Below are 115,343 nucleotides of genomic sequence, written 5' to 3'. Positions count from 1 at the left end.
CCGTTCACCTCACCGGAGGTCTGGTACTGCCGCCAGCCGCCGCCGGTGATGTAGCCGCGCACCACACATTCAATGTCAATGCGCTCCGCTCTGCGGCACACCATGATGCGCCCGTCCAGCAGCGCCTTGTCCTTGACGATGTCCCCCAGCAGATTCACATCCGTGTGCACGACATGGTTCGGAATCAGATGCCGGGTCTGCTCAAACCAGAAAGCGCTCAGCTTGTTCAGCACCGTGCCCTTCGCAGGCACCGGCGGTTCCAGCACGTAATCAAAAGCAGAGATGCGGTCCGTTACTACAATGAGAACATGTTCACCCAGATCATACAGCTCGCGAACCTTGCCTTTATACAGCAGCGGCGCCTGGATCAGATGGACTGCGGTCGATAAAGCCGGTAATGTCATGTGCTCCTCCCCCTGGGGCGGCTGCGCCTCTAAGCTGGCATCAGCCGCCCGCCAATTCTTCAGTTGAACGATGGCGTATCGGAATTGCTGCGTAAGCCGAAATTGGTCATCTATCTGTTCCATACAGCTTAATTGCGGTGGTATCTATCGGTTTCCCTTGGTTTTATTCCAGACCCAGCTTGGCAAAAATCGTATCCACATGCTTCAGATGCCAGCTAGGATTAAAGGCATCCTCGATGTCTTCAGGGCTGAGCACCTCGGTAATCTCAGGCGTCGCCTCGACGATCTCGCGGAACTGACGCTGCTCCTCCCAAGCCTGCATCGCGCGCGGCTGCACGGTATCGTAGGCCTGCTCGCGGCTGAAGCCCTTGTCGATCAGCTTGGTCATGATGCGGCCGGAGAATGGCACCCCGAACGTGCGGGTCATGTTGCGCTTCATGTTCTCAGGGAAGACGGTCAGATTCTGAACGATATTGCCAAAACGGTTCAGCATATAGTTCAGCAGCATGGTTGCGTCCGGCAGAATGATGCGCTCTACCGACGAGTGGGAAATGTCGCGTTCATGCCAGAGCGGCACATTCTCGTAAGCCGATACCATGTGGCCGCGAATGACGCGGGCCAGACCCGAGATGTTCTCGGAGCCGATCGGGTTGCGCTTGTGCGGCATCGCAGACGAGCCCTTCTGCCCTTTGGCGAACGCCTCTTCCACCTCGCGAACCTCGCTCTTCTGGAGCGCGCGGATCTCGGTTGCAAATTTCTCCAGCGATGTCGCGATCAGGGCCAGCGTAGCCATATACTCGGCATGGCGGTCACGCTGCAGCGTTTGGGTCGAGATTGGAGCCGGCTTGGTGCCAAGCTTGCGGCATACAAACTCTTCCACGAACGGATCGATGTTGGCATAGGTTCCGACCGCGCCGGAAATTTTGCCGTACTGAACGCCGTCAGCCGCGTGGCGGAAGCGCTCCAGATTGCGGATCATCTCTTCATGCCACAGGGCCATTTTCAATCCGAAGGTTGTCGGCTCCGCATGCACCCCATGCGTTCTTCCCATCATCGGCGTATGTTTGTACGCAATGGCCTTATCCTTCAGAATCCCGATAAAACGCAGAATGTCCTGCTCCAGAATGTCATTCGCCTGCTTCAGCAGGTAGCCGTTCGCGGTGTCCACCACGTCCGTCGAGGTCAGCCCGTAATGCACCCATTTCCGTTCCTCGCCCAGCGTTTCGGATACCGCACGCGTGAAGGCAATGACATCATGGCGCGTCTCCTGCTCGATCTCATATATGCGATCTATGTTGAAGCTTGCGTTCTGGCGGAGCTTGACCGTATCCTCCTTCGGGATCACACCGAGTTCTGCCCACGCTTCACATGCGCACAGCTCCACTTCAAGCCATGCCCGAAACTTGTTCTCTTCCGTCCATATCGCTCGCATTTCCGGTCTGCTGTATCGTTCAATCATCGTTTAATCCTGCCTCCAAATCTTTGTTTTCTCTACCCAATCCAGCCCGCTCTGCACATCAGCGCACAGCAGGTTGATATGTCCCATCTTGCGGTTTACCTTCGCTTCGCTCTTCCCGTACAGATGCAGCTTCGGCACGATGCCCAGATCTTCGGCAAGTTCATCGGGCTGGCCGAAGCGGCCGATGACTTCCTCCAGATGCTGGCCAAGCACATTGACCATGACGACAGGCGTGAGTAGTGTTGTCTCCCCGAGCGGCAGGTCGCAGATCGCTCTGACATGCTGCTCGAACTGGGATGTCGTGCAGGCCTCCATCGTGTAATGACCCGAGTTATGCGGTCTTGGAGCCAGCTCATTCACATACAGTTCGCCTTCCTCGGTTACAAACATCTCCACGGCCAGCAGCCCCACCGCGTTCAGCCCGGCGGCTACCCGCTCTGCCAGCTCTGTTGCCCGTTTCAGCACCTCGTCCGGCACCCGGGCAGGCACGATCGACAGATGCAATATATTGTTTACATGCACATTTTCTGCCGGCGGGAAGCTTTTGATACGACCGCTTGGCGTCCGGGCTGCAATGACGGAAATCTCACACGCGAACTTCACGAATTTCTCCAGCACCAGCTCGGCGCCGGTCGAAGCCAGCGTGTCATAAGCGGCGGCCAATTCCTCTTCCCTGCGAATGACGGCCTGGCCTTTCCCGTCGTAGCCTCCTGTAGCGGTCTTCAGCACACACGGCAGGCCCAGCTCCGCCGCCGCCGAGGTCAGCTCTTCCAGACTGCGGATCTGGCGATAAGGTGCCACCGGCACACCGGCAGCTTCAATCGCCGCTTTCTCCCGCAGCCGGTGCTGGGTCGTGTACAGCAGCCTGCTGCCCTGCGGCACATAAGACTGCTCCTCCAGCAGAGCGGCTACGTTCGCATCCACATTCTCAAATTCATACGTAATGACATCCGCCTTCTCCGCCAGCTGTCGGGCAGCCTCGACATCGTCATAGGCCGCCGTAATCTGCTCTGCGATCTGGCCAAGTGGAGACTGGGGCGCCGGATCCAGTGTAACGAAGGAGTAGCCCATGCGCACGCCTTCCAGCGCAATCATCCGTCCCAGCTGTCCGCCGCCCAGAACACCGATCGTTGTCCCCGGCAGAAGCGGCTTGGCGGCTGCCGTCTGCTCATTCTGATATGGCTGTCTCATAGGTTATCACTGCCCTCCAGCACTTCGTCGCGAATACGATCCCGCCGCGCCTGTACTCTGGCGCGAACCTGCGGATCCGCGGCGCCCAGAATCTGTGCAGCCAGCAGCCCGGCATTCACGGCCCCGGCTTTGCCGATCGCCACGGTGGCGACCGGAATGCCGCCTGGCATCTGGACAATCGACAGCAGCGAATCGAGGCCATTCAGCGACTTGGACTGTACCGGCACACCGATGACCGGTAGCGGCGTCTTGGCAGCCACCATTCCCGGCAGATGCGCTGCACCGCCCGCACCGGCAATGATAACCCGAAGGCCGCGGCCTTCGGCTTCCTCCGCATATCGGAACATGAGATCCGGGGTCCGATGCGCGGATACCACCTTTTTCTCATATGGAATTTCAAGCTCCTCCAGGATCTGACACGCATGGGACATCGTTTCCCAATCGGATTGGCTTCCCATAATAACGCCTACCTGTACTGTCATGTTCTAATCCTCGCTTTCGACTCAATGATTTGTCCATATACTCAAGAAAAAAGTCCGATCCCACAGGCAGCATCCATCAGCTCAGGTCTCGGACAATCCGGGAATGAAAGCGTCTTTACTTAAACAGCCCGCAGGCAATATAAAAACAGGAAGATCCGTGCATCCGCCGTAACGATGCGGATTGAAGCCAGACCTCGTTCCTGCCTTACCGCTTTCATTCCCTCGTAGTCCGAAAATTTACGGTTTTCGGGTAGAGACTTCCGGGCCGTATTCCCGGCTTTATACGAGTCATATTTAAATGTGATCATTCCGATTTCATTGGTTCTTTTCTGTCGCAACATCCTCAGTTTATCAATTTCTGACACCAAGTGTCAACCAAAACACGAACATTTGATTAACTCAAAATAGCAATGTTCGTGTCTGGCGAAAATCCAGATTATCTCTTCTTATATGAAGGAAACGTATAGGACCAGCATATATGGAAAATGTTAACGATAAATAAAACCGTAGGGGCACTGCATGCGCGAGGCGGCGGAAACGAGGCCCTATGGGAGCCCGTACCGGCTACCGCCATCGTAAAATGCCCATAAAAAAGGGCCAACCAGAAATAACTGGTTAACCTGATAATACGAAAAGAGACGCTAAATCGCGCCTCTCGTTATTTAACAACCAATACAGGGATGGTGGCATGCTGGACGACATTGTGACTGACACTGCCCAGGACAAACTCGCGAATGCCGCCAAGCCCCCGGCTGCCGACCACGATCAGGTCCGAGCCGTTCTGCTTCGCATACTCCAGAATAACCTCCGCCGGGCCTCCCTGAATCATCTCGACGTTCGCATGAATCCCGGCATGCTGCACTTGCTTCTTGGCTTCTTCCACCGTCTGCACCGCGATGTCATACACATCCTTGTTCAGCGTCGCGGGAATCGGAGCCAGCGCCTCCCCGATAAAGAATCGAGGATAATCATACGCATGCACGACATCCAGAACAGCATCCGGCGATGCTTGAGCAAGCTCGATCGCGCGTCCCAGCGCTTTACTTGCGGCTTCCGAACCGTCATATGCCAGCAATATCTTCGTAAACAGCATGACAGCCACCTCTTTTTCACTTCGGGGTTATCTAATCCTTAAGGACAACAGCTTTCTTATCATTTAAACTTCGGCCACGCGATTGAAACCCGCTGCGCCTATCCCCAGAAGTATCCGTATAAAACAGCATTCAAAAATAGCAGCAATGGCACACCGATCTTGAAGGACAGGTGCCTTGTCTTGTGGCGCTTGCGATACATCGCAATCCAGGTGCCTAACGCGCCGCCGATGGCCGCAAGCAAAAACAGCGTGCGCTCCGGCATCCGCTCCCTGCCCATTCTGGCCCGCCGCTTGTCCTCGGACATGACCAGATAGGTGACCGTATTAATGAATATAAACCAGACGATTAGCGCCGTCTGCATCAGTCCCCGCCCCCTGTTCCTCCTGCCGCCTGCGACAGGCAGCCGATTCACGATTACTTTCATTATAGAGCCGCAGAACCGGCAAAACAATGGCAGCTCGTTTCGTCGGGGGCCAGGGAGCAAGGAACACCCAGCTAACACCCAGCTAACTCCCTGTTTGTATGACGGCGGTCGGTCATCACCTACTGACATCCACCTTATGATGCCCTAGCGTGCGGTCTTACAGCACAGGTTCAGCTGGGCTATCCGATCTTATCTCATCAGGACTCGTTCTTCGGAATCTCGTTCAGGCTTGGCACATAATCACCGGCCTTTTTCGGTTTCAGTGTTTTGCTTTCTTCCATAATGCTCGATTTGTTCTGTTGATTCTCGGTCTTGCGCGGTTTATGATGCGGCATGCACAATCACCTCCTGTTCGTAGAATGGGCTTTAAGCCCGGAGGTTATGCCGTTCTGGCACAAAAAGATTGCACTTATAAGGAAAGCCCGGCAATGTGCGTCCATTGCCGGGCTCTTCCTCTTATAGCAAACCGCGTGCTGTGCGGTTTACGAAGCCTAGTATTCAATAACGAGCTGGTGTCTATCGCACCTATGGCCGCCTCGAGCGCCGCTATTCCTTCTTCTGCTCGAGCGCTGCCTTCAGCAGCTCGCCCAGGTTAGAGCCGATCGACTCTTGCTTGCTGTATTGCTGCACGAGCTTCCGTTCCTCGCGCTTGTTGACATGCTTGGCATCCTTTTTCAGCGTCTCCGTAATGCCGCAGCCAAGACACTGCACGAACATGCCGGCCTTACCTTCCTTCAGCTCCATCTTCTTGTGACACTGCGGGCAGCGGCGGTTCGACAGCCGCTTCTCCCCCGAACGCTTGTAGCCGCAATCCTCGCTCGGACAGACCAGCAGCTTGCCGCGCTTCGTCTTCTTCTCAAGGAGCCGCGTGCCGCAATCCGGACAGTGGCTGTGAGACAGATTATGCGGCTTGTATTCGGCATCGCTGCCCTTCACTTCCGTAACCAGCTTGACCGTCATCTCGCGGATGCCCTTCAAGAAGGGCTCCGGTTTGCCTTGCCCCTTCGCGATTTTCTCCAGCTCCGCTTCCCACCGGGCCGTCAGCTGCGGCGTGCGCAGCTCGGGCGCAACGAGCTCGATCAGCTGCTTGCCTTTGCCGGTCGGGTGCAGGGACGATCCCTGGCGCTCAATCGTATCCGAGCTGACCAGCTTCTCGATAATATCGGCGCGTGTCGCCGGTGTGCCGAGTCCGTGCTTCTCCATCTGGGCGAGCAGGGCTGCCTCCGTATAGCGCTTCGGAGGCTGGGTCCGGCCCTGTCTAAGCACACAGCGGGCCACCTTGACCTTCTCGCCCTCGCTCAGCTCAGGCAGCAGCTTGCCGGACGCACTCGCGTGAGGATCGTCGTTCTCCTCGTCCGACTCATCCTCATAATCCCCGCCGTACACTTCACGCCAGCCGCTGTCCTTGACCGTCGTCCCTTTCGCATAGAAGCGCTCGCCTTCAATCTCAACCGTCACCGCCACGTTGTCATAGCGGGCCGGCGGATAGAACAAGCTGATGAAGCGGCGCACGATCAGGTCATACAGCTTGCGTTCATCGGCGGACAGCTGATTGAGCAGCACCGTCTGCTCGGTGGGAATGATGGCATGGTGATCGGTCACCTTGCTGTCATCGACGACCCGCTTGCCAGGATTCAGATTCTTGCGCAGCAATGGACGCGCAAGCGAAGCGTACGGCCCGACGGCGATGCTCGCGAGCCGTTCTTTCAACGTGCTCGTCATGTCCGAGGTCAGATAACGGCTATCCGTGCGTGGATAGGTGACCAGCTTGTGCTGCTCATACAGGCGCTGCAGCACATTCGACGTCTGCTTCGCCGAGAAGCCAAACCGCCGGTTGGCATCCCGCTGCAGTTCGGTCAAATCGTAAGCGAGCGGATGCGGCTCGGTTTTCTCACTCTTTTTCACACTGATGATCGTCCCGGAGCGTCCGTCCAGCTTCTGCTTCAGCTTGGCTGCCTGCTCCTTGTCGAAGATGCGCGCGTCCCCGCCCGCAGCCCGCCAAGAGGCCTCAAAGCTTCCCAGGTCAACCTGCAGCGTCTCGTATTCCTGGGAGCGGAAGCTCGTGATCTCTTTCTCCCGGTCCATGATCATGCCCAGCGTTGGCGTCTGCACCCGTCCGGCCGACAGCTGGGCGTTAAACTTGCACGTAAGCGCACGCGTCACGTTCAGCCCGACCATCCAGTCCGCCTCCGCCCGGCAGCGGGCCGATTCATACAGCCGATCGAACTGATTTCCCGGCTTGAGCGACGCGAAGCCTTCCTTAATCGCCCGGTCGGTCTGGGACGAGATCCACAGCCGCTTGAACGGCTTGTTCCATTTGACCATTTTCAGAATCCAGCGGGCCAGCAGTTCCCCTTCCCGAGCCGCATCCGTGGCGATGATCATCTCCCCGATGTCCTGGCGTTTCATCAGATGCTGCACCGCTTTGAATTGATGGCTCGTTTCGCGCAGCACCTTCAGCCTGGTGTTGTCCGGGAGAATCGGCAGATCCTCCAGCGCCCAGGTCTGATATTTTTTATCATAGTCCTCCGGCTCCGCCAGTCCGACCAGATGGCCCAGCGCCCAGGTTACAACATATTTCGGTCCTTCATAATGGCTCTTATGCTTGTCGCGGCTGCCCATCACTCGCGCAATTTCCTTCGCGACCGAGGGCTTCTCCGCCAGTACCAATACTTTCATGCTTCCTCCCCTTCCTCTGCTGCTTCTATTATAACCTCCCTTCGTTTGTTTCCACAAAACCGTACGTCTGGCAATATCGGTTTCATGAGGGAATGAGGATATCACAGCATGGGAGGCATGACAGTTGGGGGCATGGGGAGTTATGGGGGGGGCATAACAGCGATACTTGAGCAGCCTAACAGCCCCCTTTCCAGCAACCCGGCAGATCCACGCACTCCCCGTCCATGCACGCCAAAGAGGCGGGCACGCGGCCCGCCTCCTCACTCTTCCTTCTGGCTGCTCATTACTCTTCCTTCTGGCTCCGCAGATCCCGGCGCACGTACCGGCCGTGCTCCGGCACCGCCAGCTCGTTGAAATCCCTGGCCAGCCGCTGCAGGGAATCGGTCAGCTCCTGCCCGGCCATCGATACTCCGTGGCCCGTCAGCACGAGCTGCGGGTTCAGATCCGCAAGCCGCCGCACCGAACTGCGAGCTTCATCCCAATCGGGCGTAAAATACATCGGCGGCCCGTGCAGCTCCTTCTCCTGACGGATGACGGCCAGCGCCGATTCCTGCTGCACCGTAATGATCGCATCTCCGGCGATCAGCGCCCGATCCCGCTCGCGGAACAGGGACACATGCCCCGGACTGTGCCCCGGGGTCGGAATCCAGCGCCACTCCGGCAGACCCGGCACACTTCCGTCTGGTGGCAGCGGCAGCACTCGCTCGCCCAGATCGATCGCCTTGTTAGGATAGACCGGAGCGACTCTGGCCATCATGCCGCCCCCGACAGTAGGATCACCGGGAGGGTAATCCTTCAGTCCTGTCACATAGGGCAGCTCGGTCTGATGAATATAAATGTTGACGCCCCAGCGATCCGCCAGCTCCTTCGCATTGCCGACATGATCAAAATGACCGTGTGTCAGCACGATACACACCGGTGGACGGCTGAATCTGCGCTCCGCCTCCTCTGCAATCGACCCCTCGAATTTGCCGATCCCGGTATCCACGAGCACCCAATCGCCCGAACCCGGTGTCCCGACCATCACCACATTGACCATCATGGTGCGCAGGGAGAGAAGATCCTGAGCAGGCTCCTCCGTCTCTACGGCACCTGTCTTTAATATGCTGTGTTCATTCATTGCCGTTTAGCGCCTCCATTCCTCCATTAGCATGCTATGGTAATAACATACCCGTTTTGGCGAAATTCAACATGCGATGGAGGAACAAGCCGCCTTCTATTTCATTGAATGATGTGATACATGCGGTTCAGGTAGCGCCAGCGTGTGACCAGGAAGTACACAATCTGCAGCCCGAGGAAAAAGATAAATATGTTCACGGAATGACCTACGATTGAAAAATCGACCAGCTGCTGCAATCCAACAAAGGCTACCACGGTGTGAATCAAGGCGACCAGCATCGGTAGAAAGAACATCATCACCAGCTGACGGGTAACGATCGTTCGAAGCTCCCGCCGGCTGAGCCCCACCTTGGCGATCATCCTGTACTGCTGCTCGTCTCTTGCCAGGTCGGTATACAGTCTGAAATATACGAAGCTCGCTGCAAACGTAAAGAACACAATCCCGACCAGACCGCTGACGATCAGCAAAATTCCGTTTTGCTGCAGCGCACCTTTCCACTGCAAATATAATGATTTAAGGTAATAGCTGTATTCCCCGCTCTCATTCATCCTGTTCATGATCGTACGGGTAACCTCGCCGGTGTCTTTCCAATCCGGCACAAAAAACGTGTGGTAGGTACTAGAGCTGTATTCCTCCGATGCTGCCACCCAGTCGTACAAACTGTCGGACACCACCAGCATAACGCCATAGGAATCAGGAACGGCGATAAAAGTCTCCGCTTTGATCACATCCACGGCTACCTTCTCATTTCCAGCATCGATTTCCATCTCGCTGAACATCAACCCATTGATTCTGTAATTGTTTTTTTCCGTCACGGTTCCTGGCGTTAATATCCCCTCATCTTCTCCCAGCGTCTCTGCCGGGTAACCTTGGGACTCGACCAGCATGTTGTATTCGCTGAGCTTGATCACCTTGATTCCATTATCCGAGTAAGCGGGGGTAACGCTCCCTTCGCGATAAGCGAATCCGGCCTTATCCAGCTCCTGTCTGACAATCTCCAGATCCTTCTTTCCTCTGTCTGCTTCCTCTTCATAATAACTGTAGGTATACGCATACGGATTCTCCATGGCCGACAAGCCGGGATCCCCAATCGCTAGCGTCGTTCCGATGCCGGTAAAAGCCGATGCCGAGATGACCGACACCAGGAAGAACATCACCGCATTATCCTTCATCCGGTATATAAGCTCAGATATCGTCAGCAGGTTCGTCCGCCGGAAAAAGAATGGCTTTTTGTTCTGCAGATAGCGCATAAGATACACACTGAACTGCGTGAACAGAAAATAAGTCCCGCCAATAACGAGCACCACACCGCCCAGCAGAAGCAGGAATGAGAAGATTTGCAGCACCGAAAATACCATCACCATCCCGTAGCCGGTAACGATCAGCAGCAGGGCCAGCAGCGCCAGCCATGGAGACGCCTTCGGCTGCGGCTTCGGTGCATCCTCCGCTTTCACCAGCGCCAGCAGCGTTCCCTTGCGAAGCATAACCGAGGAAAATCCCGCAATAAGCAAAAATAATATGCTGTAAGACACCGCCGTAATCACAAGCGCTTTAAGGGGGAAATAGAACGGCAGCCCGTTATCTACAGCCATCACCTTGGCGCTGATCAGCAGGATCAGTTTGGCAAACAATAGGCCGGTGCCTAATCCAACTACGATGGCGGCCATCCCGATCAGCATGTTCTCTATGAAGAGCATCCGGTTCAGCTGCTTGCGTGACATGCCGAGAATGAGCAGAATGCCGAATTCTTTTTTTCGGATTTTGATAAAAGCGCCAACCGAGTACAGCAGGAAGAAAAACGAAAATATATAGACGATGTATTGAGCGACGTTCATCCCCATCGTGCCAAGCATGCTTAGCGTGCCGCTAGAGGCGCCGATGCCATCTTCAATCTGCGGGTGGAAGGCGAGCAGCCCGTACACAAAGAAAATCATGACGGAGAAGGCGCTGCTCAGAAAATGGGCAATATAGGTCCTTTTACTGCGGAGGACGTTGTTAACGGCGAATTGGCGAAAATTCATGTCCTTCTCCTCCCAGCAGCGATAACACATTGATAATCTTTTGATAGAAAGCCGGCTGGCTATCACCCCGGGTGATTTCGTTGTACAGCTGGCCGTCCTTGATGAAGATGACCCGGTTGCAGTAGCTTGCTGCCACTGCATCATGGGTGACGAGCAGCATCGTCGCCTGGTCTTCCTTGTTTCGCCGATCCATCATTTCCATGACGTCTCTTGCCGATTTCGAATCCAGATTGCCGGTTGGTTCATCGGCCAGAATCAGCTTCGGACCATGAATCATCGCCCTGGCCACGGCGGTTCGCTGAGCCTGCCCCCCGGATATTTCATAGGTCCGCTTATTCAGAATGGAGACGATGTCCAGCTTCTCTGCCAGTGACTGTACCCTGCGCTCCATCTCGTCCAGTGCGATCCCGTCCAGGGCCAAGGGAAGCAGGATATTCTCCTTCACGGTGAGCGTGTTCAGCAGGTTGAACGATTGGAACACAAACCCAAGCTCCCGCCGCCGGAACATCGCCAGTTGCTCCTCCGAGAGACGGAACGGGTCCTGCTCGCCAATCCGGATCTCGCCAGAGGTCGGACGGTCGATGGTGGAGATCATGTTGAGCAGCGTCGTTTTGCCGCTCCCGGAAGGGCCCATAATCCCGACGAAATCCCCCTCTTGTATACTCAAATTAATATTGCTTAGCGCTTCATGGGATACCGCGCCTTTATAGATTTTGCCTAGATTGCGAACAGACAGCACTTCCATAACGCATACCTCACTTCCTTCATCTTCAACTTCATATGGGTTATGGTCAGTGTACAGCAGACCTGATAGAACTCCTATCGATCACTCTTTCGCGAATCTTACATCGATGTAAGATTACAACAAAAACCGCTCGGCTCCCAACCGAAGGCTGCGATCACAAGCGGCAAGTGCTTCTATCATCTTTTAATTTTCCCACAATTTTATATTCCCATGTATATCCTGCAGGATCAGAACAGCAGCCTCACCGTCGTTCCCGCTCCAGGTTCAGACTCCAGCTCGATGCGGTGATTCATCTTGCGAACAACCTCTGCCACGAGATACAGTCCCATCCCGGTGGATTCCTTCAGCTGTCTGCCGTTTTCCCCGGTGTAGAACGGATCGAACACTCTGTTCATATCTGACTTGGGAATCCCGATTCCCTGGTCGGCAACCTCCAGCATCACATGCCGGCCATCCTCGGTCCGGCTTGCGGCGATCCTTACTTTTCCCCCGCTGCCCGCTGAATACTTGATGGCATTGGACAGCAGCTGGAGCATGACAAAATAAAGCCACTTCGCATCACTCTCCACGGTCAATTCAGAATCGATCCGCAGTTCAGGATACACATGACTATGGATAAAATAACGCTTGTTCTCGTTGACCGCATCCACAACAAGCCGATACAGCTCAACCTGCTCCACGCTGAAATCCTGTTCAAATGTCTCCAGCCGGGACATATAGAGCACCATATCCAGCCCGCGCCGAATCCGGTCGGATTCCTCCGAAATGCTCCTGAAGGCCTCGTTGTCGTCCTCCTGCGTGATCATCTCAATCACGGACAGCGGGGTCTTCATCTGGTGCACCCACCGGTTCATGAAAATGAGATGCTCCCTCCTCTGGCGCTCCCAATCCTCCAGCATATTGCGGTACTGCCGATACTGCTCCTCCATCCGTTCACCCAGCGCCCCCGGCAGCGGCGAGGATTCATGACGCTTGATCGACTCCTCCAGCGAATGGATCGGCTGAGACAACCGCTCATAGAACGCCCGGTGACTGTAGAACCTGTAAGCCAAATATCCGCCGAATACCGATAATCCCAGCAGGACAGCGTAAGCAGCCGTAACAGGATCATCATAGCCGTCATACCAGAACACAAGCAGAACGACCAGGAGCTGAACCAGCGTAAATAGAATCAGAGGCACATGCTCTCGCCAGAACAGCTTGTTCATCGCGCTGGCCCCCATCCTTTGTTCAGCCGGTATCCGGAGCCTCGCACCGTCTCCAGCGCACCCTCGATCCCAAGCTCGGCCAGCCTTTTACGCACCCGGTTAATGTTCACGCTCAGCGTGTTGTCATCCACGAACGCATCGTCCCACAGCTTCTCCAGAATCGTCTCCCGGCTTACAATCCGCGGACTGCGGCTAAGCAGCGTCTCCAGCAATATGGTCTCTTTCTTGGTCAGGGCTATGGTACGGTCATCGAGCGAAAGCTCCATCCGCTCCGGGTATAGCACCAGCCCGTCCAGCTCCACCGTCCGCTCCCCGGACGTGGCGGCATAATCGCCGTACACTCTTCGGAGCTGGCTGTGGATTTTGGCAATCACCAGGTCATAATGAAACGGCTTCGTAATATAATCATCAGCCCCGTTCTCCAGTGCCCGAAGCTGATCCGGAGCGCCGCTGCGCGCCGAGATGAAAATGATCGGACAGGTCGATACAAGCCGGATTTGGCGGCACCAGTAATAACCGTCGAAGCTGGGCAGATTGACATCGAGCAGCACGAGATGCGGCATCAGCTCCTGAAACTGCTCCAGCACCTGTTCATAATCCTGAACCACAATGCCTTCATTCCCGTATCGCTCAATATGCGATTTGAGCAATGAGGCCAGCTTGGGGTCATCCTCGACGATCATAATTTTGTACATCCGGCTCCCTCCATTTCTGCTCAGGCATATACATGATCTGTCTTGTCTAGCTCTGGCATCCACCTGCCAAAGCCGCCAGCGTTCATGCGCCGTTACAAATTCATAACGATGGCCGCTTCAAAATAGTTTTCCCCTTCCGGCGAGTTCCCCTTGAAATAGATCGTCCCCGCTTCAACCGCAGAGCGCTCGATGCGCAGCTCATCGTTCATCTTGGCCTCGTGATGGTAAGTGATCCTGAAGCCTGTAACGTCTCCCTGCTCAAGCTCCCCGGGCTGCAGGGCGTCAAAGCATAAATCGGCGTAACGGGCGTTATTAAGATGTCCATTGCTGTCGATTCCACTGTAGCGAACCATGTGCGTGTACGCTTCTTCCAGGACGGCCTCGTCAGGCACGATCTTCTTATCCGGCGGAGGGCCAGCCGACTCGGCATGTACGGGAACCTCATATGGAAAAGCGGACGGACGCAAAATTTTGCGCTTGCGAATATCCACCAAAGCCCACACCGAACGGGCACTCCCGATTTCATCCCCGCGCTCGTTCAGCCATCTGTAATCACGCTGCCACAGCGCGCCCTTGGCCCCGCGGCTCCAGGTTGCCACCTGCAGCGTCTCTCCATATTGCGGGATGACATCCATCCCGGCATCCATCGTGATCAGCATCCAGCCCATGTCCTGTGCCAGCATCTGCTCACGGCTGACCCCAAGCGCCTCCACATGGGCATCGGCTGCTTGCTGCATCAGACTTAGCAGAGAAGACCACCTGCACTTTGAGCGATAATCCACATCGTCCGAGGTAATATTGAATGTTCCAATCCAGCGTTCGATATTCATCCCTTCATCTCCTTATCAGCAGTAATTCTATCTTATCAAACGCCTTGTCCGTTCCAAAGCGCCGGGCTCTCCGGTCGCTACGACCGGCATTTCCCCTGTACCTGAATACACGCTATAATTAAAATATTACCCGGCCTGAAAGGTGAGGACAATCATGCAGCTTAGCATTATGGACGAGCTTCAGCTTCAATATCGAAACCTTTCCCAGAAGGAAAAGGAAATCGCGGATTATGTCATCCTTCATAAGAACTCTATTCAAAATATTAACATTCGCGAGCTGGCCGAGCTTACCCGTTCCTCGACGGCAACCGTGACCCGTTTCTGCCGGAAGATCAACTGCGAAAGCTTCGTTGATTTTAAAATCCGGCTGGGCCGAGAAATTGAAAAACCGGTCGATGATAGCAGCAGCTTCTCCAAAGTCCGCAACCTGTATAACGATATCGTTAACTCGACCGCGGATCTGATCCAGCAGGAGAGCATTGAGCAGATTGCCGCCCTTATTAAAGGCGCTCATCGCGTTCAGGTATATGGACTCGGCAGTTCCGGCCTGTCAGCGCTGGAATTCAAGTATCGTCTTATGCGCATGAACATCTCGATTGATGCCATCACCGACTCACACCTGATGATTATGAGCGCTTCTCTGCTTAGCGAGAACGATCTGATCATCGGCTTGTCCAATTCCGGACGAACCCAGGAAGTCATTGATGCGATGGCCGTAGGGAAGAAGAACGGCGCCAGGACGGTCAGCATTACGAACTATGACCACACGCCGCTAACGGATATATCCGATGTGTCGCTGTTTACGCCCAGCCGCAACCGCGCTGGCGACGAGCACTTCATCAACAGTCAATTGGCCATCATTTATGTGCTTGATGTCATTACGATGCTGCTGCTGGATGATCCCGAGCTGCTGCATAACCGCGAGAACACCCTCCAGGCGTTGTACCGGAAGGGCAAATATGAGGGCCTGTCCAAAGATACATAGCATAGCTGAAACGTGGCAGCGTCCGTATGACAGGCTCAGCCTCGAAGTCTTGCTTATGTTTAGTGCAGGCGTCATCTGTATAAGAAAGAGGGTGCGCCTCTCCATCACCCTCGTGATTTCGAAGTCACACCCTGCTGGATCAAGTATTCAGATGCTCTACGAACCGTGCCGTAATCTGCTGCGGCCGCGTGATGGCTCCGCCCACAACGACGCTGTAGGCGCCGAGCTCAAGACAGCGCTTGGCCATGTCCGGCGTCAGTATGTTGCCTTCCGCGATGACGGGGAGCTGAACAGCCTGCAGCATATTTTTCATAATTTCAAAATCATGATCGTATACCTTCTGACCCTGGCTTGCAGCCGTATAGCCAACAAGCGTTGTGCCCACCATATCAAAGCCCAGCTTCTCGGCCTCCTCCGCTTCCTCGACTGTAGATACATCAGCCATCAGCAGCTGGTCAGGATACTTGGCCCGGATCTGCTGCATCAGCTCACCCAGCGTCAGCCCGCCAGGCCGCAGACTAGAAGTGGCATCGAGTGCAATAATCTCCGCCTTCGCTTCCACAAGCTCCTCAATTTCCTTCATGGTAGGTGTAATGTACACTTCGGAATCCGGATAATCCCGTTTCACAATGCCGATGACCGGCAGCTGCACCTGCGACTTGATCTCTATAATATCCGCCGCCGTGTTGGCCCGGATGCCGGACGCCCCTCCCTGGAGCGCCGCCAGTGCCATTCTCCCCATAATAAAGGAGCTGTGCAGCGGCTCGTTCTCTAGCGCCTGACATGAGACAATGAGTTTATGCTTAATCCCCAGCTGTTCCAATCTGTCAGTTCTGTCTGTTCTGTCTGTGTTCCCCATGTTTTATGACTCTCCCATATATTCTTCGATTTCATTCTTAATGATGGTAACCTGTGGGCCATATATAATCTGGACGCCGTTGCCTTTGACGATGACCGCTTTGGCACCGGTGCTCTTCAGCTGATCCTCCTGCACGCCGTCCACCTGAAACACCGAGACACGAAGGCGTGTCGCGCAGCAGTCCAGATCCTTGATATTGTCCTTTCCGCCTAGGCCGGCAAGGACCGCCGCTGCTCTCTGCTCCCCTTCGGATGCTTCGCTGGCGCCTGCGCTTCCCGCTCCGGAATTTCCGCCAGCTTCCGTCTCATCCTCACGGCCCGGTGTTTTCAGCTTGAATTTCACAATGATGAAGCGGAAGGTGAAATAGTACAGGCAGAACCATACGGCACCGATAACCGGAACGATCATCCAGTTCGTTTTGTCCTGACCTTGAAGCACCCCGAACAGAATGAAGTCAATGAGACCGCCCGAGAACGTCTGGCCAATCGTAATTTCAAAGATGTGGGCCAGCATAAAGGCCAGGCCGTCGAAGAATGCGTGAATGACATACAGAAACGGCGCGATGAACAGGAACGAAAATTCAAGCGGCTCGGTGATCCCTGTAAGGAAGGATGTCAGTGCCGCTGACAGCATCAGACCGAACACCTTCTTCTTGTTCTCCGGCTTGGCTGTATGATAGATCGCAAGCGCTGCCCCGATCAGCCCGAACATCATCGTAATGAAGCGGCCGGACATGAAGCGCGAGGTTCCGCTAAAGAACTGCTGCGTGCTCGGATCTGCGAGCTGGGCGAAAAAGATCTTCTGCGTTCCTTCCACCAGCTGACCGGATACTTCCATCGATCCGCCAAGTCCTGTCGTCCAGAATGGCATGTAGAAAATATGATGCAGCCCCAGCGGGCCGAGCAGGCGCAGAATAAAGCCGTATAGCAATGTTCCGATATACCCGGTAGCTTCAACCAGCCCGCCTGCCTGGAAAATGACCGATTGAATCGGCGGCCAGATGAAGTACATCGCCACGCCGACGAAGATCGCTGCAAATGACGTCACAATCGGAATGAAGCGTGACCCGCCAAAAAATCCGAGGAACTGCGGCAGTTGTATTTTGTTATAGCGATTATGAAATATCGAAGTGACCAAACCGATGACCACACCGCCGAATACACCGGTTTCAAGCGTTTGTATGCCGAGAATCATCCCCTGGCCGACAGATGACAGATCATCCGCAGCGAGATTGCCTGTGATGACCAGCATCGCATTGACTGTGGCATTCATGACCAGATAGGCAAGACCTGCAGCCAGACCGGCAGTCCCCTTGTCGGCTCTCGCAAGGCCAACGGCTACCCCGATGGCAAACAGCAGGGCCAGGTTGGCAAACACGATATTGCCGGCGCTGCTCATAATGGTGAATACGTTTTGGAGCCAAGGCACATCCAAGAACGGATACGTGCTTACCGTATTGGGATTCGACAGCGCTCCGCCAATCCCAAGCAGCAATCCGGCTGCCGGAAGAACAGCAATCGGGAGCATAAATGACTTGCCGAATCGCTGCGCTTTTTCAAAGAAGTTATTCATGATTTTGCGCCCCTTTCTCCTTTAAGAAAACTATTTTCATACAAATATATATTATGAAATCTATTTTCGTCAATGCTTATGTTATGTATTATTTTTACTATCTTTTGGACCTTGATATGTTCAAGATTCCATATTGATCCTTACGAAATCAACACTTTAGGTAACTGTTCTGTTTAAAAGTTGGTGCTTTGGTTAATAGTAAGGCACAAACAACTATAACTTATACGAGGTGATAAACATGGGTTTTCTTTGGTCATTAATTGTCGGCGGGATTATCGGTTGGCTTGCGGGATTGATTATGGGAAGAGACATCCCGGGAGGAATTATCGGCAACATTATTGCTGGATTTATCGGGGCATGGCTGGGTAGCCTGCTGCTTGGCACATGGGGGCCGGTCATCGGAGATTTCTACATTATTCCGGCGTTGATCGGTGCGGTCGTTCTGGTCTTTATCGTCAGCCTGGTGATGGGCTCGATGAGACGTGGCCGATCCTAAAGCGGATCACATGACAGCTGGACAGCAAGAAGCTTAGCGTCGTTTGGCCGGACTCCGACGAGGTTCATGTCATCCGTACCTGGTCCGGGTATAGCGGATGTCCGGTTGGGCGATGCAGGAAACCGCCGTGGGACCGGCGTCTCATACCGCAAGGCTCAGCCGAGTCCGGTGTGGACACGCTTGCCATCACATGCGGTCAGATGAAGCATACAGGGTGTCAGAAGCCAGATCTTGGCTTCTGACACCCTGTTTTGCTAGCCTTTCTTGCACCGCGCGCAGCTCCTGACGCGCAATGTTTCGCTGTATGGGCGGCGGCGACTGAACCGCATGCCCGAAGGTGTTCGTCCATCCCTCTTCATGCATTGCCAGCATCGCGCTGGTCAGTTTAGAGGCAATCTGTTCTTCTTGGCATATTGGCCCCAGTGTGGGTGCCGTCCATCGATGTCACGAATGCCGTATTCCACGGACAAGTCCCAGCTTGTCAGCGCTTGCCCGCTCTTCTCGGCTACCTTCGGGTCTGCGGCCAGCGCAGCCACTGCCTGTGCCACAAAATACGGCGTCTCTGACTCTATGAAATGAGCTTCCTTGGCTACCGCATCGCGCCAGTTGTCCTCTTTGACGCCGAAATAATCAAGCATCTGCTCCGATCTCAGGAAGCCCGGCGTTACCGCCACGGCGGTCACGCCATAAGGGCGAAGCTCCGCGGCCATCGCTTCAGCCAAATGAATCGCCGAAATTTTGGCCAAGCTGTAATAAAGATTGCCCCGGTAATTATAGGTGGAGCCGTCCGTCATTTCGATGACCAAACCGCTTCCCCGCTCTACCATGAGCGGAACCCCGTAATAACTTGTAATCATATGCGCGTGCACGGCTCTCTTCTGCATAAGCAGGCCATCGGATAGAAACTGCTCCCAGAACGGAATATTCCAATGGGTCAGATGCTCGCCGCCCCATATGTCATTCACAAGGATATCCAGCTGCCCGTTCTGCTCGGCCTTGACACGCTCAAACAGTGCCTGAACCTGCTCCTCGTCCGTATGATCACATTGAACCGGAATGCCAATGCCTCCGCGCTCGGACACCTGTTCGGCTGTCTCCTCAATCGTCTCCGGACGCTTCAGGTCCGATTGCTGTCCGCGTATGCTGCGGCCGGTGCAATACACCGTTGCGCCCGCAGCGCCAAGCATGACGGCAATCGCCCTTCCCGCTCCCCGTGTCGAGCCGGCTACGACAGCGACTTTGCCGGCCAGCGGTTGCGCTGATGCAGCGCTACCGCCAGATCTCTCGTGATTCGGCTGGTCTTTATTCATAATTTCGTCCTCCATGTGCTCAAAATTTTATATGATCGAACTCCATCTTATCCGGTATATATGACATCTGCTGTCTTATATAAATGCTACAATAACTAGTATTCAGTTAATATGAGCTAGTATCCACTAGTATTCGGAATTCGAGGTGACCTTATGAGAGCAGACCGGCTGTTATCGATCCTGTTCATGCTGCAAAACGGCGGAAAGAAAACAACAAAATATCTGGCCGAGCAGCTGGAAGTATCTGAACGAACGATCATTCGGGATATGGAAAGTTTAAGCATGGCGGGGATCCCCGTATATGCCGAAAGAGGCGCCGCCGGAGGCTGGCTCCTTGAGGAAAGCTACCGCACCAATCTGACCGGCATGACTCCTGAGGAATTGTTGACCTTGCTTCTGTCCGGGCAAAGCCAGCTTATGGAGGAGCTCGGGATTGGCAAACAGCTGGATGCGGCATACCAGAAGCTGCTGGCTGCATCGCCCCGTTCCGTTCGTCAGGATGCCGAGATGATCCGGCAGAAGGTTCATATTGACGGAGCGGGCTGGCACAGCGTCCATGAGCCACTGCCCTGTCTCCCTGTCGTTCAGGAGGCGGTGTGGGCAGACCGGCAGCTGTCCTTTCGGTATCATAAAGGAGAAGATCTGGTAGAGCGGCATGTGTCGCCTCTGGGGCTGGTCGCCAAGCGCAGCACGTGGTATTTGGTGGCCGAATCGGCAGGAGAGCTCCGAACGTACCGGATATCCAGAATGGTCGATGCGTCGATCTCGGACGAGCTGTGTACACGGCCTCCCGGTTTCGATCTTGCCGCGTATTGGGAGCACTCCGTGCAGCAGTTCAAGCAGCAGCTCCCCCGTTATCCGGCCATGGTCAGGTTGACCACTGGACAGCTGAGCCGCCTGCAGCGGGAACGTTATATCCATACCATCCGCCATGACAGCTCTGGCGAGATGCCAGGCTGGACTGTCGCTCATATGGAATTCAACACGCTGGAATCGGCGGTGTTCATTGTGCTCGGCTGCGGTCCAGAAGCCGAGGTGCTCCAGCCGCCGGAGCTGCGGGAACAGGTCAGCGCAACCGCCAAAGCCATATGGCAGGTATATGCCCCATCGCCATCGCATCACAATGCAGAAGAAATCTGAACATCGAGCGGATATGCCGATACAGACAAACGGCCTCGAAGTCTGCTTGACTGCAGACTTCGAGGCCGGTGCTTCGTTGAGACCATCCCGATTATGAAATGACGTATTCCTCCGTGCGGACCGGAGTTACAATGAGGTATCCAGCGGTCTCAGCTGCGCTTCAATCTCTTCCCGCTTCGGTTCCAGGAAAGGCGGAAGTGCCAGCGACTCGCCCAGGTGCTCCAGCGGCTCGTCCGTGTCGAAGCCGGGCCCGTCTGTCGCCAGTTCGAACAAAATCCCGTTGGGCTCCCGGAAATAGAGGGAACGGAAGTAGAAGCGGTCCACATAGCCTGAATGGGCAAAGCCCGCCGCTGTAATCTGCTGAATCCACTGGCGCAGCTCCTCTTCATCCTCGGTGCGAAACGCAACATGATGCACACCGCCCCGGCCGAGACGTTCCTGTGGCAGGTCGGTCCGCTCCTCGATATGAACCTCGGCGCCGGTCCCGCCTTCTCCGGTCTCATACACGACGATATCCGGCTGGCCCTCAACCTGTGAAGGATACTGGCCTGCATGCCGGAAGCCCATCAGCTCGGTCAGCACACGCACGGTCTGCTTCGCATTCGGTACCGTCAGCTGGACAGGTCCCAGCCCGATGATGCTGTATTCGGCAGGAACCGGACTCTTATCCCACGGCACACCGCCGGCGACGCCGCTATTGTGCTCATCCGATACGAGTATGATCCGCTGTCCCTCGAAATCCCGGAATGCCAGCGTCCACCGCCCTGCACGCTCCAAGATCTCTTCACGCTCCACACCGTATTCGTCCAGCCGTTCCTTCCAATATTCCAGAGCACGGTCGCTTGGCACGCGAAGCGAGGTCGCCGAGATGCTATTGTTCCCTTCCCGCGTGCGTCCGGCCATCGGAAGCTCGAAGAAGGTGAACTCGGTCCCCGGACTGCCCAGCTCATCGCCGTAAAACAAATGATACACGGAAGGATCATCCTGATTCACCGTCTTCTTGACCAGACGAAGTCCTAATATTCGGGTATAAAAATCAACGTTGCGGCGAGCATCTGCCGTAATCGCGGATACGTGGTGAATGCCTTTAAATTGCATGATGTTATTCCTCCACCTTCTATAGACTGGCGGCGATTTCAGGCTGCCACTGTTTCCTGCCTGGATCGCCAATGCCGAATTTGCCGTACGGATGACCATGATCAGCCATACATCATCAGCTTGCCCTTCTTGAGCGTTCTTGATGGGTGCAGCGTGGCTGGAAATGCGATGAATCTGTCGTATGACGGTAAAGCCGCAGCTTCACACCATGATCGTCTATCTAGTCCGACGCTTCGTTCATGTTTCACCCTCAGTTTAAACTCGTTTCGTTCGAGCGTCAAGTCTTAATATTAAGATTCTTAATATATAAAAAAGAGTCCCCCGTCCATCGGACAAAGAACTCCGTATCCTCGTGACCCTCTCTATATCCACCAGCGGCCCACCGGCCCCGCCTTGCTGTACTATACCGCTTCCTCTCGAAATTCCGAAGGTGTCTTGCCGGTTATTTTCTTGAATACTTGTGTAAAATATTTCGGGTCCTGATAGCCTACCATCGGGGCCACCTGGTACACTTTGACATCCGAATGAAGCAGAATCGTCTTCGCTTTCTCAATTCGGCATTCCGTTAAATACTCCAGAAACGTATACCCTGTCGTCTGCTTGAACAGCGTGCAGAAATGGCTGATGCTCAGGTCGGCGAGCTCGGCGACCTCTTCCATGCTGAGATCCTTGTAATAATGCTCTTCCATGTATGCTTTGGCCTTGTCGATGACAAATTGGACTTTGTCTTTCGGCTGGCCTGCTCGGCTGGCTGACATCCAGCTCCCGAATTTATCCTTGATGACCTCGATGGATGCTGCTAAAGTTCCCGAAGCATGCAGATCCTGCAAAAGTCCCTCCAGCGACCACTCAAACGGGACCTGCATGAACTCGAACTGGCGATACAGCACCACACTCATCTCAACCAGAAGCCGCTCCGCGCTTTCCTTGCTGTATGCAGACTGCTCGATGTAAGCCCTGGTCTCATCAAAAAGCGCCAGCAGACGTTCCTTCTGCAATGTCCGGACGCTCTCCACCATCTGCTCCTCCAGATGCTTCGGATACCGGGCCTCCCCGCCCAGCTGCGCATCGGGTTCGGCCAGTACCGTGAACACGCCGCCCTCCCCTGAATAAAAGCGGCGATAAAGCGCGCGGACCGCTTGCTCATACGCGGTGCCGAGGCGATCAATGCCCTTCATAGCCGGGCTGAAGCCGACGGAGCACGACAGCTTCGTATGCTGCCGGATCACCTGCACAAGCTGCTGCCCTACCTCCTCTTGCCGTTCAGCCGGAATGTCCGGGAACAGCAGCACCCATTCCCCGCTGCGAAACGGAAACACCGTCAGCACATCATGAACAAGCGACCATTCCTCCACAATGTTGCGGACGGCAAACAGCCACAGCCGCTTCTCATCCATCGTCCACTGCTCGTTCAGCTTCAAATAGTGATCCAGCTGCACCACCGCCATCGTATAAGCATTGGCCAGCTCGCTGCTCTCCAGCCACTGCATATGCTGCAGCGGACTGCCGCTCCCTTCGATGAACTCGGTGAACATCCGCTCGCGAGCCAGCAGCGACAGCACCTTGATGGAATGATGCATCTTGTCGTCTTGTGCCTGCTGATCCAGCGTTTTCACCGCCTTCATGATCGTCTCGGTCAGCTCGTCATGATCAATCGGTTTGAGCAGATAATCAAACGCGCCTTCCCGAAGCGCTTCCCTTGCATATTCAAATTCACCGTAACCGCTGATGAAAATAATGAGCCGCCGCCGGTCATCCGCCATCAATTCCTTCATGAGCGTGATGCCGTCCTTTCCCGGCATGCGGATATCGCTGATGATGATATGCGGCGACATCGCCCGCGCCACCTGCAGCGCCTCGTCGCCGTTCCGGGCTTCCCCCGCGACCTCCAGGTCAAGCTCCTCCCAAGGAATGGCCGCCCGTAAACTGCGCAGAATGATCGGCTCGTCATCCACCAGCATCACCCTGTATTTTCCGTTCGGTTCTCCCATGCCATAGCCCTCCCTATTCCCCCGCAGCCGAGCTGCGTCTCAGCTCCCAGTACTGCAGCGATGTCTGCTGAATCTGCTCCAGCGCCGATCCGGCCGTAAGCCGCCCGCCTAGCAGGTCCTCCACCACTTTCAAGAACGTTTTCTTCACTTCCGGCGACAAAATGTTATCGTACGGAACAAAGCTGTCCGGCGTGCTCTCCATCAGCTCAATCACCTGTGCAAACACCGGTCCCGTCCGATCCGGGTCGAACTCAACCTTCATCGAAGGGATGCGCATCGCTTCATAGACGAGCCGGCTTTGCACCTCCGTTGTATAGACCATCTTCAGCAGCTCATAGGCCGCCTCCCGCTTGGCCTCGTCGAGGTCGGAAGATAAGCCGATGCCAATCGTATAGCCGCCAGCGACGGAGGCGGGACGGTTCGCGCTCATGGCCGGAAACGGAATGACCCCAACCTCATTCTGAAATTCAGGATAATGTTCACTGCGGAATAAACCAATGTCCCAGTTTCCGTTCACATACATCGCCGCTTGCCCTGAAGTGAACAATTGAATGGCCTCCTCCGTGGACAGATCGTTCGAATTCGGACTGAAGGCCTCTTCCTCGATCCATCTCTCCAGATGACGGAAGGCCTGCTCGTAAGACCTGTTCTGAAAGCTAACGTCCGCTCGTCCCTGAATTAATGCCTCGATCATCTCCGGTCCCGCATAGCGATCCATCAAATAATGGGCAAAAATCCCGCCAGGCCACCGGTCCTCGTTCCCAAGCGCAAACGGAATGTAGCCCCGATCCTTAAGGATGCGGACAGTCTGGTTCAGCTCCTCCAGCGTTCCGGGAGGCGTCAGGCCAAGCCGGCGAAAAATCGTTCTATTATAATAGATCGGCTCGGCGTTCCCTTCAAAAGGCAGCCCATAGACCCGATTATCAAACGTCCACAGATGCAAATCCCTGAACTTCTCCCCCATCCCGCTTGCCGCCAGAAACGACGTTAAATCCATCAGCCGGTTCGATCGAACATAAGGCTCGATCTCCGCGCCCCCGAACAATACAAACATATCCGGAGGCGTGCCGGTCACCATCTCGCTCTTAAGCTTCTGTTCCCGGTGAATCGTCTGGTCCATTCCTTCAAAGCTGATTTTGACATTCGGATGCGCAGCCTGATAGTCCTCTACGATATCTTCAAAAATGTCCAGGACCTGCTTATCATGTTCCTTGTTCCAGAAGTGCCGGAAGGTCAGCGTAATTTTCTCCTCCTGCACCGCTTCGAGCGGCTCCTGGTTCTGTATCGTGACCCACAGGACGGAGAGCGCGAGCAGAGCGGCATAACCTAATACCCATCCCCAATTCCAGAACCCTCTCATGTTCACGCCCCCCTTCTAGGTCAGCAATTTCGGCAAGCGAAGCCGGATCGTCGAGCCGCATCCGCTTGCCGAGCAGATCATAATGCCATAACGGCTGCCAAAGCGGATTTTCAGCCGTTCGTGCACATTTTTAAGACCGACGCCGTTCTCGCGATATTTCTTCATCTGCGACGGTTCCTTGTCCCATAGCATAAGCAGCGTTTCCTGACTGAAGCCCGGGCCGTTGTCGGTAATGTCAACAACGATATCCGTCTCCTCCTCCATCACCTTGATGGAGATAAAGCCGGTACGGTCCATCGGCTCAATACCGTGGTATAAAGCGTTTTCAACGACGGGCTGGACAATCAGCTTCTGCGTGACATAATGCCTGAGATGCTCCGGCAGTTCAATCGCATAGTCGAATTTGTCCTCGAACCGGAACTTCTGGATGCGCATATAGTGACGCACATGCTCCAGCTCCATGCTGAGCGGAATCAGCTCATGATTCTCACTGATGCTGATCCGCAGCAGCTTGCCGAGGGAAACGACCATTCTGCTAATATCCTTGTTTCCCTGAAGTACGGCCATGGAGTTGATCGATTCGAGTGAATTGTATATAAAATGCGGATTGATCTGCGCCACCAGCGCCTGCAGCTCCGCCTCCTTCTTCCGGGCCTGCTCGGTCTGCACCTGTCCGATCAGCTCCTGAATCTGCGAGCTCATCCGGTTGAAGCCATCGATCAGCAGATCCGTCTCATCGTCTGCCGGACGGTGGGAGGAAATCGGGGAGAAGATGCCCTGCTTCACCCGCTTCATCCCATTCACCGCGCTGATGATGCTACGCACCATCCGGCGCACGAAGAAGCGGTCGAACAGAAAGGCCGACCCGAGCGAAACCGCACCGAGCAGAAGCGCAATGTTGCGAATCGGCGCCGATTCCGAGGAAATGAGCCGGCTCGGCGTAATCGCCACCAGGAACCAATCCTTATGATGGGAGGGCAGATAGGTGATCAGCGATTTTTCGTTCAAATAATTGTCGACGTAATATCCCTTTCCATTGTCCTGCTCCTGGGTCAGAAAAGGAAACGCCGCCCGATTCCCAATATGCTCCCCCGACTTGTTGAATACAACCTTCCCCTGCTTGTTCACCAGCAGGATGTCCCCCTGCTTCAAGGTCTGGGCCTCCCAGAACACCTGATCCAGCAGATCGGGCTTCACATAGATGACCACGGTCCCGATATCCTCCAGCGAGTCATAATCTTTAATGATCCGCGCCTGAACCAGTGCCATCGTCCCCGTCTCGGCCGAGCCGTTCTCCCCCGGGCCGACCCATACCGGTCTGCCTTCGGCCTCCCGCACCTTCCCATACCAGTCCTGCTCCCGCAGCTCCTGCATGCCAAGCGCATCATCGGTGTGGTATACAAGCCGCTCGTTCGAATAAAAGGCAAATGAAGCAATCATCGGATGATTGATCAGATTGTTGATCTCCTGCCTGCGATCATAGGTGATCGCATATTCCGGCTGCTTCAGCATCTGCTGCACCGATTGCTGCGTAATCGCCGAATTGGAGATCGTCGTAATTTCGCTTAGCGCAAACTTCAGCTTCCGGTCCGTCTCAAGCAGCGAGACCCAGTAGAAATGGCTCGATTTTTTCTCTATCGTATCCGAGAAGCTGTAGTAGGACACGCCCCCCATGACAATGACCGGAATGAAGACGAGAAGAATAATAGCAAGCAAAATTTTTCGGCGGAGTTTCATCGTGGTTCCCCCTTCGCTTCCTATAACTATTATTCTTCGCGTTTCCTCTATTCTCCTAGCATCTGGCCGCAGATGCCGCTAACTTTTTATCGCTCCCGAGGTCAGGCCGGCAATGACCCAGCGGCTGAACAGCAGAAACACAATCAGCAGCGGCAGCGTCGCGGTGAAGGTGGCTGACATGATCATCCCGTAATCGAGCCCATCCTTGTTCGTGAACAGCTGCTGCAGCGCGATCTGGATCGTGTAGTTCTCCCGGTTCTTCAGCACCACGAGCGGCCAGAAGAAGTCGTTCCATACATTCATGAAATTGAGGATGCCCAGCGTAGCCATCGCCGGCGTCACGACCGGAATCGCGATATTCCAGAAAATCCGAAAATGCCCGCCGCCGTCAATGCGCCCCGCTTCAATCAGCTCGGAATGCACCGCGGAGGCGATGTACTGCCTCATCCAGAAGATGCCGAAGGCGTTCACCATCGCCGGAACGATCAGCGCCTTGTAGCTGTCGATCCACTGCAGCTTGGCCATAATGACATACTGCGGCAGCACCCCCAGCTGAACAGGGACGAGCATCGTAGCAATAACAAACACAAACAGCGTCTTCTTCAAAGGGAATTCATACTTCGCAAACGCATAGCCCGCGAGCGTGCACAGGAATACAACCGACAGCGTCACCGAGGTGGACACCACCACCGAGTTCAGCAGCGCCCGGAAGAAGTCGGTCCGCTCCAGCACCCGTGCAAAGTTGTTGAAGAACTCCAGCCCCGGGGTCAGCAGCGGCGGAATTTGAAACGCGGCATCCTTGCCATTGGTCGCCACCACGAACATCCAATAGAACGGAAAGATCGAAATCAGGGCTCCGAGGACCAGGAAAAAATAAAACAGAATTCTGGAAATGATGCCCGGTTCATCCGGTTTTTTTCGACGTAATGCTAGTGAGCTCATGCTTTACCCCTTCCTGTCTCTCCGCCCATCCGGCTGGACAGCATCATGTTCAGGACGGAGAAGATGATCGTCGCGATAAACAGCAGCACTGCCGTGGCGGCTGCGGTGCCGAAGAAACCGTTCTTGAACGCTTCGTTATACAGATAGGTCACCATCGTAACCCCTTCCTGCCGCGTGGAGCCTGTGCCCGACTGGCCGAGGAAGACGTACGGCTCGGTGAACAATTGAAGCGCCCCGATCGTGGACACCAGCGTCACGAACAGAATGAACGGCCGCAGGAGCGGCAGCGTGATGTAGATCAGCTGCTGACGGCGGCTGGCCCCGTCGATTTTGGCCGCTTCATAGATATCGGTCGGGATGCTCTGCAGCCCGGACAGAAAAATAATCGCGTTATATCCCATCCATCTCCACATGACCATGGTGGAAATGGCGATTTTGACACCCCACCAGCCGGAATTGAACGGGACACTTTCCATGCCGAAGCTGTTCAGCATCCAGTTCACCATGCCGTTGTTGCCGAACATCGTGCTGAACACCAGGGTGACCGCTACAATCGAGGTGATATTCGGCATGAAATAAAGGATGCGGAACGTATTCTTGAATTTGTTCAGCGCCGAGTGAAGCATCACGGCAACAAACAGCGCCACGATGAGCTGCGGCACGGTTCCCATGAGCGCCATGAGCAGCGTGTTGCCAAAGGCAATCCAGAAGGTCGGATCACCAGTCACAAGCTCATAGTTTCGGAAGCCGACGTACTGCATCGGCCCGAGCGCGTCCCATTTGAAGAAGGACAGATAGATCGTGAACACGATCGGGTATAACCCGAATATGGCAAACAAAAGAAAAAACGGGGAAATAAACGTATACGCCGTAAGGCGGCTTCGCCTTGTCTCGGTCATGAAGCGGCGTTTCCCCGGCGCGGGCTCGGACCGCTTGGCTGTAGCTGTCTCAGCCATGGATGCACCTCCAGGTTCAAGAGTAAATCCGAACCCGGACCGAGAGCGCCAACACCTGGCACCCCCTGTCCCGGATTCGGACCATATGGCAAACGTAATTTAATGGATAGATCAAGCAATGGGAACGCGATCTCCCGGCCGGACCTGAACCTGCGGTTCTGACCGGATTCGAGGCTCACGATGGATCACCGAAGCCGGGTCAGCGCGATTCATGGACAGAGCGCGAAGTTCTTATCCTGTCCAGGGCCAGGTACCGCTCCGCTGAGTAGCACATGCGCTATGGGTGTTCTTGGGCTGTGGCCCAGTTCTCCTCAGGCAATCAGCCTAGCTGCGTTCTACCAGCGTCTTGATCTGCTGAATGGCGCTCTCCCATTCTTTTTGCGGATCGGCTTTTTTCTCAAGCACGTTTTTGAGCGCATTCTTGATGATTGTATCCGTCTGGTCATGCAGCGGCCCATAGTAGACCGGTTTGACCCGCTCGGCGGATTTCGCATAAGCTTCGGAGATGACCTGCCCGCCGAAGAACTCATCCTGATCCTCCTTGAAGGCCGGCTCGCTGTACACCGCTGGAATCGACGGGAACAGACCGCTTTCTTTAAAGGATTTCAGCTGATTCTCCTGACTGACCAGCCAGGCGATAAAGTCGTACGCCTCTTGCGGATGTTTGCCTTCCTTCGGCAATGTCAGGAAGGAGCCACCCCAGTTGCCTGCACCTTCCGGAAGCTGGGCGATCTTCCACTTGCCTGCGCTGTCCTCGGCATTTCGGATCGTGCCTGCAATCCAGGCCGGGCCGAGCATGACGCCGAACTCACCGTCATTGATCGCTTTCTGCCATTCCGGAGACCACAGCGTCCAGTTGCCGATCCAGCCTTCCTGGATGCCTTTGACCGTAAAGTCGTACGCCTTTCTGACCTGCGGGTTCGTGTCCCCGACAAAGCTGCCGTCTTCCTTGCTGAAATAAATCTGGTCTGCCGACTGGTCCCGCACACCGTTGTACACCAGGTCTGTCAGATCAGCAAACGGCTTGCCTGTCTTGCCCTTGAAATCGTTCGCTACCGCGGCGAATTTATCCCAAGTATCAATCGCGGCGCTAAATGCGTCAGGATCGGTTGGCAATCCCGCCTGCTCCGCCAGGTCGGTGCGGTAATACACGACGGTCGGGCCGATGTCTGTCGGCAAACCGAGCTGGAACGCACCATCCACCGAGGTCGCCTGCTGCCATTTCCAGTCGAGGTAGTTGCCCTCGATGTCCTTGGCGCCAAGATCGTACAGGTTATGGAATTTGTCCTGGTTGTTGATAAAGCGCTCCATGAATGCGATTTCAAGCATAAAGATATCCGGTGCACCCGAGCCGGCGGACAACGCTGTGGTCAGATTGTTGTGGTGTGCTGTCTGGTCGGATGTATTCTGGAACTTAATCGTGATGTTGGGATGCTCTTTCGTATATTCCTTCGCCAGCTCCTCATAGTTGGTCGTACCGAGTGACCAGAAGGAGAGCTCTATCTTTTTCCCGGCATCGGCTCCGCCGTTGCTGCTGTTCGAATCGGTACCCGGTGAATCCCCTTCTCCCGTACTTGTTCCCCCTCCGCCGCTGCAGGCAGCCAGCGAGGCGATCATCAGGATGCTGATCAGCATGATGCTCCACGCTTTGAATCTGTTCATGCTTATACCCCTTTCGAAATTGTCATTTTTCACCTTTAAGTCTAAAGAAAGTGACATCCGATGTTGAGGAGGCAATCTTCCGATTTATGGTTGAATTTATTATGATTACCGATTGGATCTGTCTGTTCTCGCCTGGCAGATTTGATGGAATGCCATAGTCTCACAGGCTCATGCTTGGCTGAATCTCTAACGGAGCCCGCTCCGTTTTGAAGAGGCTCGGTCTTTTCATTTTTTTAACAAAAAAGTTCGGAATTGGGCGTCAGAAACGGAATACATCCATCGTTGTATATAGTTGAAGCGCTGAAGAGCTACATCGACACCGGAATTTCAGGGGCGCCGGAAGTAGTACTCTCCATGGAAAATGCACGAAAAATCCAAAGCGAAAGGAGGCAGGAAACGCACACAAGGGACAAATGGTAAAACCAAGGGATTGATGGGACCGGTACATTTTTTTCATACGGACAAGCAGGAGCGTGAAACATTTGCCATTCATAACCGTCTGTAAGAATGAAGGTTATGCAATAATTTCCAGAAGCACCATACGACATCCGCTCCAAACGATACTGTCCAAAGGATTAAACGTTTGCTCCATAATACGGATCTAGTGGGAGGGAAATGTTGTGACAGGATGGAAAACGAAGGTTAGCCCGTATCAAAAAATAATCACTTCTGTTCTCTTGACCATCATGGTAGTGGCCATGATCATGCCAGCCAGCAGTGCGCATGCGGCAAGCAAATACTTAAGCGTTACGGCCACGGACCAGGAAAAAAGTCAGTGGTGCTGGGTAACAGCCCCACAGATCATCATTAAGTTCCACTTGGGATCTGCGCCGTCCCAATGCACATTAGTCAAGCGCGGCAAGAACATTAAGGATTGCCCGAACAAGCCCGGCACGTTGAGTGAATCCAAAAGAGCGATGACCCAATCCGGAATATCCAGTGGTGGTACGACTTCAGGAACGGTGAACTTCAGCACCATCAAAAGCGACATCAACAATAATAGGCCTATGATTTTGAGAAAAGAATGGAAGGATGGAAAAGGCAAAAAGACAGGGGTCGGTCACCTCAGCGTGATTTATGGATTCAATGATAATTCCGGCAACTACGTAAGCCTGGTGAAGATCAGAAATTCCAACTCCTTCAAATCATCAACTTCCTATTCGAAACTGACGAACAACTCGGACTTTGCCTGGACGCATACCGTGCACAATATTAAAAAGTAGGGGGGATTTAAATGTCTTTCATCCAGCGATGTACAGCGATGTTGGCGCTGCTGTCTCTATTAATCGGAGTCTCTCTGATCGGAGGGGCAGCTGCTGATGCTAGCGTTAGTCAACCGCCGGAAGGCGCGGTGGAATTTGCCAAGCACCATTTCCAGCAAATTGTCGAGGACGTTGTTTTCTCGGATGTTCCGGCTGACTGGGGCTTCAAAGAGGAGCCGGGAAACATCACATTTAGCGATCTGTATCCCATCTACAGCTTGAACGCAGACTTTGCCCTCGGACAATCGGACAGCCTCATCACGGAAAATCGGCAGCCGAAATGGGTTGCGGTCATTTTCCAAGACGGGCAGCCGGTCAATGCCATCGGGACAGAACTAACGGCAGACGGACATTGGGAATTGGCCGAGATTGGGTATCCTCGCGAGCTTCCAGGAGGACTGCTGAATCTCAAGGAGAACGAATTGCTCGTACATGACTTCCCGGCCGAGGAGTACTACGTGTATTCGGAGCCAACCAATTCCGTCATGAAACTGGAGCCGACGGAAGGGAAATACAGCCTCAGCAGCTCGCAGAGCAAGGAACAATTTCAAAGCCTGTTAATGGAACGTTACCATGATATAGACGCTTGGGCAGAGGATGCCTCCGGCGGATTCATGGATGCGGAGCCGAGTCAATCCGGGTTCCGTTCATCGAATGCACTGTACGCGGGGATCTCCATTCTGGCTGTGGGTGGCACCTGGCTGTATTTAACAAAACGCAACCATTCAGGAGAATAAAATAGACGGCTAACAACACCATGCCTTGCCTTCAGACCAGCGCACGGTCAGTGATCAAGCAAACAGCATAGGGCTGCCCCCTGAGGGACAGCCCCTTAATGCTTTCTATATGGAGTTCACCTATCACCAGGCCAAAGGCTGCTGAAAGCGTTGGAAACCCTGTATCCTACCGTTAAATGGTCCAGCGAAGCAGGGAACCGGCATAGGTCATGCCGCCGCCAAAACCGTACAGCAGCACCACATCGCCTGCCTTCAACCGGCCATCATCCACTGCCAGCTGAAGTGCCAGTGGAATCGAAGCAGCGGACGTGTTGCCGCGATACTCCACACTGGTCAGCGTCCGCTCCAGCGGGACCAGCCCCCGTTCGCAAATCGCTTCGATCATCCGCAGATTGGCGCTGTGCGGCACGAACCAATCCACCTGCTCAGCTGAAAGCTCCGCTTTGTCCAGCAGCTGCCGCACGCCTTCCGGAATGTTGCGAACCGCCCATTTGTACACTTCCCTGCCGTTCTGCACAAGGCTGCCGGGTTTCAGCTCGACACCTTCCATCTGCTCGGACAGCGATGTTTTGTATAGATGAATGCCGCCCTCGCCATACGTGCCCGAGATGGACGCCATGAACTCCCCGGCGCTGTCATCCCGCTCCACCAATACGGCTCCTGCCCCGTCCCCGAACAGCACACATGTCGTTCGGTCGGTGTAATCTGTCACTTTGGACAAAGTCTCGGCTCCAATCACGACAATCTTGTTATACATTCCGCCGGTGACTAAACCGTCAGCCATCTGAAGCGCATAGACAAAGCCCGCGCAGGCCGCATTGATATCAAGTGCGCCCGTGCTTGCAATGCCGAGCTTCGCCTGAACCCTGGAGGCCGTGCTGGGGAAAGCATAATCCGGTGTGCTGGTCGCAACCAGAATCATGTCCGCATCCTGGACGTTGACACCGTAACGGTCGACCATATCCCGGACCGCCTTAATGGCCAGATCCGATACATACTCATCCGGTGCCGCAATCCGCCGCTCGCGCATGCCTGTGCGCTGAACAATCCATTCGTCGCTCGTATCGACCATTCTTTCCAAATCCGCATTGCTCAGCACGCGCTCCGGAACGTAGGTGCCGATCGCTGTAATCTTCGATTTTGACTGGCCCAATCTACTAGCCTCCTGTCGCTGGAATCCATATTTTAGAGAAACTGTACTTTAGAATCTGTATTTTCAAATTTGAAGTTATAACTATTATAACACCTGGTATTAGTACTTGCTACTAATTTATAGTTGGAACAACATGAGGAAGCTTAATGTGGCCCCACACGGGCGCCACGATATTAAGCCAGATACTTCATCATATTATGTAAAATAACCGCATAGCCGCTGGGGAACATGTGAATACCATCAATCGCATATTCCTTCTTCAAATTCCCTTCCTCATCGGTCAGCCCCTCATTCACATCGATATAGGCATACCCATGACGAGCCGCCAACTGCTCCAGCGCCTGGTTCGCCTCCCGGATCGCCTCATTCGTCCTTCTCTGAAAGATTTCCTCCATCTGAGCCTTGGACACAAAGGGAAAGTCATCCTTCGCATTCACGGGATAATACGCCATCACATACACCCGGCAATCCGGCAGTCTTGATGCAATTCGGGTCAATATTTCATCATAGCCTGCAATCAGCTTCTCCAGCGTGTAATCCGGCGCACTGATATCATTGGTACCGATGTTAATAAAGATGGTCGAGGGCTCCAGTTCATAAATGCATGTCTCCATCGACGCGAGCAGCTCCTCCGTCACGTACCCCGCGATCCCGCGATTATAAATGCAATACCGCTGTCCTAGCGACTGCTGCAGCTCATGAATCGGAAAAAACTCCATCAGCGACGAGCCGACCAGCACCGTCTGCCCTTTCTTGGCCAAACGATTGAGCAACTTATAATGGTACAGCTTTAGCTTTTTCTCATCGTATCCTTCCGGTGCCATGTCCGGCTCGGTCCACGGTTCACCTTCTCCTGCCGCTCCCGTGCCTTTAGGGTTGTCCGATGAAACCATTTGCATCCCTCCTGCTTCAAGATTCTTCCTAATTCTACATCAAAGATTCCAATCCATGTGAGAATTCTGCACGATTCGCAACAAAAAAATCGGACCAGGAAGGCTTCTGCCATCCCCGGTCCGATCGATTAAAACCATAATTCTTCACTGGCCGACATCGAATGAATCTGCACTTGATCATGCGCGGCCTCCACCTCTTCCAGCAGCCGGCTGCGAAGCCGGTCTGTTTCTTCCTTGACGGCATGTACCAGCACGTTATGCCTTGCCGGCATGGCTGACATCATGCGCCGCACATCCTCGCAGCCTTGATGCACCTTGTATTTGAGCTTCTTCACCGCACAGACGCCGTATGCGCTCGGCTGCCGCAGCAGCCGCTCGGCAAAGGTGCCCTTGGAAGCGTGGCCCGTCAGCAATACAAGATGCCTTGGATCATCGCGCAGCTGTTCATAATACCACCGGGCCAGCTCGGACTGCATCATGCCGTCGGTAATAAACCATATCGAGGCTCCCAGCGTGTCGAGCAGCCGGATTCGGTCATCCTCATGCCCCGGTACAAGCAGATCTTCGCGTCTGAGAAACCGCTCGACCTGAGCTTTCATGTCCCGGCCTGTATAGCCATCACGCTCACGCAGCCATTCCGGGCTGCTGAGCAGCCGCTCCATGCCGTTTAGCAGTCCGCGCTCGATCACAATCGGCGTGTCCCGGTAGGTCCGGTAAGCCCACAGCAGCATCTCCTGGCCCCGGCCTGTTGCCGGTACGGGAAGCAGGACTTTGCCCCCCTGATCCAGCGTACCCCGGATCGTCTTCTCCAGCAGTTCCAGCTTGTCGTTCTGTGACTCGGCATCCGTACCGTAGGCTGCGTCAATGATCGCCAGGTCCGCATAGATCGCTTCCTTCCGGACACCCCGCGGGCTGTCATCCTCCAGCAGCATGGACTCGGCCGTATAGTCTCCGGAATAGAAGATTTCCTTGCCCTCGGCCCGGATCAGCAGCCATACCGAGCCAGCCATATGCCCGCTGCGCCCCCACATGGCCTCAACGCCCGGAACCACTTCGAACCAGGTCAGCCTCGCGGCAGCCTCGTCAAGGAAACGATATCGGATCGCTTTATAGTCCGCCTCCTCGTAGGGCAGCGGCCCCCCGGAGCGCTCCGTAAACGCTCGCCAGCTCTCGAAATAGGATTCCACTTGAGCCGCTGTCTCCCGGGTCGTCCACACTTCACCCTGATAGCCCAGCCGATACAGCATCGGAATCGCCACGGAATGATCCTCATGGGCATGGGAGAGAAACACGGCGTTCAGCTTGAGCACCAGTTCCGGCTCAATCAGGGGATACTCCCCGGCGCCTTCTCTTTTGACGCCGCAGTCCAGCAGCAGATGAATATCGCTGCCGCTCAGTACATAAGCGGAGCGGCCATGTTCGCCAGCGCCGCCCCAAACTTTGAGCTTCATCATGATGCATTCCACTTTCTGTTAGATTTAAGCGCCTCAACCACGAGCAGCAGCGCCACGGTCATCCCGACAGATACGACAGCCATGGCCATGCCGAGCGATACTTGCCCCTGTTCAAACTGGGCGAAGATATACGTGGCTGACGTCTGCATCGAAGGAGGCAGAATCAGCAAGGAACCGACCAGCTCCCGCACCGAGATGGTGAACGTCATGATCCACCCTGCCAGCATTCCCGGCACAATCAGCGGAAGCAGAATCCGCCGCATAATCAGCAGCGGGCCGCCTCCGAATACTTGCCCGGCCTGGAATAGGCTCCCGTCAATTTGCGTGAAATTGGCTTTGACATACTGCACCGTGTACGGCAGGAAGAGCACCACATAGGTGAGCACCACCATGCCGTAGGTGTTATACAGCGTCGCTGGCAGCCATGGCGAGTTCCAGAACAGAATCAATCCGACAACCGTGACGATGCCCGGCACGGTGTTGGGCAGCAGGCTGAACAGGTCAATGACCCGCTGTGTCCGCTTCTGCGATTTCCCGACGGCCAGGGCGAATCCGGTACCAAGCACCACCGCAATCGTGGAAGCAGCGAGCGACAAGCCCAGACTGTTCCCCAGCGCCTTCATGCTGACAGAGCCCCAGGTCAGCAGATCCCTGTAATGGTCCAACGTCAGGTTATCCCATGCCAGACCGGCTCCACGCAGCTTCATCAAGGAAGCGACGATGACCGAGAAGTAAGGAATGCCTATCGAGAAGATCAGCAGCAACGCCAGATACACCACGCTGGCTGCACCCGTCAGGCCGCGCAGCGCGTATCGCTTCGAGCGCTGTCCCTTGCCGCCGACGAGCCGGTAAGTGAACCTCCGGCTAATGGTGGACTGCATATACCACATCACAAGACAGACCGACAGCAGAATCGAGGCCAGCGATGTTGCCTTGCCGAAATCGATCGGCCAGCTGGAAATGTACTTGTGAATTTCCGAGGTCATGACATAATAGCCGATACGGCGCCCGAACGTGGCCGGGGTGCCGAATTCCGCAATCGTTTTGACAAAGACCAGCATCGCCCCCATGCCGTACGAAGACAATAGCAGCGGCAGCATAATTCTGCGGAAGCGATATCCGCTGCTGGCCCCGTGCACCGCTCCGGCCTCCTCCAGATTGCCGCCGATGCGAATGATCGCGTCGCGCAGCAGCAAATAGAGGAAAGGGAACAAGTGCAGACACATGATCAGCACCATCCCCCCGAAGCTGAAGAAGGAGTCGCTTAGTGCGGCGCTGCCCGGCAGCCATTGCTGCAGGTAGCCTCCTTTTTGCATGAACAAAATCCAACCCATGGAGCCGATATAAGGAGGTGTCATGAACGGAATCATGAGCACCACATCAATCCATCGATGCTGTCCGAGCCTCGTCTTTGACATGATCCAGGCCAGGGGCAGCGCGAGCAGCGTGGTTCCCGCCACTACACATACCCCGAGCCATATCGTCTGAAAGAGTACGCTGGACAGATCATGTCCGGCAATCGTTCGTATCGGTGCCAGCAGATCCAAACCCTGCCCTGTCGATACACTCTGCCAGAAAATCAGCAGCAGTGGTATGACGATACCTATTACGAGTAGAAATAAAGCAAGTATAATTCCGATATTCCGAAAGAAGCTAGGGCTGTCCTTGAAAACAGGTTTCACTGCTGCTCACCTCACATACATTGCCTTCCTATGCTTCTTAATGCTTACTTGAACACCTCGGAGAAACGGGCTGCCGTCTCATCCCCATGATCGTTCATCCATGCCCAGTCTACAGGCAGAAGCGGGATATCCTTCAGGTTCGTGCGTCCTTCCGCTTCCACGTCCTCGCGACCTGGAATCAGGTATGCTTCAGCGACAAGCTTCTGTGCTTCATCAGACAGCAGGTAGTCAATAAATGCCTTCGCGTTGTCGACGTTCTGGCTGGAGTTCAGAATGGCTGCCGGTCTAGGGCTCACGACCGTTCCTTCTGCCGGGTATACGATGTCTACCGGCTCGCCTTTGACTTTGGCAGAGTAAGTCATGTAATCCACACCTGCGGCAACGATGCTTTTCGCACCGGTAATGACGGGATCAAGCGCCTCCTGGTTTGCGCCGGCCATAGCTACACCATTCGCTTTGTAGTTCTCGAACAGCGACCATCCTCCTTCACCCTTTACGCTCAGATAGCCTGTAATAAAGTCAAGGGCAGAACCGGACAGCGTTGGGTCAGGGATGTTCACGGAATCCTTCCACTCCGGAAGCTCCAGATCGCTCCAGCTTTGAGGCGGATTCGATACCAGGTTCGTGTTGTAGACAATGCCGAGCGCCGATGCGCTAGTGCTGAAATAGTGACCGTCCGCATCCGACCATTCTGTGTTCAGCTTGTCGCTGTTCACGGCATCCGGATAGGCCATTGTAAGTCCTTCCGCTTTCAGCGATTGGGCCGAAGGAAGGGAAGCCAGGATGACAACGTCCGCTACCGGATTTCCTTTCTCTGCTTCCAGGCGAGCCAGGATTTTGCCTGTGGTCCCTTGGAACATTTCAACTTTCACGCCCGTTTGAGCTTCAAAACCGCTGATCAGGTTGTCCGCCAGCTTCTGTGGACCGGCACTGTACAGCACCAGTTTGCCGCCCAACGCATTTCCGGTTTCCTGAGGTGCTTCTTGAGTTGCCGTTTCCTCCGGCGCCGCTTGTCCGGTGTTCGCCGGCTCGATCGTTTGGCTGTTGCTTGTTGCGTTGCCGCAGCCGAACAGGCTGATGCTCATGACGGATGCCAGCAGCAATAACGTTCCTTTTTTACGAAAAGCCATCTTTTTCATTTAGACCATCTCCCTTTATTAGTTAACCTAAAGCTAAAGGCTCCAGGTTTGGTTGTTGTTGCACTGCTGAAGAAATATCTGCTCCCTGCATCCAGCATATGGATTCCGGGGAAACATACAGCTCCACACGCTCCTGAACGGTTGCTCGCTTCGACGAGTAAACCGTCCATTCATCCAGCCCGTCCACCTGAAGCCGGATCTCATACCGCTCACCAACATAACTGACATGACGTACGGTTGCCGCATAACTTCTGTCATCATCTGAGGTTCGGCTCCACTTCACCTGCTCCGGACGAACCATCGCCCGCTCCGGCTCCAGCCAGTTCGACTTGCCGATGAACGAAGCGACAAAAGGATGACTCGGCGCTTTATATATCGATTCCGGAGTCCCTCGCTGCAGCACTTCCCCCTTGCGCATCACGACGATTTCATCGGACATGGACATCGCCTCGATCTGATCATGGGTAACATACAGCGCCGTTAAGCCCATGTCCTTCACCAGCGACATCATCTCCACCCGCATTTCCTCCCGCAGCACCGCATCAAGCGCGCTGAGCGGTTCATCAAACAGCACCAGCGCCGGGCGAATTGCGACCGCTCTGGCAAATGCGACCCGCTGCTGCTGTCCGCCGGACAGCTGATGGGGATAGCGGTCTTCCATTCCCTGCAGCCGGACCATGGCCAGCGCTTCGGTCACTTTCTCCTTGAGGCCGCTGTGCTGCTTTGCGGCTTTCAGGCCGAAGGCGACATTCTCGAAGACGGTCATATGCGGCCACAGTGCAAAATCCTGGAACACCATCCCGAATTGCCGCTTATGTGCAGGCACATCCGTTCGCTTGCTCGCGGAGTAAATGCACTTGCCGGCGGAATAAATCTCTCCGCCATCGGGCTGCTCCAGCCCTGCAATCATGCGCAGGAGGGTGGTCTTGCCGCAGCCGGAAGGCCCCAGCAAGGTTGTGAATTCGCCCTGCCGCAGTTTCAGATCTGTCGGCAGCAGCGCAGGCGTGCCTGCAAACGATTTATGGATCCCTTTGATTTCGATCTCCATTTTGATCCCCTGCCTGTTCTTTTTAAGCTGATTTCAGTGTAACGGTTCCGTTCAAGTATTGTATTAGACTTATGTAAACGCGGAATTAACTTTTTGTTTGAATTCTGTTGATATTCATAGAGTAAATCTATAGTGAGACATCTATTTAAGTTGAACAAAATGAATACCTGGTACTCCTGTCCAATTCGGCTTGCTCAACTACATATCTAGAACATGGGGAGAGTGGAAAGATGAATCTGATGAAACTGAAGATTGTGGAGCTGATCGACCGCCATCATAATATGACCAGTGTTGCGGACATTCTAGGGATTAAGCAGCCGACGGTGACATTTCATATGAAATCGCTCGAGGAGGAAATGCAGGTGAAGCTGTTCGAATCCCGTAATGGCAAAACCTTTCTGACCGAGGCGGGACAAGCTTTGCTGCATTATGCTGTCAAAATGAACGCCCTTGCCAAAGAATCCAAGCGTGTCGTCCGGGAATATGACAGCCTGTACCGCGGCACGCTGAACATCGGGGCCAGCTATGTGCCGGCGACCTACTTGCTTCCGCGTATCCTGAACGCTTTTTCCCAGGAGTTCCCCGGCATTCGCATCTCCTTGTCCGTCAAGCCCTCGCCCGTAATCCGCGATATGCTGATCCGCCATCAGATTGATCTGGGCATTATCTCGTCGGAACCCTTTACGGGTCAGAGCCTGCTGGCCGAATCGCTATGTTCCGATGATCTGGTGCTCGTCTGTGCGGCCGATCATCCATTAGCCAAAGCGGAAGCGCTGGAACCTGATCAGATTGCCCGCACCCCGTTCGCACTTCATGGAACGGAATCAAGCACCCGGCAGCTGACAGATCAATGGGTGGAGCGCCACGGCGTTCGGCTGCGCAGCACGGTTGAGCTCGATTCCCTGGAGGCCATTAAGCAGCTGGTGCTGTTAGGCCACCATATTTCCTTCATGTCAAGGATGGCCGTGCGGCGGGAAGAAGAACAAGGCTGGATGCATATCCTGCCGATCCCGGGGCATCAGGCGTTCCGGCATATCTACAGCGTGTATAATGCGGATCGGCTGCCTTCCGTACAGATGAGCCGTTTCCGCGAGGTGTTGAGAGAGGCAGGAGCGCAGGCAGAGCAGGGAATGCTGTAGCGAGAGGGGACAAGTCTACGGGGAGATGCCCATACGCTCTGAGCTTCCTGAAGTTCCCGAACTTCCCGGACTCCCCGAGCTCCCCGGACTTCCGGCAGCATCTTGGGCACCATTCCTGCCAAGTCCGAGATTAACAATAATTGGAGTATGCCATTCAAAAATTCTATGGAAATTTGATGCATTTCCCCCTTCCTTTTAACAGCGGTCTTGTACTTCACCTTTACAGTGAACATGTATTCAATAATTCAAAGGAGTGGTGGATAATGATGAAAACATGGAAACGCATGACGCTGGCAGCGATCGTTGGTGTCACGGCATGGGGAAGCGTGCTCGCAGGTACAGGACTCGAGTCTGTATCAGCCGCACCGAATGCGGTGCCTTCGTATGAGGTGAAATTCAGCGCAAGACCAGAAGCGGTATTAACCCCGGACCGGCAGGTTCGCCCGGAAGTCATTCAACAGCTGGGCGTCTCTTCAACGCCACTGGCAATTGGTGTTGCCTATTTCGATACCGATGATCTTGCCCTGAATGAACAAGGCTGGAATGTTCGTTTCCGCAAGAAAGCAGATAAGAACAACTACGAATTGACTTTCAAAAAGCGGTATCCGATCATCAACGGAGACATTGATGCTGCGCTGACTTTGGCGAACAAAGAGGGCTTTGATTCCTCCGATGACAATTACGAGGCTGAAATCGACTGGGGCTACAGCCGGCAAACTCTCAGCTTCTCCAACGAGAAGAAAGTCAGCGTCAATATGGCGGGTCCTCAGCTGCCATCCGAACAAGTGATGCTCTCCCATCTGTTGGACAAGCTGCCTGGCAAGCTCAATAAATGGTCTGCTCCAAACTGGGGCAAGCAAATGCTGTCTCAGTCCCGCTCTTATGGACCGGTGGTATTCGACCGTTACGAGGGGCAATGGCAAGGGGTGAAGATGACTCTCGAAGTATGGCCGATTCGCAACAGCAGCGGTACAGGTACCGAGGATTTCATCGAGGTTTCCTTTAAAACTGCTGATCGCAATGTAGCAACCCGTCTTCGTGCCGAGTTGCTGGAGCTGCTCGAGTCTAACGGCTGGCTGCTGCCTGGCGACGACTTGAAGACCCAACTGATCCTCGAGCGGTATTAATGATCGGCGAGGAATACTGACTTCGCGGTCATGTCTGCATGCAGTAAATCATAGAGGCTGTCCCTTAGCGGACAGCCTCTATATCATTTTGACAGAATTCATTTTTCAGTTGACATACATGGCCGCCAAAGGGAGTGAACACAGGCTGAACTTGCTTCATAGCAGCACGTTTTTTTGCCCCTCACTTGGATGCCTATCTTACACTCGTTCTAGCGGCCGAAATGGTTCAGGCGGGAGCTCAACTCGGATGGGATCCCCTGCTCGTATTTCTCCCCCAACTAGCACGATAGCCATGACGCCAGCCTTTCGAACAAGCTTCCCATCCGCGTCTTTATCTAAAACGGCACTCAACAGTCCTGGCTGAAAGTTGTCGATCTGAGCACAAGGATTGCGCAGTCCTGTGATTTCAATAACCGCGGATTCGCCAATATACAGCTTTGACCCTGTTGGCAAATCAAGCAAATGAATCCCGCGGGTCGTTATGTTCTCACCCATTTGCCCGGGCTCAACGTGAAAACCAGCCCTCCCTACTTCGTCGAATAACTCCGAATGAATTAAGTGCACTTGCCGCAGGTTCGGTTGATCCGGGTTTTGCGCCACTCGTGAACGATGCTTCACAGTCCCTCCCATGTGGGCATCACCTTCCACTCCCAGACCAGCAAGTAAGTGGATCGTCGTTACTACCTCTTTGCTAAAAGTATGTGTTGCACTTCGACTGACTGACATCACTTCTCCGACTTGAGAAACAAGGCTTGTCATCATGATATTGCACCTCCATTCCATGAAAAAGCACGTCCACCACTACAACCAAAGTCTTCTTTAACTCCATTATATGTGGATTCATAACAACCTTGCAGTCCCCGGCGTATATCTATGGTTGGACACTAAGTGCCCTTACCCGCAGCGGTGCTGCCATCAGCAAAAAAGGATGCCTGCAAATCAGGCATCCCTTGTTCTGCGTTGAGTTAAGCTAAACCCCTTGCCCACCCTCAACAATTTATAGCCAACACACGGTAGTTACATTTAAGAATACACTGTACTTACATGCTGAATCGCAATCTTGTTACAGTACCGGGCTAACTTTAATAGTGTCAGACATGGCCCTGCGTCCAACGATTCGGAGGTCCAATTTTCCCTATTGGTAGGGTTGTGTTCACCTCTATAAATTGTTTACCAGCTTAACTATTCAACCAGATTAACGGTCCAGTTCTTTTCCTGGATTTTAAAATCCAGCTCCCGGTATTCCTTCGATAAACGATCAATCTCGCTTTGGATTTTTGGAATGTCTACGGTGGCCTGGTACCTTACCTCAGAGCGGCTGTATCGATCCTGGCGGATGGACGCATGCTCCAGTAATTCATCGAGGATCTTTCGCTTTTGCATCACACTGTCCCGTTCCGCTAAGACGTCTGCAATGGTTCTGTTTTCATCAAATGGGGTGAGCGAATTTGTTTTGTTGATGGACATAATTAATACCGTTAATTGATTTATCGTCTCATTCAGCTCTTGAAGCAGCAATTCAGGCTTCTCGGCAGGCTCATCCCCTTCTTGGACTTTGACAACACGTGAAAGCCGCTCTCTCAGCTGCGAAATTTTCCGCTGACAATCCACACGCAACACTAAAGCTTCTGCAAGTTTCATCGAACTGTACCTCCTTAGGTATACCGATACTGATAACGAATAAGTTTAGGCGCCTCTCCCACGTCATGTTCACAGGCGCCGCTGCCGATTTCCCTGAAGCCTATTTTTTCAAACATTCGTCTGGATCTTATGTTCGTTTTCCGGAACTCGCCCACTGCTTCCTTACAAAAACCTTCATCGCTCCATCCGCCGCCCCTTCGCTCGTCTGTACACCCTAGAGCTAACCACCACCAGCACGAGCGCTGCCACATTACAAACGACCGTAACCATGCTCAAGCTCCCGATCTCAAAATAGCGAATCACATTGCTGATCAGAAACACGAGAAAAAGAAAGCTTGAGAGTATGAGCGTCAGCTTTTTATCTTGTTTATCCCTCATAGCTCCCCTTCCCTGCATCCGTCTATAATATGTACTTCTCCTTAATATACTTCATATGCTCTTCAAATTCCTGCCAAAATTGTCCATACTGTCCTTCAAACAGCTCCATGCCGCCCGCGTCCACATCCTTGCCGATATAAAAATCAGATGCCTGCTCGGCAAACGCATACACGATGGTGGCATATTCAGCGAGTGGCAGTGTAACGGCAAGATCTCTGTAATCCACATGATCATTTTTAACAAAGTGGCTCAACGTCACTTCATTCCCGTTCAGCGTCACATTCCACTTGATGTACGAAGAGCAGAAGAGCATGTACGCACCGCAGCAATTAATCAATGTTTCCTCTTTGATTCCTTCCGGATAGTACCTCGGCGGGGCCGCTAGAGGATTGGGGAATCCGTACCTTACCGTCCGCATTAGAGCAAGGGCGGCTTCATTAATGACCCAGTCACCGTCGTCCTCGCTTGAAATCATCACATCATTCACCTTTAAGTAAATCGGACCGTGGGAGCAGGGCTCCTCAAGTTCTTGAGTCAGGAAATGCTGATTCACAATTTTCAATTCAAAGTGGCCCATATCCATCTCCTTTGCTCATATCAACCCGGTCTCCTGTAAAGGTAAAGGGGCCCAGCCAAAGGGACCCAGCCGCAAGCTGTGATGCACCCTAACGCGCAATAAATTGGGACAACTATGAATTGGATAGATTTATCTCCGGTTCCTGTTGTCTCCTCTTATAAGAGTATAACGAACCGCGATGGATGAAAAGTGTAAAATAACACGTCTTCACTTCGGGAGTGACCGCGGCCTATATTGCAGCTTATTCCTTGCCGTTTCGCAAGTTGGAACAGCCCCACCTGATCAAGGTTGGGGCTGCTTGAGATCCAGGGCGGGGCGGGTTGAGCCGGATTCAGGTCAACCGCTCCTCTATTCACCACCGTCTATCGCTTGGCGATCGATTTTGTACTTGCGCCTGGCTTGGCACGGATTCACTTTACGGTTGCCCCGCTTCATCTTCAGCTTGCGTCTGGCTTTGCATATACTGCGTTTGCGCCGGACCCGGTACCGCTTACGTTTCCTTCTCCGCCGCAGGCGCCTCTGTAGCTCCGAATGTGCTGGCGGGCTAGCCGCAACTCCGGTTTCGGGTGATCGTGCTTCACCCGGACCTGGAATTTCGGGAGATTCCGGCGGTCCCGCGGGTCCAGGCGGGCCGGGAGGAATCACTGGCGGAGCGCCCGGCGGTCCTGGGGGAACAGGCGGGGCTGGGGGAACGGGCGGAAATATGCTGCATGTTTCGGGGATATACACAGATGCCGGCGGGAAGGATTGACTCATGACCAGTCCTGCCTCCGTCCAGATGGCAGCCGCATTCAGATTCGTCCTCATATCTGGAATCCCTATCCTATTATTCGAAATGACACCCTGGTTTGCCGCGAGTTGAAATTGCAGGATGCTTCTGTAGTATCTGCCTTCCCCCGCTGCCGCCGCTTCCGCTGACCACAGGTCCCCCACGGCAAAAGCAATGTCATAGCTGTTGGGTTGAAATGATACGGATACAACATCGCTGCTGTTAATATCGACAGGCTGATAGATGACCGGACTGGCGGGCGTTTGGACATAAGCGACCCGGAACGAGGTTAGATCCAGCTCGAAAGTCCCGTCATTTTGAATCGTGTATGGTGATGAACGACGAGGAACACGATCGGTGATGACTACATTTTCAGTAATGGTGTATATTTGTCTGGCGGACGCCACCATTTCATCGCGCAACGCAACCTGCGCGTTGCTAATATCACGCGGAACGATGTAAGCCTGGCCAGAGGAAGCCGTTTGGTCCAAATATTCGGGCAGCCGGACTGCCCCGCCGATCCCAATCGTATTGATGACAATGCCATTCGCACGTGCGGCATCCGCCGCAGCAATCATGAAGCGCTTCGCAGCATTGCTTGCGTACACGTTGCGGCTGGTTAACTCGTAATAATCGATCTGGCGGGTCTGAGGAATTTTTTGGTCCGTAGCAAAAATCATAAGTTCGGTCTCAGAGTTATCATACGTCACGGTATCCAGCGACTGGCCCACAATGCTCTGCGGAAAAAATGGATCCGTATATACAGGCTCAAGCGGCACCCCCGAGGCCGACTAGGAATACTGCCATATTCCGTTGACCTTGGCGAAAAAGGGGCTCTGCTCGTAGTAATAATAATTCGCAGCGAAGCCGATCCGCCCGTTGGACCAGTAATACCCATTCAGCGTCACATCATCCAGCATATTGGGAACGGAAGGTACGCGTGTGATATTGTCCGCATTTCTTCCGTCAAAGTTATGCCATTCCCCGGCAAAAGGATTGACCGTTAACTGGCCTGCAGTCGCTTCGAAAAATTCCACACTTCTGCTCAAGGCACGCAATTTCAGTCTGACGATTTGCAGCGGTGTAAATGTGGCAGGATCATAATTGTCCGGGTCGATCCCCTCCCGAACCAGGTCTTCACTCGTCACAAGCGCCTGAATCCCGTTATACACAGCGTACAAAAGCGCCCCTTCCTGAACAAGCGAAGCGGCATGGATGTGGGCCGGGATATTCGCTTCATTGTAATAAGCATAGAAAGTAGAAGATGCCGCGCTTTCCCCATCCGTGATGAAGATGATCAGCTTATGGGCATGCTCCGGAACACCCTCCAGCAGCTCGTTTGCGAGCAGCAGCCCCGATTGTGCATTGGTATTGCTGTAGCGGCTGATGTTGTTGACCATGGAAAGAATATCATTCTCATCCTGATAGAAAAATTCCGTTTTATCCGCCACGCTCTGGAAATTGGCGAGTGCGGTTGCTGCTTGTGAAGGGCTGTATGCATTGGCGCCGATATAATAATCCTCGACGGGCGCACCGCCGCCGGCCGGCAGCGTCGAAGGAGCGGGGTTGACCAAGCCGCTGAATTGGCCTTGGCCATCGGCTTGGGTGACATGCACACGGGCTCCGTTGCCGAAGGTGACGAGCGCGATATTTTTCTCAATGGCCGCATACTCCTCCGAGAATATGATATCCAGAAATCCTTGTATCGCTTGTGCCGTCACCTGAAAACGAGTGGCCGTGTTGTTGTTAATATCCTGTGTCCCCATGGAAGAGGTAGCATCGACGACAAACACGAGATAAAGAGGTATTCCGGTCAGGATCGAGCTGCCCTCAGCCGACAGCGTTACGGTAAAGGTACAGGGATTATTGGGATTGCTACTCGCTGTTTTTTCAATATTTAGCACGGCATGCAGTCCTCCTTTCTCTGATATTGTCCTTATTTGCCGGTCATTAGGCCTTATAATAGGCATCTTATGTAATAAGACATCTTCACGAGTTGGGTTACCTGCTCATTTTTACCATAAATATACACCCGCCTATGAAACACTCGAAAGAACGCCATCCGAACATGTATCAATTCTACACGGTTAACAAAAAAAAACCGCCCTTAACGGGCGGCTTATGCGCAATCTTCAAGTCATAACCACTTTCTCAATCTTGCCGCCACCAATCTGCATCCGGTCGATGCAGAGCTGGCGGTGACCCGGCTCGGTGTCCCCGATGATCCGGCGATGGTAGACGATCAGCCATTCGTCGGTATCCGGCAAATGCAAATAACCGTGGTGGCCAGGGCCTTCGGCAAGCGGCTCCTGTCTTTCCAGAATCGTGCCTTTATTCTCGAATGGGCCGAGGGGATTGTCACTTACGCCATAGGCTACACGATATGTTCCGTTCGTCCATCCGCCCATCGACCACATTAAGTAATACAAATCGTCCTTCTTAATCATACAAGGGCCTTCGACATACCCTTCCGGCGTGATCGACCGGAACACCTCATCGCTGTCCTCCGTAAGCGGAACAAATCCCGTCATATCCTCGTTCATGCGGGCGACATTGCAGTGCCCCCACCCTCCGTAGTACAGATAGATCGTTCCGTCCTCGTCCTTGAACAAATGCGCGTCGATCGGCTGCGCCTTGTGAATGAATCTATCCACCAGCGGTTTGCCCAGATAACCTTTGTACGGCCCTTCCGGACGGTCCGCCACCGCGATCTCCAGCCCGCCGATTTCATCATCGGACTGAATGTCGTTCGACGCAAAGACGAGATAATATTTACCGTTATGCTCGATGTGGGTCGGAGCCCATACAGCCCGCCATATCCACGGAAAATCCGCCATATCGATAATGCCTTCATGCTTCTCCCAGTGAATAAGATCATCTGAGCTGAACGCATCCAGATTCATCTGCTGCGTGTATTCCGTGTATGAGCGGGTCGCATAAATCCAATGCTTCCCCTCATACGTCCGGGCCTCAGGATCTGCATACCAGCCAGGTATGATCGGGTTCTTAATATTCAACTACACGTCCCCTTCCTTTCTTATCCCTTCAGCCCGGTCAACGTAATGCCTTCTAGGAAGTAGCGCTGCCCGACCAGAAATACGATCACGCAAGGAATCACCACCATCGCCGAAGCAGCCATCAGAAGATCCCACTGGGCCGTATACGTGCCCTGGAACATCTGCAGGCCCAGGGCCAGCGTGAACAGCCTGTCGCTCTTCAAATAAATGAGCGGTCCCATGAAATCATTCCAGGAACCCAGGAAGCTGAACAGTGCAACGACAATCAGCGCCGACCGGCTAAGAGGAAAAATAATTTTGCTGTAAATCTGGAAATAGGAAGCACCGTCCACAAAAGCCGCCTCGTCGAAATCTCTCGGAATCGTTAAATAGAACTGCCGCAGCAGAAAAATATTAAAGATGCCGCCGCCAAAATAGGCGGGCACTATCAGCGGATAGAACGTATCGTAGAAACCGAGCATTTGCCATCCGAGAAAGCTTGGAATCATCGTCACAGCAAATGGCAGCATCATGCTCGTCATCAAAATGGCGAACACCGTGTCCCGCCCCTTCCAGGAAATCCGCGAAAATCCGAAGGCGGCAATGCTGCTCGTGATGACCGTTCCCACGAGAACGCTTACGACGATGATCATCGTATTGGTGAAAAAGACGTCAAAAGGCAGCGCGGTAAGAGCTCTGTGAAAATTCCCCCACTGAAATGGCTTCGGAATCCATTCGGGCGGCATCGTAAAGATTTGCGATAAATCCATCAGCGAGCTGCGCACCAGCCATACAAAAGGAATAATAAACATAGCCGAAATGACGATAAGAGCCGCGTACCCTCCGGCAAGCGCTAGCTTCGATTGTCTCACGGGCGCTCCCCTCCTTCATAATACACCCAAGACTTGGAGGTTTTAAAGACGATATAAGTAAATATCATAATAATCACGAACAATACCCACGCCAGAGCGGATGCATACCCCATCTCGGTGTCCCTGAACCCGGTTCTCCACAGATAGAATACATAGAACAAGCTTTGGTTATTAGGCCCTCCCTGGGTTAAAATATAAGCCTCATTAAAGACCTGGAATGAGTTGATCAACGTCATGATCGCATTAAAGAACAGCGTTGGCGTAATCATCGGTATCGTAATTTGGCGCAGCTTGCTGAACCAACCTCCGCCGTCCACTTCAATCGCTTCATAGTACGACTGAGGAATGCCGGCAAGACCCGCCAGAAAAATAATAACCGTGCTTCCGATCCCCCACAGCGTTGTCAATACGACCGAAGGAATAACACTGCCCTCCGAGTACAGCCAGTTGCTTGTCGGCAGATTCAGCCACTCCAGCATCGAATTCAGCAGCCCCAGATCCGGGTTCATGAGCCACATCCAGATCATCGCTGACGCGACGGCCGGCACAATGCTCGGAAGGTATATAATCGTACGGAAGACCGCTCTTCCCTTCACGTTCATGTTGAGCAATAGCGCGACGGCGAACGAAATGATGATGACCGCCGGCACACGCAGAAGCACAAAATAGAACGTAACTCCTAAAGATTTATAGAACAGATCATCTTCTCCGGAGAACAGCTTTGCATAGTTGGCAAAGCCGACAAACGAAGTTTGATCTTTAAATACATTGTAGTCCGTTAAACTGAGCACTAGGCTGGCGACCATCGGCCCCAAGGTGAATATCAGAAAACCGAGTATGGCCGGTGCCGTGAACAGCAATCCGTACCAGAGTCCCTTGCGCATCTATGCCTCCTATCCCGAATGAGAAGAGGACGGTCTGTGAACAGAATGCCGTCCCCCCTAATCGTAACTCCCTAAGTCTCTTGGCTGCTTGCCTTACTCGCCTTACTTGACGTCCCGGCGTCCCTGCACTTGCTCCTGCGCTTTGGCGGCGATAGAATCCATCGCTTCCTGCGCGGTTTGCTGTCCAAGCCATACTTTATCCAAGGCAGGGTTCACAATGTCCATAATCTTGTTAAAGTTCTTCACGTAGCCGGTAGGCGTCTGATGGCCATGGGCCAAAATCACGTCAACGACAGCTTCTTTATACCCCGATGGCCGCGCATCCAGATTCTCTGTCCATCTGGCCAACAGTTCCGGCTCAGTGTACCAATCTTTATAAGACGGCATCCAGGTGCCGCTCGTAATCATCTCTAGCGAGGCTTCCGGATCGATCAGCGCTTTCATCAGCTCCCACGCCTCTTGCGGATGCTCGGTGGACTCGAATATCGAGAACATCGCACATACAACCGTGGTCACCGGTTCTTCCAGAACAGGCATCACCCCGACGTTAAAGTTGAATTTGGACTGTGCCAGCCCTGCGCTTGCCCATTGGCCGTCAATGACCATTGCAACCTTCTTCGTTTGCAGCGCTACGTTCGTAGCCGGAATGTTCTTGGCTTGCACCGGTGACGGCGCGACATGATGCACGTTCATCAGATCCGACATTTTCTGAAGCGCATCTACTGCAGCGGGTTCGTTCAGCGTGAAGCGCGTGCCGTCCTCAGACACAAAGTCCCCGCCGTTGGAGTAAATAAAGTTGCTGTATACGCCCCACCAGGTGGAGACACTTACGCCATATTGCTTGATATTCTTCGGATCGAAGTCCGGATCATTGGCTGTCCGGCCTTTCGTATCAATCGTCAGCTTCTTGGCCACTTCTACAAATTCATCCCATGTCCAGGCTTCCGATACCTTGGTTGGCGGAGGGGCAACGCCCGCTTCCTTGAAGATGTCCTCGTTATAGAACAGAACGAAGGACTCCGGCCCTGGCCCGATACCGATCACGTTGCCCGGTTCAAGCGAATACGTAATGTTCGGGACGAAGCTGTCCACGTTGATATCCGGATCATTATCCAGGAACTGTTGCAGATTCAGAAACTTGCCCTGCTCAGCAAGCGGATAGGCAATACTGCCTGATTCCATCATGGCGATATCAGGAACGTCGTTACCAGCAACCATCGTCGTCAGCTTGGTGTCATAGTCAGCGGCGATGTGCTGCAATTCGACCTTTATATGCGGATGTTTCTCTTCAAAACGCTGGATTCCGAACTTGTATGCGTCCACTTCTTCCGGTGCACCCCATACGGTCATGCGCAGCGTAATCTTATCTTTGGAACCGCTTCCGTCCGAATTCGAAGAAGACTGGCTGCTGCCTGAATCGGACCTCACGCAGGCTGACAATACGCTGACAAGCATAAGCATCATAGCGAAGAGAACCACGATCGATTTGTTGGACCTTTTCATTTTGCCGAACCCCTCTCGATTGCTTCTTTTTAGTTCATAGCTGCAGTCTATGATATAGTTTGATTATAGATGGCGGATAGCGCTTACATAACCCGAAACTCTTTGGAATGGTGGACTAATATTAGGAAAGCAGCGGCAGCTTGATCAGGACGCTCGTCCCCTTGCCGGGCATGGAACGGATCGTAATCCCGTACTCCTCGCCATACATGAGCCGGATACGGTCAATCGTATTTTTGATCCCCACGGAGGAAGATTCGCTGTACATAATCGCGTTGACCGTCTCAGGACTCATTCCCCGGCCATTGTCGGCAATCTCGTAATACCGTAAATCCCCTTCGATCCAGCCGCGAATGCTGATCAGCCCGCCAGTTTCGGTCTGGTCAAAGCCGTGCAGTATAGCATTTTCAACAAAGGGCTGAAACAGCAGCCGAGGCACTTTATAATCGTATAACCGCGGGTCGATCTCATATCTGACGGTGAAACGGTCTTCAAAACGAACAGCCATAATGTAAAAATAGTTGCTCATCCATTCGGTTTCCTCCGACAGCGACACGGCTCCCCAGTGCTTGCGCGACGTGTAGTGCAGCATGTTGGATAGACAAGCAAGCATTCGGCTCAGCTCATCCTGCCTGCTCTCGATGGCCATCCAGTTCATCACGTTCAAGGTGTTGTAGAGGAAGTGGGGATTGATCTGCATCGTAAGCGCCTGAATTTCCGCCTCCTGCTCCTTCAGCTTGATTTCATAATTCTCTGTGACAAGATAGCGGATTTGTTCATTCATGCGATTGAAGCGCTGCAGCAATATGCCGAACTCATCATTCGTGCGCATCGTAATCTGGGTCTGAAAGTCACCCTCCCCTACCGATCGCATGGCGCTCAGCAGCTTCTTCATCGGTTTCGTGATTCGATCCGCGATAAAATAAGCAAACACCATGGCCATAATGCCCATGATGACCGCAATCAGCAAGCTTGACGTCTGGATTACAGGCACGAGGCTGCTGACCAGCGCCGACTCCGGAATCCACACGACCGACAACCAGCCGGTGACAGCGGAGCGGTCGAAACATACGATGACAGCCTCTCCATCCAGCTTTATTCGCAGCGTTCCGCTGTTCTCCAGCTGCAGCTCCTCCAGCCAATCCTGTCTGTACACCGTCGTTACCAGATCCGGATTGCTGCCGGCTACCACTCGATAATGCTCGTCTACAACCAGATAGCTTGAGCTATCAGGAAAGCTCTCTTCATACAAGGCGTTCAGCGCATCCGACTTGAAGCTGATCGTAAGCACCGGGCGCTCCACATCCGCATCCATTTTCTCAAGCGTTGTATCATTCAGATGGGAGAAATCCAGCAGCCGCGTCGCCGAGAATAAATGACGAAACTCCAGCCGGCCATCCTGCAGATAAGGCTGATTGAACATGTCCACGAAATCATAGGTGGGATACCACACAATTTTGCCGCCGGCCTGCTGCGCCTTGTGGTATATATCCGACTGCGTAGGGTCGCCTTGCGGCAGCCTTTGCCCAAAATTGAAATAGGATGTCCAAAGCTGGTAAGCATAGACATCCTCATTTAAAGAGAAATATTTTCTAAGGACTGACGAGACCTGACGATCCGCTTCGAAAATATCCGCTTGGTTCTTCGGGTCCAATTGATTGAATATTTGAAATAAATCCTTATCCACGAACAGCGCCATGCTGTTCTGCTCGATCATGCCGAGCTTCATGTCCATAATCGCATTGTTCTTCTTCACGATCTCATACACATTCCGCTGCGCTTGCTCCGTAACAACCTGCAGACTTGTTCGGTAGTACAAGAGCCCCAGCACAATTAGCGGAATAGCAACCAGGAAAATATAACTTGCCAAAATTCGAGAGCGAAACGTTGTCATCGCTTGCTGTTCCTTTCCGGTAGAGATGTATGCTTATACGCTTCTGGCGATATGCCGTAATATTTCTTGAATACTCGGCAGAAGTATTTCGTATCCTGGTAGCCGCATTCCGCGGAGATATCGTAGATTCGAAGACGATGGTCAGCGAGCAGCTCCTTGGCGCGCCTCATCCGGACGGCCGTGACATGCTCGGAGAAGGTGCGTCCCGTCTTATTTTTAATGAAGGTGCTGAAATACGACGGATTAAAGAAAAAATGCGCAGCCGCCCGCTCAAGCGTCAGCTCCTCCTTCATATTGTCTTCTATCCATCGCAAGCAGTTGGCCACAACAATTTCGTGTTTGTCCTGCTGGGTCTGCGCAAGCGTGCTATGCGCTTCCTGGAGGCTCGCTTCGAGCAGCTCAAGCAGCTTCGCATACGAATCGCACTCCTGCACGAGCACGGCTGCCCCTTGCGCAAGCTGGCCGCTCACCTGCCGCTCACCCAGCTCGCGGAGGGTGCTTTTCATGCTCATGAGCAGCAGCAAGGCTTGCTCCTTCATTAGCGCCGGTGCGGCGTATCCATCATCGGCCAGCTGCTCGAAAGCGCTTTTACATTGATCCACCACAATCTGGATCTCTTGGCTCAGCAGCGCCTGAACGAGCTTATCCGTGTCGATCGGTACAGGGCGATGGGAAGAGCGGAGTTCATCATAAAAAAACACCCCCTCCCAGCGTTCGAAGAAGTTTTGCTCGTTGGCCTTTTGAGCTGCCCGATATGCCTGCGGGGCCCCGATAGCCAGCTGCTCGCAATATGGGCCAATCCCGTGTACAAGCCGGCCCGCCGCCGACATTTCCCTGGAAAGGGAATCGGCTAGCTGGCATATCTGTTGCTTCGCCTCCCGTGTAACCGGAGCCGTACTTACGACCGTTATCGCATGCATCCGGCGGTCCTGAATCCCGTTGTGGAGAACCGTCATCGCTTCCCCAAGCCGGGACCAGCTTTGCTCCAGACATTGGGCGAAGGCCAACCCGCTTGTTGTCTCTACATCCTTCCCTTCGTTGTTCAGTTCGGAATAAATAATGAGCCCCCCGCCCTGCAGCCACGCCTCCTTATCCATCTCTGCTTGCTCGGAGGGAGTCAGACTCCCGTTCAGCCAGGACAGGTACAGGCGGCTTCGGTATGCGGAAGAGGCGCGCACGAGCTGGTGCTTCATCTCTTCCTTTACCTTGCGCTGATGCGATTCACTGTTCAATTGAAGCTCAATCCGGTCTAGCAAATGCTTGACGTTCTCGATCCCGACCGGCTTCAGTAAATAATCGTAAGCGCCATGGCGAACCGCCGTCTGCGCATATTCGAACAGATTGTAAGCGGATACCATAATGACTTTGGTTGAAATGCCCTCTTCTTTCAGCTGCTCCAGGAATGCTAAACCGTCCATGCGGGGCATCCGGATATCCGTCAGCACCGCATCCGGGCAATCTGCCCGGATCTGCTCCAGCGCAGCGATCCCGTCCTTCGCGGCCATAACCTGGGCATTCGGTCGTAATTCACGAATCAGCCCAACCATACCCCGAAGATGTCTTGGCTCATCATCGACTACTATTATTTTCACTCGCCCACCCCCTGTTCACTTCTGCCTAACCACGACGAGGATTGTCCAGAGCCAATGGCCCATTTGACTTTCATTATATTATACGATCCCCGCTGATCAACAGGGCGCTTGTTTTGGATAGGTGGACTATTTTTAGATTTCATAAATCAAAAACCGAACCAGGCAAGAGGGAGGCCTCCGCCGGGTCCGGCTATGATGGGAAAGATGTGGATTGCTTTTATCTGACAACAGGTGGTTTACCCACTGTTACCTGAATTATCGTACAAATGTATTTTTGACTCGGACTGACTTCAGGAAATATGGAATCCAGATCAAGCTGGTAAATCCCGCTCTGATTAAAGCTTGAACAGTACTTCCATCTTCCGCTTCTCTGGCTAATGGGATCTGCATGACGAGAATATAGTCAAAGATGCCCAATAACAGGCTTCCTCCATAGAAAATGATCATGAGCTTGGGCACGATCGCTTTTCTGGCATAAAAGTCTATGAGAATAAAAACGCAAAAGGCACTGAGAATGATGCCATATGCTGTTTCATAAACGATAACAGGCCCCCACAAGTAATGATAATACTCGGATTCCTTGGAGGTAATCATATTCCATGTTTCAGGGCTGAATACAGGCATAGTCACCACCAATTCATATAATGCGATTATCAGTGTGGCATAGAGCCCGATCTGGACTAGAATAAGCCAGCCCCCGAGTCCTGATACCCCTGATCTTCCAGTCCCCGGTTGATTTCCTTGAAGCTTTGTTTCCAACAGGCAGCACTCCTTAAACGTCAATTTGTTCGATTTATACACTTTCAGTTATGTACTCATTTCTTATTTCGGTTGCTGCGCCCATTTTCGTTATCTTTCTCTAACTCTTCTTCTATTTCTTGGTTGGTGTTAGACATCCATTCTGAATCCTGATGTAACCTTCGATACGCTTGGATCCCTAGATCGGTCCTTTCCTCTTCACTCAGCAGTCCCAGCTTGCCTTTGATTTGCTTGATATCCTCACTCATTTGCCTGGTTTTTAGATATGTGCTAAAGACCAGTCCGAATAAAATAATGAAAAAGACAGGGATACTATAAGGCATTAAAAAAAAGGACAGTACAACAATCAATGTAGCGATTAACATCCCGGCGATCATTTGATTCTCTCCCTTGTCATTTCTGTTCATGTCATCACGCAAGCAGCGGATAACGTCAATATAGGCCTGATGCTGGAGAGCCTTCTCCCTCCCGCATACACGACGTGGCCCGCCTCAGATCGTTCTGATCTGCCACCCCCTATCCTCACAACGCCAATTAATTTCAAATCTGAAATCATATCACCATGCGCTGATAATTTCCCAGAGACATGAATATGAAGTTATGTACAGCATGAACGCAAATGAACCGATCAATGTCATGAAGGCGATAAACACATCTTCCAGTCCGTGGTGGCTACTTCGCCGATTTCAAACAAATCGTTCGTCAGGCTGGACAGTAAATGCCCTGTCTTATGGATGATGATAATCAGATCATTATCATATAGCAATAGGATATTTGCCATTCACACCACAAATGACTGCTGACTTCCTTCGACATTTGCTGAATTGTGTTCGTCTACTTGCCAATTCGGTTTCAGCAAATGCCCCTAATCTTCCGGTCTGATCAAGAAGAAAGACCGCGTCAATGGTATTCGATAACGACAATAATTCTTCTAGTTGACATTGGAGTTAACTCCAATGTTATTGTGAATGTATGGAAAAACAATATTCAATAACTGAGGTTTCACGGATGCTTGGTATTCCGAAGGATACGCTCCGGTATTATGACCGTATTGGAGTCGTATCGCCGTCCCGGGGACACAATTCTTATCGCAGGTATTCTAGGGACGACATCGTCGATTTGATGAATATTCAAATCATGCAGTATGCGGACTTTTCTCTCGAAGAAATCAAGGGGAAGTTTCAGTTTCACAGAATGCAGAGTGTTGATCCTGCTTATTTCCAGGAGGTCACTGAATTCCTTGATGCCAAGAAAGCAGAAACACGCAAGAAAATCACACATCTTGAAAAGGTCAGTCAGTTGCTCGACGTAGCAGTTAAAACGCTAAGGGACTTTAATCCTGAAAGTGACCAGCGGCTGGCAATGTTCGCTCGGGAGATTTACCGGGATCTTCACAAGAAGGAGCCTGAAATAACTAAGGAGGATTGTGATGGACATCAGATTTAAGAATTATTACTGTTTGATTGCCGGCGTTCTTGCAATACTTTTTGCTGTTACGCACGCATGGAACGGGCATTCCGCTGTATTGCCAACGCTCCTAGTGAATGATATCGCCTTGGATACACGGATAACATTTACGTATGTCTGGCACATTATCACCGCTGAGAATCTGGTTTTCGGCATAGTATTCATTATCCTGTCATTTCAAAGCGAGAAATCTAAGATCCGGTTTGCTGCGTGGATGATCGTGTCACTTCTGCTCATTCGTCTAGTGGTCATTCTCGGTGTAACCGCGTCTTATGATGTGTCGGCACTTACGAATACGTTAATCGATTCGATTGCCATCTTAATCTATTCCGTGTTCATTATACTTGGCACAAGAATAAAGAAAGAGAGTAAGGAGGTCAATCTAACGGGATACTAGTTCAGAAAAAACCGCCTAATGTGGCGGTTTTTCCTTTAGTTGCAAATCAACAATCAAAACGTGCACCTAGCACGATCTCAACCAGCCGCACGGTGTGGGATGAATGGATGTTTCCCGGCAATCATTTCTTCGACTTTTCCTCCGGGACCGAAGCGGTTTGTCCGCCGATCCGTGAACACATTGTTAGCTGGTGTCGACCCTTCTATCGATGATCATGCTTAATTATCCTTAATTTCATTCACATATATTCTTTAATAAGCTGACGGAGTGCGCTCTTCACATCTCCTTGAAATAGTCCCCCATGATAACAAACAATTCGCGCAATATCATAAGTTAACAAACGTTGAACAGATCTAACTGCTTCATCTAGATCCCATACATATTGGGGATTAGCAATATTCAGTTTTCCATCTTCGATTACGATGGCATCTCCAGCAATAAGTGTTTTGTTAGCAGGTAGATACAAAGATATATGCCCTTCTGTATGACCTGGCGTATGTATAACCTTAATGCCTCCACACCAAGGTAAATATTCATTAGTATGTAACTTTCGATCAACATGAACGGGTTCGACTGACCGGAGGAAGTGAATAAAATGTTCAGCATTTCGTTTTTCTTCTCCTGTCATTTCGTGAAGACTTGACTCTGCTTGTACTAACCTCAACGGTTTTTTAGTGCCGTTAATGTACTGAATTTCCGCGTCAAATGCACTAATCTCAATGTGTGGGTATTTTCTTATTAGTGCTGCAGCCGAACCGACATGATCCACATCATGATGTGTCAGAATCAATTTGGTAATCGTATCAAATGTGATATTATTCTGTGTAACAGCTTCTTCAAGAAAATGCAAAAAGTCAGGATACCCGCAATCAACAAGAATTACGTCCGATTCATCATGAATAATGATAGGCCACAATGTTTGTTCTTGACCATTAAATTTAAATTGAATATCTAGTAGACGATAATTATACATATGTTCTCTCCTCTATCACATACATCGAGTGCGTTGTGCCTGCCAGTCTTATTCTATCTTTACTCTCCCTTTAACGCTGCTGGTAATTGAAAAAGTCCATTCGCTAGTGGCTTGAAATCATACGTATTTATTACTGCCTCTAAATTGAGGACTCCATAGATGTGAGGATAAAGTTCATTCAAGTTATAAAGATCTTCCCATATCACTTTTGCGTTCACCTTATCTTCATCAATCAGAAGGAGCAGCAAATTGCCTTGTCCTTGATATAAGTTGTTCGCCACCTTTAATACCTGTTCCGGTGAAGAACAGTGAATAAACCCTTCACTGGCTATACTATCATGATCATAATGCCCTTTGTCTTTTGCTTCTTTCCATTTCTCTTGTGTTGTGATATGCAGTATTTTCATATGGTTTTCCCCTTTACCAATGATAATCCGTGTCTTTAGCCCAAAGGCAGCCTGACTGTAAAAATTGAACCTCGATGAAGCTCGCTTTCTACCTCAATCGATCCTTCACACAAATCGACGATGCGCTTTACAAGTGTTAGTCCGAGACCGTTCCCCGCCGTTGTCTCAACGTGCCAAGTGACTCGCCCATGCGAACCTTCTTGCCCGGAATCAAATCTCCGCGAAGAGTAAATGTGTGATCCTCGGTGAGAAGCACCACGGTGGAGCCGAATTCGAAATAAGCCAGTTCCTGGCCTTTCTCGACATCCTTATTCAGCGGCTCCACGTATTTGATGCTGCTGACGTTCATAGCGCCTACCTTGATGACGGCGATCTCGCCGCCGGAATGGCGGATATAGGTTGTCAGTCGCTCATTGCGGCTCAGCACCCGCTTCGCGTGTCGAAGACCAAACTCGTTCACCGGGTAAACCTTGCCTTGGATGTGCACACGCTCGACGATCGTGCCGTCGACAGGGATATGAATCCGGTGATAGTCAGTCGGACTCAAATAAAGAACGAGATAGAAGCCCCCGGTATATTGGGCTGCCCGGGGAGAACAGCCCAGCAATTCTTCGATGGCGTAGTCCTGCCCCTTGATGTTAAATATCATGCCTGATTTCACCGGGCCCGCGCCCATAATCAGTGCGTCTACGGGACTGACAAGCGCAGCGGGATCGTTGTCGATAAGGCGCGCTCCGGGCTTTAGCCGCCGCGTAAAAAAATCGTTCAGGGAGCGGTATTCGTCAATCGGCTTCTCCGCTTCCTGAATCTGGATTCCATATATTCGAGCGAATGAAGGTATAAACCCCCGACTGATCCTAGACTGAGCCAGCTTCCCCGTTATACGGGAAATCCATTTGCGCGAACCGAGCTCGGTCATGGATCGCATCAGCCATCTCATCATAAAGGTTGCTCCCCGTCCTTCCTGCATTGATTCCACCCGCTGATAAGCAGTTTGGCAGCAACAGCTGAGCGTTTGGAGATCTGATCCTTTGTCAAATTCAACTGAGAGAAATAACCTTGATAAAACATATCTGCGAATCCCTGAACGAGAGCGAGCAGCGCTTCCATAAGCTCGAGCAATTCATTCCATGTTGCTTCAGGTGCGGCTTCCTGCGTTATTGTAAAAAGAAAATTGATCATCTCGCGACTTTGTTCATGGAATGCGGGTAGCCGAGATTCTCTGGCTGCAGAAAACAATTGAAAACTGACATTATGGTCAAGTGCATATTGGACATAGGCGCCAGCTACAGAAGCCACACGCTCAATTGGATCATTACCTGCTTCGGTTGCGGCAGTCCGCATTCTCGACGTGAGTTCCGTAAGAAAAACGATGCCGGTTTCCGCAAGCAAACTTTCTCGATTGGGAAAATGACGATAGGGAGCGCTGATCGCAACTCCTGCTTTTTTGGCGACCTTGGCCACGGAAAAACCTTGAATGCCGTGTTCAGCAATCATTTCAAGGGAGGTTCGAATTAGCGTTTCCTTTAAGTTTCCATGATGATAATTTCGCTTGTCACTCTGCATGTTTACATCCCCTTTTTTCATCATTATATCACAACAACAAATAATGTGATAGACGTATCACATTCGTTGTGTTATTATGTGATAGGTATATCACATTAAAGACGAGGAGTTGGTTGAATTGACAGTTACATTAATTACAGGTGGAAACAAAGGTCTGGGCTTCGAAACCGCGCGACGATTGATCGCATATGGTCACATTGTGTATATTGGTGCTCGCAGTGTAGAACGCGGCAAAGAATCGGCTGACAAGCTTGGCGCAAAGTTTGTACGGCTTGATGTGACCGATCATGCATCTATACATGAAGCAGTTGCCGAAATTAAACAAAATGAAGGACACTTGGATGTCCTTATCAATAATGCGGGAATAACAAGGGGACTCCTAGGCGCTGATGATGTGACTGCAGATGACTTCCGCACCGTTTATGACACCAATGTCTTCGGTATTGTTCGTGTGACACAAGCCTTTCTTCCTCTGCTGCACAAGTCGACGATGCCTGTTATCGTTAATGTCAGCAGTGGATTAGGTTCCTTTGCTCGTGTGACGAATCCTGAAAAAATTGAATCCCGAGTAAACGATTTGATTTACTCTTCATCCAAAGCGGCAGTCACGATGCTGACTGTGCAATATGCCAAGGCTTTGCCCGAATTCCGTATTAATGCCGCAGATCCCGGCCCGACAGCAACCGACCTTAATGGACATCGCGGCTTCCAAACCGTCAGTGAGGGTACAGATGTCATTGTGAAGCTTGCAACTCTTGACGACAATGGACCTACGGGTACTTTTATGGATCGGAGTGGGATAGTTCCTTGGTAAATCATCATCCGATATGTATAGAAAAGGTGCCATGTATTTCGTATTAGGAGAGGAGACTATGTTGTGAGTAGCTTTATTGCGGCAATGCTCCTGATGCTCTTTATCCCGGCGTTCGGTAGAAGGCCGGACAGAGAAACGCAATTACGCATAAAAGGATCTGTTCATTATAAAAATAACAAGTTTGTGAATGATATCCCTACTTCAACCAGAATGTCTATGCTCAACCAACTATCGGTTCTTTGGGATTTTGCTCGCGGAAAGCCTGCCGATGGCAGGCCTTCCTCGCCAATTGAGCTGGTTATGACGGATATCGAGAATACGAAACCATTGTCTGATTTCAATCAGGCCATCTGGTTCGGTCATTCCAGTGTACTCATTGATTTAGACGGCGAACGCTTACTATTCGACCCGATGTTTGGACGGTCTCCATTCCCTTTTCCTAAGCTGGGAAGCAAACGATTTAACGACAACCTGCCGATTGATGTTAAAAATATGCCTGCCATTGATGCAGTATTTCTTTCCCATGATCACTATGATCACCTGGATTATTATTCAATACAACATTTAAAAGATAAGGTTGGTCATTTTTTTGTCCCGCTGGGAGTTGCGGGCCATCTTGAACGCTGGGGTGTCCCTCGCTCAAACATCACCCAGATGGACTGGTGGGAGGAACTAGAGTGGGAAGGGTTAAAGATCGTCTGCACGCCTGCACGTCACGTGTCGGGGCGAAGCTTCTTGCATAAAAATCGAACCTTGTGGTGTTCATGGTCAATCATCGGGTTATCGGGAAGCGTGTTTTTTAGCGGGGACAGCGGGTATGGCCCTCACTTTCGTCAAATCGGGGAAAAATACGGACCCTTTCAACTTACTCTTGTGGAGTGTGGACAATATGACGAACGTTGGCCGGATCTCCATATGTATCCAGAAGAATCAGTACAAGCCCATATGGACTTAAGAGGTGAATTAATGCTTCCGATTCATTGGGCTGCCTTTCAATTAGCACCCCACGGGTGGCTTGATCCAATCCATCGTGTAATGATTGCGGCTAAAAAACAATCGATCACAATTACAGTTCCTCGTATGGGGGAATCTGTATCGCTACAAGGAGACAACTATCCCGTTAATGAATGGTGGAGTAAATGAATACGTATCACGGCTTAAAACGGACTGGAAAGAGGTGAATGACTCATCACTAAAATCATACCGAGCCTACTTACTCTTGGTAATCTGAGCTTAGGTGTCATTTCTATCGTGCTAGCATTTAACAATAATACGGGCATGGCTACACTTCTAGTTTTTGTAGCGATATTACTTGATGGCGCAGATGGATGGGCGGCACGTAAATTGCATGTACAGAGTGAGTTTGGAAAGGTTTTGGATTCCTTGTCGGACATGATTACGTTCGGTGCAGCACCAGCCTTTATTCTATATGAGGCAGCATTTCATGAGCTAAGTCCAGCGTTAGGCTTGGGGATCACGATCCTGTTTCCTGTTTGCGGTGCTTTGCGCCTGGCAAGATTCAATGTTGAGAACGGAATTAAACAATACTTTGTTGGATTGCCGATTCCTACTGCGGGCGGGTTGCTGGCTTTACTGTCTTTTTTCAAAGATGATATTCCCGTCATTGTATTATTGGCCGCCTCACTTCTGTTATCACTGCTAATGGTCAGTTCAATTCGTTACCCAGGCTTTAGAAATTTTCATCCCTCCCGCAGAACGATTTGGGTTGTTCTTCTTATCCTGTTGATACTAGCGGGGGGAGGATTTTTATTCGAAAAACAATTATATGAACTCTTGTTTGCTCCACTTTTTTTGTATGTGGCGTATGGCTTTATGACTTATATGGTGCACGGGTTTTCTGATAATAGGAAAAATAAATAGATAAATAGATAAAAGACGTGGAATGCCGGCTTGCTAAAGTCAAGCCGGCACTTTACTGAAAGGTTATGATAATTTCCGGTGTTTTCCAGCCAAATATATAACCGCCCTGTTAAGGGGCGGTGTCGGAACCGAGGGCGAATGGCCCGATGCGTGAATCCTTTGTTATATAGATTCTAATCGATTTATTCAAATGCAAAAATATATGCCTTGTCACAGGCATTAGTATTAATCCAGCTATTGTCTTATTTCCCCAATATTCAAGCAACCAAGCAGCCTTTTTCTTAACTGCATTTTGCTCTCTAAGAATATTAACCCTTCTTGCATCTACTCTGTTCCTAAATTCTCCTGGTAATAAATGAGCTACAATTTCTCGAGTTTTCCGTCACTTAGCATGTTGAAATGTATCGATTGAGCAAACTCCCTGGAAATCCTTCTTAGCGATCAAGGGGGAATGCCCACTGTTAAACATGCTGTGTTATCGATTTTTTTTATTCACTGCTTTTCATTATTCCAATTTTTTTAATATTAATGATTATCGATAAAATACAATTGATAGCGGTAAGACCTATCCACATATATACTGAATATGACATCCATACCCCTATCATTACATAGTTATAGTTTAATAGATAAGGCCAGATCATGACCAATACCAAAAGCATAATGCTTAAGATTAGTGCGATCCTACTTCCTGTCATTATTTTTTTGAAACTTGTCTTTTCCTCTTTAATGTTTACTTGTATTCCTCTAAAGAGTTTAATTACTTGGGCACATAAGATCGCGACGGCTATGATTACTAAGAATGAAAATACCAAATCAATTAATAGATACACATCAGCATAATTAAATTTATGCATGTGATTTCCATTCATATTCTCATATAGGTTATTAGCAATTAGCGATGGTGCAGATGAATTCAAGTTAGCCAGAACAAATATGGCCTGCTGCTTTTCTAAATGAATCATAACGTGCGAGGAATAATTAGGATTACTTCCACTATGACTAACAACTCTTTTTTTCGTATCAATACTCCATCCGAAGGAATCGTATTGATTTTCATCTTCGTATCCCGCCGTTTTGATGTCGACTTGATGAGATTGTTGTATCGCTTTCCATAAATGATCTGGTATGTCGCCTATCCCCATTTGGGCATTAATCCAGCGTTCTAAATCTTTTGAATTCGTCACCAAATATCCTGCTGCGATATTCCCATAATATCTAGGGGCATCATATTCTAAGCTTCTTCCAAAAAACACACGATATCCTTTGGTAAGCTTATCAGATTCCTTCTCCTGACCTGTTGAAAAATAACTGTCCGTCATTTTTAATGGAACGAGTATATTTTCAGTTACATAATCCTGATAACTATCACCTGTAACTTGTTCAATAATCATCGCTAAAACATCATAATTCACGGTTGCATAATTATGTTCAGTCCCAGGGTATGTATCTAATGCTATGTTTGAAATATTAAGTATGGTCTTTTCAAGCATATTCTCTGTTGTGCCTTCAGGAATTAACCGAATACTCCATGACGGAATTCCACTTGTATGTGCTAACAACTGATGAATCGTAATATTAACCTTCTCACCCTTAAAGGTTGGCTCAAACCAAGGAATATAATCTGAAACATTGTCTGAGTAAGATAAGTACCCCTCATCTGCTAACAAAATGACGGCCAAAGCCGTAAACGCCTTAGTAGTCGATCCCAATTCAAACAATGATTCTTCAGTAACCATTTTATGATTATTAACATCTGCATATCCGTAGACGTTATATTCTGTCTCGCCCTGCTCTGATACTACTATAGCCACTCCTGGAGTCGCTGATTTGGCCATTATAGTTTCCACCATATGATCCTCATCATCATAATTTCCTGCTTTAATCAAAGTTCCGAGTTCATTCCAACACGCTATAGTAGTAATGATTGCGATAAGTAGGATGACACATACTGTTAATGTGCTTGTTGTACTTAGTATTTTCTTCAATGTGGTTCTCCCTAATTGTAATCTTTCCACTCATCAGATTTCATGCCATAAATCATTCTATCCAGATATTTACCATTGATATATTCATAATCCCTAAGAGTACCTTCATGTTTGAATCCTAGTTTCTCTGGAATGACCGAGGAGTGTATGCGACGACGCGTTTTACGATTCTTTTTTTATCATTTTTTCAACATTTTCACTTGTGATGTACAACCACCTAACTCCACTCATTCTATCCCTCCCTGTTTCTTCGAGAATTATCTTGTGCTGATTTCCGATAACGTTATTGTATTCACGAAACGATCCAGCCTTTAATAGATCTTATCTTAGGCTGGATCGTTTGTTGTCCTGAGCTTCTTCCATGATTATAGACCTGACAACCGAGGGGCATAGCCCAGATGCGTGAATACGGTGTTATACGAACCGGAAGGAGGTGACGCACACCCTCCGAAATGCCGATAAACCCTTATGTATCAAGGGATTATGGCGTTTGTAAAACAATCCCAATCAACTGCAAATATCCCGGTTTTTCGTGAAAGTTATACGAAACCGTATATCCCGTAGTTATACGAAACCCTCCCTCCTACTTCGTATATCCGTTTTGGTTCGCATAACTTCATAAGGAGGATATGCGAAGTGCAAAACCAAGATCACTTCATTATGAACGTCAATTGGAACGATGCTGTGCAGTTCTTTCTTCAGGATTGCAAATCTCGAAACTTAACCAAGGAGAGTATTCGTCGTTACCGCAACGGTTTGGAAAAGTTCCACCAGCATCTGGTTACTCAAAAATTGCAATGGTCTGATCTGGCACCCACAATCCTTACCCATTACATCATACCGAGCATGCTGGAAGAAGGTCTTTCGCTTCGGACAGTCAATTGCAATCTATGCATTTACAAGGAGTTTTTCAAGTTTCTCTACGAAGAAGGACTGGCAAAGGCCAATATTGGAATGGGGTTAAAGCCGTTTAAGCTTGAACCTTCTATGGCTCATACCTTTACGGATAAGCATTTGCATCGATTGCTTTCCCAACCGGATCGGGCTACCTTTACCGGCTTTCGCAATTATGTCATGATGCTGACGCTGCTTGACACCGGAATCCGACTGAAAGAATTGGCTGGTCTTCAAATCACGGATTTTTTACCGGAAGAAGGCGTACTCCGAGTCCAGCAAGCCAAAGGCAGGAAAGCTCGACTGGTCCCGATTCAACGTGTTGCCGCCGATGCCCTGCAACGCTATTTACTTGAGCGAGGGGCATTGAGTCACAATTATATTTGGGTCACCTTGGAGAATGAACCTTTTCGAGCTGGCGGCATCCGAATCATGATTTCCCGCTATTGCGATACGGCCAAGATTAAAGGCATTCAATGTTCTTGTCATACGTTCCGACATACGTTCGCCAAAAAATACATCTTGAATGGCGGCGACATGTTCACGCTAAAAAGCATCTTGGGGCACGAACGAATCGAAACCACTGAAATGTATGTGGAACTGTTTGCGCGTGACTTGAACATCCAGCACGAGAAGTTTAGCCCGATCGAACATTTGACCGATGAACTCTCCTTTTATATGGAGGAAAGCGAGGTGCAAGTTTAATGAGCACCAAGCGTCGGCAAAATATTCTCACCAGTGTAGAACACTCAAGCACCGTAAAGCAGCAATTGAGCTTCGACGATCTGCTTCAATCATTTATTCTCGACTGCAAGGCCAAAAACCTTTCGCCATTGACACTTCGTTTTTACCAGGACAGTGTCCGTCAAATGAAAGAAGCTTTTCAGGAGCAACAAGTCCCACTGGATATGTATACGATATCGGTCCGCGACATTAAGAATTATTTTATTGCTTACCTCTTCGATCAGGGGAAATCGGACAATACGGTGAACGGACGAATTAAAGCTGTGAAGCAGTTTTTGAAGTATTTGTACGAGGAAGGCTGGCTCAACCAAAACATCGCCGAAGAGCTTCATGTGGTCAAAGCTGAAAAACTTATGCTGCAAACCTTTACCAAAGAGCAAGTCGCCGCTTTGCTGGAACAACCGGATCGAAAAACGTTTACCGGCTACCGCGATTTTACGATGATGACGGTACTTCTGGAAACGGGTATGCGCATCAGTGAGCTTTGCCATTTAAAAATAAGTGATATTTTCTTCAGAGAAAAGGAAATTCGGATTACGAGAGGAAAGGGCGGCAGAGCGCGGAGAGTACCCTTTCAACAAACATGCGCCAAAATCATTCGCCGTTATTTGGACATCAGGGGCGATCTGGAGACGGACGCCTTGTTCGTCAACATCAATGATGAGTCGATCAGTACTCGCGCATTGCAAGATAAAATGAAAGCTTACGGTCACGCCGCAAACATTTCGGGAGTCAGGGTTTCTCCTCATACGTTCCGGCACACGATGGCGAAGTTTTACATTTTGAACGGAGGCGATCCGTTCACTCTGCGGCGCATTTTGGGACATGCCACCCTCGGTATGGTCGATTACTATGTCGAGTTATTCAGCAGCGATATCAAGCAGCAACATAAAAAATATAGCCCGGTGGAAAACATGAAACGCATCATCTAAAATGGCAATGAGAAGGCAAAAAAGGCACTTATACAAATCGTGCCTTCTCATTTCTTGATTACAACACTCTTCCCTTGTACAAATGCCGCATAGGAGAAGATTTCGTATGCTTGGACCGCATTTCTGGCCGCCACAGATTAACATAGCGTTTTACCATATCTTGTGACGTGTGGCCAAGTATGTCCTGTAAGCTATAAGGATCTCCGTCATTTAAAATATACATCTTGGCAAACGTATGCCTAAGCGTATGCGGACTCACGCGTACGCCCGTAATGCCTGCGTCTTCACCATATTTACGAAGTGAAGACTGAAACGCACGCACGCCCAGTGAACGCCCGTCTAATGTAACAAAGAAATACTGTGAGGACAAATTCCCTCTTGCTTTGATATACCGGATGAGCAACTTACGAACGTCATCACAGAACGGGATGTCCCTCGGCTTCTTGCTTTTTCCAATGACCCCGAGGAGCTGACTCTCCTTAATGTCCACCTGATTGATTTTCAGCTTGGTCAGTTCCCCGACGCGCAAGCCACAATCCAAAATGAGGGATAACATAACGAAATCTCGAAATCCCGTAAACGTGCTTTGATCTGGTTGCTTAAGCAATGCCACCACCTGCTCCTCAGTAAATGATGGTATAGTAGGTCGGTGGCCTTTTCGCAATTTTAAGTATTCCGCCGGATTATAAGGAATCCAACCTTCATCGAACAAAAACTGATAAAATCGCTTAATCGCTTTAATTCGGTTATTGATGGTGTTAAGTTTATAGCCTTTTTCCTCTACCATAACCATGATAAAATGATTCCGTAAAAAATCCGGCGTCACATCATAAATTTCTGCTTCAACTTCCTGCTCCTGCAAAATTCGCTGATAGCTTCTCAGACTGCTTTGCTCGAATTTGATGGTATCGTCACTTGATGTTTCCGCTCTACGAGCCTGAAGGAAAAGCTTGACCGCCTCTTCCCAAGTTAACCGGTAGCCAGAACTTGAGAATGACGCTACGTCATATAGCTCATTGCTGCGCCTCGTATTTCCAGAATCACTTTTGCGAAAAAGGCTGACAACATTTCCATTCATCCGTATCCCCTCCAATCTTGTATGGGTCAGCTTCCTAAAAAATGAACGAAGACAAAACACCCGTCTATTATCTATTTCATTTACAATAAAAAATCGGACCCTTTTGGGCGGAATACGGCTCCCCTTCGTCTTATTATCACGATCAGTGTAATAAGAGTTAAGCAGACCAACAATTGTGCGAATCAAGAAGTCAGGTCTGAAACGACATCCTATTCCTTCATGGTTTTGCTTTTGATAAGAGTAAACTCTTTTTCCGTAATCAGTGACCGAGCTAATTCGACTCATCATAAGCCCCCGTTTGGTTCATTACAACTAAAATAGAGATGCGACAAAGACCGATCACCTTATACGCATCTCTGTTCTTCCTTGTTTTGGTTGTATCGCATAAATCCAATTCCAACGGTCGGTGGTTAACGGCCTCATAGGTATACTCTCCCAGGATCGCTGCAAGCCGCCCTCATTGCGTGATCTGCCTAAAAGCAGAGCTGTGACAGGACGGAAGTATCATTATCCCCCCCGCATGGGTCATCGCCTTAAATGGAACCACCAATTATTATTGCACGGACAAACACTGCTCTTACCCTGCTACTTCAAACACAGATCGAAAGAACAAGCAGAGTGGTCTTGGCGTACCTGCAATTTGACTTTCCTAGACATGCGGGGAACGTACTGGAATGGATGATCTTTAATTTTCAAGGTACGGAAAAACAGCAGGGGACATACCCCTCTATCATTCGTTTCATTTTGAGGTCAAGATCGGCCTTACTGCGAAAAAATAAATAGGAGAGGATAGAAAGCTCTTGGTACAGAGATTAGTAATCTCCGGCAGCGTGAGCAATAATGATGGCGTGGTGATTACATTATGAAAAGAAATGGTCCAAACAAGAGAGGTGCTGAGCTTTGTCAGAAAGCTTGAAAAAATGATGAATCAATTTGAGGGAAAAGATCGTGAAGTATTTCGAGATATCATCATTCGCATACGCCGAAAGTTAATCTCGGTTACAGAAAAGATGGGATGTATCTGTTGCCGAAAAAAATCAAGAATAACCGCCCTTCTAGAGAGCAAATGCCATTCCTTCAATTAAAGACTTTACTCCCTATCTCCTCAAACATGTGGAGGTGACAGTTGAGTCTTGTATAAATCAAGAGAATCGCCGAAAAGCGAACGTGTACTGTTGAACAAAGGAAGTAAGGAACCTTCCTAATTTGGCATATGTGCTAGGATTCTGTTATGATCGCTATCTAGGCCTTGATTTATTTGTCCATGTACAGAAGCATTAAAACCAGTCTTGATTAACTTATAAATAAAAATACATCAATCACGATTAAAATACCGCTTACCATTATAATCATTGCAGAATAAAAATACATCTAGTTTGAATGGAAACCAGGCTCCACTTTCACATCTTACATCATCCTCTTCAAAATTAATAACCTGTTCGATCGTTCGTTGTGTTAAATACAAGTGCAGTATTATGAGCAAGCATTATTGATAGGTTGTATCGTCCTCTTTCCAACGAATAATCGTCTGCCGTGAAACGCAAAGGAGGTAAAGGGCATGCGGTATAGAAATTGATCGGAAGGCCCAATCCCCGATGATGGCGTGTTTCAGGGTCATTTAACGTTCTGACTGATGTATAATTTCGTGTTGTCGTCACTGCCGAGGGGCCGCCGGAGAGCAGCCCTTTTTCGCAGTAAATAATTAAAGTGACATCACGAATGAAGGTATCAGACATATCGAGATGTGTAAAACCTCTGCAGTCCTCTATTTATTTAACCCAGGAGACACCCTGCTGATTAAACTTTCCGTTTCTGAAATGAGCTCATGTAAGATATCAAGGGCTTGACTTGTACTGTCTTTCTTTGTCGAAAGGAATGAAAAAACTCGGTCTACTCTTTCCTTATATTTTGAAGGTTTCACACCAAAGCCATCAATCATGCGAACCGCCTTTTTTTCGTTAATACAATATTGTTTATTCACTGCAAACAATACCTGATTAAGACATGAAATCGTGCGAAAGACGTGACCCGCAACATAGGAAATGTCATCTTTATCTGCATTATCCTTCGCAAACATATAAGAAAAGGATGCTTCAAACATGAAAAAACGGGTCAAGGCATTTTGTAATGATTTCGGATAAGGCACCGTTTTTGCTTTAAGTTTAGCAATTTGATTTGTTGGATCAAACAATGGTCTACAAATGGATATTTCCCCCATATACATAACATTAAGGTAAGCGTGTGGATGCCCCGTATGATAATGAGACGAAATTTTACCTACTAAACAATCATCAATGACTTGTGAAACTCTTCTTATATCGCGATAAATTAAATCTACATGGAATCCTTGAACAACAATCCACCCACCACCATTGATCCAAGAACCCCAATCACCCAGGGCTGTAACCAAATTCTCTCTGTGGTCATCGTCCAATTTTGTTGCAGCTTTGTTAATTGCTGCGATATCCAGACTGGCAGCATCCTCATAATAGATCCCAATATCGATATCTGAATGAGAATGGTGGGTTCCCCTTGCTCTCGAACCGCCCAAAACGACTCCGACTATACCGTTTATCCCTTCGAGTTCTTGGCAGATTTGGTCAATAACGACTTGGACATTCATCAACATTCCCAACCCCTTTGTTAACTTTCTTCCTCCAAACTTCCATAAATCATTTCGTTATCGCTGTGTTGGATCATGTAACAAGTCCACAGTAAGAAATGAGCGCATGTCCGTAGCCGGAACAAATGAAATTAAAGCGTCACAGAGTCTATTATGAATAGGAACCTCATGGGACAACTGCAACATGATCCCAATGATTTCAATCCTATCTTGACCAACCTTTTAAGCAAATCCTTGCTCTGCCGCATAATTCCCCCAGTGAGGCTGGCTGCCATCCCGATCGGTGAAACCGTACTCTTCGGACAACGACCAGGTACTGAGTGCCTGTCCGGATTTTTGCGCCACCTGCGGATCTGAAGCCAAAGCCACAACCGCTCTGCCTATATATGTCGGAGTTTCGGACATGAGAAAATGTGGATCTTGCTTCCCGGCTTCCCTCCAATTGTTTTCGGTTACGCCGAAATGATCCAGCATAGCCTCCGAGCGCAGGAATCCTGGAGTTAGAGCCAATGCCGTCACGTTATGGGGACGCAGCTCAGCCGACATCGACTGGGCAAGATGGATGACCGAGCTTTTGGCCAGGCTGTAGTACAGATTGCCCCGATACCGGTAATCGGTCCCATCGGTTATCTCGATAAGCAAACCTTGTTTTCTTGCAACCATTAACGGCACTCCATAATAGCTTGTAATCATGTGGGAATGTACCGCTCGCCGCTGCATAAGCAAACCATTATCCAGTGAATGCTCCCAAAATGACGTGTTCCACTCGGTTAAAGGGTCTCCGCCCCATATATCATTGACCAGAATATCAAGTTGTCCATCCTGCTCACTCCGGATCCGTTCGAATAGCGCTTTGACCTCTTTCTCCACGGTGTGGTCAACCCGCACTGCTATCCCGTTGCCTCCCGCTTCGGTTACCAGTTCCGCCGTTTCATCGATCGTTTCCTTACGGTTCATGTTGGATAGTTGTCCTCTAGTACTGCGTCCTGTACAATAGACCGTTGCCCCTGCTTCTCCTAGTGAAACAGCAATGCCACGCCCGGCTCCCCGGGTTGCTCCAGCCACAACGGCCACTTTTCCCTGCAATGGTTTCAAAGAAATCAGCTCCTTACTATAGAGTCTCTCCAACTGTCTTCTGTTCTACTTAATCGTAACAAATTAATATGACATCTACTGTCATAATACTGAAGAGAAATCCTCTTTAACTTCCGCTCTTGCTCTTTCAAAGATCAAACGTAACCACTATCGATTTAAGCAACGTTCATTATGTTTGAAGCCCCAATCACACATGAACGATAACACAGTGCCCAAAGTTCGTCCGTAGTCTGTTAATGAATACTCAACCTTAGGAGGGATCTCTTGATAAATGACCCTTTTAATTAGGCCATCCCGTTCAAGCTCGCGCAATTGATTGGTCAGCATTCCCTGACTGACATCTTGAATCGTTCTCTTCAGTTCTCCGAATCGCATCGTTCCTTCATGAAACAATATAAACAAGATAAGGGGCTTCCACTTACCACCAATGACCTTTAAGGTTGTAACGATTCCCGTAATGTCTACCGGCAAATTATTCATACAGATAGGTCCACCTCCACTTCTACTTCATTATAATTATAAAAAGAAGTCTAGTGGAAAGTTTTTTCCTGTACCTGTTCATTCGCAATTTGCCGAGCATTCTGTTCCGGATTTCCCTCGATCATTTTTAATCCGACCATTCCTGCAAAAATTAAAGCTAAAAAGATAAACTTCTGCAAGGAAGGCTTCTCACCAAGAGCTATGATTCCCACTATCGCCACTCCGAGCGTACCTGTCCCGACCCATATCGCATACGCTGTGCCGACAGGTAACGATCTTAGTGCTAGAGTCAGCAAATAAAGACTGATACCTGCAGTCGAAATGCCAATGATACTGGGCCATAGTCTCGTGAGGCCAGATGATTGTTTTAATGCAATCGCCCATACGATTTCCAATAAGCCGGCGATAATCAGTAGTATCCAAGCCGTCATACTGCGTATCCACCATCAACGGCAAATGCCGAGCCTGTAATAAACCTCCCGGTTTGTCCGGCTAAATGCAGTGCCATGGAAGCAATATCGTCTGTGGTGCCGTAATGCCCTAGAGCAGTGAGACTTTTCTCTCCTTCCGAACCTTCGCCGTCCGCCGGATTCATATCCGTGTCAATCGGTCCCGGATGTATGACATTCACCGTAATGCCAAGCGGACCGAGGTCTCTTGCAAGGCCTTTCGTTAATCCGGTAAGAGCGGATTTGCTCATGGAGTAAAGACTAAATCCGGGACCTGGGACTCGATCCGCCAGACAGCTTCCAATACTGATGATACGCCCCCCAACACTCATATACGGAACAGCAGTCTGAATGGCGACAAACACCGCTTTGGCATGAATCGCCATCGTTCGATCGAATTCGTCTGCAGATACATGTTCAATGGGTCCAAAAGGAAATATGCCCGCATTATTTACCAAGATATCGAGCTTTCCGAATGTTTCAGCAACACGTTTCACGGCCTGCTCCACATCAGCAGATATTGCGCTGTCTGCTTGGATGGCAAGGCCGCGTCGACCGACTGACTCCATGTCCGCTAATACCTCGTCTGCCTTTGTCCGAGAATTTACGTAGGTTATGGCCACATCCGCCCCTGCCCTGACCAGCTTTCTGGCAATCGCTGCTCCAATTCCACGGCTGCCTCCCGTAACGAGTGCCACTTTACCAGCTAATGAGTTCATCATCCCTTACCCCTCCAAAAAATATGATGTAAATCTTGATTACGATTATCGTTGGTCTTTGCAATTTTGAAAAGTACGCTCTTTTTTCGTACTAGGTACGGTTTTTCGTACAATTAGGTGTTATAAGTGAGAGGAACGTGATTGTGAAATTTATTTCAATTACTTTTGGCAATTAGAGTCTGATTTTACCAAACGCTGTGTCACGACGTGTTCTTTGATCATAGCTAAATAACCATACCGCCAACAACAGGGCGGCCAATGCCATGAGTAGGCTGGACCAGCCTAGATCATCTACAGAGGAGCTATTAATTACCCATCCTCCAATTCCGGAGCCGAGCGCGAAGCCAAATTGAATAAACGACGTATTGATGCTGAGTGCAATATCCGGCGATTGTTTCACCTGGGTAACCAAATATAATTGCTGGGCCGGGGAAGTCATCCATGTTGCCGCCATCCATACCATGATCAAGGGGATGACAACATAGATCAAGCTATTGGTCCAGGCCAGCAGTAGCAGCGTTCCAGCCTGAAAGGAAAGTCCGGCATAGATGGTGAACTTGGGCCCCCTCCTATCCGCTACACCCCCTCCGAATCTTGAACCGATAAAACTGCAAATTCCTGCCAATAACAGAATGGTGGACAGCCCCGTCGCCGAGAGATCGAAATTTGATTGCAGGAATGGTGTTATATACGTAAATAGTGCGGAGTAACCACCGATATAAAAAAGCGTTATAAAAACCGCCAAAACAATCTTTTTATCCTTCAAAACAGACAGCTGCATGCCGAGCGTCACGGCTCGTTGCTCTGCAATGGTAGGAACTCTGGTGTAGACAGCAATCATAGGGATCGCAGCTAGCAGGCCAACGATGATGAATAGGCTTCTCCATCCTAGCGCTTCGCTTAAAAACGTGCCAACAGGTACGCCGAGAACGAGTGAACTGCTAAGTCCCATCAAGATCGTGCCAATCGCTCGCCCTCGATTCCGCTCATCGACCAGACGCGTAGCGACAGCCATGGCGATAACAGTGGCTGCACCTCCACTAAGCCCTTGGATCACCCGTGTCAACAGCATCAGCTCAATCGAAGGACTAAAATATACCAGGATACTGCTAAAAATAAAAATTCCGAGCATGACAATAAGCATTTTCTTACGGTCCACTCGGATCGTTGCTGCGATCAAGATGGGGGAACCGACCGCAGCTGAGAGGGCGAATGCCGTGACGAGCATCCCAGCAGCAGAAGTTGTAATTCCGAGATCACTCGCTACTAAGGGAAGAATGCCGCTGATGATGTATTCAACAGTACCGATAAGAAACACCGCCAGCGCAAGCAAATTAACGATCCACTTATTGCTCATGAGAGACCCTCTTGATCTACTATCGGAATTTGGATTTCGATCAGTTTAACCCCAGATTCCCCTGCCAAAGGTACATAGGTTTCTCTGCCAGGCAGATCGCCGCGAATAGTGCAGCCCCGCCGCTCAATCCATTCAGCAAGATATACACATGCCGTCTCCAAGTATACGGCATCAGAACGGAATAACAACGTGGTCAACGTCACCGGTGACAGGAAACGAAATTGTAGATGCTCAGGCAGCTTTAATGTTTCCGATCTCACGGCATATCCCACCTCGAGCTCAAACTCATGTGCCGCGCCACCGGATGCGTTCCACAACACTGTCTGCGGACCGGATAGAGCGGAACGGGTCCGGCTATCCAGCAGACGATCGAAAATCCCGAAAAGGTTTGGAATTTCGTCAACAGTTCCTACAGATGCGTAAGTGACCATTTGCATAGACTCAACCCGCTTCACAACGACCTCCAATTCTTTATCCATCTTCCCTTTATGTTCCAAAAGCTGCATACGCTCTTTGATCCGTGCAAGCCTAGATTGTTCCGTACTAAGCCGCTGCTCGATTTCGCTTTCTTTGAGCCTCAGCATACCACGAATCTGTTCAGCCGAAACGTCTTCTTGCAAAAGCTGTGCGATTTGCTGCAAACTAAATCCTAAATCCTTAAGAATGACGATTCGATTGACTCTTAATAATTGTTCCGCGTTGTAATACCGATACCCTGTCACCTCGTCCGTTGCGGCCGGCTTTAAAATGCCAATCTGATCGTAATAGCGCAGCGTTTGTAACGGTATACGACTCAGGTTGGAAAATTCGCTAATTTTAAACACTGTCCCACCTTCTTTCTTATTGATGAGTTAGAGTATACACCCTCAAGTCAGGTATAAAGTCAACGGTTTATCTGTTCCGAAGTGATGCGAATATGAAAGATTTCAGGATTACTTGACTGTGGAATGCTGTTGAAAAAGGTTCGAGCATTTATAAAAAATTCTCGGACTACCGTCTGCTTCAATCTTCAATACGATTCATTGAACTCGTTTTTTGGCATGTCTTCCGTCAAAGTGGATCGACCCCGATGTATGTGTAAACAAGCCTAGAGTAGTGTAAGGGAAGGTTTAACAGCCACGAATCGGTGCTGACTGGGGCATATTAGCATCTGCATGTTACTCCTGTTCCTGATCCTTATAAATATATCGAGACTGGTTTGATCAGAACAAAAGACAAGTATTTGAGCTATGCATATAAAGCTTTTGCAGAGTTAGTGAAATCAGTCGGTTCAAGCTCGCTGCAGGAAATTCAACTTTCAATCTGAAGATTCTAATCCAGTAGCCCAAGCTGTTCAATATAATGATAAAAACAAAGGTGACCCTCAAGGGAGTCAGATTTGAAGTATCCATCTTGCGGGTTATAGTCGGGTATTTTTCTAATGACAACACGGACGATTACCCATTGCCAACCTCTATACCGAATACAGTAATAAAGAAATCGCATCGACCTTCATGCTTTCCTTTGTTTTTAAGACTTATTCAAAACATGGCTGGCTACAGCAAGAAAAGCTTTTACGGCAGGAGAGGAAGCGGCAATCGAGGGGCAAGCAAGGGCGACAGTTCGCCAATGCTCCACATCCAAACGCCTGATTTGAAGGTTGGGTTGTGTCTTCAAAAACAGAGCAGGACCAATGGTAATACCAAGCCCTTCTTGTACCATATTGGCGATGGTATTGCAGTCCTTCACTTCGAAACGGATACAAGGCGCCACCTTCGCTTGCTGAAATATCTCTTGAACATGGGACTGGTACATTCCCGTCGGCATAATAAACGGTTCATCCTGCAAAGACCGAACCGGGACGACATCATCCTGGTTAAATTTATGTCCCTTGGAAAAAGCAACAACCATCTCGTCTTTCGCCAGCGGAATCCATTCGACGGCTGATTTCGCGTCTGGCTGTACGACGAACCCGATATCGATCACACCAGTAGATAACCATTCTATTATCTCTTCATACGTTCCCTCAAAAAAGCGAAACTCGATTTTAGGATGCTGCTTCTGAAAATTAGCCAGGATTTTGGGCAGCAAGCAGGCCGAAGCACTGGCAAACGTACCGATGCGGATCGTTCCAACCTCTAATTTCGCGGCTCGTGCGATCTCCTGCTGGATAATTTCCATTCGGTTTAGTATTTCCCTTATGTGAACAATCGTTCTTTGTCCTACCTCCGTAAGCAGTAGTCCATTCTTCCTATCCCGAATCAGCAACGTTGTAGACCATTCGGACTCCAAGTTAGCGATCGCATGGCTGACAGCTGATTGCGTCATATTCAATTGATCCGCGGCTTTTGTGAAACTCCCCAATTCAACCACTTTGGAAAACACTTCGAAACGGGCAATAGTCATGATCTTTTGCTCATCTCCTATATGAACAACATTAATTTTACTAATCTTAACACACTGTTTAAAATAAGGGCAGGATCATGAGAAGGGAAGAGAGATAATGAATCGATTCGCAATTTTTTTACTTGCATTAGGCGCGTTTGTAACGGGTACGGCCGAATTTGTCGTTTCCGGCATTTTAGAATTGATCGCGGAGGATCTGGATGTATCGATCGCCGCTGCCGGTCAATTAGTTACGTTTTTTTCGCTTTCTTATGCTTTCGGGGCTCTTTTTCTAGTCATGCTGACAGCCAAGTTTGAACGTAAACGAGTGTTACTATTCGCCATGCTTACATTTATAGCGGGCAACCTGATCGCATTCTTTAGCAGTTATTTCGGCCTCCTGATGTTTTCACGTATTGTCTTAGCGATGAGCGGCGGGCTGTATATCGTCATTGCCACACATTATGCAGCCAGGCTTGCACAACCGGATAAACGTGGTAACGCAATCGCCATCGTGATGACGGGCTTTTCGGTATCTTTGGTGCTCGGGGTGCCGTTCGGAACGCTGATGGCTGCCTATATGGACTGGCGATACATTTATTTAACGATTGCGGTCATAACGCTGGTCACCTTCCTTTTGCTTTATCGATTCATTCCGAAGCTGGATGGAACTGAACCTACGCCATGGAGACAGCAATTGCATTTGCTGCGAAGCAAACCTTTGATTACGGGTTTGTTGATCACTGTGTTCTGGATTCTCGGTTACACGATGATATTTGCCTATATTGGTCCATTTCTGGCCCGTTTGGCTGGCTTTTCTATCGAAGGGATCAGTACGGCGTTGTTCGTTCTAGGTGTGTTTGCCTTTATCGGGGCGCGGTTCGGCGGGTATGCCGTGGATAAGTGGGGGCCCGTTCGCACGATATTTATAAGTCTGCTGTTACATGCGGCAGCCTTGATTGCACTTTCGGTGATGCAGGGGACATCGCTCGGTGTCTTCGTGATCTTGATGATCTGGGGAGCAGCGGCATGGACGACCACGCCTGCCAGCCAGTTTTATTTGATCTCATTAAGGCCGCAAGCCTCGGAAACCGTCTTAAGCTTTAATACGGCATTGATGAATATCGGGATGACAGCAGGTGCCGCTCTGGGAGGTGTAGTGATTGACAACGTATCCGTGCTGCATCTGGGTTGGCTAAGCGGAATGGTTGTCCTCATTGCGTTAGCTACAGCGATATATTCATTTACTTCGCGTGAGAAACAGCCCTGCAACTATGATGACACGCTTACCCAGATAGCTTGCGATAAATGAGCGATTGACGTTATCGGTTCCATCGCTCATTTATTTAACGTTGCCACTGGTTAAGAAGATCTTACCTTGATAGTATTCGAAGCTTGAAGCAACACGCACCGCTTCTTTGATGTCCATTAGATTAAAGTGAGATGCGGGTTTCATAAGTGTCAGTTTTTTATCAGCGATCAACGAAATGAGATGCGATAATGTTTCTTGCCACGTCTGTACGGATACTTGTTGGTTCCAATGTCGCAAATGAAACATCTTAACGTTGACTTTGGCTTTACTTGTAATGTCTGCCCAGTTGACTTGCGCGCCTGATAAAAGTCCAATGCTTAAACAAATTCCGTTGGGCCGCACGCAAAAAGCCAGCTCTGTGCCCGATGACCCGCCGACGGAATCAATTGCAGCAGTTGCGCCAACCCCTTTCGTCAACTCCATCACAGTTTCATGCAAGGACATGACGGCTGTATTGATCACAAAAGAAGCGCCGAGCCGCAGCAATTCCTCGGTATAAATGCCGCTCCTCGTAACGGCAATCAGCTGAAAACCGATGATCTTGGACAGCTGTGCGAATATGCGGCCAATGGAGGATCCGCAGGCGTTGACTATCACCACATCATCCGGTTTTAACGCTAATATTTCTTGGCAGGCAAGCCACGCAGTTAATGGATTGATATATGACTGAGCCGCTAAGTGAATCTCCATCGAATCGGGTATTGGAACAGCAAACGCTGCCGGTGTCTTCACATATTCCTGCCAAGTACCTTCCCCTCGCAGCGCCAGAACACGCTGGCCAACAAGTTGTCTACTGACGAACGGACCTACCTCCACGATTAAACCCACCCCTTCATAACCGGGGATCATTGGCAACGAGGTTCGGTGAGCATATGCCCCGCTAATAGGGATCAAGTCTGATGGATTAATCGGACGGGTGATCATGCGCACCAAGACTTCTCCGTCCCTTGGATCTTCAATGGTTTTGTTCTCGACTTTCAGGACATCTTGAGGAATTCCAAACTTACAGAATTTAATACATTTTGCTTTCATACATCCTCCTGGTCCTTGTTTATTTGAAATTTTTCTCGTCAAATAGTACCGATGTAAAAAATTTGCAGCGGTATACGGTTTTGTCGTTTCGATAAGTCCTGTATGCATAGTGAACAATGGGAACGTGAGGGGGATTTAGCTTTGGAGCTGTCGGTTGTTTTCAACCTCTAGCCAATAAGAAAGCAGATGGCTTAATTTTGCTTCGGTTTCTTTCAATTTTTTGATTTGTTCCTGCGTGTTTCTTAATTTTTCACTATACATCGATATTGCTTTCGGTGCGCATTGAGCGGGTGCCATCTCAAATATCTCGGTCGGCGAAGGTGAATCCGATGAACAGTTTAATATCGGACTAATTTCGTCTGTGCTGAAGCCGATATCCAGTAACAGCTGAATAGTCTTCACCCGTTCGATGTCCGATTGTTGATATTCGCGATATCCATTTTCCAAACGTTGCGGTTTTATGAGTTCTTTTTCTTCGTAATAGCGTAACGATCGAATGCTCACTTCCGTTTTCTCCGATAACTCTCCGATTCTCATCGTCTTCAATTCCTTTCTTATCCTGCTCTTTCTCCAAAAGAATTGGTATCTTCATTAGATGGTAAAGCATGACATTACGTCAGGGTCAAGATTCTGCTTTCGGGGATTGACCCTAACACGGTGTCATGTTTTAAGGTGAGTTTATCACAATTTCGTAAAGGGATGAAGACGATGAACAACTTGAATAGGAACACGGACCGAGCGGGGATACGAGAGTGGATGGGGCTTGCAGTGCTCACGCTGCCCGTTTTGATTCTCGCCATGGACATGACCGTTCTGTATATGGCGCTTCCGCATATCACCCAGGATTTGAATCCGAGCAGTATCCAGTCGTTATGGATTGTCGATATTTATGGGTTTATGGTAGCCGGTTTTTTAATGATGATGGGAAATTTGTGCGACCGCGTTGGACATCGAAAAATGCTCGTATTTGGGGCAATTTCGTTTTGTATCGCTTCACTGCTTGCAGCCTATTCCAATAGCACGGAAATGCTGATTGCAACTCGTGCTTTTTTGGGAGTCGCCGGTGCAGCCCTCATGCCTTCCACCCTTTCTTTAATAGGACATATGTTCAAACTAGAGAGGCAAAGAGGCATTGCGATAGGTATATGGATGAGTTCTTTTGCAGTGGGGACTATCATTGGTCCGATGGCAGGCGGGATCATGCTTGAATTCTTCTGGTGGGGATCGGTATTTCTGTTAGCAGTTCCTGTTACCATACTGCTGCTGGTATCCGCTCCGTTCTTACTTCCTGAATATCGGGGGGCGCTGACGGTTCGGCTAGATCTACCTAGTGTGATCCTATCATTGGCTTTTATTATGGCGCTCATCTTCGGAATCAAAAACATAGCCCAATCCGGATTGAATGCGCTCCCTCTGGTTTCGATTGTGGTCGGATTGCTGCTCGGTCTGATATTCGTACTTCGACAGAGGCGTTTGCCGAATCCGTTGATGGATTTGCAGTTGTTCCGACAGCGGCCGTTCAGTACTGCATTAGCCGTTTTGTTATTATGCAATTTGGCTATAGGCGGGGTTTATCTCTTTGCCACACAGTTTCTGCAGTTGGTGTTGGAATTATCACCCCTACAAGCCGGCTTATGGCTTCTCCCTTCTGCATTCGCTGTTATTTGCGGCTCGATGCTCGCCCCGAATCTCGCTCAGAAAATGAATCCGGGTTTCGTAGTCGGATCCGGATTGCTGGTCTCCGTGGTCGGATTTCTGTTCTTAAACGGGGTTAAAACGGAAGCCGGGTTGCCGTTGCTCATCACAAGTCTGGTCATTTCGTTCTTAGGAGTAGGTATGGTTCAGTCGCTCGGTGTAAATCTGGTTGTCGGGTCGGCACCGGCTGAAAAATCGGGTACAGCCTCTGCCTTATCTGAAATGAGTACGGAGCTTGGAATGGCACTTGGAGTTGCGGTATTAGGAAGTGTGGGCTCTGCTGTCATGGGAAGCACCAACATGTTAAACGCAACCCATGATTCCTTTACTTTCGGACTGCACGTAGTCGGTGCGACCAGCGCAGCAATTACATTTGGAATAGCTGTTATCACCTTTGCCGTTTTTCGGTATAAACATTGACCAGGGCAGACTCACCAAAGATCATTCATCCGCTTGAATGGCTTGGCTCATTTATACTATAATTTAATGAAACCGCTGTGCGATTAGGGGAGCATGTGCATATGAAACGCGCAAACATGCCGGAGTTAATCAGCTGGCGGCGACTTTCGCCGCCAGATACATCCCCCCCTCCCGTGCATCGTGTCCGTCTCCAAGCAAGCGAGTATTACTGTATTCTGTTCGGTGGAACAGTGGGAAGAAGTTTCCCTGACTTAAATTCCGATCAAAGCACCGCATTAAATGCTGCATTGAAAATAAGCCCTAAACGAAAGGAGTAATAAATATGCCCCCAATTATTAAGTTTTTCGTCTTACTTGCTTGTGCAGGTTTTGTGTTATTTATCATGTATGCCAATCGAAATATGCGTTCAAAAAACTTAAATGGCGATGTTGGTCCGGTCGGCAGCAGTTCAGTTGGTGAAAAAAATCATACAGATCCTGGGGCCGACAGCGGTTCTGATGGTGGTGGCGGAGACTGATTAAATAGGCTTCTTCTGTAAACATTCCCCTGCAAGGCCCCCACGCTTTTGTGCTCCATCCAATATTTCAAACATGAGTCAGCTAACAGACTCTAAAATCTAAATCATTTCCGTCACCTGTATTTTTCGACCACAGCTTAAGTTCCTTGGCGCCATATTGTACAGCATGATAGCGAATTTTTGAAATGCAGAACCTTGATCCCTTTAATAGAATACATCATTTGTTAACGCTTATCGTTGACATACGCAAGCAATGTAACTAAAATGGTTTTATTGGGAGGGATTTCAATGGCAGTCGCTAGCAGATTTACGGTTGCACTTCATGCATTGACCTGGATTGCTGAAATGAGTAAAGAGAATACGGAGCATGTTCCTTCTGATCGGATAGCGGAGAGTGTGGGCACCAGTCCCGTATTTATCCGTCGAATTTTGGGAATGCTTGGCAGGGCGCATCTTGTCTCCGTAAAACACGGGGGGAAAGATACTGGGTGGAAGCTGGCAAGACGTCCAGAAGATATTACATTGTTACAGGTATATGAAGCGGTGGAGCAAAAGCCGTTGTTCGAGCTACATCACAGCACCCCGAGCAATACCTGTCTCATCGCCAAGGGAATACGTCCGGCATTAAATACGATTTATGGAAAAGCAGAGAATGCAATGAAGAATCAGTTGTCTGAATATTCGATAGCCGATTTATTAAAAGAAACGCTTACGCAAGCCTCATTATAGTGTGCGTGTTCAACGTGTTCAAAACGTAATGAATTTTCAATGCGATAAAGGATGGTTTGCTGTCGTTATGATCAAGCAGCCACCTTTTGAACACGTCTTTTTTTAATAAAAAAATGATTAGACAAAAAATTTTGACCATCAATGTAACTGGTTTAGTTGTATTGATAAAATGCGAAAGGGAGTTTTATAATGAATCGTTTGATTATTTTACTTTTGACCATCGGGGCTTTCCTGGCAGGAACGGCTGAATATATAATTGCAGGCGTAGTTGATATGGTAGCGTATGATCTCCAGGTTAGTATCGCGCTAGCCGGACAGTTAGTGACAGCCTACGCTCTGGCTTACGCCATTGGCGCACCATTAGTCGTTATGCTGACTGCGCGTATGGAACGAAAAAAAGTAATGGTTGCGGCTATAGGTCTATTTATTATCGGTAACCTGATTGCTTGGTGGAGTCCAAATTTTATCATGTTGTTCGTTTCGCGCTTATTATTAGGCGTAAGCGGTGGAGTGTACACCGTTGTTGCCATGAGCACGGTCTTCAAACTCGTCTCCCCGGAGAAGCTGGGCAATGCGATCGGCACACTGACAATGGGAATCAGCGGATCGCTTGTATTTGGCGTGCCGCTTGGAGTAGCGCTTAGCGGCTGGATCGGTTGGCAAGGTTCGTTTGCTGTATTGGCCACTGCAAGCTTTATAGTCATGCTTGGCATCGTACGCTTGATTCCTGCCATAGCCGGTGGTGAAGCCATACCTTTCAAGCAACAATTCGCGGTATTTAAGAACCGTAAGATTGTGAGTGGTTACTTTATCACGTTATTCTGGATTGCCGGTTATGCGATAACGTATACGTTTTTGATTCCTTTTCTTCGGGAAACAGTGAACATGGATACCGCTGCCGTAAGTCTTACGTTGTTCATACTAGGTATTTTCGCGATGGCAGGCTCACGCTTGGGAGGCTATGGTGCAGATCGGTGGGGTCTTGTCAAAACGGTTGTGATCAGTATGTCCATTCATGCGCTTGCTTTGCTGCTCCTTCCCATTATGAACATAGCGATGCTGTCCACAATCACAATTGTCGCGGTCTGGGTTGGCTCTGCTTGGATGACCTCCCCTACATTACAGACGTATTTCATACAACAAACACCAGCGTCTCCTGATTTGGCTTTAAGCTTAAATACTTCGGTGCTGCAGTTTGGCATTGCCGTGGGGGCCGGTTTTGGAGGAGTTGCTGTAAATGCCGCAGGCTCGGTAGCCGTCACCCCCTGGATTGGAGGGGGGCTGGTTATTCTAGGCATGATTGCCGCGTGGATTTCCTTTTCTATGCAACACACACCATCTGCTGGGCAGCATGAGAATAGGGAAACCGTTTAATTAGATTTCACGGATAGGTCCGGTGAGAGTCAGCTAGCCAGCGTCACTGCCATACCCTCCCTTATGAGTCTTGATCGCATTAACGGTGAGTGCAGGAGTATCACGATCGGTGTCTTCGTTATCTTATAAAAGTGTGAAGTCGTGGCACGGACGAACATGCCCGCCTATCAGCCCTTATTTGATCTATTTGATTGACATCGTATCCGTGCCCATCGGGCTTGATTAGTGAAAGGGTTGTTTTTAATTGCAGAACATTAAAGATGCTCTGAGCTGCACTTTGCAATCGGTAAAAGTATTGAGAAAACAAAACGCCCATCGTTGTGCTCGAATGCAATATATCCTCCATGCTGCTCAACGATATTCTGGACAATGGAAAGACCTAAGCCCGAACCTGCAGGAAGTTTTGGATCAAGATGACGACTGACTTGATAAAAACGATTAAACAGCTGTTGCTCGTCCTCTTTTGTAATCGGGGTTCCAAAGTTTTCAACCTCTAGAACAGCATAACCATCTTCGACCATGTACAATCTAATGTTGATGGTCCCGGGCCTATGTGAAAACTTCAATGCATTCAAAAGCAAATTGTCTATTGCTCTGACCAATTTTTCTGCATCAATGGACACAATCACGTTTTTCTTTTCCCATTTGGTTGTAACCGCTAACCCTTTTTCATTTGCCAGCGGCTCAAACTCATGCACGATTTGCTCGGCCAAGTGCTGAAAATCTAACGCCTGCAAGGAAAGGCGAAGATTCGGATTCATTAATCGGGTGTTCTCAAACAAATGATCAACAATTTTGTTTAACTGTTCAAGCTTGCGGCAAGCATGATCTACAAACCGCTGATATTCCTGCCGGTTTTTAAAAGATTCTGTCCGAATCAGATCGAGGTATGCATTAATACTTGTTAATGGTGTCCTGACATCGTGAGATAGACCTGTAATCAGTTCCATTTTGATCTGCTCCTGAAGGCGTTCCCGTTCAATTGTTTGTTGAAGCTGTTGCGCCATACGGTTCATTGCCAAGGCTACCTCGCCTAGCTCATCCTTTCTTGTGACCGGTATCCGGTAATCCAGTTTGGCATCGCCTATCTTTTTTAGTCCATCCGTTATTTCATGAAAATACATTCGAATCCGATAGGTGAACAAGGAAAAGCAGAGAAAAAAGGTGCCCAGAAAAGCGAATATCGGGACGTAAAAAAAAGTGAATCCATACGGCGTCGCATTCAGCAAGCTGCCAATCACTGACATGACTAGTAAAGCTAAAGCGGCACTGCCCAGAGCTGCCGCTAAAATTTGATAGCTGAGATTCTCCCTGAGGTTTAATTTGTGAAACCATTTATTGTTCAATTTTATATCCAACTCCCCAAACCGTCTTAATATACATCGGCTTTCTCGGGTCCTTCTCAATTTTTTCCCGCAAGTTGCGAATATGCGCCATGACCGTATTTTCGGTATATGACAAGGATGGGTCCTTCCAAACGCGTTCATATATTTTATCCGTATTGAAAACAATGTTGGGGTTTGAAGCCAGTAACTCCAAAATGGCAAATTCAGTCGGCGTCAGTTTAACGTCCCTTCCGTCAACCGTTACCTTGTGTCGGTCGGGATCAATGACGAGGCCCCCAATTTGAATGTTATCTTCTTCCTGTGCCGATTTCACATACATGCTATTTCTTCGCAGTTGTGCTTTCACTCGTGCCACTAATTCCAAAGGATTAAAAGGCTTCGTCATATAATCATCGGCTCCACTCGACAATCCTGTAATTTTATCCAAATCCTCTGTTCTGGCCGAAAGCATGATAATGGGCACGTTCGATTGTTGCCGGATATTCAAGCACGCTTGCACTCCATCCAAGTTTGGCATCATGATGTCCATAATAATGACATCAAATGCTTGTCGCTTCAAACATTCAACAGCCTCATGACCGTTTTCTGCCTCAATTACATCGTATCCTTCATTTCGCAGATATATATGAATGACATCCCGTATTTCCGGATCATCATCAACAACGAGTATATACGTGCTCATGCGGATTTACCTCCTTTCGACTCTTCCTTCAACATCAGTTGAATTTCTTTCTGCACACATACAAAAATGCTGGCGGTATATTTAAAGGGATAAACTTAATCTGCTGCAGATTGAACTTTTCACTTAACTCTTTTTTCATCTGAAGCGAGTACTGAAAAGCAACAAACCAGCCGCCGGGTTTAAGACAAGTTGAAATTTGCTCTAAAAGCGTCTCTCGGACGGATTTGGAAAAATTAAAAAAGGGAAGTCCGCTCCATATGCAATCCAATGCACCGATCCCTGACTGCTGAAGCATTGCCTTCATTTGAAGCGCATTGGGATAGCATCTGAAATCCGGATACGCTTTAGCCAAATTGTCTCGAAGCCGCTCGTCCTGTTCAAATAAGACCAGTTCCCGCAGTTGGATTTGCGAAAGATACTTCGTAATCGCACCGGTACCCGCACCCAGCTCTGCAGCATAATGAATTTCCTTCCACGGAACGCTATTCGCCATCTTTTGCCCTAAAAAGCTTGAACTTGGCACAATGCTTCCTATTAATTTGGGAGATTGCACAAATGTCTGAACAAATAACAATGCTTCTTTATATTCCATCGAAATCCCTCCTTGTCTTTAAGGATGATCATAGCGAATACACTTAAAGAAATATTAAGGGATTTTCTGAATAAATTCTGAAGGTAAGAAAGCACTTCGTCAATAACATTCCCACCCCTGTCGAGAGGTGTTCATTAATGCTGTTTAATGGTCAAGTTCTAGAATACTTCACACCATGTCTTCTTCACTTTACTTAAAAAATTCATTCAATCTTAGGGTTTATTATATGATTGACACAACGAAAGAGCTTTAAAATCAAAGCTTAAAACAATCGGATCAGCATACTACAAATGTCATTTTCATACTCAATATGATCACATCAGGACAGACCATTCCCTTATTTTCCTTGAAAAGATTATCTTTATTCAGTTGGAGAAAAAATCATATAGATCATGATACCGACAGCAGATCTGATGGCGGTGGCGGAGACTGATTCAGGAAAGGCTACTTCTGTCCATATCCCACTACTAATACCTCCAATTTTCATACGCTTGTAATGAATAACGGCAACAATGCTCAAAAATTATGTACTATGTAATTGTAGCAGGTAAATGTAGGTTGATCTGGTTGTTTGAATCATGGAATCACACTTGTTCCTCGGTAAGCGAGGATATTGCGGGCTGATGACCTCTACGCAGACTCAAGTGTTTCGAGAGATTGTGAGGAATCCAACTTGCATAATCGAACAGGTGTATCGTTAACTGAAAACAAGAGCATTCTGTAAAATTTGTATGTTACAATAAACGCTGCAGCCTGTGAACTGCAGCGCCGATAAGATGTTATCAAACGGGCCAAGTTTCAAATAGATTGTCCGCTCTCGGGTATAGTAGTCATCGCTCTGTAATTTAAAGCTAAAACAAAACAGGTAATTCTTCTAGACCACGCATCAGCATTCCAGGTTTCCACTTCAAATTCTCTACTTCTGTAGCTAGCCGTATTTCTGGCATTCGTTTCAACAATGCTGTAATGGCAATTTCTCCTTCTAATCTCGCTAAAGGAGCCCCAAGACAGTAGTGAATGCCTTTACCGAATGCAAGATGTTTATTTTGTCCACGAGTGATATCAAAAACTTCGGGATCTTGAAATTGCTCAGGATCATGATTCGCAGAATTTAAAGCAACAAGGACTTGATCTCCTTCATGAATTGTTTTATCTCCTAATCTAATTGTTTCAGTAGCCCATCGGTTTGTGCTGAATTGAACAGGCCCATTATAGCGTAGAATTTCCTCAAGGGCTGACTTTATTAAATTTGGTTCATTTTGCAACCTTACCTTTTGATCGGGATGTGTTAATAAAGCATAGACTCCATTAGTGATCAGATTAACGGTCGTTTCATGTCCTGCGATAATTAAAAGCGAGACAATTCCATACAGCTCTTCTTCTTTTAGACGATCACCATCTTCCTCAGCTTGAATTAGTTTACTAATTAAATCATTCTGAGGGTTTTCCCGACATTGCTCAAACCACTGCTGCAAGTATGCAACGAATTCCTCCAAATGAGTTTGTAATTCTTCTATTCGTTCTGGTTCTTGGGGTGGATCAACAAGTGTATTAGACCATTTACGAAATTCATTTCGATCTTTGCTTGGTACACCAAGCAGTTCACATATAACAATAATGGGCAATGGAAATGCAAAGTCATTGATTAAATTCATGTAACCTTTATTTTGAACTGCATCGAGTAACTCATGTGTGATTTCCTCAATACGCCCCCGTAAACTTTCAATCATACGCGGTGTAAAAGCCTGATGGACCAAGCCGCGTAGACGCGTATGATCGGGAGGATCAGAAAATAACATATTTTGTACTAAAAGATTTGCTGACCCCTTGTCCTGCTTGTCTTCAGTAGCGAAATAATTGAAGTTCTTTGTAAAACGAGGATCCTTTAATATTGCTACTGCATCTTCATACTTAGTAACAACCCATGTGTATTGACCATTATTCATCTTAGCGAGGTGAATAGGCTCATTTTCACGTAGGTTTTTAAATGTTGGGTAGGGATCTTGGCTAAACTCAAAAGAAAATAAATCTTTATTTCTGGAACTCAAAATACTCAATCCTTTCCTAATGTTTTTTTGGATACATCATTCAGTTCTGGCGGATACGTTACGCAGCAGAAAAACGGTTAACCCAGCCACTAGTAAAGCAAGCACGGCACTAGTGGCAGCAATCGTATTCAAGCCCACTGTGAATGCCTCGCGCGCCAATCCGACTACCTCTGCTGCCAGCTCTGCGGGCAAGGCTGCGCTCGCCTCCACAGCGCTTGGGAGAGAGTCCTTTACAGCCTGTACTGCGGAAACGGGAAGTTCCTCGGGCAGCGAACGGCTTATTTGGCGATCATAAACCGCTGTTGCAATACTTCCCATTATGGTAATTCCTAATGCTGCTCCCAATTCGGCACTTGTTTCCGATATCGCGGAGGCAGATCCGGCTTTTTCCGGCGGGGCTGCTCCGATAATGAGGTCGGTCCCCAGCACCGTTAACGGCGCTATGCCTATCGAAAAGACCACACTGCCAACAACCAGGACAGACAAAGCTGAAGCAGCCTCTACCTGGGTAATGGCAGCCAAGCCTGTACAGGAGATGAATAGACCCGTCCCGATCACATAAGCTGGGGGAAAGCGACGGACAAACCACGGGGCTGCCACTGAGCCCATAATAATTCCCCCTGCTGACGGGATCAGCCAAAGCCCTGCCATAAACGGGGACAGATGCTGCACAAGCTGCAAATATTGGGCAATATAAAAATTAAGGCCGCTTATGGTAAGCAAGCCAAGCAGCATCATGCACAGCGCGCCGCTAAAAACAGGAAGGCGAAACAGCCTAATATCCACTAAAGGATCCTTCACATCATTTTGTCGATACACAAACCCCCACCCAATGAGCAAACCGGCGGCTATGATCAAGATGGACAACACATCGAGCCCTTCTTTGGCCATACTCTTAATACCATAAACCACGCACAGGATGGCTGCCAGGGACATGATCGCGCTAAGCAAATCCAGACGTTCGTTTGTCGGCTCCCGATATTCAGGCAGCAAGGACGGAGCAGTAACAAGCAGCAACAGCATCACGGGTACGCCCAGTAGAAAAACAGAGCCCCACCAGAACCATTCCAGCATCAATCCCCCGACGACCGGACCAAGCACACTCCCCGCCACTAGGCACATCATCCATACGCCAATCGCACTACTGCGCTGCTGAGGGTCCAGGAACATATTTCTTAATAAGGATAATGTGGAAGGCATCAAGGTTGCACCTGCGATGCCCAGCAGTGCACGGGTTGCGATCAGCATTTCCGCACTGCTCGAATAGGCAACAAGCACGGAAGCCACACCGAATGTAGCTGCACCGATCATAAGCAGCTTTCTGCGTCCAATGCGGTCAGCCAGTTTTCCCATGATAATGAGGAAGCCAGCCAGTGTGAAGCCATAGATATCCACCATCCACAGCATTTGCGTGCTGCTCGGAGCAAGATCTGCCGCCAAATGCGGAAGCGCCAGATAAAGTACGCTAATATCCATAGACATGAGCAAGGTTGGCAGCGCAAGTACGCCTAATCCGAGCCACTCCCTGGCCCCGGCTTTAGCCGGAGCTTCTATAGCCGCAGCCTCCCCCGTCCTTTTCTGTTCACCTGTCGTTCTGTTTTCAATTTTGTCCATAGCGTTCCCCTCCTCTATAATTACTTTAAGTCACTTTTAACCAAAAAAAACTATTATTGTTTTTATAGTTTCGACAAAAAAAGAAAGGCGTGGAAGTACCCTTCTTTATTTTTCCTTGGAGATCAGCCCGAACAAGATAATATCCGTAATTTGCATGACAGCTTCTGTAGTGGAAATATTGTTTTGCATGTAGAATCTTTGATCATGCACGGATTGGATCGCTTCTCTTATCAACTTTACAATTAATGTGGCATTTTTGTTAATGATGACTCCTTCGTGTATCCCTTGCTCGATTAAGGCTTGCAGTTCGTTCCAGTCCTCCGTAAAAACTTTTGAGACCTTGCTCCACTGTTCTGGATAAGATCGCTTGATTTGCTCTAATAGGACTCGATCGTAAAGCTCTTTATGCGTTGGCAAGGCATTTATAACGCCTTTGATCTTCTCGACAAGCGTTAAATTAGAATTATTCAATATTTGCTCCGTTATATTGTCCACTTCGGAAAAGGTCTCTTCAATTAATGCATCTAATATCTCCGCCTTGGATGAAAAATGCTCGTAGAGCGTCCTTTTACTAATTCCTAGTCTGCGGGCCAAATCATCCATGGTTAACTTTATGCCACTTTCCTTCAATTCTTCAGCGAATGCCTCAATAATACGATGTTTGATTGTTACGCCTCCTTCGATACTAAAGAGCCAATAATGGTTTTATCAGTTTCGATTTATTATATAGTCTTGTATTATATTTTTGCAATGCAGCCACCGCCTCCTGATCCATCAAACATGAAATTTTAGCTTAATTTCTTCGCGAAAGCTGTTATCTGCGAGTAGCAGCATGCCGCCAAATGTTATCAACGAATGCAAGGCGGCCGCAACGGCAGTCCACAAAACTTGTGACAATTCTAATAAATATAACAGCAACGGAACAAAACTTAGGAAATGCAGGTTCAGTAAGCAACCTATAAGCCCTCGCCATTTTGACCTTCCCGTACAACAAATGAGAGTAACAAGCAGTGTTGCCGCTATCAGTACAAATGGAATCACATACTCTGTCGACCAGTAATGCGAACCCCCCACCACATCGATCCACAACAGCATAATCGACAGCCCAAACAACTGGACTAGGATTTTACGGCCGAGATGGGCGGACCCTACAATGGTATGCCTAATGGAAAGCCATATATACAGCAAACAAGGTAATAGATACAAACTCCACATGTTCTCCCTAGAACTCAGTATGTTAACAATAAGAAGAACGCTAATGACGGATACCACGATAAAAGAGAGCCACTTGGATATGTTCTCGCTAGACTTCTTATGTTGCCTATCCGACATCAAATAGAATGGGTACAATTGATTAGTTAAAGTAGAGATTCCAGCAGTCTCTCTGCCAAATTTCCTTCGACACAATGGGCATGTAGCATGCGAAGGATCTACGATAACGCCACAGCTTTCACACTTCATGTTTCCATCCCCCAATCATTGCTGACAATCTTCAACTCCAGTCCGCTTAGACCGCTAAGCAGTCGAAAAAAATGCATTATAACATCACTTTCTAAAATATTGCGTGCAAAGGTTATTGTGAGTGTTTCATTGACTGAGCACACGGCACAATTTATTGGAGTTTTAGAGGTTGGATACATCGTCGTCTCCATCGCTTCAACATATTGTGTCATACTGGACGGAATACTGATTCTGCCTAAATTCGTAAGCGTCATCGTCTTGACAGCCTCACTGTACCTATCAAAACCATACCGCATGGCTAGGTTTTTTAACTTGAGTGGTACAAACCTAGACAACCAGTTTTTCTCATATTTCATACTGTTTGCTATCGTCTCATATAAATACGGTTTCTTTGTTTTTTTCTTCATTTGCTCACTTACCGCTTCAAGCACTTGTTCAAATGTCAGTTCTTGCTTCATATATATTTCAATGTTGATTACAGTAAAAAAATTTCGCAAACTGATTGAAGGGAATAATTTCCTCAAATTGACGGGTAGGCTGATTACAATTGACTGTTGGCTCTCGCTGTTAATAGTCATAGTAGCGGCATGAACCGCCATGATCAGAATGGCCGTCAGGTAAGCTGTAACAGTTACTCCTTGTATCTTTGCTGCTGCATTTAACTGGTTAGCGTGAATAAAACCGTGCACGACATTATGTCCGTAAGGCATGAAGCGTGTGCCCGGAATTTTCAGTGCATTTGATACCTCGTCTTTCAAGTGTGATTGACTATTCGTGTAGTAAGCTCTAAAGCTATCCTGCGCTTCAGCATAGCGAGCAAATGAATCAGGAGGAAGAATTACCCCTTCCCTGTCATCTATCTGAACACCACTTGTATATAAATACTGGAATACTAATGTTTTGAGAAATTCAAGTGCCCCCCCACCATCCGTTATAGCATGAAAAACTTCAATGCTGATCTTGTTTTTGTAATACAGCACCCGTACTAAGCTTCCATATTGTTCTGACAGATTCACTGGCGCACAAGGATAGTTCGTTTCTTGCTCGACTATGAGCCTCGATTCTTTCTGGCGAAGAAATTTCCAGAACAAACCGTTTTGAAGTTCTACATTCAAATTCGGAAATCTAGAAATCACTTTGTCCAAGGCCTTTTGCAGTAGCTCAGGGTCGATCGGGCTAGTAAGAATCATCGACAATCGATAGGTAGAAGAATTTTCTTTCCCGGCTACTGCTGGAAACAGCTTACCTGCGTGATCAAGTTTACTCCAATCCTCCATTAATCTGTCTCCTTATACGCGACTTGAATTTGAAAACTAAAAAAACCTTAATAGTTTCCTCGTTTTAAATTATTATAAAGCGGCATACTTTTATTTGCAAGCTCAATATTTTTTCGAACCGATTTGACCAGAATTAAGGCTCAAAAAAATCTGTGACCATTGAATCAAATGTCGTTGATGCAACCTCTTCATACTCCACTTTGTCCCTCACTGAATTCGCTACAACGTTGGGAAAAAGACTGATCGATTTGCTGAATTCGATATGCTTTTTCGATGTCATTTTGTGAAAAGAAGCGAGACGGTACATAATCATTGTGAACCAAATCAAATGAATTCGGATAAGCGCCCGACTGCCTTTCCTTGCACCGATACTCGGTTAATTATAGAACTTTATGTCAAAGCTACGCCTTAATCACATTTAACATTTGGCGAAGAGTCCGAGATGGTATGCTGAATGGGCCAAAGTAGCTACTGCTGTGACAGATTGTTCATTCCAATCAATAGCGTCAATAGATTCCAAAAGTGTTAAGTATTCATTTTTCAATCCTTCTTGAATTCGGTTCCATTGCTGTTCATCTACTGAATGAATATCCCAATTCTTTCATTTGAAACGGCCGCCCATACAGCACCTGCTGATCGGCGTCAAACAAATTCCGGTAAACCACTTGTCCGCGAGTGGATGAAGCATCGACGACCTTGCCGTTTCCGGCATAGATGCCAACATGGGTAATGTCCATAAACCGACCATTGCTGGCATAGCTCCAAAAGACCAAATCGCCCGGAGCCAAATCTTCAAAACGGATTGTCCACCCGTTATCGACACAATGTCTGGCTTGTTCAGCCGCCGTCCGCGGCAACTGAATGCTCAACTGCCGGTACACCCATTGAACAAGATAACTGCAATCTGTATAGCGGTCTTGCCCGGCCAAAACTTGACTGTATGGATCGCCCAAGCGAGTCAATGCCAAGCGGACAGCTTCACCGCCCCATTCCCCTTCCGGCAGATCGTGATAAACGATTTCAAGCTGCTCAGGCGTTAACCCTACATCCATATCTTTACCGAGAAGCGCGAACATAAGCGGTCGGAACTCCGCCGACAACATTTCATGCATGATCTCTCTTTGTTCGATTGCAAAGTCGTAGATGTCGGCCTGCTGCCCAGCAGTGTGACTGGCAACTGTAATGTGCAACACCGACTCATACCAGGTAATCGTTTCCTCACTCGTGCTCCCATCTTCATGTTCCACCGTAATCGTTTCCCTGTGTTCAATCGTTTCCACGTAAGAGTCCAGTTCATTCATGTCCCAAAAGACGGAGCGAATCACATCCACCCGAGTGGCGTCCAGTGTGGCTACGTCCATGCCGTTTTCGCTGTCCATTACGGTACGAACCGCAAAGACCGCGATGACGTCCATCCAGTTATCGATGCGAGTATTATCAGCGCTTCCGAGATAATGGATTTCTACACGATCCACTGAGCCTGCATCCCGACGTATGTCCTCCAGTCGGACAGCAAATTCGTTGTCCATGTCTTGTACGATGTCAGAAAGCGGTAATACATCGCTATCCGTATTATCACTGGAGACAAAGATGCCAAAAGGAGATGATACAACCGCAGTAACAGCCATCATGATGCATAGCAAGATGATCACCGTACCGCTAACACCTAAAAGAGCGATCATGCCTTTGGCGAGTACCGCAGTCATTTTGGCCGCTACACGAATCATGCGAATGTTCCATCTGGCAACAGCTTGCAGCCGCTGCTTTGAACGGTGCATGGTCATCAATCGAAAGGCTGCTCTTTGCGCTTCCCTGGCTTTATGTTTCATCCTATCTGTTGGATTATGGACCTGTCCTTTTTCTTGGTTAGACTGATGAATCGGCTTTACTGAATGGGAAAGCACCTTGGTGACTTTACCGCCCGTTTTGGCACGCCTGGATACACCTGCATGCGGCTTCACCAGCTTATGAGCGGAAGAACAAACGGGGGCGGGAATTCGTTTCCTCCCGATTGTCATTTCACGGGGTTGTAGACTCGAACGTTTGTCACGAGAACGCACGGTAGTCTTGAATAGGGTGTTCGTGGTCGTGACACGCTTCTCGACAGGTTTTGACATCGGGTTTAACTGTGTTTCACTTTTAGCTTGAGCCTGGGGTTGTTGAGCTAGTCTCCGACTAACAATCCTGGCCCGTACCATTTGATGAATATGCCGCTGTTTTCCTGTCACTGTCATGGAAAACAAAGGATATTTCCCGCCAACAGGCTTCCGCAAACGCAATGGTCGCTTGGTTTGGGAAGATGAATGTATAGCCTGACGATTATCTCTTCCTTGTATGACACCTGTTGAATGAGCGGACAGCGTTTGCTGTTTATCAGAAACAACCGAACGTTTGCTTGCTTGAATGCCGCTTTGCTTACCTGAACGCCGACCGCTTGACGTTTCCCCCGATTGCTGAGGCATGGTTTCTTTCTCTTTCTCCGTCCCTATCAAGCGCTCCCGTTTTTTCCAAAGAAGACGAATTGCTCCTTTGCTCACACCTGCACTGATGCGCATCCCCTTGCGCAGCGTGGTTTTTGCCGCCCTCACGGATTGGTTTTGCGCGTGTACCACAGAGGAACCTGTAGATTCCAATTCATGACGATTAGATGACCTATGTTTAGAACGCAAATCTACAGGCTTTGCTTTTGCCATCAAGTTGGAGAATCGATCCAGCTTTTTTATGGTTTTCACACGTGTCCTTGTCTTTATGTCCTTCATCAAGGTTGCCCTCCTGGCATATCCACTAGCGGGTTGGACCGTTCATTCGTTGGGGAACCCGGTCGTGACTCCTGCAATATTCCGGATAACGCAAGCGAATCGCCTCAAAGAAATAAGGCGCATAACGACAATCAAACAACTCGTGCGGCGTGGAATCCCGTTCCTGCTGTTCTTCTGCCCATCCGTTCCACAGATTAAAGGCCAAGCGGCTTGCTCGAAGGGAAGTACCTGTTTGCCAGAAGGCCTTTAAACCTTTCGGTCGGATGCTGTCGTTTGAAAAGTCAAACAAGTCCTGAACATGCGTCCTCGTTTCTCGCGTCAAGCCTAACGTGTAAAACAACGCACGATGATAGGCATCTTGGCGATGAAAACGGCTCAGCATATCACTGTAAAACTTTTCGTGTTCCACATCACAAAACATACCGGGAAACATAACTCTAGCACTCCTTTCATAGTGGCGACGATTAGTCATATAACCGCCAATCGTCGCCTTGAACATCACCCTCTAATAGCCCTTTCATTTTGGGAATAAAATCGGACCCTATGATTCAAAATCACTTATTCCCGAGAATTTGCTTCAACTTCTTCAGCCCGCTTTCGATGGACTTGCGTACAGCCTTTTCATCCACCTGCTCTACACGAGCGATAGCGACCTTACTCATCCCTAAAAAATAATGTGCGTAAATACGTCGAAACGACTTTTTCGGTAATCGACACATCGCTGCGTAAAGCTCTCTTCGAAAGGCCATCTCTTCATACTCCGTTTCAGTTGACCGAGAAGGAAACAGAATATCGTTTTCGATGCCATCGTTCCGATCCAGAGAATAATATGCCCGATGACGATAAGCACGTAATTTATAAGCGCTTTCAAGCAACTCAAAACGTCGCATCTCCTGTACGATTTCCTCATCCACCTCAACCCAGAAATCCGTTTGATAGAAAGGATACATGTCGCGAAGATTGATTTTTTTCTCATCCCTCTCCCTTGTTTTGATTGCCAAGCAAACCAAAACAAGGAGGAGGTGAACGGCAGCCTGTGCCGCCTTTAAACTTGATGCGTAATAAAGAAAAACAAAAAAGACCCTTCGAAAGTACACACGAAGGGTTCGAACTTTGATCCACTGAACGTGTAACACCATTCTGCAAGCATGGCAAACGCGTCAGCGGCACATCTTCAATGAGCCTGATAGCGAATTCAGTTAGGGCCTGTTCTCTGGCAGCACGAGCTGCACGCGACTTGATATTAACCAACAATATCAACTCCCGCTCTCATGGCAACACCATGATGAGAAGCAAGCCCTGTTGTTCAGTTATGTATGCAGATTAGGTGCTACCATCCGTATTTTGAAAGACCGATAATGAAACAACTCCTCTCAATGGAAAACAGATTAACCCGACAGTCGTAGAACTAGAGTAATTTAAATAGTCTTGTAATCGAGTACTAGAATAGTAAAATATACCCTCACTCTTCATATCGCCTGAAATGCCAAAAATCACGTTCTATCTCCAAATTTCATTCAAAATGTCACAATTCACACCTACATCCCTATTGCCATCTGTAGAGTAAAGGTCTATTGGAATGGTAAGATATTGATAATCAGGACATATTTCCTGAGTCTCATATCTCAGTAGAGGAGGGGATGAAAAAAAGAGGTTTGACAAGGGATCAAAACGTGTCGATTGATAAGAAGCCCTGGTCACTCTTAATCAAGGAAGGAGGATGAAAGGATGTACAAAGGTAATCAGGAATTCTTGGAAGACATTTTTCGCAGATACTTTGAGAAAATCTATACTTATTGCAGAAGGCTGCTCAAAGGACACCCTGCCGATCTGGCAGAAGATTGTACGCAAATTACATTTCTGCACGCTGGCAAGCAAGCTGCCAAATTGAAATCACACCCGAACATTGAAGGCTGGCTCTATCGAACATCTCGAAATCAGGTCAACTCCACATTCCGAAAACAGTACACCAAAAGAAAGTATGAGATCATCCTTCACGGAAATCTGGCCGAACGATTGACAGCCGTGAGCTACGATTTGGATGAAGCCTTTCTCGCCACGGTTGACATTGAGTCCTTGGTGGAGTACGTATTAAGTCAGCTTGATCCGCGTGAGCATCAGTTATATACCGATTACTTCCAGCGCCAATTAACCATCACTCAATTAGCCAGCAAGTACCACTTGTCTCAGACGGCTGTGACCAGTCGAATCTACAGACTAAAGAAAAAAATCAAAGTCATTGTGTATGAGAACATTGGTACATAGCTCGTGATTCCAAATAGATATGATCGGCAAGCAGCTGATGAAGCATCCCATCAGCCGCTTGCCAAGGGTTTACAGTGATTCTCCCGGCTTCGTGGTCATCAAACGGTAAAGTTTTGTATGCCTTGGAAAGCTATCTGTAAATGGCACGAGAGAACTGCCGACCTTTAACAGCCCATTCCCGGCATCGACGTTTGTAATATAAGAAAGCTGGAGATCCGAAATATTAAGCAGTTCCGCCAACTCCTTGCGATCCGTACTGGCCTGATTCAGCATCACGATAAATTCGCTATTGGCCAGCATCGTTCGGGCCGTATGACTTTGCAACAAATCATCCACGTTTTGCGTAATCCCCGTACAAAAAGCGCCATACTTTCGGACACGTTTCCATAACGTGAACAAAAAGTTGGCGCTGTACTCGTGTTGGAAAAGCAGATAAATTTCATCGATGAAGATAAACGTGTTTTTCCCCTTGGCGCGATTTTGTGTAATCCGGTTCAGAATGCTGTCCAATACAACCAGCATGCCAATCGGCAACAGTTGCTTGCCCAAATCCAAAATATCATAGCAGATCAGCCGGTTATGAACGTTGACGTTAGTCGGCTGGGCGAACGTATTCAAACTGCCAGCGGTAAACAGTTCAATCGCCAGCGCGATGTCCTGCGCCTCCGGCTCGGATTGCTTGAGCAGTTCCGCTCGAAAATCCTGTAAGGTAGGCGGTTGCCCTTTGTAATTGCTTTGCAGATATTTTCGATACACACTGGCCGTGCAACGGTCGATAATCGACTTTTCCTTCGCTCCCAACTGATAACCGCCAATGAGTTGCTCGCATAACGAAAGAACAAATTCGGATTTTAAAATGATCGGATTTGCTCCGTCACCGTATTGCCGGTTTATATCCATCGCATTGATATGATTGGGTGACGTGGCCGAGATATGAATCGTCTCGCCTCTCAGTGCTTCTACCAAGGCGGAATATTCACGTTCCGGGTCAATCAGAATAATGTCATCACCACTGGCCAGTATTTGATTGACGATTTCTCTTTTTGCCGTAAAGCTTTTTCCGGAGCCCGATACCCCCAAAATAAAGCTGTTTCCATTGAGCAACTGCTTGCGATTGGCAATGAGCATATTTTTACTGATGACGTTTTGTCCGTAGTAAATACCGCCTTCATGCATGATTTCCTGCGCCCGAAACGGGATAAACACCGCTGTGCTTTCTGTCGTCAACGTTCTCAAGGCATGTACTTTCCGTAAACCATAAGGCAACACGGTATTCAGACCGTCCATCTGCTGGTACGTAAGGGGCGAGAACTGACACAAATGTTTGCGGGCTGTCGTCAATATCGCTTCGGTATCGTTGTCGAGCTGCTCCTTGCTTTCGGCCACATGCACCATCGTCAATAAGCCAAACAGCATGCGTTGGTCGCGAGTCGTTAGGTCATCCAGAAATTCCTTGCTCTCTTTTCGCTGCTGCTCCATGTCATATGGGATAACAGCGGAGAAGTTGTTGTTATTGTTTTGCCGCCGCTGCCAGTTTGTAATGTTCGTTTCCACGCCCAACAAACGGTTTTCGATTTCGCGAACCGCCTCATCCGTTGGTATCGGAATGATGTCAAGGGACAGAAATAAGTTGCGGTGCAGGTCGCAAAGCTCGGATATCATGCTGTCCTTGATATAGCTGGCATACTCACGCAGGAAGATGACCCGGCCATAAAGCTTCCCCATCCGAAAATGATCCTTTTCAAACTCAAACGTATCCGGACAAATATAATCTTTGAAATCATGTCCTTTGCGCATCGTTTCCGATAAGTCGAAACGAAAGTCCGTTTCCTCTCCCTGGCGGAAGAAATGGTGAAAAATACGCAACCGCTCAGTGGCGTCCAGTTCCGTACATTTGGAGCCGAGACGGGAAAAATGGGCGATCAGATCGGTCCCAACTCGAGAAAAATAATGCCGGGCTTCTTCGATATTGGGTTTGGCAATGGATATCGTTATATACTTCTCTTGAATCGTACCGTTGGCCCCAACGGATTTTTCCAGCAGCATCTGATTATACTCTTGTCGATATTCGTCCAGTTCATCTTGCTGCAGCGGAATGAAGACCGAGCTTTCAAAATCCGCTCGATTCAGCCTCCGGTTATGAATGGTGATTTTCGTTGTCGCCCCGCTGTCAAAGGAATTGAGCAATTCGGAATACGACAGGAACATCGCTTCCTTATCTTCGCGGGAGGCGACGGAATAATTGATGTCCTCGAATCGATACGTCTTGGAAAACTTATTGCCAACTAAAAAAATCCCGTCCGCCCAAATTGAGCGAATCGGGATCACTTGTTGTACGCCTTTCGGTATGACAAACCGTTCCTTATCCTGCTTGATGATACGACTTAACGTCTTAATCATGGCGTTTCATTCCTTTTTCATACTGCTCTATGGTCTTGCTTAACGCCGCCGCATACGTGTTCGTCGAGTGGAAGACCAAGCGCCGCGGCATTAAAAATTCCGATTTGATATACGCCCATAGCAATTGCTCGGCATTCATACCGTGGTACCGGATAAAGCCCAGGGCGGCGAATGGGGCCGCACCCAAGACGCATACCCAACTGAGTGTCTCGATGCCGAAACGACTGCGCAGCATAAAGTACAGCGCTATCGCCACACCTACGGCCAAAACAGAAAAAAAGAACTGTCGCAAGGACAGTCCAAAAAAGATGCTTTCCGTATATTCCCGGATCTCCCGGTTGATTTTCACTTCCACATGTCATCCCTCCCTTAGCCTTTAAAATTTGATATACGTGTTAGAACAGAAAGGAATCTTCATTCCCTATATCTTTTGTACTTTTAGCTTCTGTCTTCAGGTTATATATAATTTCCACTTCACAACTGACAACTTCAACAATTCGTATTTCATTGTTCTTTTCAAAATTAAACAATGCATAGTTTGTATATTTTCTATCGCTTACACCTTGATAAGCCACACCATGAAATCCAATTTCAGCACAACAATTACCAATATAATTGGTTAGTAGATAAGCCTTTTTTAAGGGCTTATTCTCTTCGTTTATCTCATTAAAAAAACCCTGGAAACTATGATCAAACAACCCGATGTTAAACAACTTCAATTTTTTTCTCGTTTTAAAAAGAGCAATGTCAATATTTTCATCGTTTAACGGATGAATTTCATACGGGATGGCTTTCATTCGATTACTCAGATATAAAACGGATATGCCAACAGCATTATAACGTCCGTGCTGAGGCAACCCCTCAGGCGGATTCCAGATTTCATCTTCTCCAAATACATGTTTCCTATCTTTTTTTCGTGCCCTTCCTCTAAAAAGCTGAGTCCCACTTCTTAATTCTATATAGTCTCTCTTTTCATAATGTTTTTGTAGAAGATCATAGACTTTTTTTCCCGTTTCATGCTTATATGCCAGAAGAGGATATTTCAAAAGATGCTGTTTAAACTCATGGAGTTCCTGCCAACTAAGATCAATATTATATTTTTGGGCAAACTGAGAAAACTCAATAAAGTCAAAGTCATCTAATCCAAATACCGAATTTGTTTCATGTTCATCATAAACTTGATCATAAGATTCAAAAGTACCTCCATCGGGATTATGGGAGTAATCAATTGGATCTTCACCGTAGTGGCAAGTTTGACAACGTAGATGTTTAAGTATTAGCTTATGGAACTTATCGTCTATTCCTTTCTCCCACAAAAAGCTTTCAACAGTTTGTCCTGCGTTGTTCTCAATAAAATTACTTGGGTCTTCTTCATCTTTATTCCAACGATAAACATCATAATCAAGTTGCGCGCCGACACATTTAAAACACCCATAAATTTTTTTTGAAAGTTCGCCTCCAATTAACACGAAGATGGGTATTATCTTCTCTTCAAAATACTCTTCAGAGTAATACTCAACGTAAGCTTTAAGCTTTAAATTACACAGTAAACAATTATATTTAGTTTTTTCTTTCTCTCTTATGGTTCGAGGTCTTCTGTTAATACCTACTTTTATATTTAGCCTATTAATGACTTCAATTAGATCGTCAAAACAACTCCTGCAAATGACGGAGCACTCGTTCATATCTTCCACTCGCCCATTTAGTAAAATTTAACACGGTTCATTATTTTTCATAATTCGACATATCTGATCAAAATCCTTTTATTCCGCCTCATTCTTGTCTTTGAGATCGCACCGATAATTCGACGAATCTGGTGCGGGTCCCCCCCGAACTACCCACTCTACTTTTTTCGTCGTAACAGTGTCTATAAAATACACAGTCGTGTCTCCATGGCGGCACAGAGGATCTCGTAACATCTTGCTTGAACTTGACTGAGGATTTAACACGAGGTATGCTCTATTTATCAGCTTCGTATATCACGTAAAAATCAGGTGCGTATATCTTTTTCTGCGTATAACCCATTAGCGCCTGGTTCGTATATCTTGGCTGACAAAATCAAAGTTATGCGAATTCGAAGCGAGAAAAGCGAAGTAGTGGTATGGCGAAAAGCCTTATGGTACAAGGGATTCCGGCATTTTTGAAGGGTCAAGAAATGGTTCGCATAATGTTGTGTTAGGTGAAGTACCTTGACTTCCTCGAATTACTTACAACTTGTCATAAAGAGGAAGGCTTCTAAGTCTTGAATCCAAAAGCCTATTAATACTGTTCTTATCAGTTCTTTCATTCTCTTGCTCTACCAACTCAGCACAGTGTAGGCATGTTATATACGAAAAGCCTGTTAACTTCTTTATTTGTCCTAATGGTATGCCCGTCTTAATCTGTTGCATGATGACAAATTTCGCAACACTTTCAGCTTCTCTTGATTGTAAAATTGCACTAAGAACTTCAAACATTGATGCATTCGAAGTTAATTCTTTACCTTGATTAGTTATAAATAATGCTCCTTTGGGGTCATTACCCGCAATTGAATCTCGGATCACTAGATAATTTCTAATTTGGCTAGATAATTCGTCAGGTAGGTGAATACGATAATTATTTATATTAAGTGTGTTTACAATTTCATTTATATCGCTACGAACTAGGGCTTTAATACTTTTTATCTTCAAACCAGCATACATAACAAGTTTAGTTATAATCGCAGAAACATAATCAGTGAATGCCTTATTATATCCAGTTGTTTTCAATAAATCGGACTTAGGGTTATTAATGCATTCATTACAATACTCCAATAACTCATTGTACACATCATCACTAATAGGCGACTTTTGTTTCTTCGTTATCAGATTGTAATCTTTAGTTTTCGCATGTATTAATTTCTTTAAGCTCTTTAGCTTCTCTTCACTATCTATCGTATTATTAGAAATTCCGAGGAAATCACGAATGTACCTGAAATAGGAATAGATTACGGAAAAATAATTGTCTAGAGTAGAGTAAAATTGAATATTATAGTTTTCAATATAATAAATTGCACTATCAGCAAATTTCTTCTCGTTCATTCCACGCAAAATGTCTTCCCAATTGTTATCCGACAGATTACCTATTACAATTAGATACTCACAAAAAACCTCTAATTTTCTTCTATAAGTAACCGTTGAACTTTCAAAATATTTCCCTTCAGTTTCTGTCTCTAAAAAAGAATTAAATGTCTCTTTTAATTTCATAGTTTTCTCCTCTTTACAAGGTATTTCACCTAACTCCATATCTACGAACTTCACTAATACCACCATCATATGACGATTACCGTATTTCGTAAACACCTATATACTTGTGGAGTTAGCGAAGCTCAATGCTTGGTTTAAATTTGGAGTGGTTTGTCGTTTCCAAATCCTAGTCCTGCCCCTCCTATAAATCCAGGGGACTTCGTATTCTCCGTGCATCTTTTAAAGTAACGTGGGTGTATCGTTCTGTTGTGCGACTGCTTTCGTGACCTAGCAGCTCCTGAATGTAACGCAAGTCGGTTCCTGCTTCCAGCAAATGTGTTGCAAACGAATGACGTAATGTGTGCAGACTGGCCTTTTTTTGCAAGTTGGATTGTAGCAGTGCTTGTTCGAACACCTTTTGTACCGTTCTTTCCGTGATATGCTTGCCTGTGGCTTGGCCGGGAAACAACCATTTCTGAGGAGTGTGTTGTTTTATGTATTCCCGAAGAACATCAAGTGCGGATTGCGAAAGAATCGTATAACGGTCCTTTCTTCCTTTTGCCTGCCTGACCTTGACTAAATACCGTTCCGCATCGATCTCTTCTAGTCTTAACCGAACCACCTCACTTACCCGTAGGCCGGAGGAATATGTCAGATATAATATGGCCTTATGTTTCAGGTTATGTACATGTTCCAACACCCTCCGTATTTCCTCTAGAGTTAGCACGTTCGGTAATTTCTCCTCCTTCTTTGGTCTGATATATGCGTCCAATGCCAAGGATTCGTTAAAGACATGTTATGTATAGAATTTCAATGCGCTCACAGCCTGATTCACATACGCATGCGAATAATGATGACCTAGAAGAGACAGCAGATATTGTTGAATACGTATTTCATTTCCTATAGACGTCCCATTATCCTGTGTAAATTGAACATAGCGACGAACATGCCCCACATAGGTTTTGATGGTTCGCCTGCTGTAGCCTTTCAGTATTAATATATCCTTCATTCTCCGTTGTTCTTTCGAATCCCAACGTACATGCCGTTCTCGCCTTGCGGTTCAGGTTCGGCTTCGGATTGAATCTAGTTCCCAATCACCATTTCATTTGTATGGCCGCTAGCGATCAGGGCTCTTTCCGTATAATTCTTGAATATCTGTGAGGTCTGGATCGATCGAAAATTGACCTTCAGGAAATCTTGTAACCAATGAGTGGACTACCTCTTTACGGAAAGGAATCCTCCATACCTTCTCATCAGGCAACCACCTTCTGCCCGGAATACGTTTGATGAATGCAATATCTTCTGCAATAAACCCTTTTAGCGATACCGCCAAGTGACGATCATCCCATCGGGTTATGACCACTTCCATTCTGATCTCCTCCTTCATAATCTCCTCAAATCCACTCCTACACAAAAAAGACCCACAGTCCGTCATATCCATGACCGGGCTGCAGGTCTTCGTACTTCGAAGCCTATTGTTACGCTGGAATCCTATCGCATGATGTTCTTATCCGTCTTCCTTCTTATTACATCTTTCCAACGGCCTGGGGACCAAATATAAGAACAAATTTGATAATGATCACTCCCTGACTCTCTTCTGCTTTTATAAATATCGATGTCGTTGTTCTATATGTCTTTAATGAACGCAACGATCCGATTCACTTCTCTATATCCTATCCTTTTATGAAATGCCTGACTTCCGTCATTATGCAATTCAGCATCTGAGGCCACCTGGGCACATCCTAACGACTTTGACCATTGTTCTCCTGCTTCAACTAGCTGTCTGGAAATGCCCTTATTCCTGTATTCTTCTTCTACATATATTCCTTCAATATACCCTACGGGACTTGATTCGGATCCTTCCACATAATCATATCGCAACGACATATGGATGAAACCCACAACCTTATCTCCAATAACCGCTAGATAGAAAATGTCCCTTTCTGAATACAATAATTCTTCATATTCAGCTCTTAAATGTTCCACCGTATTGTCCGGCCATAATTTCAAGGCTAAGGATACTAATGCTATGAGTTCCGATTCACTCGCCTTTACAATTATCATGAGCTTCACCACGCTTATATCATTTTTCGTAACGTTGGCAGGATTGACTTAACACACATCCATGGCTCTCATACGCTTCATATACTCATAAACATCATACATGGCTGTTATACCTGGTCTTGTGCCTAATAATGATGTGGTATTTTCTTCATGTAAGTTCACCTGGGATCAGAATACGAAGATGATGAGTACAAAGGCCATGATCCAAATGGAAGGAACGAGATTGATCGCTACGATAGAAAGAGGACGCATCTTCTTCACATAGATCCAGGATAATAAGGAGCATACCGCAACCGCTATTGGATATAATGTGACCATGATCATAATGCCTACTCCCCAAAGCGACAAACCGCTATCAAACACCATGAACGATACACCCCACACGATAAGCCAAGGCACTAACATCAACGCGTAGATGGACTGACTGATAAACAGAAATAATTTCATGATCTGGGCTCCGGCTTAACAAAAATAAAATGGTCGTAAGGATTCCAGACATGCAGATGATCAGCGCGATATCCTCTTAGCCACAGCGCATCATTCATCCGCCGAAGATAGAAGCCTTTCGGGAAATCATCATCATCCGTCAGCCTCCTTGAGGCTATCGTAATGGAGCCCGATGGCGCTTGATTTCGCTGTACACCGTCTCCTGAATCCCCTTCTGGCTGGTCGGCGTACTGCAATCTTATATATGGGCCCAGCTCAAGCGGGCATAATGCCAGGCCGAATTCGGCTGCTCTTTGGTATATCTGATCCGTCGTCGCTCCATCGCGAAAACCAAGATCGCCAACCGTGACTTCAACGGTTTGCAGGCTGTATCTAGTATCTGAGGTGGTAAATCGATCATCCGTTAATAATCGCTCGGCGTACTCATTCATCCTAATATCACTTTGTTTCAGCTTCTGAATGAGCTGTGCTTTCGTAAGCCCACCTATTTCTACTGTTCTTGTAGTTACTAGACGATTCGGGTACACTTCTTCGTTGTCGACATGCATTCCTCTTCCTCCTGTCAGGTGTCTATTAGATAGGCTAAAGCATATTCTTGCTCAGCCTGCAAATTTGGGATTTCATCCGGATTTGAAGCGTACATGATGCACATTCCATAATTCACTTAGAAAAAGCAGCTCCGAAAGGATCTCTTCTTTACTTAATTCGTCCGAGTGGATGCGAAGCAAATAGGAATCGCTGGAATCGGTTTCGATTTTATAAGTAATCGTGTCCGAAACTTGAATAAATTGAATACAGCTCCAATCCAGATCATAATATTGAAGCGCATTTAGTGCGACTTTCCTTGCACGGGAAAGCAAGTCTTTCCTTCCTTCGTCTGTGTCATAGTGAAAGAAAGATTTCATAGTGGGTTCTCCTTTATGGGAGTAATTTTGTATCGATGATGAGCCGCCTGTCCATTTCCCGTGCTATGCTGTCAACACCACGGAGCGCATGGAGCGAGATTTAAACTGTGCTACGTGTTTCCACTTCTTCGCATACTCCCGACCCACATATCGCCTGTTTTCATAAAATAGGATCGTTCGATCCTTCCATCCACCTCGGTTTCAAAGATTTTGAAGGCTTTATTCTGTATTTCATTCACTTCTTGAGCAGTTTCTAAATCACTTTCCCACACATCGTATCCATTCACACATCTTTTCCAGACAAAACGATCCATTAACGGGTGGTGAATCTTCAACGGAAATTCCTTATGTTCTTCGTGATCCATAAAGATATGGTTGTAATAATCAATTTCATCGTTAATAGCCGCGACAATCTGAGAGTCCATGAATTCCGGATCGCCTAACCATATTTTTAAATAATAGGGTTGATTCAGCTGTTCAAGCTGTTCTTGCCAAGCTACATAGATTTCAATCAATTGATAGAAAATTTGTCTTCTGAATTTATACGGGGGATTTTTCCTTCCTATGAGGTTGGGGTTTATTTGATATAAGTTATAGAATGGGCTAATCCACAGCTTTACATATTCCTTATTATATTGAAGTAAAGAATCAACGTGGAGTTGTTTATGATAATCGGCCCAGGTTTCAAGCTTCCTCGCTTTCTTCCTCATACCGCGTATCTTTTTATGTATGGATGTTAATTTCATCGATGTACTCCTTCAAGTAGTTCGGCAAATTCACCTAATGTCCTGGTATTTTCATACACCCGGGCTTCGGCTGCCGGCATCTTCAAATACTCACATGACGATCTCATTTACGCTTTACTAATGTCATGGCTTGACTGGCAGCGGATTCATATACGGCATCCATGACCAATTGTACGCGATGACCGTCTGCAAAGGTAGGTACGTTTAAATCCACCTTCTGATTAACGATGGAATGATAAATCTGATCGACCATCGGATATAATCCTCTATAATATTGATTCGCTGGAGCTGGCAAATGACTTGGAAGGCTTTGATCTTCTATTTGCAAATTATGAAATTCTCCTCCTGAACTTATCATTAAATCCCTATCATTGTTCATGACCAGCGTTCCCTTAGTCCCGAAAATCTCCAATTTCCATCCATTTCCTCGTACTGCAGGATAGAATACATCTACCATAAAGGGCGTCCCATTCTCAAAATGTCCCATTATAGTAAAAGCATCGTCAGAGTCTCTCTGCTCAATCCCAGCGGATCCATGAAATACTGGAACTAACGTTTTTAATTCTGCATATACATCCGAAATGGGCTGATCCATCCACCACATCAATGAATCCAGCATATGTGATCCCACCGCAGATAAAAACCCACCTCCATCCTGTCTTCTTCCCTCCCAGCCTCTGTACTGTGATAATAAGTTGTTATAACCCGAGAAACTTCCTATATATTTAATGTATTGAATCTCCCCTAATTCGTTATTGCTAACCATTTCTTTGATTTTCATTCTCTCTGGAGTAAGTCTCCATTGAAAATTAACAAACCCCATCACATTGGAGTTTTGTTGTGCTTCGAGCATGCTCGAAGTTTGACATGCGCTTATTCCTAAAGGCTTCTCGCATAACACATGAACATTTTTGTTTATCGATTCCATGGTCATCTCATAGTGGTGACTGGGAACGGAGCATATGGTTATGAGGTCCAGTTCTTCTTTATCCAGCATCTCTTTCCAGTTGGTATAAATATGATTGACTTCAATTTCTTTGAACGCGTCATTGGATCTCCCTCTATAGACACTGGCAATAGCCTTAACTTCAAACCCCTCATGTAGTCCCAAGATAGGAGCATGAACCGTAGCACCGAATCCAGTGCCAATGATTCCAACTTGAATTTTCTTCATAGACAAATTCGCCCCTTAATATTTATAGTTTCGACCAGCTGGTTCGTAATAACGCTCCTGTATTCCCGCGTGCACCCGATTTTATACGATATCGACGGTATTCTCGAATAATTAAATGCATAGTTACTATCCTCTACGTAAATCCTTCATACGATTTCTACAGATTGACTGTTCCCTTGGGTGCTGGTTTACAATATTCTCGAGGTGATCATGATGCGGATTCAAGAAGTATGCGCAGCGCTAGGATTAACCAAAAAAGCGGTAGAATACTACATCCAGCAGGAGCTGCTCTCGCCTAAGGCGCTTGATAACGGCTATCGCCAATTTAGCAAACAGGATATAGAACGGTTGCGGAAAATTAGTGTTTTACGCAAGCTTGGATTAACAATAAAGGAGATTAAGCAGACGCTTGCCGATCATGGGGATGCCATGCTCCAGCAGAAATTAATGCATAACGAACAGCGCTTGATGCATGAGCATATGAGGCATTCGCTGCTGGCTGAATTAAGTGCGGACGGTGACTGGCTTGAGATCGAAAACAAACCGCGTGCCTTGGAGCAGCAGGAGACATTAAGCAGCAAGCTGCTTAACGCCTTTCCAGGAGAATATGGCCGCTTTATCGCTGTCCATTTCGCTCATTTTCTTCCGGATGCAATAGAAAGTTCAGATCAGCAAGCAGCGTTCGAGGAAATCATCAGCTTTCTGGATGACACCGCCACCTTGTCATATCCGGCGCAGGGGCAGTCAACGCTGGACGATCTGCAGTCCGGTCTGGATGACCAGCAAGCGATGCTAACGCTATCGGACTGGCATCAGCTGTCGGCAGACATGATTGAGCATGTGCGCCAGGCGGAGCATTTTCTAGAGGAGCATGAGGAGAGCATCCAGGCATATCTGGCCTTCAAACAGTCTGAGCAGTATTTGACTTCCCCTGCTTATCAGATGCACAAGCGGCTGCGTGAATTTCAGCAAGCCAGCGGCTATTACGAACGCTTTATCCCTGCAATGAAACGACTAAGTCCGGCTTATCGCGAATACACCGAGATGCTTGAACAAGCTTCCAATGCGCTGCGTGCCAAATATAATGATCAGCGTTAAGCCAGCTACTACCCGTTATTGGGCTGAGAACGCTTGATTACCCCATCATAGTAATACTCCATAGCCAATAGAATTTGTTTCTTATAATTGACCGTGTAACCGTCCAACTTATGGTCGTTAAAAACTTGATGTATGAATACACGCAAGCTTGCCGTATTGGCATAACCCAATCATAATAGCATTTTGTGATTGAAGCAATTCACAGTAGGGTTTCCGCTGTAAGGAATGGCCGTCTATTCGTCAGCCTGTATGATGTCCCCAACCGCTTTCAATCCCATAGCTGCTCTTTAAGACGACTATGGCTCGGATCCTCAGTCTCGTATATCTCGTCATGATAATCAGGTGTGAATAGCATGCAGGAAAAAGCCTTGCAGCGCCCTTCGTTACGTTATGCGTTGACAGTTTACCTTGTCGATTTTATAATGAATAATAATTCATTCATTAAAAGGAGTAACTAAATTGCCCCGTACACCTGAACAATACGAAGCTATGCGCCTTGCAACCCGCACCAAAATCCAGACAGCGGCGATGCGGCTGTTCGTTCGTCAAGGATACGGCTCCACCAATGTGCAGCATATTGCCGATCAGGCTGGCATCAGCACCGGTCTGCTGTACCGCCATTACAGTACTAAGGAGCAGCTATTCGAGGAACTGGTGCAGTTCGCCATGACCGGACTTGAGGCGCTAATCGCCAAATTTCAGACCAGCGATGAGCCCGTTGAGGAACTGGCACGGTTCGCTGACGAAGTGTATCACGATCTGTCCGCCGGCGATGACTTTGGGCACCTCTTACTGCTGATGACGCAATCCTTCTTCTCCACGGAGACGGACGATCGGAAAGAGGCTCTCAGGCAGCTCAATACCAATCTACTCCAAGCGACTGCAGCGCTCATCCACCAAGGGCAGCGGCAAGGCAAGCTCCGAGAAGGGAACGCTTTTGAGATGGCGCAATATTTCTTTGCCTCCATTCAGGGACTGGCGATGATGAAGGTGATGCTTGAGGGTGAATTTTCCATGCCATCGAGATCGCTCTTGACCATAATATTCGATAAGGAAGGTGAAACGTTGTGAAGCACTCAGGCTCATTTAAGGTTGTCCGGGCAGATCGCGCGGGTGTAGAGGTCAGAAACCAGATGGCGGAGATTTTCGCCGACGGCTTCTCGCAGTGGCTCACGTATTTCTCTAAGGACCGGGATATCACCGCGAAGGCATTCGCTCATATGTTCGTTCTGGACCAATTTTATGTGGCGCTCGCTGGTGATCGCGTGGCGGCCTTTGGCGCATGCACGGACTGTCAGAAATTCTCCACGGAGCTTCAAAGCGCACCGCTCCGCCGGCATCTGGGCTGGTTCAAGGGCACGATGGCAGCGCTCATTCTGAAGAGGGAATTCCAAAAGCCGTTTATCAACCCGCCAGCCGAAACGGGCTCCATCGAGTTTATTGGTACTGCCTTATCTTTCCGCGGCCAAGGAGCGGCCTCGGCAGTTATTCAACATATGCTGGATCATTTGCCGTACCGTAACTATCTTATCGAAGAGGTCGCAGATACCAATGTCCCGGCCATACGCTTATATGAGAAGCTGGGGTTCACCGAATACAGACGCAAGCCCCTATCGTCAATGCAGGCCCGAAGATCTGGCATCAATCACATGATCTCGCTGCGTTTGGAGAAGGCCTGAGCCACAACAAAGCCTGCCCGGTACTCGGGCAGGCTTCCAGATCAGCTCTTCTTTGAACAATTTGAGCCAATAACATTTATAAGATTTGTATATCTCTAGATAACTTTCATCTACATCAAGATCAATATGACTTTTCCGTCCACAAAAGAAACGACATTAAAATTGGAGTACCCCCAAGTTTCAATGGTTTTTCCGCCACCGGAGGTAATGTCCTTAGCAGCTGGATCTCCCCATGACAGCTGTACCTGCTCCTTCGTCATGCCTAGAGAAACCTGTCCCGCCTTAATCTGTTTCCAGATGGAGGCGGACCATTTGTATTTTTGATAAGGGTCGTACGTTAATAACGAAGACCGGTCTGCAAACAGCTGCGTCACTTCCGAAGAGCGCATAGAGTAACTTTTCACCGTTTTCCCTGATGCCGTTTTGAAAATCACGTTGAATTGACCCTTGTCGTCAGGCACAATGTCAGTTACCGTCAATTTCGAGAAGCGTTCCAGGTTCTCGAAATCATTCACCCAATACGTCCGGCCGATAAACTTAACCAAATTGCCTTGCATCGCTTTTTTGATCAATCCAGCCGTTTCGGTGGAGACCACAGTCATGGTCGCATCCGTGCCGAGGGAGATATGCGCTTGCTTCCACTTGGCATCCCAGCTGGTTGTAGCCCCTAATGCATCAGATAATAGAGAGGCCGGAATGAGCATTTCGCCCTTATCGTTCATTGGCGCAGCCTTGAGACGGATGGAGCGTTCATTCAGCTTGGCTTGGTTACTGCCTGCTTTGAACCAGAGCACACTCTGTCCGAATTTCGCCTCCACGCCTCCGTTTTTAGCCGAATAGGTACCTCCCAGTGCTTGGATAACGGACTTCGCCGGAACCATGACATTGCCTTTGACCTGTTTGGCGTATTTCAAATTGTTGCGCAGGCTGGACGATACCGTTACCGATTTGGATTGTCCGCCCGATGTCACCGTCATTTGCGTCTTTCCGACACCCGTAGATTTCAACGTGCCGTTCTTCTGGACAGTCAATAAATAAGGTTTTTCGATCTCGATGCTTGCATCTTTAACGGGCACCTTGATCTTGGCTCCGTTCGTGTAGTTCTCCTGGATACTCACTTCCAAGGAATCTCCTACATAAGGCGTCGTATTGGATATCGCAACGGATAAGCTTTTAACTACCGGGACATCCACATTCTTGTTCTGTCCATCCTTGTGATGTATCCAGCTTCCGTCACCTCGCTGCGCATAGAAGCCCTCCGACAAATCCTTTGCATTCCCGTAAATGGATGTCCTTACAATCCCGCTAAGTCCCGTGATCTGCTCCTTGAGCTTCCAGCGGTCTTTGTACGTTCCGGTTGTCCACACGGTTCCGTCCTGGAGTGTCACGATCAGAAGATCCGTCGGCTCATTGGATACATAAACGATATGAGCTGCATGTTGAGCCACGGTAACCGGGATGATCCGCCCGTTATCGTCGAAGTTCGACGTCTCGTACACTACCACGTCGCCGTTATCATGCAGCAGAGCGACGCGTCCACTGTGTACCGTCATGGATTTGACAGATGCCGGACTGTCCACGATCCCGAGCTTTTTAAACTGTCCCTTCTTGTAGTTATCCTCCAGTAGCAGTTCTCCGCTTGAGGACAATGCAGCGAATTCCTGATCCGCATTGGCAATCAGCAGAATGCCGCTGAGATTGTTTACTTTTACATTGCCGCTCCATACGGTACCATCCGACTTCAGCCAGTAGTAACCCGAAATCTGCTTCACGCCGCTTGTGCCCGGAACAACCTCGGGGCCCTTGCCAACGCCCCACTCCACTAAGCGGCCCTCCTGCGTCATCCCGATGCCCCTGTACTCATAACCACTAATGGCTACGAGGTTGCCTGGGGTTCGAATGCTATGGCGTCCGTCAATCAAGGACCACATGGAGCCGTCGCTCATCAGATAGGTATTCTTTCCCGCAATGTCCCGGATCTTGAGCTCGGCCCCTTCGGCAGAAGTACTGTCGGGGCTGCCCCCCGCCAAACCGAGTCCCACCAGCATGCTAAACAAAACGAGAACATACAACGATCTTTTCACTTATGACCTCTCCTCATCGTCCAAGTAGGAATATTTTTCTAACAGCCTCGATTGATTTCGACAAGATAGGCTGTATTTCCTGCATATGTAGTGAGACGCTGATCAATAAGGAACTAAAGAGCACTCACCGATGGATAACAATCTTCTACACTCAGTTCTTGTTGATAAACGGTGTCCCCCATAACCACAAAAAAGCCTATTGATCAGTAATTGATCAATAGGCTTTTATTATTGCC

Annotated in this window: 110 protein-coding genes and 1 riboswitch (1 of these 111 running past the window's edge); of the genes, 23 read left to right on the top strand and 87 right to left on the bottom strand. The window is 48.8% G+C overall.

All coding sequences use genetic code 11. The features are described 5' to 3' along the window. The 14 genes from CHH75_RS15795 to CHH75_RS15735 all read right to left on the bottom strand — a co-directional run. Nucleotides 1–404 carry the beginning of a phosphoribosylaminoimidazolesuccinocarboxamide synthase gene (locus tag CHH75_RS15795; RefSeq protein ID WP_095267165.1) on the bottom strand. 487 nt of this gene lie to the left of the window's left edge, so the window shows 404 of its 891 coding nt (coding positions 1–404); the start codon lies at nucleotides 402–404; the stop codon falls past the left edge of the window. A 163-nt stretch (nucleotides 405–567) separates the two neighbouring features. Then, nucleotides 568–1,863 carry an adenylosuccinate lyase gene (gene purB / locus CHH75_RS15790; RefSeq protein WP_095398633.1) on the bottom strand — a complete coding sequence of 432 codons (1,296 nt, stop codon included), beginning with the start codon at nucleotides 1,861–1,863 and terminating at the stop codon, nucleotides 568–570. A gap of 3 nt (nucleotides 1,864–1,866) precedes the next feature. Then, the gene (gene purK, locus CHH75_RS15785; RefSeq protein WP_095267163.1) at nucleotides 1,867–3,054 is read right to left on the bottom strand and encodes a 5-(carboxyamino)imidazole ribonucleotide synthase; all 1,188 of its coding nucleotides are present in this window, start codon (nucleotides 3,052–3,054) and stop codon (nucleotides 1,867–1,869) included. Then, a complete protein-coding gene (gene purE, locus CHH75_RS15780; protein ID WP_095267162.1) occupies nucleotides 3,051–3,536 on the bottom strand; it encodes a 5-(carboxyamino)imidazole ribonucleotide mutase in 486 nt (161 codons plus the stop codon). The genes purK and purE overlap by 4 nt, the downstream gene beginning before the upstream one ends. Nucleotides 3,537–3,741: 205 nt before the next feature. Continuing rightward, nucleotides 3,742–3,843: riboswitch (purine riboswitch) on the bottom strand. 351 nt (nucleotides 3,844–4,194) lie between these two features. After that, nucleotides 4,195–4,629, bottom strand: a complete 435-nt coding sequence (locus CHH75_RS15775) for a universal stress protein (RefSeq protein WP_095267161.1) — start codon at nucleotides 4,627–4,629, stop codon at nucleotides 4,195–4,197. Between the two features lie 98 nt (nucleotides 4,630–4,727). Further along, on the bottom strand, nucleotides 4,728–4,991 hold the full coding sequence (locus CHH75_RS15770; RefSeq protein WP_095267160.1) for a DUF1294 domain-containing protein: 264 nt from the start codon (nucleotides 4,989–4,991) through the stop codon (nucleotides 4,728–4,730). A gap of 260 nt (nucleotides 4,992–5,251) precedes the next feature. Further along, nucleotides 5,252–5,389 (bottom strand): hypothetical protein, encoded by a 138-nt coding sequence (locus CHH75_RS24910; RefSeq protein ID WP_176475592.1) that lies wholly within the window; start codon nucleotides 5,387–5,389, stop codon nucleotides 5,252–5,254. Nucleotides 5,390–5,600: 211 nt separating this feature from the next. Continuing rightward, nucleotides 5,601–7,733 carry a DNA topoisomerase III gene (locus CHH75_RS15765; protein ID WP_095267159.1) on the bottom strand — a complete coding sequence of 711 codons (2,133 nt, stop codon included), beginning with the start codon at nucleotides 7,731–7,733 and terminating at the stop codon, nucleotides 5,601–5,603. A 283-nt stretch (nucleotides 7,734–8,016) separates the two neighbouring features. Then, nucleotides 8,017–8,853, bottom strand: coding sequence for an MBL fold metallo-hydrolase (locus tag CHH75_RS15760; RefSeq protein ID WP_095267158.1), 837 nt, complete (start codon nucleotides 8,851–8,853; stop codon nucleotides 8,017–8,019). Nucleotides 8,854–8,954: 101 nt separating this feature from the next. Further along, a complete protein-coding gene (locus CHH75_RS15755) occupies nucleotides 8,955–10,874 on the bottom strand; it encodes an ABC transporter permease (protein WP_095398632.1) in 1,920 nt (639 codons plus the stop codon). Next, a complete protein-coding gene (locus CHH75_RS15750; protein ID WP_095398631.1) occupies nucleotides 10,849–11,619 on the bottom strand; it encodes an ABC transporter ATP-binding protein in 771 nt (256 codons plus the stop codon). Before CHH75_RS15750 ends, CHH75_RS15755 begins: the two co-directional genes overlap by 26 nt. A gap of 227 nt (nucleotides 11,620–11,846) precedes the next feature. Beyond that, entirely contained in the window at nucleotides 11,847–12,827 is a 981-nt protein-coding gene (locus CHH75_RS15745; protein WP_095398630.1) for a sensor histidine kinase, read from the bottom strand. Continuing rightward, nucleotides 12,824–13,522 carry a response regulator transcription factor gene (locus tag CHH75_RS15740; protein ID WP_095398629.1) on the bottom strand — a complete coding sequence of 233 codons (699 nt, stop codon included), beginning with the start codon at nucleotides 13,520–13,522 and terminating at the stop codon, nucleotides 12,824–12,826. The genes CHH75_RS15745 and CHH75_RS15740 overlap by 4 nt, the downstream gene beginning before the upstream one ends. Before the next feature lie 92 nt (nucleotides 13,523–13,614). Further along, nucleotides 13,615–14,352, bottom strand: coding sequence for an acyl-[acyl-carrier-protein] thioesterase (locus CHH75_RS15735; RefSeq protein ID WP_095398628.1), 738 nt, complete (start codon nucleotides 14,350–14,352; stop codon nucleotides 13,615–13,617). 154 nt (nucleotides 14,353–14,506) lie between these two features. Here CHH75_RS15735 and CHH75_RS15730 point away from each other — a divergent pair, with 154 nt between their 5' ends. Beyond that, the gene (locus CHH75_RS15730) at nucleotides 14,507–15,337 is read left to right on the top strand and encodes a MurR/RpiR family transcriptional regulator (RefSeq protein ID WP_095398627.1); all 831 of its coding nucleotides are present in this window, start codon (nucleotides 14,507–14,509) and stop codon (nucleotides 15,335–15,337) included. Between the two features lie 139 nt (nucleotides 15,338–15,476). Here the strand turns inward: CHH75_RS15730 and CHH75_RS15725 are convergent, their stop codons facing one another. Together CHH75_RS15725 and ptsG are read right to left on the bottom strand one after the other, a co-directional pair. Then, a complete protein-coding gene (locus tag CHH75_RS15725) occupies nucleotides 15,477–16,196 on the bottom strand; it encodes an N-acetylmannosamine-6-phosphate 2-epimerase (protein ID WP_095267151.1) in 720 nt (239 codons plus the stop codon). Nucleotides 16,197–16,199: 3 nt separating this feature from the next. Continuing rightward, a complete protein-coding gene (ptsG, locus tag CHH75_RS15720) occupies nucleotides 16,200–17,768 on the bottom strand; it encodes a glucose-specific PTS transporter subunit IIBC (protein WP_095398626.1) in 1,569 nt (522 codons plus the stop codon). Nucleotides 17,769–18,006: 238 nt separating this feature from the next. Between ptsG and CHH75_RS15715 the strand changes: the two genes are divergently transcribed. Beyond that, nucleotides 18,007–18,264 (top strand): GlsB/YeaQ/YmgE family stress response membrane protein, encoded by a 258-nt coding sequence (locus CHH75_RS15715; RefSeq protein ID WP_095267149.1) that lies wholly within the window; start codon nucleotides 18,007–18,009, stop codon nucleotides 18,262–18,264. Between the two features lie 186 nt (nucleotides 18,265–18,450). On the opposite strand, the gene CHH75_RS15710 is transcribed toward CHH75_RS15715, so the two are convergent. Continuing rightward, a complete protein-coding gene (locus CHH75_RS15710) occupies nucleotides 18,451–18,636 on the bottom strand; it encodes a hypothetical protein (RefSeq protein ID WP_095398625.1) in 186 nt (61 codons plus the stop codon). Between the two features lie 8 nt (nucleotides 18,637–18,644). Then, a complete protein-coding gene (locus tag CHH75_RS15705) occupies nucleotides 18,645–19,574 on the bottom strand; it encodes an SDR family oxidoreductase (RefSeq protein ID WP_095398624.1) in 930 nt (309 codons plus the stop codon). Between the two features lie 153 nt (nucleotides 19,575–19,727). On the opposite strand from CHH75_RS15705, the gene CHH75_RS15700 reads away from it, so the two are divergent. Continuing rightward, nucleotides 19,728–20,714, top strand: coding sequence for a helix-turn-helix transcriptional regulator (locus CHH75_RS15700; RefSeq protein WP_095398623.1), 987 nt, complete (start codon nucleotides 19,728–19,730; stop codon nucleotides 20,712–20,714). Between the two features lie 126 nt (nucleotides 20,715–20,840). On the opposite strand, the gene CHH75_RS15695 is transcribed toward CHH75_RS15700, so the two are convergent. The 7 genes from CHH75_RS15695 to CHH75_RS15665 all read right to left on the bottom strand — a co-directional run bounded on the left by CHH75_RS15695 (nucleotide 20,841) and on the right by CHH75_RS15665 (nucleotide 30,460). After that, on the bottom strand, nucleotides 20,841–21,812 hold the full coding sequence (locus CHH75_RS15695; RefSeq protein ID WP_095398622.1) for a ring-cleaving dioxygenase: 972 nt from the start codon (nucleotides 21,810–21,812) through the stop codon (nucleotides 20,841–20,843). A gap of 401 nt (nucleotides 21,813–22,213) precedes the next feature. Then, nucleotides 22,214–23,803: a response regulator gene (locus CHH75_RS15690; protein ID WP_095267146.1), complete on the bottom strand. Its 1,590-nt coding sequence runs from the start codon at nucleotides 23,801–23,803 to the stop codon at nucleotides 22,214–22,216. A gap of 13 nt (nucleotides 23,804–23,816) precedes the next feature. Next, a complete protein-coding gene (locus CHH75_RS15685; RefSeq protein WP_095398621.1) occupies nucleotides 23,817–25,163 on the bottom strand; it encodes an ABC transporter substrate-binding protein in 1,347 nt (448 codons plus the stop codon). A 15-nt stretch (nucleotides 25,164–25,178) separates the two neighbouring features. Next, nucleotides 25,179–26,900 (bottom strand): sensor histidine kinase, encoded by a 1,722-nt coding sequence (locus CHH75_RS15680; protein ID WP_095398620.1) that lies wholly within the window; start codon nucleotides 26,898–26,900, stop codon nucleotides 25,179–25,181. A gap of 78 nt (nucleotides 26,901–26,978) precedes the next feature. Next, a complete protein-coding gene (locus tag CHH75_RS15675) occupies nucleotides 26,979–27,842 on the bottom strand; it encodes a carbohydrate ABC transporter permease (RefSeq protein WP_095267143.1) in 864 nt (287 codons plus the stop codon). Further along, on the bottom strand, nucleotides 27,839–28,798 hold the full coding sequence (locus tag CHH75_RS15670; RefSeq protein ID WP_095267142.1) for a carbohydrate ABC transporter permease: 960 nt from the start codon (nucleotides 28,796–28,798) through the stop codon (nucleotides 27,839–27,841). The genes CHH75_RS15675 and CHH75_RS15670 overlap by 4 nt, the downstream gene beginning before the upstream one ends. 324 nt (nucleotides 28,799–29,122) lie before the next feature. Further along, on the bottom strand, nucleotides 29,123–30,460 hold the full coding sequence (locus CHH75_RS15665) for an ABC transporter substrate-binding protein (RefSeq protein WP_095398619.1): 1,338 nt from the start codon (nucleotides 30,458–30,460) through the stop codon (nucleotides 29,123–29,125). A 620-nt stretch (nucleotides 30,461–31,080) separates the two neighbouring features. Between CHH75_RS15665 and CHH75_RS15660 the strand changes: the two genes are divergently transcribed. Continuing rightward, nucleotides 31,081–31,683, top strand: a complete 603-nt coding sequence (locus CHH75_RS15660) for a C39 family peptidase (protein ID WP_095267140.1) — start codon at nucleotides 31,081–31,083, stop codon at nucleotides 31,681–31,683. Between the two features lie 11 nt (nucleotides 31,684–31,694). Beyond that, on the top strand, nucleotides 31,695–32,459 hold the full coding sequence (locus tag CHH75_RS15655) for a hypothetical protein (RefSeq protein ID WP_095267139.1): 765 nt from the start codon (nucleotides 31,695–31,697) through the stop codon (nucleotides 32,457–32,459). Nucleotides 32,460–32,631: 172 nt separating this feature from the next. Here the strand turns inward: CHH75_RS15655 and CHH75_RS15650 are convergent, their stop codons facing one another. The 6 genes from CHH75_RS15650 to CHH75_RS15625 form a co-directional block, all read right to left on the bottom strand. Then, nucleotides 32,632–33,612 (bottom strand): ketoacyl-ACP synthase III, encoded by a 981-nt coding sequence (locus CHH75_RS15650; protein ID WP_095398618.1) that lies wholly within the window; start codon nucleotides 33,610–33,612, stop codon nucleotides 32,632–32,634. 173 nt (nucleotides 33,613–33,785) lie between these two features. Next, nucleotides 33,786–34,505: a GDSL-type esterase/lipase family protein gene (locus tag CHH75_RS15645; protein ID WP_176475591.1), complete on the bottom strand. Its 720-nt coding sequence runs from the start codon at nucleotides 34,503–34,505 to the stop codon at nucleotides 33,786–33,788. A 128-nt stretch (nucleotides 34,506–34,633) separates the two neighbouring features. Continuing rightward, nucleotides 34,634–35,959 (bottom strand): MBL fold metallo-hydrolase, encoded by a 1,326-nt coding sequence (locus CHH75_RS15640; RefSeq protein WP_095398617.1) that lies wholly within the window; start codon nucleotides 35,957–35,959, stop codon nucleotides 34,634–34,636. Next, complete coding sequence (locus CHH75_RS15635; RefSeq protein ID WP_095398616.1) at nucleotides 35,956–37,641, bottom strand: ABC transporter permease; 1,686 nt, start codon at nucleotides 37,639–37,641, stop codon at nucleotides 35,956–35,958. Before CHH75_RS15635 ends, CHH75_RS15640 begins: the two co-directional genes overlap by 4 nt. Nucleotides 37,642–37,685: 44 nt before the next feature. Then, complete coding sequence (locus CHH75_RS15630; RefSeq protein WP_244908268.1) at nucleotides 37,686–38,780, bottom strand: ABC transporter substrate-binding protein; 1,095 nt, start codon at nucleotides 38,778–38,780, stop codon at nucleotides 37,686–37,688. 22 nt (nucleotides 38,781–38,802) lie between these two features. After that, a complete protein-coding gene (locus CHH75_RS15625; protein ID WP_095267133.1) occupies nucleotides 38,803–39,828 on the bottom strand; it encodes an ABC transporter ATP-binding protein in 1,026 nt (341 codons plus the stop codon). 230 nt (nucleotides 39,829–40,058) lie between these two features. Between CHH75_RS15625 and CHH75_RS15620 the strand changes: the two genes are divergently transcribed. Both CHH75_RS15620 and CHH75_RS15615 read left to right on the top strand, forming a co-directional pair. Next, complete coding sequence (locus tag CHH75_RS15620) at nucleotides 40,059–40,967, top strand: LysR family transcriptional regulator (protein ID WP_095267131.1); 909 nt, start codon at nucleotides 40,059–40,061, stop codon at nucleotides 40,965–40,967. A gap of 266 nt (nucleotides 40,968–41,233) precedes the next feature. Next, nucleotides 41,234–42,094 carry a CYTH domain-containing protein gene (locus tag CHH75_RS15615; RefSeq protein WP_095267435.1) on the top strand — a complete coding sequence of 287 codons (861 nt, stop codon included), beginning with the start codon at nucleotides 41,234–41,236 and terminating at the stop codon, nucleotides 42,092–42,094. A 198-nt stretch (nucleotides 42,095–42,292) separates the two neighbouring features. Here CHH75_RS15615 and CHH75_RS15610 read toward each other — a convergent pair whose 3' ends face one another. From CHH75_RS15610 to CHH75_RS15545, 14 genes are all read right to left on the bottom strand, one after another. Continuing rightward, nucleotides 42,293–42,856, bottom strand: a complete 564-nt coding sequence (locus CHH75_RS15610) for an MOSC domain-containing protein (protein WP_095267431.1) — start codon at nucleotides 42,854–42,856, stop codon at nucleotides 42,293–42,295. 420 nt (nucleotides 42,857–43,276) lie between these two features. Continuing rightward, nucleotides 43,277–43,735, bottom strand: coding sequence for a DIP1984 family protein (locus CHH75_RS15605; RefSeq protein ID WP_095398615.1), 459 nt, complete (start codon nucleotides 43,733–43,735; stop codon nucleotides 43,277–43,279). A 174-nt stretch (nucleotides 43,736–43,909) separates the two neighbouring features. Beyond that, on the bottom strand, nucleotides 43,910–44,113 hold the full coding sequence (locus CHH75_RS15600) for a hypothetical protein (RefSeq protein WP_141235856.1): 204 nt from the start codon (nucleotides 44,111–44,113) through the stop codon (nucleotides 43,910–43,912). 22 nt (nucleotides 44,114–44,135) lie between these two features. Further along, nucleotides 44,136–44,690, bottom strand: coding sequence for a hypothetical protein (locus tag CHH75_RS15595; RefSeq protein WP_095398614.1), 555 nt, complete (start codon nucleotides 44,688–44,690; stop codon nucleotides 44,136–44,138). A gap of 348 nt (nucleotides 44,691–45,038) precedes the next feature. Beyond that, nucleotides 45,039–46,139, bottom strand: a complete 1,101-nt coding sequence (locus CHH75_RS24905) for a hypothetical protein (RefSeq protein ID WP_176475590.1) — start codon at nucleotides 46,137–46,139, stop codon at nucleotides 45,039–45,041. Nucleotides 46,140–46,250: 111 nt separating this feature from the next. Then, nucleotides 46,251–47,363, bottom strand: coding sequence for a VWA domain-containing protein (locus CHH75_RS15585; protein WP_176475589.1), 1,113 nt, complete (start codon nucleotides 47,361–47,363; stop codon nucleotides 46,251–46,253). Nucleotides 47,364–47,591: 228 nt separating this feature from the next. Beyond that, a complete protein-coding gene (locus CHH75_RS15580) occupies nucleotides 47,592–48,476 on the bottom strand; it encodes a glycoside hydrolase family 43 protein (RefSeq protein ID WP_095267437.1) in 885 nt (294 codons plus the stop codon). 20 nt (nucleotides 48,477–48,496) lie between these two features. Next, nucleotides 48,497–49,267: a carbohydrate ABC transporter permease gene (locus tag CHH75_RS15575; RefSeq protein WP_095267478.1), complete on the bottom strand. Its 771-nt coding sequence runs from the start codon at nucleotides 49,265–49,267 to the stop codon at nucleotides 48,497–48,499. A gap of 56 nt (nucleotides 49,268–49,323) precedes the next feature. Then, on the bottom strand, nucleotides 49,324–50,211 hold the full coding sequence (locus tag CHH75_RS15570; protein ID WP_095267438.1) for a carbohydrate ABC transporter permease: 888 nt from the start codon (nucleotides 50,209–50,211) through the stop codon (nucleotides 49,324–49,326). Between the two features lie 102 nt (nucleotides 50,212–50,313). Next, nucleotides 50,314–51,675, bottom strand: a complete 1,362-nt coding sequence (locus CHH75_RS15565; protein ID WP_255223043.1) for an ABC transporter substrate-binding protein — start codon at nucleotides 51,673–51,675, stop codon at nucleotides 50,314–50,316. 160 nt (nucleotides 51,676–51,835) lie between these two features. Then, complete coding sequence (locus CHH75_RS15560; protein WP_095398611.1) at nucleotides 51,836–53,605, bottom strand: cache domain-containing sensor histidine kinase; 1,770 nt, start codon at nucleotides 53,603–53,605, stop codon at nucleotides 51,836–51,838. Further along, the gene (locus tag CHH75_RS15555; protein ID WP_095267441.1) at nucleotides 53,602–55,197 is read right to left on the bottom strand and encodes a response regulator transcription factor; all 1,596 of its coding nucleotides are present in this window, start codon (nucleotides 55,195–55,197) and stop codon (nucleotides 53,602–53,604) included. Before CHH75_RS15555 ends, CHH75_RS15560 begins: the two co-directional genes overlap by 4 nt. A gap of 255 nt (nucleotides 55,198–55,452) precedes the next feature. Continuing rightward, the gene (locus tag CHH75_RS15550) at nucleotides 55,453–55,956 is read right to left on the bottom strand and encodes a DUF2569 domain-containing protein (protein ID WP_176475588.1); all 504 of its coding nucleotides are present in this window, start codon (nucleotides 55,954–55,956) and stop codon (nucleotides 55,453–55,455) included. A gap of 56 nt (nucleotides 55,957–56,012) precedes the next feature. After that, nucleotides 56,013–56,363: a hypothetical protein gene (locus CHH75_RS15545; protein ID WP_176475587.1), complete on the bottom strand. Its 351-nt coding sequence runs from the start codon at nucleotides 56,361–56,363 to the stop codon at nucleotides 56,013–56,015. 565 nt (nucleotides 56,364–56,928) lie between these two features. On the opposite strand from CHH75_RS15545, the gene CHH75_RS15540 reads away from it, so the two are divergent. Together CHH75_RS15540 and CHH75_RS15535 are read left to right on the top strand one after the other, a co-directional pair. After that, nucleotides 56,929–57,402: a MerR family transcriptional regulator gene (locus CHH75_RS15540; protein ID WP_095267444.1), complete on the top strand. Its 474-nt coding sequence runs from the start codon at nucleotides 56,929–56,931 to the stop codon at nucleotides 57,400–57,402. Next, nucleotides 57,386–57,820 (top strand): hypothetical protein, encoded by a 435-nt coding sequence (locus CHH75_RS15535; protein WP_155618385.1) that lies wholly within the window; start codon nucleotides 57,386–57,388, stop codon nucleotides 57,818–57,820. The genes CHH75_RS15540 and CHH75_RS15535 overlap by 17 nt, the downstream gene beginning before the upstream one ends. Nucleotides 57,821–58,058: 238 nt before the next feature. Here the strand turns inward: CHH75_RS15535 and CHH75_RS15530 are convergent, their stop codons facing one another. The 5 genes from CHH75_RS15530 to CHH75_RS15510 are packed head-to-tail and all read right to left on the bottom strand — an operon-like array spanning nucleotide 58,059 to nucleotide 60,766. Next, nucleotides 58,059–58,793 (bottom strand): MBL fold metallo-hydrolase, encoded by a 735-nt coding sequence (locus CHH75_RS15530; RefSeq protein ID WP_095267445.1) that lies wholly within the window; start codon nucleotides 58,791–58,793, stop codon nucleotides 58,059–58,061. A gap of 59 nt (nucleotides 58,794–58,852) precedes the next feature. Then, nucleotides 58,853–59,200: a DUF952 domain-containing protein gene (locus tag CHH75_RS15525; protein ID WP_095267446.1), complete on the bottom strand. Its 348-nt coding sequence runs from the start codon at nucleotides 59,198–59,200 to the stop codon at nucleotides 58,853–58,855. A gap of 35 nt (nucleotides 59,201–59,235) precedes the next feature. After that, nucleotides 59,236–59,313, bottom strand: coding sequence for a hypothetical protein (locus CHH75_RS25605; RefSeq protein ID WP_413773624.1), 78 nt, complete (start codon nucleotides 59,311–59,313; stop codon nucleotides 59,236–59,238). Between the two features lie 23 nt (nucleotides 59,314–59,336). After that, entirely contained in the window at nucleotides 59,337–60,143 is an 807-nt protein-coding gene (gene asd / locus CHH75_RS15515; protein WP_176475586.1) for an archaetidylserine decarboxylase, read from the bottom strand. After that, the gene (locus tag CHH75_RS15510; protein ID WP_095267447.1) at nucleotides 60,140–60,766 is read right to left on the bottom strand and encodes a TetR/AcrR family transcriptional regulator; all 627 of its coding nucleotides are present in this window, start codon (nucleotides 60,764–60,766) and stop codon (nucleotides 60,140–60,142) included. The genes asd and CHH75_RS15510 overlap by 4 nt, the downstream gene beginning before the upstream one ends. A gap of 118 nt (nucleotides 60,767–60,884) precedes the next feature. Here CHH75_RS15510 and CHH75_RS15505 point away from each other — a divergent pair, with 118 nt between their 5' ends. From CHH75_RS15505 to pssA, 3 genes are all read left to right on the top strand, one after another. Then, on the top strand, nucleotides 60,885–61,580 hold the full coding sequence (locus tag CHH75_RS15505) for an SDR family oxidoreductase (RefSeq protein WP_095267448.1): 696 nt from the start codon (nucleotides 60,885–60,887) through the stop codon (nucleotides 61,578–61,580). A 63-nt stretch (nucleotides 61,581–61,643) separates the two neighbouring features. Then, nucleotides 61,644–62,723, top strand: coding sequence for an MBL fold metallo-hydrolase (locus CHH75_RS15500; protein WP_095398610.1), 1,080 nt, complete (start codon nucleotides 61,644–61,646; stop codon nucleotides 62,721–62,723). 45 nt (nucleotides 62,724–62,768) lie between these two features. Further along, nucleotides 62,769–63,461: a CDP-diacylglycerol--serine O-phosphatidyltransferase gene (gene pssA / locus CHH75_RS15495; protein ID WP_255223045.1), complete on the top strand. Its 693-nt coding sequence runs from the start codon at nucleotides 62,769–62,771 to the stop codon at nucleotides 63,459–63,461. 488 nt (nucleotides 63,462–63,949) lie between these two features. On the opposite strand, the gene CHH75_RS15485 is transcribed toward pssA, so the two are convergent. Next, complete coding sequence (locus CHH75_RS15485; RefSeq protein WP_141235854.1) at nucleotides 63,950–65,479, bottom strand: serine hydrolase domain-containing protein; 1,530 nt, start codon at nucleotides 65,477–65,479, stop codon at nucleotides 63,950–63,952. A 606-nt stretch (nucleotides 65,480–66,085) separates the two neighbouring features. Between CHH75_RS15485 and CHH75_RS15480 the strand changes: the two genes are divergently transcribed. Together CHH75_RS15480 and CHH75_RS15475 are read left to right on the top strand one after the other, a co-directional pair. Then, on the top strand, nucleotides 66,086–67,048 hold the full coding sequence (locus CHH75_RS15480; RefSeq protein ID WP_244908292.1) for a tyrosine-type recombinase/integrase: 963 nt from the start codon (nucleotides 66,086–66,088) through the stop codon (nucleotides 67,046–67,048). Beyond that, complete coding sequence (locus CHH75_RS15475; RefSeq protein WP_095398607.1) at nucleotides 67,048–68,019, top strand: tyrosine-type recombinase/integrase; 972 nt, start codon at nucleotides 67,048–67,050, stop codon at nucleotides 68,017–68,019. The genes CHH75_RS15480 and CHH75_RS15475 overlap by 1 nt, the downstream gene beginning before the upstream one ends. Before the next feature lie 58 nt (nucleotides 68,020–68,077). On the opposite strand, the gene CHH75_RS15470 is transcribed toward CHH75_RS15475, so the two are convergent. The 9 genes from CHH75_RS15470 to CHH75_RS15430 all read right to left on the bottom strand — a co-directional run bounded on the left by CHH75_RS15470 (nucleotide 68,078) and on the right by CHH75_RS15430 (nucleotide 78,205). Next, nucleotides 68,078–69,097 carry a tyrosine-type recombinase/integrase gene (locus CHH75_RS15470; RefSeq protein WP_095267452.1) on the bottom strand — a complete coding sequence of 340 codons (1,020 nt, stop codon included), beginning with the start codon at nucleotides 69,095–69,097 and terminating at the stop codon, nucleotides 68,078–68,080. 1,765 nt (nucleotides 69,098–70,862) lie between these two features. Beyond that, nucleotides 70,863–71,720 (bottom strand): nucleotidyltransferase domain-containing protein, encoded by an 858-nt coding sequence (locus tag CHH75_RS15465; RefSeq protein ID WP_095398655.1) that lies wholly within the window; start codon nucleotides 71,718–71,720, stop codon nucleotides 70,863–70,865. A gap of 222 nt (nucleotides 71,721–71,942) precedes the next feature. After that, nucleotides 71,943–72,815, bottom strand: coding sequence for an SDR family oxidoreductase (locus CHH75_RS15460; protein WP_095267453.1), 873 nt, complete (start codon nucleotides 72,813–72,815; stop codon nucleotides 71,943–71,945). A 147-nt stretch (nucleotides 72,816–72,962) separates the two neighbouring features. Further along, the gene (locus CHH75_RS15455) at nucleotides 72,963–73,295 is read right to left on the bottom strand and encodes a winged helix-turn-helix transcriptional regulator (RefSeq protein ID WP_095267454.1); all 333 of its coding nucleotides are present in this window, start codon (nucleotides 73,293–73,295) and stop codon (nucleotides 72,963–72,965) included. Nucleotides 73,296–73,345: 50 nt separating this feature from the next. Continuing rightward, the gene (locus CHH75_RS15450; RefSeq protein WP_095267455.1) at nucleotides 73,346–73,726 is read right to left on the bottom strand and encodes a DMT family transporter; all 381 of its coding nucleotides are present in this window, start codon (nucleotides 73,724–73,726) and stop codon (nucleotides 73,346–73,348) included. Continuing rightward, a complete protein-coding gene (locus CHH75_RS15445) occupies nucleotides 73,723–74,466 on the bottom strand; it encodes an SDR family NAD(P)-dependent oxidoreductase (protein WP_217989081.1) in 744 nt (247 codons plus the stop codon). Before CHH75_RS15445 ends, CHH75_RS15450 begins: the two co-directional genes overlap by 4 nt. Nucleotides 74,467–74,635: 169 nt before the next feature. Then, nucleotides 74,636–75,820, bottom strand: a complete 1,185-nt coding sequence (locus CHH75_RS15440) for an MFS transporter (RefSeq protein WP_095267456.1) — start codon at nucleotides 75,818–75,820, stop codon at nucleotides 74,636–74,638. Next, nucleotides 75,817–76,644, bottom strand: coding sequence for a MerR family transcriptional regulator (locus tag CHH75_RS15435; RefSeq protein ID WP_095267457.1), 828 nt, complete (start codon nucleotides 76,642–76,644; stop codon nucleotides 75,817–75,819). The genes CHH75_RS15440 and CHH75_RS15435 overlap by 4 nt, the downstream gene beginning before the upstream one ends. Nucleotides 76,645–77,329: 685 nt before the next feature. Then, entirely contained in the window at nucleotides 77,330–78,205 is an 876-nt protein-coding gene (locus CHH75_RS15430; protein ID WP_095267458.1) for a LysR family transcriptional regulator, read from the bottom strand. A gap of 97 nt (nucleotides 78,206–78,302) precedes the next feature. Here CHH75_RS15430 and CHH75_RS15425 point away from each other — a divergent pair, with 97 nt between their 5' ends. Continuing rightward, nucleotides 78,303–79,496 (top strand): MFS transporter, encoded by a 1,194-nt coding sequence (locus tag CHH75_RS15425; protein ID WP_095398606.1) that lies wholly within the window; start codon nucleotides 78,303–78,305, stop codon nucleotides 79,494–79,496. 30 nt (nucleotides 79,497–79,526) lie between these two features. Here the strand turns inward: CHH75_RS15425 and CHH75_RS15420 are convergent, their stop codons facing one another. Then, nucleotides 79,527–80,528, bottom strand: coding sequence for a zinc-dependent alcohol dehydrogenase family protein (locus tag CHH75_RS15420; protein ID WP_095267460.1), 1,002 nt, complete (start codon nucleotides 80,526–80,528; stop codon nucleotides 79,527–79,529). Between the two features lie 135 nt (nucleotides 80,529–80,663). Then, nucleotides 80,664–81,065, bottom strand: a complete 402-nt coding sequence (locus CHH75_RS15415) for a MerR family transcriptional regulator (RefSeq protein ID WP_095267461.1) — start codon at nucleotides 81,063–81,065, stop codon at nucleotides 80,664–80,666. Nucleotides 81,066–81,236: 171 nt separating this feature from the next. Between CHH75_RS15415 and CHH75_RS15410 the strand changes: the two genes are divergently transcribed. From CHH75_RS15410 to CHH75_RS15395, 4 genes are all read left to right on the top strand, one after another. Further along, complete coding sequence (locus tag CHH75_RS15410; RefSeq protein WP_176475585.1) at nucleotides 81,237–82,643, top strand: MFS transporter; 1,407 nt, start codon at nucleotides 81,237–81,239, stop codon at nucleotides 82,641–82,643. Between the two features lie 322 nt (nucleotides 82,644–82,965). Beyond that, nucleotides 82,966–83,160, top strand: coding sequence for a hypothetical protein (locus CHH75_RS15405; protein WP_095267463.1), 195 nt, complete (start codon nucleotides 82,966–82,968; stop codon nucleotides 83,158–83,160). Between the two features lie 288 nt (nucleotides 83,161–83,448). Further along, complete coding sequence (locus CHH75_RS15400; RefSeq protein ID WP_095398605.1) at nucleotides 83,449–83,889, top strand: Rrf2 family transcriptional regulator; 441 nt, start codon at nucleotides 83,449–83,451, stop codon at nucleotides 83,887–83,889. A 189-nt stretch (nucleotides 83,890–84,078) separates the two neighbouring features. Further along, nucleotides 84,079–85,263 (top strand): MFS transporter, encoded by a 1,185-nt coding sequence (locus CHH75_RS15395; protein ID WP_095267465.1) that lies wholly within the window; start codon nucleotides 84,079–84,081, stop codon nucleotides 85,261–85,263. A 254-nt stretch (nucleotides 85,264–85,517) separates the two neighbouring features. Here the strand turns inward: CHH75_RS15395 and CHH75_RS15390 are convergent, their stop codons facing one another. The 11 genes from CHH75_RS15390 to CHH75_RS15340 all read right to left on the bottom strand — a co-directional run bounded on the left by CHH75_RS15390 (nucleotide 85,518) and on the right by CHH75_RS15340 (nucleotide 98,043). After that, a complete protein-coding gene (locus tag CHH75_RS15390) occupies nucleotides 85,518–86,609 on the bottom strand; it encodes a HAMP domain-containing sensor histidine kinase (RefSeq protein WP_095267466.1) in 1,092 nt (363 codons plus the stop codon). Next, nucleotides 86,599–87,291 (bottom strand): response regulator transcription factor, encoded by a 693-nt coding sequence (locus tag CHH75_RS15385; protein WP_095267467.1) that lies wholly within the window; start codon nucleotides 87,289–87,291, stop codon nucleotides 86,599–86,601. The genes CHH75_RS15390 and CHH75_RS15385 overlap by 11 nt, the downstream gene beginning before the upstream one ends. A gap of 34 nt (nucleotides 87,292–87,325) precedes the next feature. Next, the gene (locus CHH75_RS15380) at nucleotides 87,326–87,883 is read right to left on the bottom strand and encodes a class I SAM-dependent methyltransferase (protein WP_095267468.1); all 558 of its coding nucleotides are present in this window, start codon (nucleotides 87,881–87,883) and stop codon (nucleotides 87,326–87,328) included. Between the two features lie 851 nt (nucleotides 87,884–88,734). Next, entirely contained in the window at nucleotides 88,735–89,940 is a 1,206-nt protein-coding gene (locus CHH75_RS15375) for a cytochrome P450 family protein (protein WP_425320451.1), read from the bottom strand. Between the two features lie 27 nt (nucleotides 89,941–89,967). Next, nucleotides 89,968–91,545: an MFS transporter gene (locus tag CHH75_RS15370; RefSeq protein WP_095267469.1), complete on the bottom strand. Its 1,578-nt coding sequence runs from the start codon at nucleotides 91,543–91,545 to the stop codon at nucleotides 89,968–89,970. Between the two features lie 105 nt (nucleotides 91,546–91,650). After that, on the bottom strand, nucleotides 91,651–92,196 hold the full coding sequence (locus CHH75_RS15365) for a TetR/AcrR family transcriptional regulator (protein ID WP_369680151.1): 546 nt from the start codon (nucleotides 92,194–92,196) through the stop codon (nucleotides 91,651–91,653). A 123-nt stretch (nucleotides 92,197–92,319) separates the two neighbouring features. Next, complete coding sequence (locus CHH75_RS25325; RefSeq protein WP_244908296.1) at nucleotides 92,320–92,877, bottom strand: DUF6320 domain-containing protein; 558 nt, start codon at nucleotides 92,875–92,877, stop codon at nucleotides 92,320–92,322. Between the two features lie 125 nt (nucleotides 92,878–93,002). Further along, complete coding sequence (locus tag CHH75_RS15355; protein ID WP_095267472.1) at nucleotides 93,003–94,283, bottom strand: alcohol acetyltransferase; 1,281 nt, start codon at nucleotides 94,281–94,283, stop codon at nucleotides 93,003–93,005. Nucleotides 94,284–94,855: 572 nt separating this feature from the next. Continuing rightward, entirely contained in the window at nucleotides 94,856–97,042 is a 2,187-nt protein-coding gene (locus CHH75_RS25055; protein ID WP_217989080.1) for an NlpC/P60 family protein, read from the bottom strand. Between the two features lie 25 nt (nucleotides 97,043–97,067). Then, nucleotides 97,068–97,541 (bottom strand): DUF6075 family protein, encoded by a 474-nt coding sequence (locus CHH75_RS15345; protein ID WP_217989079.1) that lies wholly within the window; start codon nucleotides 97,539–97,541, stop codon nucleotides 97,068–97,070. 55 nt (nucleotides 97,542–97,596) lie between these two features. Further along, on the bottom strand, nucleotides 97,597–98,043 hold the full coding sequence (locus CHH75_RS15340) for an RNA polymerase sigma factor (protein ID WP_244908295.1): 447 nt from the start codon (nucleotides 98,041–98,043) through the stop codon (nucleotides 97,597–97,599). A 727-nt stretch (nucleotides 98,044–98,770) separates the two neighbouring features. On the opposite strand from CHH75_RS15340, the gene CHH75_RS15335 reads away from it, so the two are divergent. Beyond that, a complete protein-coding gene (locus CHH75_RS15335; RefSeq protein WP_095267474.1) occupies nucleotides 98,771–99,307 on the top strand; it encodes an RNA polymerase sigma factor in 537 nt (178 codons plus the stop codon). A gap of 69 nt (nucleotides 99,308–99,376) precedes the next feature. Here CHH75_RS15335 and CHH75_RS15330 read toward each other — a convergent pair whose 3' ends face one another. The 13 genes from CHH75_RS15330 to CHH75_RS15275 form a co-directional block, all read right to left on the bottom strand. Continuing rightward, nucleotides 99,377–101,707 (bottom strand): VirB4-like conjugal transfer ATPase, CD1110 family, encoded by a 2,331-nt coding sequence (locus CHH75_RS15330; RefSeq protein WP_095267475.1) that lies wholly within the window; start codon nucleotides 101,705–101,707, stop codon nucleotides 99,377–99,379. Then, nucleotides 101,700–102,062, bottom strand: a complete 363-nt coding sequence (locus CHH75_RS15325) for a PrgI family protein (protein ID WP_036623479.1) — start codon at nucleotides 102,060–102,062, stop codon at nucleotides 101,700–101,702. The genes CHH75_RS15330 and CHH75_RS15325 overlap by 8 nt, the downstream gene beginning before the upstream one ends. Before the next feature lie 40 nt (nucleotides 102,063–102,102). Next, nucleotides 102,103–103,392, bottom strand: a complete 1,290-nt coding sequence (locus CHH75_RS15320; protein WP_095398604.1) for an RES domain-containing protein — start codon at nucleotides 103,390–103,392, stop codon at nucleotides 102,103–102,105. Nucleotides 103,393–103,914: 522 nt separating this feature from the next. After that, nucleotides 103,915–105,027, bottom strand: coding sequence for a hypothetical protein (locus CHH75_RS15315; protein ID WP_176475584.1), 1,113 nt, complete (start codon nucleotides 105,025–105,027; stop codon nucleotides 103,915–103,917). An 85-nt stretch (nucleotides 105,028–105,112) separates the two neighbouring features. Further along, complete coding sequence (locus CHH75_RS25050; RefSeq protein ID WP_255223042.1) at nucleotides 105,113–105,637, bottom strand: tyrosine-type recombinase/integrase; 525 nt, start codon at nucleotides 105,635–105,637, stop codon at nucleotides 105,113–105,115. A 69-nt stretch (nucleotides 105,638–105,706) separates the two neighbouring features. After that, on the bottom strand, nucleotides 105,707–105,919 hold the full coding sequence (locus tag CHH75_RS25045; RefSeq protein WP_155619155.1) for a phage integrase N-terminal SAM-like domain-containing protein: 213 nt from the start codon (nucleotides 105,917–105,919) through the stop codon (nucleotides 105,707–105,709). 108 nt (nucleotides 105,920–106,027) lie between these two features. Next, nucleotides 106,028–106,279, bottom strand: a complete 252-nt coding sequence (locus tag CHH75_RS15305) for a hypothetical protein (protein ID WP_095267487.1) — start codon at nucleotides 106,277–106,279, stop codon at nucleotides 106,028–106,030. A 257-nt stretch (nucleotides 106,280–106,536) separates the two neighbouring features. Beyond that, nucleotides 106,537–106,974, bottom strand: a complete 438-nt coding sequence (aac(6'), locus tag CHH75_RS15300) for an aminoglycoside 6'-N-acetyltransferase (protein ID WP_095267488.1) — start codon at nucleotides 106,972–106,974, stop codon at nucleotides 106,537–106,539. Nucleotides 106,975–107,142: 168 nt separating this feature from the next. Beyond that, a complete protein-coding gene (locus tag CHH75_RS15295) occupies nucleotides 107,143–107,421 on the bottom strand; it encodes a hypothetical protein (protein WP_095398602.1) in 279 nt (92 codons plus the stop codon). Then, the gene (locus CHH75_RS15290; RefSeq protein ID WP_095267490.1) at nucleotides 107,418–107,969 is read right to left on the bottom strand and encodes a helicase; all 552 of its coding nucleotides are present in this window, start codon (nucleotides 107,967–107,969) and stop codon (nucleotides 107,418–107,420) included. The genes CHH75_RS15295 and CHH75_RS15290 overlap by 4 nt, the downstream gene beginning before the upstream one ends. 72 nt (nucleotides 107,970–108,041) lie before the next feature. Continuing rightward, a complete protein-coding gene (locus tag CHH75_RS15285) occupies nucleotides 108,042–108,326 on the bottom strand; it encodes a hypothetical protein (RefSeq protein WP_095398601.1) in 285 nt (94 codons plus the stop codon). 110 nt (nucleotides 108,327–108,436) lie between these two features. Then, the gene (locus CHH75_RS15280) at nucleotides 108,437–109,072 is read right to left on the bottom strand and encodes a hypothetical protein (RefSeq protein WP_095398600.1); all 636 of its coding nucleotides are present in this window, start codon (nucleotides 109,070–109,072) and stop codon (nucleotides 108,437–108,439) included. A gap of 103 nt (nucleotides 109,073–109,175) precedes the next feature. Then, nucleotides 109,176–110,246: a Gfo/Idh/MocA family protein gene (locus CHH75_RS15275; RefSeq protein ID WP_095267492.1), complete on the bottom strand. Its 1,071-nt coding sequence runs from the start codon at nucleotides 110,244–110,246 to the stop codon at nucleotides 109,176–109,178. A gap of 210 nt (nucleotides 110,247–110,456) precedes the next feature. Between CHH75_RS15275 and CHH75_RS15270 the strand changes: the two genes are divergently transcribed. From CHH75_RS15270 to CHH75_RS15260, 3 genes are all read left to right on the top strand, one after another. Next, nucleotides 110,457–111,344: a MerR family transcriptional regulator gene (locus CHH75_RS15270; RefSeq protein ID WP_095267493.1), complete on the top strand. Its 888-nt coding sequence runs from the start codon at nucleotides 110,457–110,459 to the stop codon at nucleotides 111,342–111,344. A gap of 459 nt (nucleotides 111,345–111,803) precedes the next feature. After that, nucleotides 111,804–112,415 (top strand): TetR/AcrR family transcriptional regulator, encoded by a 612-nt coding sequence (locus CHH75_RS15265; protein WP_095267494.1) that lies wholly within the window; start codon nucleotides 111,804–111,806, stop codon nucleotides 112,413–112,415. Then, on the top strand, nucleotides 112,412–113,023 hold the full coding sequence (locus CHH75_RS15260; protein ID WP_244908298.1) for a GNAT family N-acetyltransferase: 612 nt from the start codon (nucleotides 112,412–112,414) through the stop codon (nucleotides 113,021–113,023). Before CHH75_RS15265 ends, CHH75_RS15260 begins: the two co-directional genes overlap by 4 nt. A gap of 110 nt (nucleotides 113,024–113,133) precedes the next feature. Here the strand turns inward: CHH75_RS15260 and CHH75_RS15255 are convergent, their stop codons facing one another. Beyond that, on the bottom strand, nucleotides 113,134–115,107 hold the full coding sequence (locus tag CHH75_RS15255) for a stalk domain-containing protein (RefSeq protein ID WP_095267495.1): 1,974 nt from the start codon (nucleotides 115,105–115,107) through the stop codon (nucleotides 113,134–113,136). Nucleotides 115,108–115,343: the final 236 nt, after the last annotated feature.

This window comes from Paenibacillus sp. 7541 (genome assembly GCF_002276395.1).
Lineage (GTDB): Bacteria > Bacillota > Bacilli > Paenibacillales > Paenibacillaceae > Paenibacillus_AQ > Paenibacillus_AQ campinasensis.
The sequence above is the reverse complement of the archived record's forward strand: the minus strand, read 5'-3'. Positions and strand labels throughout refer to the sequence as shown.

Bases quoted from the DNA above. Each gene is read 5' to 3' on its own strand.
- purB (WP_095398633.1), bottom strand. From the start codon at position 1,863: ATGATTGAACGATACAGCAGACCGGAAATGCGAGCGATATGGACGGAA.
- purK (WP_095267163.1), bottom strand. From the start codon at position 3,054: ATGAGACAGCCATATCAGAATGAGCAGACGGCAGCCGCCAAGCCGCTT.
- purE (WP_095267162.1), bottom strand. From the start codon at position 3,536: ATGACAGTACAGGTAGGCGTTATTATGGGAAGCCAATCCGATTGGGAA.
- CHH75_RS15775 (WP_095267161.1), bottom strand. From the start codon at position 4,629: ATGCTGTTTACGAAGATATTGCTGGCATATGACGGTTCGGAAGCCGCA.
- CHH75_RS15770 (WP_095267160.1), bottom strand. From the start codon at position 4,991: ATGCAGACGGCGCTAATCGTCTGGTTTATATTCATTAATACGGTCACC.
- CHH75_RS24910 (WP_176475592.1), bottom strand. From the start codon at position 5,389: ATGCCGCATCATAAACCGCGCAAGACCGAGAATCAACAGAACAAATCG.
- CHH75_RS15765 (WP_095267159.1), bottom strand. From the start codon at position 7,733: ATGAAAGTATTGGTACTGGCGGAGAAGCCCTCGGTCGCGAAGGAAATT.
- CHH75_RS15760 (WP_095267158.1), bottom strand. From the start codon at position 8,853: ATGAATGAACACAGCATATTAAAGACAGGTGCCGTAGAGACGGAGGAG.
- CHH75_RS15755 (WP_095398632.1), bottom strand. From the start codon at position 10,874: ATGAATTTTCGCCAATTCGCCGTTAACAACGTCCTCCGCAGTAAAAGG.
- CHH75_RS15750 (WP_095398631.1), bottom strand. From the start codon at position 11,619: ATGGAAGTGCTGTCTGTTCGCAATCTAGGCAAAATCTATAAAGGCGCG.
- CHH75_RS15745 (WP_095398630.1), bottom strand. From the start codon at position 12,827: ATGAACAAGCTGTTCTGGCGAGAGCATGTGCCTCTGATTCTATTTACG.
- CHH75_RS15740 (WP_095398629.1), bottom strand. From the start codon at position 13,522: ATGTACAAAATTATGATCGTCGAGGATGACCCCAAGCTGGCCTCATTG.
- CHH75_RS15735 (WP_095398628.1), bottom strand. From the start codon at position 14,352: ATGAATATCGAACGCTGGATTGGAACATTCAATATTACCTCGGACGAT.
- CHH75_RS15730 (WP_095398627.1), top strand. From the start codon at position 14,507: ATGCAGCTTAGCATTATGGACGAGCTTCAGCTTCAATATCGAAACCTT.
- CHH75_RS15725 (WP_095267151.1), bottom strand. From the start codon at position 16,196: ATGGGGAACACAGACAGAACAGACAGAACTGACAGATTGGAACAGCTG.
- ptsG (WP_095398626.1), bottom strand. From the start codon at position 17,768: ATGAATAACTTCTTTGAAAAAGCGCAGCGATTCGGCAAGTCATTTATG.
- CHH75_RS15715 (WP_095267149.1), top strand. From the start codon at position 18,007: ATGGGTTTTCTTTGGTCATTAATTGTCGGCGGGATTATCGGTTGGCTT.
- CHH75_RS15710 (WP_095398625.1), bottom strand. From the start codon at position 18,636: ATGCTGGCAATGCATGAAGAGGGATGGACGAACACCTTCGGGCATGCG.
- CHH75_RS15705 (WP_095398624.1), bottom strand. From the start codon at position 19,574: ATGAATAAAGACCAGCCGAATCACGAGAGATCTGGCGGTAGCGCTGCA.
- CHH75_RS15700 (WP_095398623.1), top strand. From the start codon at position 19,728: ATGAGAGCAGACCGGCTGTTATCGATCCTGTTCATGCTGCAAAACGGC.
- CHH75_RS15695 (WP_095398622.1), bottom strand. From the start codon at position 21,812: ATGCAATTTAAAGGCATTCACCACGTATCCGCGATTACGGCAGATGCT.
- CHH75_RS15690 (WP_095267146.1), bottom strand. From the start codon at position 23,803: ATGGGAGAACCGAACGGAAAATACAGGGTGATGCTGGTGGATGACGAG.
- CHH75_RS15685 (WP_095398621.1), bottom strand. From the start codon at position 25,163: ATGAGAGGGTTCTGGAATTGGGGATGGGTATTAGGTTATGCCGCTCTG.
- CHH75_RS15680 (WP_095398620.1), bottom strand. From the start codon at position 26,900: ATGAAACTCCGCCGAAAAATTTTGCTTGCTATTATTCTTCTCGTCTTC.
- CHH75_RS15675 (WP_095267143.1), bottom strand. From the start codon at position 27,842: ATGAGCTCACTAGCATTACGTCGAAAAAAACCGGATGAACCGGGCATC.
- CHH75_RS15670 (WP_095267142.1), bottom strand. From the start codon at position 28,798: ATGGCTGAGACAGCTACAGCCAAGCGGTCCGAGCCCGCGCCGGGGAAA.
- CHH75_RS15665 (WP_095398619.1), bottom strand. From the start codon at position 30,460: ATGAACAGATTCAAAGCGTGGAGCATCATGCTGATCAGCATCCTGATG.
- CHH75_RS15655 (WP_095267139.1), top strand. From the start codon at position 31,695: ATGTCTTTCATCCAGCGATGTACAGCGATGTTGGCGCTGCTGTCTCTA.
- CHH75_RS15645 (WP_176475591.1), bottom strand. From the start codon at position 34,505: ATGGTTTCATCGGACAACCCTAAAGGCACGGGAGCGGCAGGAGAAGGT.
- CHH75_RS15640 (WP_095398617.1), bottom strand. From the start codon at position 35,959: ATGATGAAGCTCAAAGTTTGGGGCGGCGCTGGCGAACATGGCCGCTCC.
- CHH75_RS15630 (WP_244908268.1), bottom strand. From the start codon at position 38,780: ATGAAAAAGATGGCTTTTCGTAAAAAAGGAACGTTATTGCTGCTGGCA.
- CHH75_RS15625 (WP_095267133.1), bottom strand. From the start codon at position 39,828: ATGGAGATCGAAATCAAAGGGATCCATAAATCGTTTGCAGGCACGCCT.
- CHH75_RS15620 (WP_095267131.1), top strand. From the start codon at position 40,059: ATGAATCTGATGAAACTGAAGATTGTGGAGCTGATCGACCGCCATCAT.
- CHH75_RS15615 (WP_095267435.1), top strand. From the start codon at position 41,234: ATGAAAACATGGAAACGCATGACGCTGGCAGCGATCGTTGGTGTCACG.
- CHH75_RS15610 (WP_095267431.1), bottom strand. From the start codon at position 42,856: ATGATGACAAGCCTTGTTTCTCAAGTCGGAGAAGTGATGTCAGTCAGT.
- CHH75_RS15605 (WP_095398615.1), bottom strand. From the start codon at position 43,735: ATGAAACTTGCAGAAGCTTTAGTGTTGCGTGTGGATTGTCAGCGGAAA.
- CHH75_RS15600 (WP_141235856.1), bottom strand. From the start codon at position 44,113: ATGAGGGATAAACAAGATAAAAAGCTGACGCTCATACTCTCAAGCTTT.
- CHH75_RS15595 (WP_095398614.1), bottom strand. From the start codon at position 44,690: ATGGGCCACTTTGAATTGAAAATTGTGAATCAGCATTTCCTGACTCAA.
- CHH75_RS24905 (WP_176475590.1), bottom strand. From the start codon at position 46,139: ATGATTTTTGCTACGGACCAAAAAATTCCTCAGACCCGCCAGATCGAT.
- CHH75_RS15575 (WP_095267478.1), bottom strand. From the start codon at position 49,267: ATGTTTATTATTCCTTTTGTATGGCTGGTGCGCAGCTCGCTGATGGAT.
- CHH75_RS15570 (WP_095267438.1), bottom strand. From the start codon at position 50,211: ATGCGCAAGGGACTCTGGTACGGATTGCTGTTCACGGCACCGGCCATA.
- CHH75_RS15565 (WP_255223043.1), bottom strand. From the start codon at position 51,675: ATGATGCTTATGCTTGTCAGCGTATTGTCAGCCTGCGTGAGGTCCGAT.
- CHH75_RS15560 (WP_095398611.1), bottom strand. From the start codon at position 53,605: ATGACAACGTTTCGCTCTCGAATTTTGGCAAGTTATATTTTCCTGGTT.
- CHH75_RS15545 (WP_176475587.1), bottom strand. From the start codon at position 56,363: ATGAACAGAAATGACAAGGGAGAGAATCAAATGATCGCCGGGATGTTA.
- CHH75_RS15540 (WP_095267444.1), top strand. From the start codon at position 56,929: ATGGAAAAACAATATTCAATAACTGAGGTTTCACGGATGCTTGGTATT.
- CHH75_RS15535 (WP_155618385.1), top strand. From the start codon at position 57,386: ATGGACATCAGATTTAAGAATTATTACTGTTTGATTGCCGGCGTTCTT.
- CHH75_RS15530 (WP_095267445.1), bottom strand. From the start codon at position 58,793: ATGTATAATTATCGTCTACTAGATATTCAATTTAAATTTAATGGTCAA.
- CHH75_RS15525 (WP_095267446.1), bottom strand. From the start codon at position 59,200: ATGAAAATACTGCATATCACAACACAAGAGAAATGGAAAGAAGCAAAA.
- asd (WP_176475586.1), bottom strand. From the start codon at position 60,143: ATGATGAGATGGCTGATGCGATCCATGACCGAGCTCGGTTCGCGCAAA.
- CHH75_RS15510 (WP_095267447.1), bottom strand. From the start codon at position 60,766: ATGCAGAGTGACAAGCGAAATTATCATCATGGAAACTTAAAGGAAACG.
- CHH75_RS15475 (WP_095398607.1), top strand. From the start codon at position 67,048: ATGAGCACCAAGCGTCGGCAAAATATTCTCACCAGTGTAGAACACTCA.
- CHH75_RS15470 (WP_095267452.1), bottom strand. From the start codon at position 69,097: ATGAATGGAAATGTTGTCAGCCTTTTTCGCAAAAGTGATTCTGGAAAT.
- CHH75_RS15465 (WP_095398655.1), bottom strand. From the start codon at position 71,720: ATGAATGTCCAAGTCGTTATTGACCAAATCTGCCAAGAACTCGAAGGG.
- CHH75_RS15455 (WP_095267454.1), bottom strand. From the start codon at position 73,295: ATGAATAATTTGCCGGTAGACATTACGGGAATCGTTACAACCTTAAAG.
- CHH75_RS15450 (WP_095267455.1), bottom strand. From the start codon at position 73,726: ATGACGGCTTGGATACTACTGATTATCGCCGGCTTATTGGAAATCGTA.
- CHH75_RS15445 (WP_217989081.1), bottom strand. From the start codon at position 74,466: ATGATGAACTCATTAGCTGGTAAAGTGGCACTCGTTACGGGAGGCAGC.
- CHH75_RS15440 (WP_095267456.1), bottom strand. From the start codon at position 75,820: ATGAGCAATAAGTGGATCGTTAATTTGCTTGCGCTGGCGGTGTTTCTT.
- CHH75_RS15430 (WP_095267458.1), bottom strand. From the start codon at position 78,205: ATGACTATTGCCCGTTTCGAAGTGTTTTCCAAAGTGGTTGAATTGGGG.
- CHH75_RS15425 (WP_095398606.1), top strand. From the start codon at position 78,303: ATGAATCGATTCGCAATTTTTTTACTTGCATTAGGCGCGTTTGTAACG.
- CHH75_RS15420 (WP_095267460.1), bottom strand. From the start codon at position 80,528: ATGAAAGCAAAATGTATTAAATTCTGTAAGTTTGGAATTCCTCAAGAT.
- CHH75_RS15415 (WP_095267461.1), bottom strand. From the start codon at position 81,065: ATGAGAATCGGAGAGTTATCGGAGAAAACGGAAGTGAGCATTCGATCG.
- CHH75_RS15410 (WP_176475585.1), top strand. From the start codon at position 81,237: ATGAACAACTTGAATAGGAACACGGACCGAGCGGGGATACGAGAGTGG.
- CHH75_RS15405 (WP_095267463.1), top strand. From the start codon at position 82,966: ATGCCCCCAATTATTAAGTTTTTCGTCTTACTTGCTTGTGCAGGTTTT.
- CHH75_RS15400 (WP_095398605.1), top strand. From the start codon at position 83,449: ATGGCAGTCGCTAGCAGATTTACGGTTGCACTTCATGCATTGACCTGG.
- CHH75_RS15395 (WP_095267465.1), top strand. From the start codon at position 84,079: ATGAATCGTTTGATTATTTTACTTTTGACCATCGGGGCTTTCCTGGCA.
- CHH75_RS15385 (WP_095267467.1), bottom strand. From the start codon at position 87,291: ATGAGCACGTATATACTCGTTGTTGATGATGATCCGGAAATACGGGAT.
- CHH75_RS15380 (WP_095267468.1), bottom strand. From the start codon at position 87,883: ATGGAATATAAAGAAGCATTGTTATTTGTTCAGACATTTGTGCAATCT.
- CHH75_RS15370 (WP_095267469.1), bottom strand. From the start codon at position 91,545: ATGGACAAAATTGAAAACAGAACGACAGGTGAACAGAAAAGGACGGGG.
- CHH75_RS25325 (WP_244908296.1), bottom strand. From the start codon at position 92,877: ATGTCGGATAGGCAACATAAGAAGTCTAGCGAGAACATATCCAAGTGG.
- CHH75_RS15355 (WP_095267472.1), bottom strand. From the start codon at position 94,283: ATGGAGGATTGGAGTAAACTTGATCACGCAGGTAAGCTGTTTCCAGCA.
- CHH75_RS25055 (WP_217989080.1), bottom strand. From the start codon at position 97,042: ATGAAGGACATAAAGACAAGGACACGTGTGAAAACCATAAAAAAGCTG.
- CHH75_RS15345 (WP_217989079.1), bottom strand. From the start codon at position 97,541: ATGTTCAAGGCGACGATTGGCGGTTATATGACTAATCGTCGCCACTAT.
- CHH75_RS15335 (WP_095267474.1), top strand. From the start codon at position 98,771: ATGTACAAAGGTAATCAGGAATTCTTGGAAGACATTTTTCGCAGATAC.
- CHH75_RS15330 (WP_095267475.1), bottom strand. From the start codon at position 101,707: ATGATTAAGACGTTAAGTCGTATCATCAAGCAGGATAAGGAACGGTTT.
- CHH75_RS15320 (WP_095398604.1), bottom strand. From the start codon at position 103,392: ATGAACGAGTGCTCCGTCATTTGCAGGAGTTGTTTTGACGATCTAATT.
- CHH75_RS25045 (WP_155619155.1), bottom strand. From the start codon at position 105,919: ATGAAGGATATATTAATACTGAAAGGCTACAGCAGGCGAACCATCAAA.
- CHH75_RS15305 (WP_095267487.1), bottom strand. From the start codon at position 106,279: ATGGAAGTGGTCATAACCCGATGGGATGATCGTCACTTGGCGGTATCG.
- CHH75_RS15295 (WP_095398602.1), bottom strand. From the start codon at position 107,421: ATGAAATTATTTCTGTTTATCAGTCAGTCCATCTACGCGTTGATGTTA.
- CHH75_RS15290 (WP_095267490.1), bottom strand. From the start codon at position 107,969: ATGCATGTCGACAACGAAGAAGTGTACCCGAATCGTCTAGTAACTACA.
- CHH75_RS15285 (WP_095398601.1), bottom strand. From the start codon at position 108,326: ATGAAATCTTTCTTTCACTATGACACAGACGAAGGAAGGAAAGACTTG.
- CHH75_RS15280 (WP_095398600.1), bottom strand. From the start codon at position 109,072: ATGAAATTAACATCCATACATAAAAAGATACGCGGTATGAGGAAGAAA.
- CHH75_RS15275 (WP_095267492.1), bottom strand. From the start codon at position 110,246: ATGAAGAAAATTCAAGTTGGAATCATTGGCACTGGATTCGGTGCTACG.
- CHH75_RS15270 (WP_095267493.1), top strand. From the start codon at position 110,457: ATGATGCGGATTCAAGAAGTATGCGCAGCGCTAGGATTAACCAAAAAA.